Genomic DNA, 95,183 nt, shown 5'->3' on the forward strand with positions numbered 1-95,183 from the left:
GCGTGGCGCGCGGCTGTTCTACGGGAGGGTACTGCCCTCGGGCCGGGCGGGCCCCACGTCCCGTGGACGGGAAATGCTTACGCATTTCAACTGGCAGCCTCGGCCCAACCTATTGTTCGCACACAGACCTTAATTCTCTCGCGCGCCGCCAGCGCTCCGACAACCGCATCGTCCAAACAACCGCCATCGCCATAATCACCCGGGGTACCAACAGCCAGAATAACCCCAAACCCAAAGTAAAATAGAGCAACGTATCCTCCAGCGTCGAGTGCGTCATCGCCGCATGGGCATTCAACAGCCGAGCGTCGCGACGAGCGATCCGCCCCGACTCCACCTCGCCGATCATCACCGAAGCCCCATAGGCCAGGCCCAGCGTATTCAGCACGATCCAAAGAAATGCGCAATCCCGCGAAAGACCGAAAAACCGCATGACCGAAGCCATCGGAGCGGTCAGGTAGTCGATCAGCGAAAATTCTCGCAAAATCTGTTGCAGGACATTCAGGCTGACGATCATCGCCAGCATCAGCGGGAAAAGCCGGGCCTGCGTCAGCGCCCAGTTCCGCAAGATCGCTCCGAACGACAGCTCGCCTGCCTCGCGATGCTCCAACAGGAGCCTCCCCGTAAAATCCGCCGGCAGAATCCGATTCAATATCCATGCCGTAAAGATCGCCATCGTCAGCCGCAAAGCAGCCATCCCCCACCCAGACCGGCAACCCGAACGACGCTGAACCACCGACTCCACGATCAGGTTATGGGCAATCAGCGTCATCACCGCCACGATCGTCACGCTCCGAAAATCGAGATTCAACGTCCCCATCACGCCGATCGCCGCATAGATCGAAGTCAAAGTAGCCGTCAGAAAAGTCAGCACCCCCTCGCCGTCGAGCCCGATGTAGGAGAAAGCCGGCGTCAGCCACCGCGAGATCGTCCCGATCACCCCCAGCCACTGCAACACCGCCACACCGAACGTAATCGGCAACATCATCTTCACCAGCCACCACCAGGTACGCACACCGGCCTGCACGCCCTGCACCAGGCAGCCGAGCGCCCGAAATTTCAATGCCTGTTGCATGCTCTACTGTCGTTTGATACGAAGATAGTCGATAAATTCGAATCCCGGAACCGATCCGTCGAGGGCCGCCGGATGAGCCTCGCGCCACACTTCGCGCCACTCCTCGGGCCGCACCTCCGGAAAGTAAGTGTCTCCCTCCGGCCGGGCCGCGATACGGGTGAGGTAGAGTTTGTCGGCCAACGGCATGGTTTGGCGGTAGATTTCGCCGCCGCCGATAACGAAGAGCTCCTCGTCGGAGTCGGCATACCGCGCAAAAGCCTCTTCCGGCGAAGCCACGACCACCACCCCGTCCGGCACACGGAAATCCGCCGCCCGGCGCGTCACGACGATGTTGGTACGATTCGGCAAGGGCCGTCCGCCGAGCGATTCGAAGGTCTTGCGCCCCATCACCACCGGATGGCCCGTCGTGATGCGCTTGAACCGCGCGAGGTCTTCGCGCAGATGCCACGGCATCCGGCCGTCGCAACCGATAACGCCGTTTTCGGCAACTGCTACGATAAGGGAGAGAATCATACCCGAAGTGTCGTTCTGAATGTTTCGGCAAAGGTAAGGAATCTCCGTCATTCCGCCTCCCCGGCCGGTTCGTCCGACGACGGACAACGGTGGGTGCGGAAGGTATAGAACCGCTGGGCCAGATAGCTGAAAAGGGTGGTGACGACCTGCAAGGCGGCATACGACAGCGAAGGATAGCATCCCAGCACATCCACCAACAGTTTCAGTCCGAAATAGTTGATGGCGATATTGACCCCGACCACCTGGGCATAGCGAAAGAGCTGTTTGGCGCCGTGCACCTGCGAGCGGTCGAAGGCCACTTTCCGCACCAGCCAGAATCCGGTGAAAAAGGTGATGACGAAAGCGATCAGAAAGGCGAGAATCGGGGCCGAGACGGTGACGATGCCGAAATCGGTGTCCCGTTTGCCGAGCACATAATTGAAGCAGAACCAGTAGAGTACCAGATTGAAGAGCAGGTTCAGCCCCCCTACGAACGCATACCGGAAGGTCTCCTGCGGCACGAACCGCCGCAAGGGTTTGAGATAGAAAAGGTCGGCCAGTTTGGCGACGAATCCGTGTATAGCCGTCAAAACCATCGATTTATTCGCTCTTGCGCCCCATTCCCAGCCGGTAGACGAAGGTCACCCCCGCTTTGTAAGGAATCCACTCGCCGCTCGCGTTCCAGTCCGCATAATGCTGTCCGGTGGTCCGATCCACGCCGTAGTACCAGCCGTAGTGCCAGCCGCCGCCGACATAGAAGTCCATCCCCCACCGCCGCGCGATATCGATCTGCCCCCCCAGCGTAAGCCCGATACAGGTCCCGTAACCATGCTGCACGTCGGTCTTCGGGTGATCCCACTTGCTCACTTCGTACCAGTCGTACGAGACATATGCCCCGGCATAAAATCCCCGGAAAGCCTGCTTGGGATAGAAACGCACCTCAGGAATCACCTGCACCCCCTTCATCGGCCGCCCTTTGACGCTCTCCCACGGCGACCAGACGACATCGCCGTTGAAAGTGAACCGGTTGCCGAGCCGCGTCTCGACCGACATATTAGGCACCCCCACGGCCCAATACAAGGCGTTCCACTTCAAAGCCGTGCCCTGGGCCGCCGACCGGGCGACACACATCGCCAGAAAAAGAAAAACCGAAACCGCAATTTTACGCCGCATAAATCGTTGGTTTAACACACCAAAGATAGCATAAAATATTATCTTTGCCGAAAATGGTAATTTTATCGATGAAGTGGCACCTGTTTTTGGCCTCCGTACTGGGCGGCGGCATGATGTGGGCGACCGGCCTGTCCACGGCTTCGGCCCAAAACCGCGAAATCACGCCGGAGATGATCCGGCAGGCGCAGGCGGCGGGCTATAACCCCGATCTGCGCGAGGGGCTGGAGGGGCTCGGGGACTTGGAAAAGCTGAAAAACAAAGTTTCGTCGGCCACCAAGAACTCCACGACCGACAAGGGAAAGCTGGACAAGCAATCGACTTCGACCGACCGGACGCGAAAGGATTCCGACCTGAAAAATCTGGAGTACGACCGGCGGAACAACGGGGTGGATACGCGCGGGACGGACTATCGGCGGGAGCAGGAGCGACAGAACGACTACCGGGTGCGTACCATTCGGGATCAGGACGGGAATCTGGTGGACGCCGAGACAGGTGAGATTTTCGAGACGGCCGACGGCACGGTGACGACGGCCGGGAAACAGAATATGACGGCGGGGAGCAGGACGGTGACCGACCCGCGGCTGGACGCCTCGGGCAAGCTGACACCGGAGGAGGAGCAGCGGCTCAAAGATGCCGAAAAACGGATCCAGGACTCGGTTTTGCGGAACAGCGTCTTCGGACGGGAGATTTTCTCGGCCCGGAACCTCACTTTCGCGCCGACCTATAACCTGCCCACGCCGGCCAACTATGTACTGGCGGGGGGCGACCAGCTCTTCATCGACCTCTGGGGAGATGCCGAGGCCAATTACGACCTGAAGGTGAGCCCGGACGGAATCATCGCCATCCCGGACGCCGGGGTGGTACAGGTGGGGGGACTCACGATCGAGGCGGCGGAAAAACGGATCCGGAACAAACTGGCTAAATCGATCTCGGGACTCAACGACGGCTCGGTGCAGCTCAAACTGTCGTTAGGCAACATCCGCTCGATCAAGGTCAACATCATCGGCGAGGCGTCGATGCCGGGGACTTACACGCTGCCGTCGCTGGCCACGCTGTTCAACGCGCTGTACGAGGCGGGAGGGGTGAGCGACATCGGCTCGCTGCGGAGCATCAAACTGATCCGGGGAAATAAACAGGTGGCCGAGCTCGACGTCTACGACTACCTGCTGGGGGGGAAGCAGGAGGTGAACGTGGGGTTGCAGGACAACGACATGATCGTGGTGCAGCCGTACGAAAACTTAGTCAAAGTGACGGGGAAGGTGAAGCGGCCGCGGATCTATGAGCTCAAAAAAGGCGAGACGGCGGCCAATTTGTTGGACTATGTCGGGGGGTTCATGGGGGAGGCTTATAAAGACAACCTGACGGTGAACCGCAAGTCGGGCCGGATGATGAGCGTGCACAGCGTGCCGGCGGAAGATTTTGCGATATTCGCCATGGCCGACGGCGACAGTGTGGCGGTGGGCGAGGTGATCCGGCAGTATGCCAACCGGGTGACGATCGACGGAGCGGTGTGGCGGCCGGGAGACTACGAACTGGGCGACAGCGTGACCACGCTGCGCCAACTGATCGAACGGGCGGAAGGGATTCGCGGCGACGCGTTGACGAGTCGGGCGCAAATCGTGCGGCTCAACGACGACTACACGTTCACCGTGGAGGCGATCGACCTGCGGGGGGTGCTGGACGGGACGGCGGCAGACATCCGGCTCCGACCGGAAGACCTGGTGCGGATTCCGTCGATCAACTCGCTGCGCGAAGGGTACACGATTGAAGTGAAAGGCGAGGTGAATACGCCGCAGACGCTGCTCTACCGCGACAATATGACCATCGAGGATGCTATTCTGATGGCCAACGGGCTCAAGGAGTCGGCGTCGCTGGCCCGGATCGAGGTGGCCCGGCGGGTGAAAAACCCCAACTCGACGGAGCAGTCGGATCGGATCGCGGAACTCTTCCAGTTCAACATTCCGGCCGACCTGGGGCTTTCTTCCGAAACCGCATCTTTCAAATTACAGCCGTTCGACCAAATCTACATCCGTCGGTCGCCGGGATATAACGAACAGACCAGCGTATTTGCGCAGGGCGAGCTGCTTTTCGACGGCGAATACGTGCTCTCGACCAACAACGACCGACTGAGCGATCTGGTGGCCAAGGCGGGGGGCTTGACGACGGAGGCTTATGCGCCGGGAGCTTACCTGAAGCGGAAGCTGACCGAGGAGCGCTTGGCCCGGTTGGAGACGCTGGCCGACCTCTCGGCCCGGGGACGCTCGGCGACGGGGGACACCATCGTGCTGAAACAGATGGAGGTGGGAGACTACTTCCCGATCGCTATCGACCTGCCGGCCGCGCTGGCCAATCCGGACGGACTGGACAATCTGGTGCTGGAGGACGGCGACATTCTGATGGTGCCGAAGTTCAACAACACGGTGACGATCAGCGGCGCAGTGCTCTATCCGTGTACCGTCACCTACGTCGAGGGGCAGAAGATCAGAGACTACATCGCTCGGGGCGGCGGATATGCCGACCGGGCCAAGAAGCGGCCTTTCGTGATCTACGCCAACGGGCTGCCGGACGCCAAGCGGGGCGGCAAGTGGCCGAAGGTGGAGCCGGGGTGCGAGATCGTCATCCCCTCGAAACCGCCGAAGGGGCGCGGGATGAGCGCGGCCGAGGTGATGGGGTTGATGACCAATACGGTTTCGATGGCGGCGATGCTGACCTCGATTATCAAGTAACCACTCGGATCGGATTAGACCGTGAAATACCTGTATAACTGTTCCATACGCGCTTTCAGCCTGGCCATCGCGCTGGCCGCGCCGTTCCACCGGAAAGCACGGCTTTTGTGGCGGGGACGGAGGGGCTTGTTGCGGCGGATCGAGCGGGCGGAAGCCGCGGCTTTTTCGGCGGGAGGAGGCTTGCAGACCATATGGGTGCACTGTGCTTCGCTCGGGGAGTTCGAGCAGGGGAGGCCGCTGATCGAGGCGATTCGGGCGAAACATCCGGTCGGAACGCCGGATTACCGGCGGATCGTACTGACCTTCTATTCGCCGTCGGGGTACGAAATCCGGAAAGATTACCCGCTGGCGGACGCCATCTACTACCTCCCGGCGGATACGCCGCGGAACGCACGGCGATTCGTGGCGGCGGTGAGGCCGGAACAGGCCGTTTTCGTCAAGTACGAATACTGGTACAACTACCTCTCGACGCTGCGGGATTTCAGAGCGAAGAGTTGTGTAGTGTCGGCGATTTTTCGTCCGGACACCGTTTTTTTCCGGAAGAATGCCATGGGGCGGTTCATGCGCCGGACGATCGGGCTGCTCGACCGGTTTTTCGTCCAGAACGACGATTCGGCACGATTGTTGGGTTCGATCGGATTCGGGCCGGAGCGGGTGACGGTGAGCGGAGACACGCGGTTCGACCGGGTCGTGGCATTGGCCGATTCGGCGGCGGCTCGGGAAATGCCGTGGGTGGAGGCTTTCGTGGAGGGCGTTCAGGAGCCGGTGATGGTCTGCGGCAGCACGTGGGGGCCGGACGAGGAGATATTGCTCGAACTGATGCACGCACGGCCGGAGATGAAGTTCATCGTGGCGCCGCACGAGCTGGATTCGGCACGGATCGACGCCCTGATCGACAGGAGCGGGCGGAAAGGGGTGCGCTACACGCATCTGACCGCGTCTGACGATGGGTCGACGGAAATTTTGCGGGAGGCCACATTATTGGTGATCGACACGATCGGGATGCTGTCGGGCGTTTATCGATACGGACAGCTGGCCTATATCGGCGGGGGGTTCGGACGGGGGATACACAACACGTTGGAGGCGGCGACATGGGGGATGCCGGTGCTCTTCGGGCCGAAATACGAAGCTTTTGCCGAGGCGGTGGAGCTGGTGGCTTTAGGAGTGGCGGCCTCTGTGTCGGGGGCGGAGGAGTTGAAGGCGACCGTGGCGGCGTGGGTGGACGATCCGGAGACGCTGCGGAGGCGGGGAGGATCGGCAGGGGAATATGTCCGAAGCCGGGCGGGGGCGACCCGAAAGATACTCGACGCGCTGGGCATGTGACCGAGACGCTCGCCGAAGGGGCGGCAATTTTGTCAGTAATTCTGAAATCACTACATTTGCTCACGTAATAAACCAGTTACGCGCTATGTCAAGATTCATCATACGATTCGCTCTTCCGGCGCTGATGCTCGGAGGGGTCGTTCTTTTCTCCTCCATCGAGGAGCTCCCGGCCCGGAACCGGCGGGCGGCGCGGCAGCGGGCCGAAGCGCTCAGCTACCAGCAGGCCGGAGGGGTGGCACCCAAAAAAGGCGAATGGGTCGACCCGAACGCCACGGTGGTGCGGGGAACGCCGCGGGCGCAACTCAATCCGTCGGGACGGCTCGTCTGCAACCTCTCGGAACGGCGGGCCGAGCTGCAACGACAGGTCGATATGCTCGGAGCCGAGCTCCGGACGGCACGCGGGCCGAGGGCACGGAAAATCACCAAAGAGCTGGCGGAACTGGCAGATCAGATCGCGGTGCTGGATCGGAAACTCGAATCGCTGCCTCAGGAGCGTACCTTTTCCGACATCTACTCCAGCGGACGGTCGTTCCGGCACTTCGTTGATTCGCTCGTAGACCTGCGGATCCAGGAAGAGGGATATGTGAAGGGGACGGGCGAAGTGACCGCTACCGAAAGCTATGTCGCACCGACTCAGACGGCACAGGCGGCGATTCCGGCCGAATCCAGAATCGTCTTCCGGATTCAGGTGGGACTCACGGCGAGACCGAGCGAAGATACCTACTCCGACGTACAGGGGATTCGGATGGTGCGCAGACCGGACGGGAAATACGCCTACTACTACGGCGCCTATCCGACCCATGCGGAGGCACAGGCGGCTTGCCGGCGCTTCCGGGCGACCCATCCGCGGTATCGGGACGCCTTCGTGGTGGCTTTGCAGGGGGGGCAGCGGATCAGCGTGCAGGAAGCGATGCGCCTGACCGGAGGGATGTAGCGAGGCGGGAGCGGGCCTGCGTGACAGGCACACCTTTTTTCCATTCCCGGCGAAAAATTCCGATCGCCGCTCGTCCACACGAAACGAGCGGCGATTTTCATAGAAAGAAATCAGCCCGAAAATCCGTACATTTGCCTGAATTACCGTTTATACGCAGCTAACCACAACCTACTTTTTATGGCGGCCATCAGTCAAAGTTTAGAACAGAAACTCCAACAGCGGCTCTCGCCCCAACAGATACAAGGCATCAAGCTGCTGGAGCTGCCCACGCTCCAGCTCGAACAGCGCGTCAAACAGGAGATCGAAGAGAATCCGGTGCTCGAAGAAGAGGAACGCGAACCCGAAACGGACGAAACACAGCTGACGCTCGAAGACTACCTCCGGAACGAAGAGAGCGCCGCCTCGTATAAGCTCAAAGTCAACAACACCTCCAAGGACGACGACAGACGGTCGCCCACCTTGTCGCAGGGGATGTCCCTCCAGGATTTCCTGATCGAACAGCTCGCCTACCACGACCTCGACGAGCGCGAAATGACCATTGCCCGATTCATTATCGGGACGCTCGACGACGACGGCTACCTGAGGCGGCCCATCGCCTCAATCGCCGACGACATCGCGTTTACACAGGGGATCGAGGTAACCGAGCAGGAGGTGGAACGGATCGTAGGCGTCATCCAGATGCTCGACCCGGCGGGGATCGGGGCGCGGAACCTCGGCGAGTGTCTCATTATCCAGCTCCGGGCCTTGCGCGAGCAGACACCGGCCGTGAAGCTGGCCATTGCGATTCTTTCCGACCACTACGACGCTTTCCTGAAGAAGCACTACGAGCGGATGATCCGGCGGTTAGGGGTGACCGAAGAGGAGTTCCGGGCGGCGCTGGAGGAGATCATGCACCTCAACCCGAAGCCCACCAACGGATATGCCGACGAGAGCTCGGCCGCTTCGCCCAACATCATTCCCGACTTCCTGCTCGACTACAACAACGGCAACTTCGACCTCCAGCTCGCCTCGCGGAGCGTGCCCGACCTGAAGATCAACAGCGGCTACCTGCGGATGGCGGAGCGGGCTCTGAACACCTCGGAACAGAGCGAGGCGGACAAGGAGGCCTTGCAGTTTATCAAACAGAAGATCGAGTCGGCCAAATGGTTCATCTCGGCCCTCAAGCAGCGACAGGAGACCCTGATGAAGACCATGCGGGCCATTCTCCACTTCCAGCACGACTTCTTCGTCGAAGGCGACGAAGCCAAGCTCCGGCCGATGATCCTCAAAGACATCGCCGACGCCACGGGGTTCGACATCTCGACCATCTCGCGGGTGGTCAACAGCAAGTACATCCAGACCCACTTCGGCGTTTTTCTGCTGAAATACTTCTTCTCGGAAGGGCTGCTCACCGAGAGCGGCGAAGAGGTCTCCACGCGCGAAATCAAACGCATACTGGCCGAAGCGATCGAGGGCGAGGACAAGCGCGACCCGCTGACCGACGAGGCCTTGATGGATACCCTGACGGCCAAAGGATACAAGATCGCCCGACGGACGGTGGCCAAGTACCGCGAGATGCTCGGCATTCCGGCTTCGCGGCTCAGGAAAGAGCTGTAACCGGCTTCCACACCTTTGGGGCCGTCGACCACTCGTAAAACAGCTACCTTTTTATAACCCCGGCGCACGATGCGCCCCTCTGTCGATATGAAAAACTACATCCGCTACGCTTTCGGACTGGCCCTGCTGGTCGTCCTGATGACCGTCGGACTGAACTATATTCCCGAGAACGCGGTTCGCGCTGTCGGGCTCAAACCCGTCGATATCCTGGCCGACCTCAACGAGGGGAACACCGTCGCGAACCTCGACCAGCTGGTGGGCGAAACCGAAGCCGGGCGACGGCCGGAGGGGGGCGAATACGTAGCCCGTTCGGTGTCGGAACCGGACACCGTCGCTTCGGCGGCGGGCGACAGCACACGGGCGGTGAGCACCATCTTCGTAGAGCCGGAACCGGAGCCGGAGGAGACGGGGCGGGCGGCGGATACGGCCCGTACCCTTTTCGACACCGCTTTGCCGAGCGTGACGGCTCCTGCCGACACGACGGCTGCCGAGGAGCGGGCGGGCGCGACGACGACACAAACCGCTCAACCGACACAGGGGGTGATTCCGATCATGGACTACTCGTCCGACGGGAATATGCTGCGCAATTTCATGGGGAAACTCGGCCGGACGCGCCAGATGCGGCGGCCGGTGCGGATCGGCTTCATGGGCGACTCGTTCATCGAAGGCGACCTGCTCACTTCGGACTTCCGCGAGTTGATGCAGACTCGGTACGGAGGCGGAGGGGTCGGCTTCGTGCCCATTACTTCGCAGGTCGCAGGCTTCCGCCAGACGGTGGGACACAAGTTCGGCAAATGGAAACAGAGCTCGATCGTCAATAACAAATCGGGCGCCTATACCATCTCGGCTTTCCGCTACACGCCGTCGGAAGACAGCTACGTGGAGTACAAGGGCTCGTCCAACAAGAAACACCTCGACCGGTTCCGGCGGGCGCGGCTGCTCTTCATCAGCAAAGGACAGTCGGTGGTGCGGGCGACGGTCAACGGCGAACGGGAGTTCCTGCTCAACACCGAGCCTTCGGAGGCGTTGCAGGAGATGACCATCGACGAAGATATCCGGACGATCCGCTACTCGGTCAACGACGTCGAGGGTTTTACGGCCTACGGGGTCTTTCTGGAGAATCCGACGGGCGTCTGCGTCGACAACTTCTCGGTGCGGGGCAATCCGGGGACGGTCATGGGGCGGATCAACCCGACGCTCACGAGCCAGTTCGGCAACCTCTCTCCCTACGACCTGATCATCCTGCAATACGGCCTAAACGTGGTATCGAGCCAGGTGACGGACTATTCGACCTACCGCAAACAGATGGCTGCGGTGGTGAACCACATCAAACGGTGTTTCCCGGGGGTGGCGATTCTGATCATGAGCGTGGGCGACCGGGCGACGCGGGACAACGGAGCGTTCGTCACGATGCCGGGCATTCGCGCGATGGTCTCCACTCAGGAAGAGGTGGCCAAAGAGTGCGGGGTACTGTTCTGGAACACCTACGACGCGATGCGGGCGGCGGGCGGCATGGGCGCTTTCGTCAAGAACGGATGGGCGGCCAAGGACTATACGCACATCTCGGCACGGGGCGGCAAGAAGATCGCCACGGCCCTCTACGACGCATTCCAGGCGGCAGGAAAGTAATGGTAACGACGATGGAAACACTGAAAGTCATTAAGATCGGCGGAAACGTGGTCGATCATCCGGAGAAATTACAGCAGTTTTTACGCGACTTCGCGACGCTCGAAGGGCATAAAGTGCTGGTACACGGCGGGGGCAAAGTGGCGACGGCTATAGCGCGGGGGCTCGGCATCGAAGCGCAGATGATCGACGGGCGGCGGGTGACCGATGCCGAAATGTTGCGCATCGTCACGATGGTCTACGCAGGCTTGATTAACAAAAATATCGTGGCCGCTTTGCAGGAGGAGAGGTGCAACGCGCTGGGGCTCTGCGGGGCGGACGGAGGGCTGATCCGTTCGAAACGGCGGCCGGTGACTGCGAAGGGGATAGACTACGGCTTTGTGGGCGATCCGACCGATTTCAACCTCGACACCGCTGCGACGCTGATCGAGGGAGGTTTGGTACCGGTCGTGGCGCCGATTACCTTCGACGCGGATTCGGAAACGGGGGGCGGCTTGCTCAACACCAATGCCGACACGGTGGCGCAGGCGGTGGCGGTGGGGCTGGCGAAACGGTATGCCGTCGAGCTGGTCTACTGCTTCGAAAAGCGGGGTGTGCTCAAGGATGTGGAGGACGACAATTCGGTGATCTCCGGAATCGACCCGGCCCTCTACGAACGGCTCAAGGCCGACGGGGTGGTGGCGGACGGGATGCTGCCGAAGCTCGACAACGCCTTTACGGCCATCCGGTCGGGGGTGAAAAGCGTGGTGATCTGCGCTGCCGAGCGGCTGACGCTGCCGGGCTACGGGGGGACGACACTCACCCTTTGATCGACGGGAGGAGATGGAGTATCGGATTGTTCGGTTAGAGGAGGTCACCTCGACGAACGACGTGGCGATGGCTTCGCCCGCTTCGTATCGCGAGGGGACGATCATCACGGCGCAGCGCCAGACGGCGGGACGGGGCCAGCGGGGGAATCGCTGGGTGAGCGAGCCGGGCGTGAACCTGATGTTTTCGTTGGTGCTGGAGCCGACGCACGTACCGGTCGAACGGCAATTCCGGATTAGCGAAGCAGCGGCGCTGGCGGCGAGCGATGCGGTGCGGAGGGTGACACGGGGGGCGGTGGCGTGCGATATCAAGTGGCCGAACGATCTCTATGTCGGCGACCGGAAGCTCGGCGGGATCCTGATCGAGCACTCTCTCCAAAGCGAATACCTGAGCCGGTCGGTGATCGGCATCGGCATCAACGTGCGGCAACGGGAGTTCGACCCTTCGCTGCCCAATCCGACTTCGATCGCCAACGAGTTGCCGCCGGATGCGGCGCCGGTCGCTCCGGACGAGCTGTTGGCTGCGTTTTGCGAGGCTTTTTCGCTGCGTTATGCACAAGTGGGGACGGATGCCGGGTGCAAGGCTTTACACGCCGATTTTACGGCCCGTTTGTGGCGGGGAAAGGCTCGGGAGAGCTATTCTTATCGCGATGTCGCTTCGGGCGAGCGGTTCGAGGCGACGGTGGCGGGGGTGGACGCGGATACCGGAGAACTGATTCTGCGCCTCTTTTCGGGCGAAATCCGACGATACTGGTTCAAGGAGGTCGAAGCGATCTTTTAATTGCAAAATCGGGGCTCTATTCCTTCCGGAATAGAGCCCCGATTCCTATCTCCGCCCCGAAGAAAGTTACGCCAACAGTTTGCGCAGCGAAGCTAGCAGCCGGTCGCAATGCGCCTGCGTAATATTCAAGGCAGGCAAGAGCCGGAAGGTGTTCTTGTCGGACGACGACCCCACGAAGATATGTTCGTCGAACAACAGCCGTTTACGGAACGGCGCGCTCTCTTCGTTCAGTTCGACGCCGATCATCAGCCCTTTGCCGCGCACCTCTTTGATGTTCGGCAATTTCTTCAATTCGGTCATCAGGTAGTCGCCCATCTTCTTCGCATTCTCCACCAGTTTGTCTTCGGTCATCACCTCGGCCACCGCCAGCGCAGCGGCGCAAGCCAAATGGTTCCCGCCGAAGGTCGTCCCGAGCATGCCGTATTTCGGCGCGATGTGCGGCGCAATGGAGACGGCAGCCACCGGAAACCCGTTCCCGATCCCTTTGGCCATGGTGTAGATATCGGCATTGACTCCCGCCCAGTCGTGGGAGTAGTATTTCCCGGTTCGTCCGCAGCCGCACTGCACGCTGTCGGCGATATACAAGGCTCCATACTGGTCGCAAAGCGAACGTATTTTCCGCAGGTAGTCGTCGGAGGCGATCCGAATCCCGCCGACGCCTTGGATCCCTTCCAAAATCACGGCAGCAATCTCGTTCCCTTGTGTGGCAAACAGTTTTTCGAGTTCCTGCTCGTCGTTCAGGGTGACGAAAATGACGTTCTCTGTCCGGTTCACCGGCGCGGTGATATTCGGATTGTCGGTCGCGGCGACGGCGAGCGAGGTCCGACCGTGAAACGCGCCGTGCATGGCGACGATCTTTTTCCGTCCGGTGTGGAACGAGGCGAGTTTCATGGCGTTCTCGTTGGCCTCGGCTCCGGAGTTGCACAGAAAGAGCTGGTAATCATCATGTCCGGACAGTTTGCCGAGTTTCTCGACGAGCTCTTTCTGGGCGCTGATCCGCACGGAGTTGGAGTAAAATCCGACTCTACCGAGCTGGTCGGTCAGCCGCTTCACATACCGCGGATGGGTGTGCCCGATCGAGATCACGGCGTGGCCGCCGTAAAAATCGAGGTATTCTTCTCCTTTTTCGTCCCACACGGTGGAACCTTCCGCTTTGACGATCTCGATGTCGTAAAGGGGATATACGTCGAATAATTTCATGGTCTGTCGTATTTTATGCTTCTTTATATCTGTCTTTGCCCAGGAGGGTACTGTTCTTTTTAACTTCGCTCCGCTCGTTTTCCTCCTCGCCGCTCGGCAATTTGCAAACTACGTTTGCATTGCTCTCGCTGGCAGCGTCGGTTGTGAACAAAAAGAACCAAAAAAACTTTCGGCGATACTTCGTATCGCATGGGCTGCCGTAGTCAAAGCGAATGACTAAAAAGCCAGCGGTTTGAGGTGGAGCCCCATCGTTTCCGGGAGACCGCACATCAGATTCATGTTCTGCACCGCCTGACCAGATGCACCCTTCAACAGGTTGTCGATCGCAGACATAATCAGCAGTTTGCCCTCGTGCACCGTCAGGTGGAGCAGGCACTTGTTCGTATTGACCACCTGTTTCAGCGAAATCGCCTTGTCGCTAACGTGCGTGAAAGCCGCCGAAGCATAGTAATCCTTATAAATGGCCTGTGCCTCTTCCAAAGTTCCGGCGAAGTCGGTATAAACCGACGCGATAATCCCTCGCGTAAAGTCCCCCCGGTACGGAATGAAGTTCACCGCCCCGTCGAAAGCGGGTTCGAACGTCCGGATCATCTGCCCCACTTCGCGCAAGTGCTGGTGTTCGAACACCTTATAGGTGGACAAGTTATTGGCCCGCCACGAGAAATGCGACGTCGCTGCGAGCTTCTGCCCCGCTCCGGTCGAGCCGGTCGTGGCCGAGATATGCACATCCCCGCGGATCAATCCCTTGGCGGCCAAGGGCAACAGGGCGAGTTGCAAACAGGTGGCGAAACATCCCGGATTGGCGATGTTTTTCGCCTCTTTGATAGCCTCCCGATTCTGTTCCGGCAGGCCGTAGACAAACTCGTGCCCGTCGATAGCGGTGTCGGGTGCGATCCGGAAGTCCTGCGAGAGGTCGATTATCCGCACATCAGCGGCAATCTTATTGGCCTCCAGGAATTTCCGGGCGTCTCCGTGTCCGACGCACAAGAACATCACGTCGACTTTCGGCAGCTGACTGATCGGCGAGTCGGTGAACCGCATCTCTGTATCGCCGAACAAATCGGCGTGCACGTCGCTAATCAGGTTCCCGCCGTTCGAGTTGCTGTGCACATACGCGAGCTCGACGCCGGGGTGGTGTATCAACAGACGCACGGCTTCGCCGCCGGTATAACCGGCCCCTCCGATAATTCCTACTCGTATCTTCTCCATAATTTTAAAATTAATCGTTCTTTTATCGGTACCTGCCCAGGAGGGTACTGTTCTTTTTGTGAACAAAAAGAGCCAAAAAAACTTCAGAGCGCATCCCTGCGGGATGCTCTGGCCGTGTCTGCCCGATTGGTTGGGCTGGATTTTCGGCGAGCGCGCTAATAATGGGCGAGAACCCCACGCGCGCCTCGCCTGAAAATCTTAGCCCAACGAACGAGGCGGAGATAACCCGTGGTCGTCCCACCGGGACGACCTCTGCAAAAGTTCTTTGGGTACCTTTCTTTCAAGAAAGGTACGGTTCTATCCGGCACAAAGTACAGATAAGCGAACGGTTATTTTTCGATTTCGGACGGATTGACCGCGTAATAGATCGCGTTTTGGTTGCCGAAAATCTTGCCGAAACCCTTGACATCATCCGACGTCCAGTTGCTCATCGTTTCGCCGTAAGCCCCGAACTTGTTCGACATCAGATCGTGTTTCGACTCGATCCCCACCACGAAGAACCGATAAGGCAGCAAGTCGACGAAGACATCCCCCGTCACATTCCGCTGCGAGCTGTCGAGGAATGCCTCCATATCGCGCATCACCGGATCGTAGTACTGGCCCTCGTGGAGGTAGTTTCCGTAGAAAGCCGAAAGCTGGTCTTTCCAGAAGAGCTGCCACTTGGTCAGCACGTGTTTTTCGAGCATGTGGTGCGCCTTGATGATAATCATGGGCGCAGCCGCTTCGAACCCGACACGGCCCTTGATCCCGATAATAGTATCCCCGACGTGCATATCCCGCCCGATGGCATACGGCGCGGCGATATGCTGCAAATCCTGGATAGCCTTTACTTTATCGTCGTAATGTTTGCCGTCGATCCCCACGAGTTCCCCTTTCTCGAAAGTCAGCGTAATGCGCTTGGCGGGCGCGTCGTGGGCCACTTTGAGCTGGCAGGGGTAAGCCTCTTCGGGCAGGGTCTCGGACGAGGTGAGGGTCTCTTTCCCGCCGACCGAGGTGCCCCAAATCCCCTGATTGATGGAGTATTCGGCTTTCTTGAAGTCGAAATCGACGCCGTGGGAACGCAGATAGGCGATCTCTTCCTCGCGCGAAAGGCGTTTCTCGCGGATCAGGGCGATTACTTCGATCTCGGGCGCGATGATGTTGAAAATCATATCGAACCGCACCTGGTCGTTGCCTGCGCCGGTCGAACCGTGGCACAAGTAGTCGGCGCCGATCTCCTTGGCGTATTTGGCGATGGCGGTGGCCTGCGAAATCCGCTCGGAGCTGACCGAAATCGGATAGGTGCTGTTCTTGAGCACGTTGCCGAAGATCATGTATTTGATGCTCTGTTCGTAGTAGGTGTGGGATACGTCGAGCCGTACATAGCTGGCCACTCCCAAGCCTTTTGCACGACTTTCGATTTTGTCGAGCTCTTCTTTCGAGAATCCGCCGGTGTCGGCCAGGGCGGCGTGCACTTCGAGTCCCATCTCTTTGGCGAGGTAAATCGCGCAATACGAGGTATCCAATCCGCCGCTAAAGGCGAGCACTACTTTCTTCTTTTCCATATCTAAATTTCTGTTAATTATTCGATTATGCTGCTCCCATCCGGACGGAACTGCCGCTTTTTGGAAAAAGCGGCACCAAAAACTTTTATGCTAGCTACGCTATACCTTAGGCTCCGCAGTACTCATTCTGCGTGACTGCTTTTGGGTCGGGACAACGGCGCGCATGGGGTTTAGCTCGCATTAGCGCGCCGTTTGCTCCCGACCCAAAGAAGAGTCCGAGAACCGGGCCGCCGGCAGCTTGAGGATGCGAAGCATCCGTCTAAAGTTTTTTTGGTTCTTTTTGTTCACAAAAAGAACAGTACCCTCCAAGTGAGGTGCAAATAATCGAACGGTTATTTAAAGTTTTCAGGTTTGGGGAGATCCGTCGGCCAAGGGACACGAATCGTATCTTCCGCCGGGTCGAACAACATCGCCGTACAGAGGCAATTTTTGTGTTGTTTGCTCTGGAGGATCGGGAAGTTCACACAGCTCTCGCAGCCTTTCCAGAACGTTTCGTCGTCGGTCAGCTCCGAGAAGATCACCGGCCGATAGCCCAACTCGTTGTTGATCTTCATGACCGGCAGCCCTGTGGTGAGCCCGAAGAGTTTAGCCCCCGGGAATTTCACCAACGAGAGGAAGAAGGTTTTGGTTTTGATCGCTTTGGCCAACCCCAGTTTGCGAAACTCCGGATTGATAATCAGCCCCGAGTTGGCCACATAGCCGTTGTGTCCCCAGCTTTCGATGTAGCTGAATCCGGCCCAGCGTCCGTCTTTGTGGAATGCTACGACAGCTTTGCCTTCGCGCATTTTCGAAGCCACGTACTCCGGGGTACGTTTCGCGATACCCGTACCGCGCGCTTTGGCGGATTCGGCCATCTCGGTGCAGATCTCCTGAGCGAAACGGGTATGTTCCTCGCCTGCAACGAGGACGTCAAAATCATCAATAGTCATCTTGAGTACAAGAGATTTATGTAAAAATGTCGGTTATTTTCCGGTGAAGGAAGAAAAACACCCGCGCCGGCATAACGCATGTACCCATGGCACGCAAGCCGAAAAAGCAGTATGAAGCGGGGTGCAAAAGAGGAATCCCCCTCTGTGTGTACCTCCGTCGAGGGAGGGTGCGCAGAGGGAACTTATCGTCGTCGTCGCAAAGAGAGTGCGCAGATATTCACGATCGTCCTCGGTTTCCGGTTTTGAAATAACGGAGCAAAGGTATATAAAATTTTTCAATAATGACTCCAAGAGGGATTTTTCGTGTGCGCAGATCGAAATTCGAGAGACTGAGAGCTGATTATTGGGGGAGAAGGCCCTGTGAGTGCGCCCCGGGCTACCGCGGTGCGGGAGAGAAAAGTTCATTGGGCGATCTGGTCAGTGTGGCGGGGGGAGGTTTCAACTGGTCTTCCGCAGCGAGCGGCATCTATGGGTCTTATCTACTCTCTTATGTGTCGAATCTTAATCCAAGCAATTCCAATGCCCGCGCCTACGGTTTTCAGTTGCGTTACCTCTCGGAATAAACGCGCCCAAAGGGCGTTTTAATGGCAGCTTCTACCCTACTTTAGTTTGACCGCAGTGGGTCGGACACCCGGGAGTACCGGGTTCGGTCTGTTCGTCTTTCGTTTAAGCGGCTCGCCGCCGGCGGTGAGTGCAACGAGCTCCGACGAGTTGCAGCCCGCCGCTGGCGGCGAACTGCGCGGCTCAATGAGCCGCAGAAGCTCAGCCCATTCACCGCCCCAATTCTGTCGGATTCGGGCCGCGCGCTACCATTTATCACAACCTAAATCTGTTGTGTTCGGCCTGTCGCCCATCCCCCCGAAGCCGCTACGCAGCTTGAGCGACAAGGCCGGCGACCTAAAGGTCGCAACAATTCCGGCACCAGCACCACCCCATTCTGTCAAGTTCGGGCTGCGGCGTCCGGCCCGGGCATCGAAGATGCCCCGCCGCAGGCCCGGCGATTCTACGAACCGCAAAAGCACAGCATTTTTCTGTCGGATTCGTCCTCGGCGCGCCCCCCACGCGCCGCTATAGCGTCGCCCTCGCCGAGGACGGCGATTCCCTTCGGAATCGCGCTATTCGCTCTCGGCCCAAATTTCAACCCAAAGCTCAACCCAGCGCGGCGCGAAAACCGTAACCGATTTTCCCGCCCGAAGAACAGGTACAGCCCAAGGCTCCGCCTCGTGTCCGCCTCACTGCGGCTCCGCTGTCGCTCCGCCGCGTTTTACCGTCGCCCGCGGCAATTCTTGCCGGATTGGCCGAGCGCCAACCGGCAGAATATACCCTCTTAAGCGGGCGGGCGACGGATTTTTGCTCGGAATCAAGTTTTTCGCGCGCCTGCGCGATTCATTCTATTTCGGCGATAGCCGAAATAGTTGAATCGCTCCTTGAGGCGGGGCGCGCGGCTTTGGCTACAGGAGGGTACTGCGCTCGGGCCGCGCGGGCCCCACGTCCCGTGGACGGGAAATGCTGGCGCATTTCAACTGGCCGCCTCTACCCCTATTCTCTGTCCGCGCGCTGGCGGAAATCTTATTCAAACGCGAATCACGCGTTTGAATGATTTCCTTCTTCAGCAGTCGCGCGCGGTCGAGCTTTGTCCCGCCTGAAACTGCCCTGCACGGGCGGCGTCCGGCTAATAAGGCCAAAACAGCCCTGACAAAACGCCCGGTGGGCGCACCGGCGGGACGGAGCGATACTACGTATCGCTAAGGCAGCCTCGGCCTCAAGTCATAACCAACAGCCGAAGCAATGGCAAAGACTACTCGTCGCTCATGTGTGCCAGCTGCTCGCGATAAGCCGTCAGAAGTTTCGACTTCGACAGGAAGCCCAGATAGTGCCCCGTCTCATCCACCACAGGCAAATTCCAAACCCGCGTCTGTTCGAACTTCTCCATGACGCTGCGAATCGGCTCGTCCGGATGAATACGTTCCGGAGGCTGCGACATGTAGCGAGTCAGCGGATCGGCATACTTGTCCGCATCGAACATGTCCGCCCGAATGTCATCCATCGTAATCACCCCCATCAGCTCGCCCCGCAGGCTGACCACCGGAAAAATATTCCGACGCGTATGTTCCACCGCCCGGATCACATGCCGCAACTTGCCGTTCAAAGGCACCGTCTCGAAATCGTATTCGATCAACGACCGCGTATGGAGAAACTGCATCGTATTCTCATCCTTGTTACGAGTCAGCAACTCGCCCCGCGCCGCCAGCCGTTTCGTATAGATCGAATAGGGTTCGAAATAGTAGCTCACGGCGAACGACACGGCCGAAGCCAGCATCAGTGGCAAAAAGAGAACGAAACCGCCCGTCAGTTCCGCCACGAGAAACATCGAGGTGATCGGCGCTTTCATCACCCCTCCCATCACCGTCGCCATCCCCACCAGCGTAAAACCCGCCACAGGGAGCTCCGTGCCGAAGAGGCGGTTGCAGACGATGGCGAAAAGATAGCCCTGCATCGCCCCGACGAACAGCGACGGAGCAAACGTCCCCCCTACCCCTCCCGAAGCGTTCGTCAGGGTCATCGCCGCCACTTTGAAGACCAGAATCCCGGCCACGTACAAGACGATCATCCAAAACGCGTCGCGCCACTCGTAAAAGAGCGATTGGTCGAAAATCGAGGCCTGCTGACCGGTCATCAGCTGCGTGATGGTCTCATACCCCTCGCCGTACAACGGGGGAAAGACGAAGATCAAGGCTCCCAGCACCAGTCCTCCGATCAGTACGCGGGAGCGTTGTTTCCCGATCGCTTTGATCCGGCCCTCGATCCGCATCGAGGCGCTGGCGAAGAAATAGGAGACGCAACCGCCGACGATACCCAACAAGGCGTAAAACGGGATCTCTTTCAGCGTAAAAGTCGGGGCGACGCCGGCGAAAAACGGCTGCATATCGACCAACAGATAGGTGGTAGTCGCTGCGGTCACTGAGGCCAGAATCAACGGAACGACGCTGGTGAAGGTGAGTTCGAGCATCAGGACTTCGATCACGAAGACGAAGCCAGCGATCGGGGCTTTGTAGACGGCCGCGATGGCGGCTCCGGCGCCGCATCCCAGCAAAAGGGTGATGTATTTGTAATTCAGCCTCAGGAGTTGCCCGACCGTCGAGCCGATGGCGGCTCCGGTCAGCACGATCGGGGCTTCGGCTCCGACCGAACCGCCGAAACCGATGGTAGCGGAGCTGGCCAGTAACGAGGTGTAGCAGTTATGGGGTTTGATCCTCGATTCGCGGCGCGAGATGGCATAAAAAATCCGGGTCACGCCGTGCGAGATGTCGTCTTTCACCCAATATTTGACGAAGAGGACCGTGACGGCGATCCCGATCATGGGATAGAGAAAATAGAGGATATTGGCGACTTCGATATCGGCCCAGGAGGTGAGTCCCTGTTTGATGAGGTGGATACAGCCGCGCAGGAGGTGTCCTGCGATGCCGGCGGCGATGCCGACGAGCACGGCGAGGATCAGGATGAGTTGTCGTTCGGAGAGCCGCTTGGAAAAGCGTGTAAACCAGCGGTAGAGTGTTTCGGTGGATTTCAAGGCGAAGACTTGTTATTCCGGTCTATACCATCGCCGTCCGGGGACTTCGATTACGGGGTGTGTTTCCTATAATTCGAGGGCCGAGGCGCGTAATTGGGGGCTAAGATAGCGATTTTTCGACTTCGGCGGTTTCGGAAGGATGGGTGCGGAGGCAGCTGCGAATCGCCCTCCGGCTGCGCCCCGGGCTACCACGACGCGGGTAACGAGGGTTGTTTTGGAGCACTCGTCACTACGGGTACGGTCGGATCGGTGTGGTCTGCTTCGACGGACTCAGAGGGTGGGATCTACTTGGATTTCAATATGAATTATTTCTATTCCGGCCGGGCGCACAATCGCGCCTACGGTCTTCTGTTGCGTTGCCTCTCGGAATAAACGGGGGCACAACGTCTTTTAATGGCAGCCTCGGCCCTACTTTTGAGCTGAATCCTGCGGTTCGCAGAACCGCGCTATTCGCTCTCGGCCTATAGCAGTTCGCCACCAGCGGAGAGCAGCAACGAGCTCCGACGAGTTGCAGCCCTCCCCCTGCCGGGGCGGCGGACTGCGCGACCCAAAGGGGCGCAGAAGCTCGGCCCAACTCTCTAAAATTCGCCTCGGCACGCAATCCTTTCACCGCTCCAATTCTGTAAGATTCGTCCTCGGCGGGCCCCCTCGCACCAAAGTTTTCCCTAATCCGTCCCAATTCTTTGAGGTTCGGGCTGCGGCGTCCGGCCCGGGCATTGAAGATGCCCCGCCGCAGGCCCGGCGGTTCTGCGAGCCCCAAAAGCTCAGCCAACAACTCGGCCCGGCGCGGTGGGAAAACCGTAGTCGGTTTTCCCACCCGAAGAACAGGCACGGCCCAAAGCTCGCCCCAGTTCTCCGCCCCGTGTCTGCCTCACTGCGGCTCCGCTTGCGCTCCGCCGCCTTTTCGCGCGCCTTGGGAAATCCTGTCAAAACGCACAAGCGCATTTTGACGATTTCCCTCTTAAGGCGTGGCGCGCGGACGGGCATTGACCCGGCTGAAACTGCCCTGCGCGGGCGGCGTCCGGGTGACCCCGGCGGGACGGAGCGATACTGCGTATCGCTTAATCTGCTCAACCCAATTCTTGGTGCGCGCCTGCGCGATTCAACTATATTCGGCTTACCGCCGAAATAGTGGAATCGCTCCTTTAGGCGTGGCGCGCGAGCAACTGGAAAGTAATAACGGCCGCGCGCCATGACGCGAACGCGTCGGCCAAGCGGGCCACACGTCCCGTGGACGGGAAATGCTGCGCATTTCCACTGCCAGCCTCTACCCCCATTCTTTGTCCGCGCGCTGGCGGAAATCTTATTCAAACGCGAAACACGCGTTTGAATGATTTCCTACTTCAGCGGGCGCGCGCGGACGGGCATTGACCCGGCTCGAACTGTTCTTTCTGTGAACAGAAAGAACCAAAGAAACCATCCCTACGGGATGCTCTGGCCGGGTCTAACCGCATGCGTAAAACCGCGGTAGCCTCGGCCCAACCCTTTACTTTAATAATCTGTTCCACTTAACCTCCGACGCCGAGTTGCTTGTAAGCATCGTGTGCCGCGAGCTGTTCCGCCTCCTTTTTGGAGCGGCCGTCGCCATAGCCCGCTTTCTCGCCGTCGATCCAAAGCTCAGACTCGAAATGGGGAGTCAGTTCGACGTGATCGGCACACTCCCGACTGCGAAACGCGATATTTCGGTGATGCTTCTGCCCCCACTCGATCATCCGACTCTTGAAATCTTTTTCGGTCTGCTCCAGCGCCTCCAGATCCACGTGACGCGCGAACACCGACTCGATCAGCACCCGTCCCGTAGTCTCGTACCCCCGATCTAAATAGAGCGCCCCGACCAACGCTTCGAACGCGTCGCCGTAGATGTTGTTCCGGCTCGCTACTAAGCTCGACGGGTGAGCGACGATCACGTCGTCGAGACCCAGCTCCAACGCCACCCGATTCAGCGTCTCGCGACTCACCATCCGCGAACGCAACTTGCTCAGAAATCCTTCGTTGGCCTCCGGATACTCGATAAAGAGGAGTTCCGACACCACCGCCTCGATCACCGCGTCGCCCAGAAACTCCAGCCGTTCGTTATTGACCGTCCGACCGTCGTCCACCGTAACCGATGCGGAACGGTGCACCAAAGCCAGTTTGTAGAGCTCCACGTTGTTCGGAATGATGCCGAAGATACGTCGTATCAGGCGATAATAGAGCCGGTCGGAGGATGAAGGCCGGCGAAAAAGACGATGCCAGATCATGAGGTGTATCGATGAAAAGAGCCCGGGCTGTCGCACGAAAAGCGCGACAGCCCGGACGAAATGTTAAGAGAAGCGGGTTTCCACGCAATCGGAAAACTACCGCACTTTTTTGAAAATCACGGTCGAGTTGTGCCCCCCGAAACCGAACGTATTGCTCAACGCGCAATTGATCTCCCGCCGCTGTGCCTTACCCAGCGTGAGGTTGATTTTCGGATCGATATGCGGATCGAGTTCGGTCACGTTAATGGTCGGCGGTACGATCCCCTTGTCGATGGCCATGATACAAGCCAGCGCCTCGATAGCCGCAGCGCCGCCCAAAAGGTGCCCGGTCATCGATTTGGTCGAACTGATGTTCATGTCGTAGATATGCTCCCCGAAAACCGTCTGGATCCCGGTGAGTTCCGGCCCGTCGCCCGCCGGGGTCGAAGTTCCGTGGGTATTGATATAGTCCACCTCTTCGGCAGCAATCCCCGCGTCTTTCAAGGCTTCGCGCATGGCGCGCGCAGCGCCCGAGCCTTCCGGATGCGGAGCGGTCAGGTGGTAAGCGTCCGCGCTCATCCCCCCGCCGACCACTTCGGCATAAATTTTCGCGCCACGGGCCTTGGCGTGTTCATACTCTTCGAGCACCAGAGCCCCTGCGCCTTCGCCCATCACGAAGCCGTCGCGACCCGTGTCGTACGGCCGCGAAGCGGTAGCCGGGTCGTCATTTCTGGTAGAGAGCGCCTGCATGGCGTTGAACCCTCCGATCCCCGCCTGATTGATAGCGGCTTCCGAGCCTCCCGATACGATGACGTCGGCTTTCCCCCACCGAATGAGGTTCAGGGCGTCGATAAAGGCATGGTTAGACGACGAGCAAGCCGAAACCGTACAGTAGTTGGGCCCGCGGAACCCGTATTTCATCGAGATATGCCCTGCGGCGATATCCGCGATCATTTTCGGGATGAAGAACGGGTTGTATTTCGGCGTCCCGTCGCCGTGGGCGTAGTTCATGACTTCGTTGAAGAAGGTCTCGATGCCGCCGATCCCCGAAGCCCAAACGACCCCTACCTGATCCAAGTCGATAGCGTCGATCGCTTTCCCTTCGGCATCGGTGAGCCCCGCATCTCCGAGCGCCTCTTTGGCTGCGACCAGCGCGAACTGGGTGAATCGGTCGTATTTGCGGGCCTCTTTGCGGTCGAAGTGTTCGTTGGGATCGAACCCTTTGACTTCGCAGGCGAATTGGGTTTTGAATTTCGAAGCGTCGAAATGGGTGATCGGAGCGGCTCCGCTGACCCCTTTTTCGAGGTTCTCGAAGTATTCTGCGGCGTTGTTCCCCAGCGGGTTGATCGTTCCGATACCCGTTACTACTACTCGTCTCAAGTTCATAAAGGATTTAAGTTGAATGGGAGTGATCCGACCGAAAGACGGCGGGCTCCGTGCGAAAGCCGCCGGCGCCGCGGTTCGGGTCAAAACAGAGACTGTTCCGAACGCTATATTGCTAAAGTGTCCGAAACAGTCTTATACTGAGTCTACAACCGAATCGGTCGCTTAGTTCTTTTTGCCTTCGATGTAGGTAATGGCGTCACCCACGGTAGCGATCTTTTCAGCGTCTTCGTCCGGAATCGAGATTTCGAATTCTTTTTCGAATTCCATGATCAGTTCGACGGTGTCCAGCGAGTCGGCGCCCAGATCGTTGGTGAAGCTGGCGGTAGGAACCGCTTCCGAAGCATCCACGCCGAGTTTATCGACGATGATTTCGACTACTTTTGAAGAGATTTCAGACATAGTGTTCTTAATTTAGGTTTGACAATCTAAGTGCGTGTTTTCGGATCGAAATGTTGTCCCGACGCAGGACAAAAGTATGGTTTTTTTCTGAAATTCGGGCGGCGGGTCTGTTTTTTTTGTACTTTTATTTGCCGAATTCAACACAAACGACTCATTATGATTAACATAGCGATTTTCGCATCCGGTTCGGGGACGAATGCGGAGGCGATCATGCGGCATTTCGAAGGTTCGATGCGGGGGCGGGTGGCGTTGCTGCTCTCGAACCGCGAGGATGCCTACGCTTTGAAACGGGCCGAGGGGTTCGGGGTGCCGACGGCGGTCTTCACGCGCGAGGAGTTCGGCGAACCGGGGGGACGGGTGGCATCGTTATTGCAGGAACACGGGATCGACTTTATCGTCCTGGCGGGTTTTCTGTGGCTGGTGCCTCACTATCTGACGGATGCCTATGCGGGACGGATCGTGAATATCCATCCGGCGCTGCTGCCGAAGTTCGGCGGGCGGGGGATGTACGGCGACCGGGTGCACCGCGCGGTGATCGAGGCGGGAGAACGGGAGTCGGGCATCACGATCCACTGGGTCAACGAACGGTACGACAGCGGGGACACGATTTTCCAGGCCACGGTGGCGGTGGACGCCGACGACACGGCGGAGACGCTTGCCGCGAAAATTCATGTACTGGAGCACCGCCACTTTCCGACGGTGATCGAAGAGACCATCGCCGGTTTGTCACCGATCGACACAAAACAGAACACCAAATAAGCTGACCGAGACAGAGATGGACTCCGTGACAACCATATTGCGCCGTTACCTGCTGCAACACCTTCCGGTGACGCTGGAGGGGGTGGGGACGTTGCGGACTTTGCGCAGCGGGGCCCAGTTCGCGACCGGGCGTCGGCTCGATCCGCCGCGGCGGATGCCGGAGCTGGTGCCGGAAGGAGAGCCGCTGACGGACGACGAGGGGGGATATACGGAGGGGGTGCCGTTCGTGGAGATCATCGCGGCGGAGCTGGCTGTAGACCTGGCGACGGCGGCGGCATGGGAGGAGGAGTGGCGCGCCTCGGCCTGCGCGGAGGCCCGGGCACAAGGGCTGGCCGAGGGGTCGATGTGGCTCGACGGGGTCGGGACGATCGCCCTGCGCGAGACGGAGGGTTACGACGGCTATCTGCAACGCACGGCGGAGTTCTATCCCGACCCGGAGTTTCTGGAGCTGCTCAATCCGCTGCCGACGGAGCCGCTGGTGCTGCCTGTGGGGCGGTGGCTGGCGGACGGCAACGGGACGGCGGCGGAGACGGAGGCTGCCTACGCCCGAGGAGGGTATGACCGGAGGCGGAGCCAGAGGCGTCCGGGGCCGGGGCGACGCGGCGGCGGACGGCGGGGGCCGAGAGTGGCGCCGCCGAGAGAACGGAATCCACACAACTACACCGTCTCGTTTTTGGCGGTATTGATCGCTCTGGGGGCGTTGGGATATGTCTGCTATTACGTGTGGACCTACACCGACTGGCTGAGCGACCTGTTGCCGCGGTAACGCGACATCGGACTCGTCCGACTATCTTCATTTTTTATGGCTTACTATTTCGCATCCGACGTCCATCTGGGACTCTCCTACCGCGACGAAGATCCGCGGGAGCGGGAGCGGCTGTTCGTGGCGTGGCTCGATGCGATCGAAGCGGACTGCGAGGGGCTTTTCCTAGCGGGCGACATTTTCGACTTCTGGTTCGAGTACCGGCGGGTGGTGCCCAAGGGTTTCACACGGACGCTGGGCCGGCTGGCGGCGTTCTGCGACCGGGGGATACCGGTACACTTTTTTGTCGGCAACCACGACTTGTGGATCGGCGACTACTTTGCGACCGAGATCGGCATGACGGTGCATACGACTCCGGAGGTGTTCGAACTGTACGGAAAACGGATTTTCGTGGCGCACGGCGACGGGCTGGGGAAGAGCGGCGACTGGAAATACACCGTACTGCGCCGGATTTTCCACTGCCGGTGGCTGAGGCGGGTGGCGGCGGCGGGGCTCCATCCGAACACGATGATGCGTTTCGGACGGTGGTGGTCGTCGCACAACCGGCATGGGAGGACGGAGGGGGTGGCGCACGTTTTCCGGGGCGAAGAGGAGCCGATCGTGCGCTTTGCGCGGGTCTATGCCGCGGATCATCCGGAGACCGATTATCTCGTCTGCGGGCATATCCACACACCGATCATACATCGGCTGGGAAGCCGGTGCGAGGTGGTGATACTGGGCGAGTGGATCGAACGACCGGCTTATGCCCGGCTGTCGCAAACGACGGAAAGAGACGGGGTTCGGATGGAGCTCGTCGCATGGCCGACGGGCGGTTCTCTATAATATCTTTATTCCCGAGACTTACTTTAGAATTTGAAGCGGGCCAGCAGCGTAACGCGGTGGTTCTGCGAATTTTCGTACCGTTCCGTCGGCCGGTAGTGGGCATCGAACGCCCGGCCCCACGAAGCGAGGCTGTACATATACTCCAGTCCGAACGAGAGCTGTTTGTAGTGGTACCACAGGCGCGGCGAGAGCCGGAAATACCAGTCGATCCCCTTGTCCGGAATCTCCGCCTCGGCCAGGTCGATCTCTCGGCCCGACCCTAAATTCTTCGTCCAGCCGGTCAGCAGGCCCGGCTGCCAGCCCTTCATGATCTTCGTTTCGAATCCGAGCCACATGGCGATCGTCTGCGTGGTCGTATAGCCGTAATCCGTCTCGCCGCGCTCCACATCCCTCAACCGCGGCCCGTATCCCCCCAGCATGCTGAGCGTGGAGAGGTCTTCGCCCCACATCGCGAAAGCGGTCAGTTTGTGTCCCCCGCCGAACGTATGGAGCCCGAAAATCGAGGCATTGAAAGCCGCCACCCGCCGGTGCGTCCGGATCGAATCCTCCGTCAGGTTGCGCGGCCGGATCGACTTCACGGCTCCACTGACACTCACCTTCGTCCGGTTGTCGCCGACCGACAGCCGCAGGGCGAAATCGGGCACCAGCCCATAGGCCTGCGCCTCCCCCTCCTTGCCGGTATAAAAGCCCGCCGCCGCGCTCAACCGAACGATTTCGCCCAACTTCCGGGAATACCGGATTTGCGGGATACGCGACTGGGGGTTGAGCGGCGTTCCGGCTCCGTGCGCCACCGTGTTCGGAAAGACCTCCTCCGGCACCGACAGGTTGTTGGTCTGGCCGATCATCAGCTGGCTCCGCTCCCAATTCAACGAGATATAAGCATGCCGCAGCCGCAGCACGCCGATGTTGCTGCCCGACCCCATGAAATCGGTTTCGACGTATCCGGCAGCCTCTCCGCCGAGGATGTCGGCCGCCGTGGCGGTGAAACGCAGCCGCGAATTGGCCACCCCGAACCGCAACGAATTTTCCCGGTGCAGATCCTGCCCCTGCGCGTTGTATTCCGGCGCGAGCGGGAAGTAATAGAAAATGCCGCCGTTCGAGGCTTTCGAGGTGTACGAGTCGTGGAACAGCTGGGCATCGATGCGCCCCCCGAACTTGAATTTCACCCGTTTTTCAGTGCTGTCGGCAGCCCGGACGCAAGCGATGCCCAGCAGGGTCGAAATAAAAACGGCAAGGATTCGTTTCATGCTTCGGAAGAGATTGAGAATCGGGTGCAAAAATAATATTTCCCGGAAAAAGAGCGACACGCCGACCGAAGCCTAAAAACCGTAACTTTGTTCCCGTTATGATCGACCGCCAGACCGTAGACCGAATTTTCGCCGCCGCAGACATCGTGGATGTGGTGAGCGACTTCGTGACCCTGAAGAAGAAAGGGGTCAACTACCAGGCCTGCTGTCCGTTCCACAACGAAAAGACCCCCTCGTTCGTCGTCTCGCCCTCCAAAGGGCTCTACAAATGCTTCGGGTGCGGCAAGGGGGGCAACGCCATCAGCTTCGTGATGGAGCACGAGGGGTTGAGCTACGTCGAAGCCCTGAAGTGGGTGGCCAAGAAATACGGCATCGAAGTCCGCGAGAAGGAGCAGACCCCCGAAGAGCGCCAGCGCAACGACGACCGCGAGAGCATGATGGTCGTCACCTCGTGGGCCAACCAGTACTTCGAGTCCCAGCTGCGGACGTCGGAGGGGGAGAGCATCGGCGTGAGCTACTTCCGCGAACGGGGGTTTACCAACGCCACGATCGCGAAGTTCCAGCTCGGCTATTGCCCCTCCAAGGGCGACGCCATGACCCGGGCCGCGCTGAGCGAGGGGTATCAGGAATCCTTTCTGGTGGGCACGGGGCTCACCATCAAACGGGAGGCAGCCAACGGCGGGGGATACTACGACCGTTTTTGCGGACGGGTGATGTTTCCCGTCCATTCGCTCTCGGGACGCGTGATCGCGTTCGGCGGGCGGACGCTGCGGACGGACAAGAAGGTCGCCAAATACCTCAACTCGCCCGAGAGCGAGATCTATCACAAGAGCAACACCCTCTACGGCATCTACTTCGCCAAGAAGGCCATCACGCAGTTCAACCGTTGTATCCTGGTCGAGGGCTACACCGACGTGCTCCAGATGCACCAGTCGGGGGTCGAGAACGTCGTGGCCTCGTCCGGGACATCGCTCACGGTGGAGCAGATCAAGCTCATCAAGCGGTTCACCAAGAATGTGACGGTCATCTACGACGGCGACGCGGCGGGGATCAAGGCCTCGATGCGGGGGATCGACATGATTCTGCGCGAGGGGCTGACCGTGCGGTGCGTGCTGCTGCCGGAGGGCGAAGACCCGGACTCTTTCGCCCGGGCGCACAACGCCACGGAGCTGCAAGCCTATATCGAGGAGCAGGAAGAGGACTTCATCTCGTTCAAGACCCGGATTCTGCTGGGCGACGCGGCCGAAGACCCGATCAAGCGGGCGGAGGTGATCGCCAGCGTGGTGGAGTCGATCGCCACGATTCCGGAGGCGATCACGCGGTCGGTCTTTATCCGAGAGTGCGCGCGGAAGCTCGAAATCGACGAAGACATCCTGATTCGCGAGGTCGCAAAAAAACGAGTCACGATGGTGGACGGTCAGGCGGGGCGCGAGGTGGCGGAGAACCAGCGGCGCAAGGAGCAGTTCCTGCAACGGCAGGAAAGCGATCCGACCGCCGCGCCGTCCTATTCGCCGGAGGGGCCGGTCGCCGAATCGACGGCGCCGGTCGACCTCGCCCCGAAACTCAGCTTCGCCGAACAGGGGCTCAACCGCGAACTGGAGCAGTTGGAACGGGAGTTGGTGGGCTACCTGCTCAAATACGGCGGCGAGAACTTCGACTTCGAGATGTCGCCCACCGAGATCGTCTCGCTCAGTGTGGCCGAGACCATCATCGGCGACCTGGAGCTCGACCGCATCGAGATGCACAGCCCGCTGTGCCGGCAGATTTACGAAGAGTACGTCCGGATCTACCGCGAGGAGAACCGGGCGCCGGAGGTGAACCGTTTCATCAACCACCCTTCGGCGGAGGTGGCGTCGCTCGTGGTGGATCTGCTGACCCAAGAGGAGACCTATGCCCCGAGCCGGATGTGGGAGCGCTACGAAATCCGCGTCTCCACCGAGCGCGAGCGGCTCGGCGAGGCCATACCCAAGGCGATCACGATCTATAAATCGAAAGTGGTCTGCTCGATCATCGCCTCGCTCCAGAAGGAGCTGCTCGGCATCCAGACCATGGAGGAGGCGCAGGAGATCATGCAACGCCTCGGCGCGCTGAACGAACTGCGGAAAAGCATCTACGAAAAATACCTCCGCACCGTCTGATTCCGGAGCGGCCCTCCCCTTCTTTTTTCCGCCCGCATCGCCTCCGGATGGCTGATATTTCCGGCAAAATGTCTATCTTGCGCGTTTCAACCACCGAACGAAAATCAGAGACAGGCGATGAAAGTCTTCAAATTCGGCGGCACCTCCGTAGGTTCGGCCGCCGGTCTGCAAAATATCCGGGAGATCATCGGCCGGGAGCCGGGCCGCGTAGCGGTCGTAGTCTCCGCCCTGGGCGGCATCACCGACCTCCTGTTAGCGACGGGCGCGGCGGCGGCCCAAGCCGATCCGACCTATCGCGACCAGTACGAAACCATCTGCCGCCGGCACCGGGAGGCGATCGCCGAGAGCGTGCCGACGCATTTGCAGGCAGAGACCTCGACACAGGTCGAAGCGCTGCTCGAAGAGCTCGGAAACATCCTCCGCGGCATCTTCCTCATCCAGGATCTCTCGCCCAAAACGACCAACACCGTCGTCGGCTACGGCGAACGGCTCAGCTCGCTGATCGTCAGCCGGATCATCGACGGCGCTGTGCTGCGCGACGCGCGCGCTTTCATCAAGACCGAACCCTACTTCAATAAGCATATCGTCGATTTTACGCTGACCAACGAGCTGGTGCGCTCCACTTTTGCGGACGATGCGCGGGTGAGCGTCGTGCCGGGCTTCATCTCGTCGGACAAGACCACCGGCGAGGCGACCACGCTGGGACGCGGCGGTTCGGACTACACGGCGGCCATTATCGCGGCGGCGGTGGGGGCCGAGGCGCTCAACATCTACACCGACGTGGACGGTTTCATGACGGCCGACCCGCGGGTGATCGACAAGGCCTACCTGATCGAATCGCTGACCTTCGTCGAGGCGATGGAGCTCTGCAACTTCGGCGCGAAGGTCATCTACCCGCCGACCATCTTCCCGGCTTACAACCGGAATATCCCGATTTATATTCGCAACACTTACCGGACGGAGTGTCCGGGGACTTACATCTCCCGCGAGGTGACCGTCCCGGTGGCCGGGCGGGGCGACATACACAAGGCGATCAAAGGGATTTCATCGATCAACGACAGCTGCCTGCTGACCATCCGCGGACTGGGGATGTGCGGCGTGATCGGCGTCAACTACCGGATATTCAAGGCGCTGGCGAAGGCGGGGGTAAGCGTCTTCATGGTCTCTCAGGCATCGAGCGAGAACACCACCTCGATCGGCGTCCGGCGCGACGACGCGGAACGGGCCCGGGAGGTGCTGAGCACGGAATTCGCGCAGGAGATCGCCACGGGCGAGATCGACGAGATCATGCTGGAGTGCGACCTCGCGACGGTGGCGATCGTCGGCGAGAACATGCGCCACTGTCCGGGGATCGCCGGCAAGCTGTTCGGGACGCTCGGACGGAACGGGATCAACGTCATCGCCTGCGCACAAGGGGCCAGCGAGACCAACATCTCGTTCGTCGTCAAGGTCGAGAGCCTGCGGAAGACGCTGAACGTCATTCACGACTCGTTTTTTCTGTCGGAATATCAGGTGCTGAACCTCTTTCTGACCGGCGTAGGACTCGTGGGGGGCTCGCTGATCGAGCAGATTCGCTCGCAGCAGGAGGAGCTGTTGCGAACGAATGCCCTGAAAATTAACGTCGTAGGTATTTCGAACTCGCGGCGCAGCATTTTCGACCGCGAGGGGATCGACCTGTCGCAGTATCGCGAACGGCTGGAGACAGAAGGCATTCCCACCACGCCGCAGACCATCCGTGACCGGATCGCGGAGATGAACATCTTCAACTCGGTCTTCGTCGACTGCACGGCCAGCCCGGAGGTGGCGGAAATCTACGGGGATCTGTTGGGACACAACGTTTCGGTGGTGACGGCCAACAAAATCGCCGCATCGTCGGCTTACGACCACTATGCGGCGCTGAAAAACACAGCCCGGACGCGGGGCGTCAAGTTCCTTTTCGAGACCAACGTGGGGGCGGGGCTGCCGATTATCAACACGATCAACGATCTGCGACACAGCGGGGATACGATTCTGGGACTTCGGGCGGTGCTGAGCGGGACGCTGAACTACATCTTCAACGTCCTGTCGGAAGAGATTCCCTTCAGCCGGGCGGTGGCGATGGCCAAGGAGGCGGGTTATGCCGAGCCCGACCCGCGGATCGACCTCAGCGGGACGGACGTGGTGCGCAAGCTGGTGATTCTGGCCCGCGAATCGGGCTACGCGGTGGAACAGGCGGATGTGGTGAAAAACCTGTTCGTTCCGGCCTCGATCTTCGAGGGTTCGACGGAGGATTTCTGGGCCAAAGTGCCGCAACTGGACGAGGAGTTCGAACGTCAGCGGCGCGTGCTGGCGGCAGAGGGGAAACGGTGGCGGTTCGTGGCGTCGATGGAGAACGGCCGCTGTTCGGTGGGGCTCGAAACGGTCGAGACGGGACATCCGTTCTATGACCTGGAGGGTAGCAACAACATCATCCTGATCCGGACGACGCGCTACGACGAGTATCCGCTCCAGATCAAAGGGTACGGCGCGGGGGCTTCGGTGACGGCGGCGGGGGTCTTCGCAGACATTATGTCGATCGCCAACATCCGATAATTTGGCGGTTTCACAGAAAAACGCTACTTTTGCCGTGCGAAAGCGGTTCTGACCCATGGTGTAATGGTAACACAGCAGATTTTGGTTCTGTCGTTCCAGGTTCGAGTCCTGGTGGGTCAACACTTTTTTTGCAGATTTTGTTGCTGGTTTCGATCAGACGCATTAAATTTGCAGCGAATTCTCCTTTGAAAGGGATTTTATTGACCCGTGGTGTAATGGTAACACTACAGATTCTGGTTCTGTCTTTCTGGGTTCGAATCCTAGCGGGTCAACACGCCTGATCAGGCCGACGGCATCCTATTTAGCGGTAGGATGCCTTTTTTGTTCCTGACGGCGAAGTATTTTCGTTCTTTGTTTTCAGATGGCGGTCACGAACAGGCATATCGTGTCGAGGACGAGGGGGAGGGGCTGAGGTAATCGAGGGTAAAGGCGGCTGTTCTTGGGGGCAAAACTTAGGAAAGTAGGCGGCTCGGTTCGAGTGCCGAGCGACCCCGCCCCGGGCTTCCGCGAAAGGCTTCATGGTGCGCCGGACTACGCTGGCAACAGCGGATACAGCTGGTCTTCCGCTCCCAATTTGAACAGCATCAACGGCATGCTCTTGGGGTTCAACACGACGGACGTCAATCCCGGCAGCACGCACAACCGCGGCTACGGTTTTCAGTTGCGCTGCCTCTCGGAATAAACGCCGCGGGCCCGCGGTGAGCAATGGGCTGGAGCTACCCTAACTGACTTGACTTTGGCGGCCGGAGCCAGCGGGGCCCAAACGAGCATCGCGAGTTGCGGCCCTACGCCGGGAGTGGCTCCGGCCCGCGCGACTCTACGAGTCACAGGAGCTCGGCCCCATTTACTGATCATGTCTGTCAGGTTCGGGCTGCGCGCCCCCCGGGTGGGCCGAAGGCCCAGCGCGCAGGCCCGGCGGTTCTACGAACCGCAATAGCAACATTTTCTTTATTACCCCAATCCGTTGGGTTCGTCTTCGGCGCGCCCCCACGCGCCGCTATAGCGTCGCTCTCGCCGAGGACGGCGATTCTACGAATCGCGCTATTCGCTCTCAGCCTGAGCTTGGCCAACGGTTCAACCCAAGCCACAGCCCAGATTCCAGCTCCAAGCTCGGCCAGCGCGGCGCGAGAACCGATTACGGTTTTCGCGCCTGAAGAACAGACACGGCCCAAAGCACGGCCCAGTTCTCCGCCCCGTGTCGGCCTCACTGCGGCTCCGCTGTCGCTCCGCCGCGTTTTCCGTCGCCCGCTGGGATTTCATCTCTATTTTGCTGTCGCAAAACAAGCGAAATCCCTCTTTAAGCGGGCGGGCGCGCCCAAAGGGCGTTTTACTGGCAGCCTCTACCCCATTCTTTGTTCGCGCGCCTTGCGCGTTCATCTATATTCGGCTCACCGCCGAAATAGCTGAATCGCTTCTTTAGGCGACGGCGCGCGGCTTTACCGACAGGACGAGACTGCCCTCGGGCCGGGCAGGCCCCGCGTGCCCGCGGTGGGCAAAGGGCAGACTCAGCCCAGCTCTTTGTTCGCGCGCTGGCGGAAATCTTATTCAAACGCGAAGCACGCGTTTGAATGATTTCCTACTCCAGCGGTCGCGCGCGATCGAGCTTTGACTCGCCTTTGCCCAATTCCTTTTTTCGCGCGCCTTGGGAAATCTTGTCAAAATGTGCTGGCACATTTTGACAAGATTTCCCTCCTATGGCGTGCCGCGCGGGCTGATCACTGCCCCAGATAGAACTGTTCTCTTTGTGAACAAAGAGAACCAGAAAAACTTTAGAGCGCATCCCTAAAGGGATGCTCTGGCCGGGTATACCCGCATGCGCAAAGCCTCAGCCCAACCCGTTATTCGCGCGCAGAACAGGCGATACCCAGGTTTTTCTACGATCGCCTCGGCCCCAGGCTCGCTCACAAGAGCGACCTGAAACGCACAGGCCCTGTCACCTTGGAAACATAACCGAATTTTAAGTGTCGAAACAGATGCTAAAGTATATCATTTACAGCGTACTCGCAGCCGTAATCGCCCTGAGCAGTTGCGGCGCTGAAAAACGTCAAGAACAACAGGAAACCGAAATCGTTCCCTCCGACTCGGTGTTTATCGCCTCCTACTCCTTTGTCGATACCGCCGCCGACACCTTGTGCGACCCGGCCGATCACCTCGCCGCTTTTTATAGTAAACTCAGGCGAATCGATCCCCTGCGTTTTCCCGTCTCCGACACCGCCGACACGACGGTCGAAGAGGCCATCCGTCGTGTCAATATCATCCAGTTCGGCGACTCGCACATCCAAGGCGGCGTGATTCCCGACGTCATTATGCGCCACCTCCACGCCCGATTCGGAAACGCCGGACGAGGCATGATCGTCCCCCACAAACTCGGCGGCAGCAACGAACCCCGCGACTACGCCATCCGACCCGTGTCGGGCGCCTGCGGCGAATGGAGCTGCGCCCGCATCATCCAAGGGAAAGGAGCCAGCCAGCCGATCGGCATCACCGGCATCGCCGTCCAGAGCTCGCGCGCCGAGAACAAACTCCTGCTCTGTGCCCTGCCCACTAAAGACACCCTCGACTACAGCTTCAACAAAGTCCGGATCTTTCACGGGAAATACGCCCCGATCATCGAAGCCCCCGACAGCCTCTCGGCCGGAATCGGAACCCCGGACATTATCTACGACTTCAACACCGACATCGACCTCGTCTCGAACGTCGACTCCCTCGAACTGCACACCTACGCCGACGGGAAATTCGCCCGCGGGCCCATCTACGGTTTTTCGCTGGAAAACGGCCGCAACGGCATCCTCTACCACGCCATGGGAGTCAACAGCGCCTGCTTCCTACACTGGGGCAAGCAGGAAGAGGTCGTGCGCCAGAGCACCGCGCTGGAACCCGACCTGATCATCCTCTCGATGGGCTCGAACGAAGCCGCCGGCAGCAACTTCAACGACGACGTCTTCTACCGCGAAGTGGATCGGTTCGTCTCGCCGCTGCGCACCGCCAATCCCGAAGCCGCCATTCTGCTGACCGCCCCCGTACAGGCTTTCAAAAAAGGGGAGCCCAACGCCAACTTCGGCCGCATCAGCCGCACCCTGCGGCGCTATGCCGAAGAACAGGGCGTCGCCTTCATCGACCTCTACGCCGCTACCGGCGGCGAAGGATCGGCACACAACTGGGCCGACCACAACCTCATGGCCCGCGACAAGATACACTACACCGCCGAAGGATACCGCATACAGGGCCTTCTGATTTACAACGCACTTTACAACGGATACATCGGTCATGGCTCCACAGCTCAGTAACCTCCTCGACCTGCTGAAATACAATCCCGCCGAACCGCTGCTCTTCACCAGCGGTCTGTTTCTCTTTCTGTTTCTGGGATTCACCTGCTTCTACGGATTCATGCGCCGGGCCGTCACCCTGCGGATCGTCTACGTCACCCTCTTCTCGCTCTACTTCTACTACAAGACCAGCGGCATCTTCTTCCTGCTGTTGATGTTCACCGCCACGAGCGACTTCTTCATCGGCCACTTCATCGCCACCTCGCGGCGGAGGGGAAGCCGGCGGGCGTGGGTGGCTCTGAGCGTCTGCATCAACCTCGGGATGCTGGGCTACTTCAAGTACACCAACTTCCTGATCGACATCGTCAACAACTTCCTGGCCGATCCGCTCGAATTCCAGAACATCTTCCTGCCGATCGGGATATCGTTCTTCACCTTCCAGTCGATGAGCTACATCATCGACCTCTACCGGGGCAAAGTACGACCGCTGCACCGGTGGATCGACTACCTGTTCTACATCTCGTTCTTCCCGCAGTTAGTCGCCGGGCCGATCGTCCGGGCCCGCGACTTCATTCCGCAGATCCACCAGCGTCCGCTGACCGTCAGCCGGGCCCAATTCGGCGAAGGAGTGTGGCTGATTCTGTGCGGGTTGTTCAAGAAAGCGGTGATTTCGGACTTCATCAGCCTCAATTTCGTAGACCGGATTTTCGACAACCCGATGCTCTACACGGGGCTCGAAAACCTGATGGGCGTATTGGGCTATGCCATGCAGATCTACTGCGACTTCTCGGGCTACTCGGATATGGCCATAGGGATCGCGCTGCTGCTCGGTTTCCGGTTCAACGCGAACTTCAACTCGCCGTACAAGTCGGCCACCATCACGGAATTCTGGCGGCGGTGGCACATCTCGCTTTCGACCTGGCTGAAAGATTATCTCTACATCTCGCTGGGCGGGAACCGTAAGGGGCGGCTGCGGACTTACGCGAACCTGATGATCACGATGCTGCTCGGCGGGTTGTGGCACGGAGCGGCGATGCGTTTCGTCGTCTGGGGCGGACTGCACGGCGCGGGGCTGGCGGGCCACAAACTGACGATGCACCTCGCGCCGGGTTTCCGACCGACGGGGGCCAATATGCCGCGCTGGCGCAGGGTGATCGGCATTCTCCTGACGTTCAGCTTCGTCTGTGCGACCTGGGTCTTCTTCCGGGCGGAGTCGATGGAGGTGGCCGGACAAATCTTCTCGCAAATCTTCACGGCGTTCCACCCGGAAATCTTCTGGGATTTCGTGGCTGGTTACAAGTGGGTGTTGCTGCTGATGGGGATCGGCTACGTGCTCCACTTCACGAGCGACCGGCTCGAACAGCGGACTTTGCAAGCGGTACAGCGTCTGCCGATCGTGGTGTATGCCCTGATGACGACGGGTCTGATCTGGCTGATCGCCCAGTTGAGCAGCGGAGACGTACAGCCGTTCATCTACTTCCAGTTCTGACAATTATCGTTCTTTCGATTCTTTTCGCACGCGCTGACACCGTGCCGCCCCGGGCTACCGCTCGGCAGCTTCGGGCGCGCTGTGCGACGTCGGCCGCCACGGGTACGGCTGGGCGTGTACGCCGGTGACGGGCGACATCACGGTGCGGTATTTGGCTTCGGAACCGAGGATGTTCAATCCCAGTTATGTGGGTAACCGTGGCCATGGTCTTCAGTTGCATTGCCTCTCGGAATAAACGCGCCCACAGGGCGTTTTGATGGCAGCCTCTACCCTAACTTGAATCCGGACGGCCAGCTTCCGAGTGCAGAGCAGCACCGCCCCGGGCTACCGCGATACAGGATCGGGTGGACTGGGCAACGTTGGCAGCTACGGGTTCAACTACTCGTCCGCCTTTAGCGGCACCGGCAGTGTATTTTTGCATTTCAGCACGCAGTACTTCAATCCCTTCAGCATGGGTTACCGCGGCCACGGTTTTCCGTTGCGTTGCCTCTCGGAATAAACGGGAAAGGCATGGGCGGTGTGGGTAAGGGGCTGAGACTATCCTACCCTCTTGGGCGGACCGAAGACTGCGGGGCCCAAAGCAACGTCAGTTGCGGGCCTCCGCGGTCGGAAGCTTCGGCCCGCGCGAGCCGTTGGGCCGCAAATGCACTGCCTTTTTCTGTCGGGTTCATCCTCGCCCGCAGCCAGCGGAGAACGAAGACGGAGCGAAAGCGGAGTATTTCGGCCCTCCGCATCCGGGGGCTGCGGGCCGACCGTTGCCACGGGAACTTAGCTATTTGCTCTCGGCTCAAAGCTTGGCCAAGAGTACAGCCCAACTCACCGCCCAAATCCAAGCCTCATGCTCGGCCCAGCGCAGCGGGAAAACCGCAGTCGGTTTTCGCGCCCGAAGAACAGTTGCAGCCCAAAGCTCGCCCCAGCTCTCCGCCCCGTGTTCGCTTCACTGCGGCTCCGCTTGCGCTCCGCCGCTTTTTCGCGCGCCTGCGCGATTCATTCTATTTCGGCTTATCGCCGAAATAGTTGAATCGCTTCTTTAGGCGGGGCGCGCGTTGAGGCAGGGGCGCGCGGTCTAAGCACTGCCCCGGCTGGTACTGTTCTTTTTGTGAACAAAAAGAACCAAAAAAACTTTAGACGGATGCTGGCGCATCCTTAAGCTGCCGACCGCCCAAACCAACCCATCAACGAAGCCTCAACAAGATATCCTGCAACGAAACAATTCCCCTATCACATAAACCTCCTACGACATGGAAAAAGACTCCAAAATATACGTCGCCGGCCACCGCGGTCTGGTCGGTTCCGCCATCTGGCGCGGCTTGGAAAAACAAGGCTATAGTCGGTTGATCGGCCGCACCCACGCCCAACTCGACCTCACCGACCAACGCGCCGTAGAGCAGTTTTTCGAAACCGAAAAACCCGAATACATCTTTCTCGCCGCCGCACACGTCGGAGGAATCATGGCCAACTCCCTCTACCGGGCCGACTTCATCTGGCACAACCTCCAGATCCAGAACAACGTCATCGCCGCAGCCTGGAGACACCGCGTGAAGAAACTCCTTTTTCTCGGCTCCACCTGCATCTACCCCCGCGACGCGCCTCAACCCATGCCCGAAGAGTGCCTCCTCGCCTCACCGTTGGAGTACACCAACGAACCCTACGCCATCGCCAAGATCGCCGGGTTGAAGATGTGCGAAAGCTTCAACCTCCAGTACGGCACTGACTTCATCGCCGTGATGCCCACCAACCTCTACGGCCCCGAAGACAACTTCGACCTCGAAACCAGCCACGTGCTGCCCGCCCTGTTGCGGAAGATGCACCTCGCAGCAGCTCTGATGCGAGGCGACTGGGCGACCATTCGTCAGGACTTCGACCGCCGCCCGGTCGAAGGCATCGACGGGACAGCCTCCGAGCCTCAGTTATTGGAAAAGCTCGAAAAATACGGTATCGCCTCCGGCACCATAACCGTCTGGGGCAGCGGGACACCCCTGCGGGAGTTCCTCTGGAGCGAAGACATGGCCGCCGCCTGCATCTACGTGATGGAACACGTCGGTTTCCGCGACCTGGCCGCCGGAAAAGGGACAGAAATCCGGAACTGCCACCTCAACATCGGCACCGGCAGCGAACTCACCATCGCCTCGCTTGTGCGCCTCATCGCCGACACCGTGGGATACACCGGCGAGATCCGTTTCGACGCCTCGAAACCTGACGGCACCCCGCGCAAACTGACCGACCCATCCCGTCTGCACGCCCTCGGCTGGCACCACTCGGTCGAAATCGACGACGGCATCCGGAGACTCTACGACTGGTATTGCAAACAGTAGTCGGATATTTCCCGAAAAATGCGGATATTTGTAACGGAGCCCGAGCGGCCCCTGCGAGACATGAAGCTAACCAAACAAAATTCGTAAGAACCCTATGAAAAAGAAAATCTTAAGCGTGCTGGCCGTCTTGGCTGCCGGCTTCATAGCGCTGACCTCCTGTCAGGAAGAGAAACCCTACTCGTTTTATCAGATCGGCCCTAATTTTATCGGCATAGAAATTCTGTCTCCAGAACAGATCGAAGCCTTGCCCGACAGCGAGAAAGACAAATACGCCGTAATGAACTATCTCACCGGCTGGTTGATCAATCAGGACTTCGTGCGAACGGGCATGCTCGGCAAACCGATCATCATCGAAGGCGCCGACGAAGCCGAAAACGACCGGCAGGCCAGTGTGATTTATGACAACAAAGTGTCGGACTTGCAGAAAGAAAACCTGGAAAAAGTACTTGAAACGGCACAAACCGCAACCGGGAACAACGAGTCGGAACTAGTGATCTCCACCTCCGGTCAAATCACATTTTCATATGATTTGACCAAGGGCTCTAACGGGCCGAGCACCAGTCGGAGTACCCTCTTTACCGTCGACTACGCACCGCTCAGCACCCCGTCAGAACCGCAGGAACCCGAATTATGAAGATAGCGATTGTCGGAACCGGTTATGTCGGTCTGGTGACCGGCACTTGTTTTGCCGAACTGGGCGTCGACGTGACCTGCGTGGACACCGACGCCTCGAAAATCGAACGGTTGCAGCAAGGGATCATCCCGATCTACGAGCCCAATCTGGAGCAACTGGTCGAAAAGAACCACAAAGCCGGAAGGCTCCACTTCACCACCTCGCTGGAATCGGTGTTGCCGGAGGTGGAGATCGTCTTTTCGGCCGTCGGGACGCCGCCGGACGAGGACGGAAGCGCCGATTTGCGCTACGTGCTTCAGGTGGCTGAAACCATCGGTCGGCACATCGACCGGTATGTGCTGGTCGTGACCAAATCGACCGTTCCCGTGGGGACGGCGGCCAAGGTGCGCGCCACGATTCAGGGCGAACTGGATAAGCGAGGCGTGCAAATTCCGTTCGACGTCGCCTCCAACCCGGAATTTCTCAAGGAGGGGAACGCCATCGAAGATTTCATCCGGCCCGACCGCGTGGTCGTGGGCACCGACTCGGAACGGGCCCGGGAATTGATGACACGACTCTACAAACCGATGTTACTCAACAACTTCCGGGTGATGTTCATGGACATCCCGTCGGCCGAGATGACCAAATATGCGGCCAACGCGATGCTGGCCACGCGAATCAGTTTCATCAACGACGTGGCGGCCTTGTGCCATGCGGTAGGGGCCGACGTCAATATGGTTCGCAAGGGGATCGGCGCAGACAGCCGGATCGGGAACAAATTCCTCTATCCGGGGTGCGGCTACGGGGGCTCGTGCTTCCCGAAAGACGTCAAAGCATTGATCCACAGCGCGGCACAAAACGGTTGCCGCATGGAGGTCTTGGAGGCTGTGGAGCGGGTGAACGAGCGGCAGAAACGGATTCTGTTCGAAAAACTGGTCGGCCATTTCGGCAACGCCGAAGCGTTGCGCGGACGGCGGATCGCATTGTGGGGCTTGGCTTTCAAGCCGGGCACGGACGACATGCGCGAGGCGCCGGCGCTGGTGCTGATCGAACAGCTGCGGGAGGCGGGAGCCGAGGTCGTGGCCTACGACCCGATTGCGATGACCGAAGCGAAACGCCGGGTCGGCGATGCGATCGCTTATGCTTCGGACGCTTATGGTGCGGTGCTGGATGCCGATGCGCTGGTTTTGCTGACGGAGTGGAAAGAGTTTCGGCTGCCGAACTGGGAGGTGGTCGGACGGGCCATGCGCGGGAAGGTGGTGGTGGACGGTCGCAACATCTTCGATCGGAACGAGCTGCGAAACCAAGGCTTTGCTTACTACGGCATCGGCGTTTTGTAAGTTAGAGACTGCCGGTTACTTGGGGTAGTTCCAGCCCATTGCCCACCGCGGGCCCGCGGCGTTTATTCCGAGAGGCAACGCAACTGAAAACCGAAGGCACGATTGTGCTCCCACGTGGATTGAACCCCGGTCGTTAAGGAACGCAACCCGATCCCGGTCGTTTCGCCCGCCGCAGCCAACCAGGCGGATCCTTCATCGCCGACGCCGGCCAACGAACCCGAAGTATGGCGGCGGAAGCCCGGGGCGGGGTACCGGCAAAAACACCGAACCGAAAAAAATTATTCAGAACACTATGTTTTCAGGAATCGTACAAAGCATGGGAACCGTCGTGCGGCTGGAGCCCGACCACGACAATCTGCATATCACCTTCGAAGCCGATCTGGCACCGGAATTGCACATTGATCAGAGCGTGGCCCACAACGGCGTTTGCCTGACCGTCGTGGCCGTCGATCCGGAAAAACGGACCTATACCGTAACGGCGATTCGCGAGACGCTCGAAAAGAGCAATCTGGGCGACCTGAAGGTGGGCGACCCGGTCAATCTCGAACGGAGCATGCGGATGGACGCTCTGCTGGACGGACATATCGTACAGGGACATGTCGACACCACGGGCGTTTGCCGCACGGTGGAATTCGCCGACGGGAGCTGGTACTATACGTTCGACTACGACGCCCCGGAACGTTTGCGGAAAGCGGGCTACGTGACGGTCGAAAAGGGCTCGATAGCGGTCAACGGAGTGAGTCTGACGGTCGTTAACTCGCGTCCGGACGGCTTTCAGGTGGCGATCATCCCTTACACGCACGAACACACCAATTTCCACCGGATAGAACCGAACACGCGGGTGAACCTCGAATTCGATATCATCGGAAAATATGTGGCTCGCCTGCTGGGAACAGCAAAACCTGAAAAATAATTTTTATAGCTGGTACTTTGTGCCGGATAGAACCGTACCTTTCTTGAAAGAAAGGTACCCAAAGAACTTTCATGATAGCTACGCTATGCCTCAGGCTCCGCAGTCCTCAGTCTCTGTGATTGCTTTTGGGTCGGGGTTCTCCGGGGCGCGATAATGCGGGTATTATCCTACGCGCCCGGAAGAATCCCCGGCCCAAAGAAGAGTCCGAGAACCGGGCCGCCGGCAGCGGGAGGATGCGTTAGCATCCGTCTGAAGTCTTTTTGGTTCTTTTTCTTCAGAAAAAGAACAGTACCATACAGGGCAAAGACAGATAAAACTTATTGATTATGTTTCCCATTTTACAAGAATCGCCCCTTTTCCGCGGTTTAGACGAACAGACCATCACCGACCTGCTGTCCCGCTCCGCCTACACCACCGAGACCTATGCCGAAAACGCCCCCATCGCCCGGCGAGACACCGCTTACTCCGGCCTGATGATTATCCTGCGCGGTTCCGTGCGCGGCGAAGTGACCGACGCCGTCGGCCGGAGACGCGTAATCGACAACATCCCCGCCCCGCAGCTCATCGCCCCCGCGTTTCTGTTCGGCGGCTACAACCGGCTTCCGATCGACGTGACCGCCAATGAAAACGACACCGAAATCATGACCCTCCACCGAGGCGCCCTGTTCGAAATGATGCAGGAAAATACCGTCGTGCTGTCGAACTTCATCGACATCATCTCGAACCGGGCCAACTACTTCTCGCGGAAGATCTACGCCCTCTCCGTCCTGATGCTGACCGAGAAAGTGGCGGCGTTATTGCTCTCCTCCGTGTCGGCCAGCGAGGGAGAGACCGTTCCCCTTCGGTTCGAAAAGATGGCCGACGAGCTGGACATCACCCGGAATGCCTTGGAACAGACCTTGGGTGAACTCGCCAAGCGCGGCACCATCGAGCTGGCGGAAAATGCGATCGTAATTCGCAACCGCCGGGCTCTGGAAGCGATGGTGGCACCGCAATAGCGGCTTTTCCATCGCCTCGATACGCCTTTCGCCCCGGACTCTGCGCTTATTGTGCCGCAGAGTCCGGGGCGAATGTGTACCTATCTTACTCTCCGAATAGCGGAAACCGACGACAGAACGTTCGTCGGTGATAAGGCGACAGACCATGCCGCAAAATAGCCTCCCGATGCAACTCCGTCGGATAGCCCTTGTTCCGATCCCAACCGTAGACCGGATATTCCTCGTGCAGGCGCAACATATAGTCGTCCCGCCAAGTCTTGGCCAGCACCGAAGCCGCCGCAATCGGCGCCAGTTTCGCATCCCCCTTGACCACACACTCGTAAGGAATCAGCAACCGTCCCGGTCGGAACCGATTGCCGTCCACCAGAAGCCGTTCCGGTTCGACACCCGCCGGCAACCGTTCCTGCAACTGGGCGAACGCCCGCCGCATCGCCCGGAACGAGGCATTCAGGATATTGATTTCGTCGATCTCGGCCGCCGACACCTCCCCTACTCCCCACGCCACCGCCTCACGCTCGATCACCTCGCGCACCGCATACCGATCGCGCTCGGTCATCTTCTTCGAGTCGTCGAGCCGATCGTCCCGGAAATCGGCCGGCAACAGCACCGCTCCGGCGAATACCGAACCGGCCAACGGCCCCCGCCCCGCCTCGTCGAGCCCCACCTCGACCCCTCCGTACAGACTCAATGCCAGCATAACCTCAAAAACAGCCCGAAATAAGACCCGAACCACATAGAGTCGCAAACTACCGCACCGGCGCAAAATAAGGCTCCATTTCGGCCTGAAAACGGTCGAGTTTAAAGCCGCTCCACATCCGCACGATCCGCCCCTCCTTCGGCTCCACCAGCACGAAGGTCGGATAGAGACCGATCCCGTACGGCACCGCCGCCCCTTCGTTCAACAATTTACCGTCCGAAAGATTGGGCCACGCAAACGGTTTCCGGTATTTGTACATCTCCATCCAGCCGGCGTGGTTGTCGCTCAGCATCACTCCGACCACCGAGAGTTTGTCGGCATATTGCTTCGCATATTTGGCCACCTCCGGGAACGAGGCATGGCACCGTGGACAGTTCGAAGTCCAAAACAGCACCAACAAATACTTCCCCTCCTGCCCGACATAATCGGACAGATAGGAGTAGTTCCCGTCCGTGTCGTGCAACTCGACGTCGCGGAATTTGTCGCCCACTTCGACCTTTTCCGTCGGCTCCTGCGCCGACACGGTGCCGGCTGCCAACAGCGCGAGCACTCCGAACAACCATCTTTTCATCATCTTCGTTGCGTATTTATATGCGTTATTCTTTCTTTTTCAAATACGGTTCGACCATCCGATCCTGAAAATCCCCCTGCCCGGGGTACCAGCGTTCGACGATCGTCCCCTGCGGGTCGATCAGCACATAGGTCGGCATCACATTCGTCCCGTAAAGCACCCCCGCGCCGGCATACGTTCCCATCCCGTCGGAAATGTGTTTCCACGGCAATTGTTGCCACTGAATGGCCCCGATCCACATCTCTTTCGAAACGTCGAGAGTAATGCCGACGATCTCCAGCCGATCGCCGTACTCGGCATAGAGTTTCTTCATCTCTGGGAAAGCGGCATAACATCCGCCGCATCCCGCGCTCCAGAGGTCGAGCAGTACATATTTCCCCCGCCCCGCATAGTCCGACAGTTTGCAAGCCACCCCGGCGGTATCGGCTCCCTCGAAATCGACGAACCGCTCGCCCACCTGCGGCTGGTGCGGCGGATCGATCGCCAGGGCAATCGCCCGCCCGTGCAGTGTAGCCCGGTTCTCCGGTGTCAGACGGTCGTAGACCCATTGCAGTTTCTCTTTCGGCACCGCACCGACATGGACATAAAAGTTCAGGTTATCCAACATGGCCCGGGAGTTCGGATAACGGACATAGACCGGCCACAGCCGCTCCACGGATAGACGCCACACGGAGTCGCGATACTTCTCGTATCCCTCGGCACTCTCGATCAGGGCTTCCAAGTCGGACAAATCCACAGCCCGTATCTCCGCCTCGATCGCCTGTTCGGGTTCGTTGCTGGCCGCTTTCCACGGCCCGTCGCCCGTACCGGTGATCTGCATTCGGGTGGTGTCGGTCACCCAAAGGGAATTGACCCATTTGCCGGTACTGGATTTGACCGACATCATGACCATCGCGTCATCGGGCAGAGTACCGGAGAAGATAAACTGTCCGTCATGGAGGGTGTCGGCCTGAAAAGTGCGCCCGGAGTTACCCCAATATCTGAAAATCACGACCGTGACTGAGTCCTGATCGGCTATGCCGGTAATCCGGCCCTCGATTTTCCAGGCCGAGGCTGTGCCTCTTACGAACAAGGTCAGGAGTGTCAGAAAAAGGGATTTTTTCATGATTCAGATGTTTTATGTCGGCCCGCCCCGGGCTACCGCACCTACTCCTTGGGGGAGCTGGTCAACATCGGCAAATACGGGTTCAGCTGGTCTGCCGCGACGAGCGGTGTCACGGGGTTGGACTTGAGTTTCAGTTCACAGACTCTCAATATCCGCACTGCGGATCACCGCGGCCACGGTTTTCAGTGCGGTGCCTCTCGGAATAAACGGGGGCGCGTGCCCGTGGGGGCAAGAGGCTGGAGTTACCCTAATTGCGTTTTGAGTGCATCCCTGCGGTTCGTAGAACCGCCGCGGGCCGGAGCCACCCCAGGCGTAGGCCTGCAACGTCGCAGAACTCGTTTCCGGCCACGCTGGCTCCGACCCTCAATATTCACTCTCGACTAAAGTGGGTCAGACGCCCGGGAGGAACGACAACTCTCGACGCGCAAGCGGCGTGTTACGGGCCGCCGTGGGCAGGCGTCCGGCCCGCGCGACCCAAAGGGTCGCAGAAGCACAACCAACAAGTTCAGCCTTGTCGCCCGAGCGGGTCGAAGACTGCGGGGCCCACAGCAACGTCAGTTGCGGGCCTCCGCTGCGGGAGGCTTCGGCCCGCGCGGCTCTACGAGCCGCAAAAGCACAGCAAACTGTTCAGCCCAAAGCTCGCCCCAGTTCTCTACCCCGTGTTCGCCTCACTGCGGCTCCGCTGTCGCTCCGCCGCATTGGCCCGCGGTGGGCAACTGGCAGCCTCTACCCAACCCTTTGTTCGCGCGCTGGCGGAAATCTTATTCAAACGCGAAACACGCGTTTGAATGATTTCCTACTTCAGCGATCGCGCGCGGTCGAGCTTTGCCCCGCCTCGAACTGTTCCTTTTGTGAACAAAAGGAACCGAAAAAAAACTTTAGAGCGCATCCCTCCGGGATGCTTTGGCCGGGTATACCCGCAAGTTCAAACAAACTTTGCTGCGGCAGCCTCACCGCCCTCCGATCAACCGTTTCTACTTGGCAATCAGGAGGAAATAATTCTTCTTCCCCTTCTGCACCAACAGAAACTTACCGGAAATAAGATCTTCAGTCGCCACCGGCTGTTCCGCATCCGTCACTTTAGTGCCGTTCAGCGAAATCCCGCCTCCCTGAACCAGCCGCCTCAGCTCGCCCTTGGAAGCAAATACCGACGCCTTTTCCGTGCAAAGCGCAGCAAACGGCACACCACTCGCAACAGCCAAATCCGCGGCTGAAATTTCGAACTGAGGCACCCCGTCGAACACCTCCAGAATCGTCCGCTCGTCCGCCGCCTTCAATGCCTCGGCACCCCCACCGAAGAGAATCGAGCTGGCAGTCACCGCCCGTTCATACTCTTCCCGCGAGTGGATCATCACGGTCAGCTCTTCGGCCAGCCGTTTCTGCAACTTCCGCAAGTGCGGCGCCTCGCGATGCTCCGCAATCAGATTCTCGACCGTCGCTTTGTCCAGCAGGGTGAATATCTTGATATACCGTTCCGCATCCTCGTCGCTCACATTGACCCAGAACTGGTAGAACTTATACGGCGACGTATATCGCGGATCGAGCCAGACATTACCGCTCTCGGTCTTGCCGAACTTCGTCCCGTCGGCCTTCTTGATGAGCGGGCAGGTCAGCGCGAAAGCCTCTCCGTTGGCTTTCCGCCGAATGAGTTCGGTACCGGTGGTGATATTCCCCCACTGATCCGATCCACCGAGTTGCAATTTGCAGTTTTTGGTTTCGTACAAGGTCAGAAAGTCGAATCCCTGCACGAGCTGGTAGGTAAATTCGGTGAACGACATCCCCTCTCCCTCGCCGTTGAACCGTTTCTTGACCGAGTCCTTGGCCATCATGTAGTTGACGGTGATGAGTTTCCCGATGTCGCGGATAAACCCGAGGAAGGTTTGGCCCTTCATCCAATCGTAGTTGTTCACCATTTCGGCCGCATTGGGCGCGTCGCTGTCGAAGTCGATCAGCTTGGAGAGCTGGGCTTTGATAGCGGTCTGATTGTGCCGCAAGGTCTCTTCGTCCAGCAGGTTACGTTCGAGCGACTTGCCGCTCGGGTCTCCGATCATACCGGTCGCTCCGCCGATCAGCGCCAGCGGTTTGTGGCCGCACCGTTGAAAGTGTTTGAGCATCATCACGCCCACGAGGTGGCCGATATGCAGCGAATCGGCTGTCGGGTCGAAGCCCAGATAAGCCGTGGTCATCTCTTTTTTGAGCTGTTCGACAGTTCCGGGCATCATATCGTGTATCATGCCGCGCCAGGTGAGTTCCTCGATAAAGTCCATCGGTTTTTGATTTTTTGTGCGTAAAGATAGCGTTTTTTCAGCCGTGTTGTGGCGGAATATTCGGGAAAGGCTCCGCCCCGGGTTACCGCATCCACGATGCGGGAGGGGCGATCGGAGTGGGTAACTACGGCTACAGTTGGTCGTCTGCGGTAAGCGGCATTAATGGGCGGCTTTTGTGGTTTCAAACACAAGGGCTCTCACCCAATCCGGCGGACGGTCGTGCCTATGGTCTTCAGTTGCGTTGCCTCTCGGAATAAACGGTGCCGCTCGGCACTCGAAGACTGGCCGCCTCGGCCCAAATGACCGACTGCCTCTACCCGAAAGCTACCTCAAGCGGCCACATCTACCCTACTTTTGAGTTGAATCCTGCGGTTCGAAGAACCGCACGGGCCGGACGCCTCCCCTCGGGAGGCCCGCAAACTCACGATGTTCGTTGCGTTCCGCCCGGGCGTCCAACCCGCCCCAAAGCACAGCCAATGCTCTGCCCCAATTCTGTCGGGTGCGGGCTGCGGCGTCCGGCCCGGGCATCGAAGATACCCCGCCGCAAGCCCGGCGGTTCTACGAACCGCAAAAGCACGACCAACAGCTCAGCCCAACGCGGCGCGAAAACCGGCTACGGTTTTCGCGCCTGAAGAACAGGCACGGCCTAAAGCTCGCCCCAAAGCACTGCTCCGTGTCCGCCTCACTGCGGCTCCGCTTTCGCTCCGCCGCGTTTTCGCACGGCTTGCGCGATTCATTCTATTTCGGCTCACCGCCGAAATAGTTGAATCGCTCCTTTAGGCGGCGGCGCGCGATCCTGTCATTGCCCCGGCTAGAACTGTTCCTTTTGTGAACAAAAGGAACCGAAAAAGCTTTAGACGGATGTTTACGCATCCTCCAGCTGTCGACGGCCCAACTCTTTGTTCGCGCGCGGGCCAAAAGGTAAAGACAACTCTAACAAAACACCCAACGGGCGCACCACCGGGACGAAAGCGATACACAGCATCGCTTAATCAACTCGCCCCCTACCCCTTCGCCCGCCCCAGTTTCGGAGCACGTTCGAACGGTTTGTCCCGATCGAACAGGTAACGGTAAGTCACATGTCGTTTACACTTCGCCGCCCGTACATAGCTCTCGACCATACGCATCATCAACGGGTTGAAATCACCAATCCAGGCAAGCTCCAGCGAGCTGTACCGCTCCGGATTCCGCTCGACATACTGTTCGAACCGCCGGATCATCCCCGCCTCAACCCCTCGCCCCTGAAACTCGGCCGCCACGCCGAACACCACACCGAACAACCGCCCCTTCCGGCGTCGTACCTTAAGCCGCCAAAGCAACCGGAGTTTGTTCCACAACCCGAAACGCCCGTGAAAATCCTGAATCAGCACATTCAGGTCGGGCACGATCACGAAAAAGCCGATCGCCTGCTCCTTGTAGAAAGCGAAATAGAGCACCTCGGGATCCACAATCGGCGCCATCGCCCTGACCATCTCCAACGCATGCTCGAAATCCATCGGTTTCACCCCCGAAAACTGAGCCCAACCGCTGTTATAAACCGTCATGAAGTCCCGCGCCACCTTCTTTTTATCGCTCATATCGACCGCTTCGAACCGATAGTCCGGATTGGCGAACAACCGTTCGGCCTTCCGGTACAACGCCTCGGGCATGACATTCACCGTCAACTCCCGCAGATAGGTATGCTGGTCGAAATAGTTCCGGAAACCGTAGGTCTCGAACAACCGCGCATAGTAAGGCGGGTTGTAGTTCATCCCGTACAGCGGCAGGGTAAAGCCTTCGACCAGCACCCCCCACCACTTCAGCCGGTCTCCGAAGTTGGTCGAACCGTCCATCGCCTCCATCCCGCGCTCGGCCAGCCATTCGCGAGCCGCATCGAACAGCACGTTCGCGGCCTCCTGGTCATCAATGCACTCGAAAAAGCCGCATCCGCCGGTCGGCTGGGCCTCTTCGGCACTCTGTTCGCGGTTGTAAAACGCAGCGATCCGCCCTACGATCCGCCCCTCCTTGCTGCTATCGTGCAAGGTCCAACGCACGGCCTCTCCGCCCTCGAACAAGGGATTCTTCGCCGGATCGAATACTTCGGCGATATCGGGCTCCAGGGGCTCGACCCACATGGGGTCGGCACGATAGATAACCCGGGCCATCCGAATGAATTCACGCGATTCTCTCGCACTTTTCACCTCCCGCAATACATAATTCCCCATATTTAACTAATTTTAACTATTAAACTTTCTTTTGTTGCACCTTATCGGGAGGGTACTGTTCTCTTTGTGAACAAAGAGAACCAGAAAAACTTTCAAGGATGCTTCGCATCCTAAAGCTGCCGGCGGCCCAACTCTCGGACTCTTCTTTGGGCCGGGAGTTGTAGCGCGCGTAATGCGAGCTAAACCTTTGGCGCGCTACAACCCCGACCCAAAAGCAATCGCAAAGACTGAGGACTGCGGAGCCTAAGGAGTAGCGTAGCTAGCATAAAAGTTTTTGGTGCCGCTTTTTACAAAAAGCGGCAGTTCCGTCCAGATAGGAGCAGAAAAATGAATGATTACAGACAAAAATAGGGATAAAATGGGGAAGTACAGCGAGAAATTTTTCGTAGACATTGACTTTCATAACCTTATGCGCCAGCGGATTACCCGGATTCTTCTGGTGTGCAGCTCCTACGACCAGTTCACCCTCGAAGAAGACGGCCATATCGACGCCCAAATCGTTCGGGAATACAGCGACCTGAACCTGAGCAATCCACCCGCCTTCATCCGCGTCAGCTCCGGACTCGAAGCCCTCGAAAAGCTGCGGAACGGCGAGACCTTCGACCTCATTATCACCATGTTCAACATCGGCGAGATGGACGTTTTCACCCTCTCGCGGAAAGTGCGGGAGCTGCGGCCCGGAATCCCCTTCATCCTGATGAGCTCCTTCTCGCGCGAAGTCGCCCGGCGCGTGATGGAAGCCGACACCACCGCCATCGACTACATGTTCAGCTGGCAGGGCAACGCCGACCTGATCCTCGCCATCATCAAGATGCTCGAAGACCGGATGAACGCCCGCGAAGACATCCTCGGAATCGGCGTGCAGGCCATTCTGCTCGTTGAAGACAACGTCCGGTTCTACTCCGCCTACCTGCCCGACCTCTACCGCACCGTCATCCGCCAGACCAACGAATTCGTCCGCGAAGCCCTCAACGAACAGCAACGCATCCTGCGCAAACGCGCCCGCCCCAAGATTCTCTTCGCCCGCTCCTACGACGAAGCCGTCGAACACTACGAACGCTACAAAGACCACCTGCTGGGGATCATCTCCGACGTCTCGTTCCGGCGCAGCGACGACCGGCCCGAACCCGACCCGCACGCCGGCGTCAAACTCTGCCGACTGGTGCTCGCCGACCGTCCCACCATGCCCGTAGTGCTGCAATCCACCAGCCTCGAACACCGTCGCGACGCCGCCGAACTGGGGGCCGACTTCATCTACAAACGCTCGCCCGACCTGTTGGGCGAACTGGCCGACTTCATCGACCGGCGGATGGCCTTCGGCGACTTCGTCTTCTACGACCCCCTGACCGGCGACGAGATCGCCCGGGCGCGCGACCTGGGCGAGATGCAGAACGCGCTGGAACGGATTCCGACCGACGTGATGACCTACTACACGGCCCAGAACATGCTCTCGAAATGGCTCTACGCCCGGGGTATCTTCTCGCTGGCCCACATGCTGCGGGCGATGACCAACAGCATGTTCGAGACACCGGACGAGATGCGCGAGTTCACCCTCCGGGCCATCAAAGGCTACCGTCGGCAGATGGGCCAGGGCGTCGTGGCCGAGTTCGACCCGGCCACCTACAACCAGTTCATCAGCTTCGCCCGCAGCGGCAACGGCTCGCTGGGCGGCAAGGCCCGCGGGCTGGCCTTTATCGGCAATATGCTCGAAACCTACAAACTCTACGACAAATGGGAGGGGGTGCGGGTGACCATTCCGCGGACGCTGGTGCTGGCTACCGACCATTTCGACCGCTTTATCCGCGAAAACGGGTTGCAATCCTTGCAGGGAGCGGATCTGGACGACGCGGAGATCCTCTCCGAGTTTTCCGGCTCCCGGCTGCCGGACAAGGTGGTCGAAGACCTTCGGGTATTTCTGCGGAACGTGAAGCGGCCGCTGGCCGTGCGGTCGAGCTCTAAACTGGAGGACTCGCACTTCCAGCCCTTCGCGGGGATATACTCCACCTACATGGTGCCGCGCGTGGCCAACGAGGATCAGATGATCCGCATGTTGGGCAAGGCGATCAAGGGGGTCTACGCCTCGGTCTACTACCGGGCGAGCCGGGCTTACATCGAGGCGAGTTCGAACAGCCTGGCCGACGAGAAGATGGGGGTGGTGATTCAGGAGATTTGCGGGACGGAGGACGAGGGGTACTACTTTCCGACCCTGTCGGGGGTGGCGCGCTCGCTCAACTTCTACCCGATCGGCGACGAACGGCCGGAGGACGGGATCGCCAACATCGCGCTGGGGCTGGGCAAATTAGTGGTCGAGGGTGGGATTACGCTGCGTTTTTCACCGGCCTATCCGAAACGCGTGCTGCAACTCTCGACGCCGGAGCTGATGTTGCGCGACACGCAACGGGTGATGTACGCCCTGTCGCTCGATCCGTCGCGGCTGCGGACGTCGACGGACGACGCGGTGAATCTGGTGCGGTTCGAGATTCCGAAGGCGGCCCATTTCCGCAATATGAAGTACGTGGCCTCGACGTGGGACGCACTGAACCAGTCGGTGAGCGACTCGCCGAACGAGCCGGGGCGCAAGCTGATCACGTTCGCGCATATCCTGAAGTACGACACATTCCCGCTGGCCGAGATTCTGCGGGAGCTGCTGCGGATCGGGGCGGAGGAGATGAAGTCGCCGGTGGAGATCGAGTTTGCGGTCAACATGGACGTGCCGTACGGAAACGAGAAGATATTCAACTTCCTGCAAATCCGCCCGATTGCGGAGGCGACGCAGCGCGACCGGCTGGAGTGGTCGTCGCCGGAGGGACGGTCGGAGGGGGCTATTCTCTATGCGGAGTCGGCTTTGGGGCTGGGAAAGATCGAGGGGTTGCGGGACATCATCTATGTCAAGCCGGGGCGGTTCGAGCGTTCGGAGACGCCGCAAATGGCGGAGGAGATCGACGCGCTGAACACGGCGATGAAGCGGGAGGGGCTGAACTATGTGCTGGTGGGACCGGGGCGCTGGGGTTCGAGCGACCCTTGGCTGGGGATTCCGGTGAAGTGGCCGCAGATTTCGGAGGCGCGGGTCATCGCAGAGTGCGGTCTGGAGGATTTCCGGGTCGATCCGTCGCAGGGGACGCACTTTTTCCAAAATCTGACGTCGTTCGGGGTGGGTTATCTGACGCTCAACCCGGCGATCGGAGACGGGGTGTTCGACGCCGGGGCCTTAGAGGCGCTGCCGTGCACGGCGGAAACGGCGCATTTCCGGCGAGTGAGCGTACCGGAGGATCTGTTCGTCTTCGTGGACGGGCGCAACAACCGGGGCATCGTCCGCCTGGCTCGGGAGGCTGCGGAGGCCGATGATTAAGGTCTTCTTTCTCGTTGTGTACAGCGGCGAAAACGTCCGATCCTGCTTTCGAGGGCCGATCGTCCCCGCCCCGGGCTACCGCGACGCGGGCGGGGTACTTCAATGCTCCGGGCAGACTGAGCAGTGTCGGTAACAACGGGTTCGGCTGGTCTTCCGCGACGAGCGGTATCTACGGCTTACATTTGAGTTTCTACGTGACGTGGCTCGACCCGAAGGATATACTACATCGCGGCCACGGTCTTCAGTTGCGTTGCCTCTCGGAATAAACGGGGGTGCGTGCCCGTGGGGGCAAGAGGCTGGAGTTACCCTAATTGCGTTTTGAGTGCATCCCTGCGGTTCGTAAAACCGCCTGGGGTGGCGGCGGACTGCGCGGCTCAAAGAGCCGCAACTACAACGCCCCATTCGCCGCTCAAATCTTGCAGGTTCGTCCTCGGCGCGCCCCCTACGCGCCGCTAATGCGTCGCCCTCGCCGAGGACGGCGATTCCTCTCGGAATCGCGCTATTCGCTCTCGCCCCAAATTCCAGCCCAAAGCAAAGCTCAGTTCTCCGCTCCGTATCAGCCTCACTGCGGCTCCGCTATCGCTCCGCCGCAATTGCCGTCGCCCGCGGCAATTCTGCCTAAGTTGGCCAAGTGCCAACTGGCAGAATATGCCCTTTACGCGAGCGGGCGACGGATGTTTTTACGCAAAGTCGAGTTTGTCCGCGCGCCTGGGGAAATCTTGTCAAAACGCGCCAGCGCATTTTGACGATTTCCTTCTAAAGCGTGGCGCGCGTCTGTCCGATAGGAGGGTACTGCGCTCGGGCCGCGCGGGCCCCACGTCCCGTGGACGGGCGAAACTGCGTTTCGCTATGGCAGCCTCTATCCACTCCTCGTCCATTTCTTTGCTGCGCGCGAGCAACTCCACCTAAATCGAACCTCGCCCGAATGCTTATGCACTGAGATATAAAACAGCGCTCTCTTCCGATCCGAAGATCGAAAGAGAGCGCTGAATCATTCGTAACGCCACGCGACCTGTTCCGAACGAAGCCGCCGCGAATCAAGCCGAGACGCGCTCCACCCGGACAAAACCCGGTCGCCGGACTACCGCGAAGCCTATACCCACTTCACCAGCGCGAAATCCATCCGGTGCGGCAACTTCGGATTACGAGCGAACACCCGAATCGCCACATCATACGAACCCGCATTCTCCGGCGCCGAGCTCAGTTTATAGGTCACCACGCTCCCCTCGACCGCCGTCCGTTCGAATTCGAAGGTGTTTTTAATCGAAATCTTATTGTGATCCTGTCCCTCGGTAATCTGGTCCGCGATAAGCAATTCTACGCCCACATCTTCCGGCAAAAGGCCGTCGACATCCACCCGCACCTCCAGGTTGTAAGATTCGCCCAATTTAATCGCCGTATGGCCCACGTCGAACTGTTTGAAGTCGAGCACTCGCACTTTGTCCCAATCGCGACTCACGCGCCGTTTCCAGGCCGCGATTTCGCGCGCTTCGGCGAAGTTGTCGGCAATCATCCGTTCGTGCCGGGCGAAGAGCTTCGCATAGTAGCGGTCTTCGTAGTCCTGCATCATCCGGTTGGTGGTGAACTGCGAAGCCACCTCAGCCACGCATTTCTTGATGGCCGCCACCCAGCCCACCGGCAGGTTGCTTTCGTTCCGGTTGTAGTAGAGCGGTGCGATCTGCTCTTCGATCGTCGCATAGATCAGCTCGGCATCCATTTCGTCCTGATAGCGCGGATCGTCGAAGGTCTTTTCCATAGGCAGCATCCACCCGGCCCCCTCTTTGTACCCTTCGACCCACCAGCCGTCGAGCACCGAGAAATGAAGCACGCCGTTCATCACGGCCTTTTCGCCGCTCGTCCCCGAAGCCTCCAGCGGCCGCGTCGGGGTATTCATCCACACGTCCACCCCCTGCACCATCCGCCGGGCGAGTTCCATGTCGTAGTTCTGGAGGAAAATCACCTTGCCCAGGAACTGCGGCATTTTCGAGACTTCAACGATCTTTTTGATAAGATCCTGTCCCGCTTTGTCCGCCGGGTGAGCCTTTCCGGCAAAGACGAACTGTACGGGCCGCGTCGGGTTGTTCACGATCCGCTCCAACCGTTCGAGGTTGGTGAAGAGCAGGTGCGCCCGTTTGTAGGTAGCGAACCGTCGCGCGAAACCGATGGTCAGCACGTCGTTCTTCAGCGACTCCTGAATCTGGACAATCTGGCGCGGCGAGTCGAACCGGAACTGGATCGGGTCGGCCACGCGGCTCCGGATCTTCTTCATCAAGCGTTCCTTCAGGAAGAGACGGATGTCCCACAGCACCCGGTCGTCGATCTGGTAGACTTTATCCCAGTTCTGCTTGGAGTAGTCCCCGTTGCGGAACGATTCGCCGAAAGCGCTGTAATACAAATCCTTGAGTTTCGTCGCCGCCCAGGTCGGGAAGTGCACCCCGTTGGTCACATAGCCGATATGGAGCTCGCAAGGCAAGTACCCCGGCCAGATGTCTTTCAGAATCTCTTTGCTCACCTCGCCGTGCAGCCAGCTCACCCCATTGACCTCCTGCGACATGTTGGAGGCGAGGACGCTCATCGAGAATTTCTCGTTCGGGTCGTTCGGATTGGTCTTCCCGAGGTTGATGAACTGCTCCCAAGTGATCTTGAGGCGGTCGGGATAGTGCGACATGTACTGCCGGATCATATCTTCCGGGAAAGCGTCATGCCCGGCCGGCACAGGCGTGTGCGTCGTGAACAAGGAGGAGGAGCGCACGCATTCCAGCGCTTCCGAGAAGCTCAGGTCGTGCCGTTCGATCAGGTCGTGCACCCGTTCGAGCCCGATAAAGGCCGCGTGCCCTTCGTTGCAATGATAGACATCGCCCTCGATCCCCAAGGTGTTGAGCAGGCGAATCCCGCCGATCCCCAGCAGGAGCTCCTGTTTGAGCCGGTTGTCCCAGTCGCCGCCATAGAGGTGGTGGGTAATCGACCGGTCTTCCGGCAGATTGAGGTCGTGGTCGGTGTCCATCAGGTAGAGCTCCGTCCGCCCCACGTCGCACCGCCATATTCTGGCAATGACTTTCCGCCCCGGGAAATTGACGGTCACGGTTTTCCAGTTCCCCTCGGCATCGCGCACGGGAGTGATCGGCAGGTTGAAGAAGTCCTGCGGTTCGTAGCTGGCCTCCTGATCCCCGGCTGCCGAGAGCCGCTGGGTGAAGTAGCCGTACCGGTACAAGAGCCCCACCCCGGTCATCGGCACGTTCTTGTCGCTCGACTCCTTGAGGTAGTCGCCGGCCAGAATACCGAGACCGCCGGAGTAGATTTTCAGTGTATGGTGCAGACCGTACTCCATGGAGAAGTAAGCGATTTTCGGTCTGGCATCTTGCGGTTTAGCCGCCATATAGGCCTGGAAATCGGCGTAAACGGCATCCATCCGTCCGAGGAACTCCTGGTTTTCGGCCAGCTCGCGCAAGCGGGGCAAGTTGAGCCGGGCGATCAGGTCGATCGGGTTGCGGTCGACTTTGTTCCAGAGCTCCGGGTCGATCGATTCGAAGAGTCGCCGGGCAGGGTCGTTCCACGACCACCAGAGGTTCTTGGTCAGCACTTCGAGCGGGTGCAACCGTTCGGGCACCGAACTTTCGACCATCATGCGGGTCCAATTGGGCCGGCTGTCCACCACCAGTTGGTGGCGCATATAACTGATTTGTTCATGGGTGGCACCCCCGTCGGTTTGCGGTCGGGTGTCCCGTTCTGCTGCGTTTTGCAGCGCGGCGTCGTAAAGCTCCATATAATGCGTGTAAAGATTCGACCAAAGTGCCGTCCCGGCAATCTCTCGTGCCGAGGAGCGGTGTTCGTTCATTTCGCCGTCGCCCATCGCGGCGTAGTTTCTCAAGGTGGCGGCAATGGCGTTCATCACTTCGCCGCCGTTGGCGTCGTCGCGGTGAATAACGGTCACTCCTTTATGCCCGTTGGCCGCATACTGCCGCACCCACAGGCCGAAACCGGCCAGATCGGTGGTCACCGTCGGCACCGAGAAGGCGATGCTCTCCAGCGGGGTATATCCCCACGGTTCGTAATAAGAGGGGAAGACGGTCACATCCGTCCCCACGAGCAGTTCGTAGTAGGTTTTGTTGAAAATCCCGTCGTCGCCGTTCAGATAGCACGGCACGAAAACGGTGTGCACCCGATTCCCCCGCCCCAGCAATCCCCGCGCCCGCAGGTGGTTGACGACGGGGTCGTTGTCCGGGTCGCCCAGGTAGTGGGTGGCGTTCAACGCTCCGGCATGATCCACCCCGGCGTCCCGATGTCCCGCCAACACGCCCTGCAAATCCTTCCGTGCACCGTGGTTCCAGCCGGGAACCAGGATGTAGGCCAGAATATCCCGAGGCAGGGTGTCGTCGTTATTGAGTTCGCCGAGCGAGTCGATGAATTCGTCGATCCCTTTGTTCTTGAACTCGTACCGGCCGCCGATCGAGACGATGAGCGGATCGTTTTGCAGTTCGATTCCCAAGGTCGCCCGGGCCACGCGGATCAAGGCGTCGCGCCCCTCCCGCCGTTTGGCCTGGGCTTCGGCCCCCTCCCACACGAATCCGTTCTCGAACCCATTCGGGGTAACGGTGGTCACGTCGGTATCGAGCAGGGCCCGACATTCGTGTGCGGTAATGGCGCTGACGGTCGAAAAACCGTCGACCTGATGCGCTCCGACCTTCTCGATGGAGTGTTTGGCCACTACGCCGAACCGCCGGGCCATCTCGTCGCCGTTGTAGGTGTCGAGCCCGCTGTACAGCGGCAGCCCGTTCCCGGCGATGGCCCGCCCGGTCACGGTGGCATGGGTGGTAAAGACGGTCGCCACTTCCGGCATGGCTTTCCGCAGGTACAAAGCTCCCGAAACGGTTTGCCACTCGTGGAAATGGGCCACCGCCCGCTGCCGCGGCCCGAACCGATAGTTCAGAAAACTTTCGATGGCTTTCCCGGCCACGTAGCCGAAGAGGACGGGTTCGACGTAGTCCCACTGTCCGGTGATGGAATCGACCTGATAGTCTTCCCACAATGAAGCGAGCAGCTGATCTTTGCGATTGATGATCACCGAGAAATTGACGAGCACGGCGATCGGGTTCCCTTTGACGTTCTTCCAGCGCCCGACGCGGACGCGGAGTCCCTCTTCCCGAGCCATCCTCCGCCAGTCGCGGAACAGGTCAGGGTCTTCCTGAAATTCGGCGTTATTGCCTTCACTGGTCAGGTCGGGCCCGATGACGATATAGCGGTCGTCGCCGAATTGTTCGATGGCGGTCAGGGCTTTGGTTCCCACCACGGTGTGGATGCCGCCGACTTTGTTGCAGACTTCCCAGCTGACTTCGAAAAGCAGGTCGGGTTTCTGTCGTTGATGTTCACTCATAGGATTTCGGTCGTTGATTGCCTTTGCGATCGTTGTCCGATGCGTATTTCCGACATACGCAACGTGCCAAAGATAGTGTTTTTAGTCATTCTGACAAAAATGCGCTACGGGCGGTTCAACGCACGATATTCGGGTAATAGCGGATTTCCGGCCGGGTGCCGGGATGTTCGGAAAGGATAACGGCGGCGATGTCGATCTGTATCTCGTCCACGATGCCGGAACAGGCCAGATAGCGTTCGGCTGCGGCGGCGATGCGGCGTGCTTTGGCGGGGGTAACGGCGGTCTCGGGTGCGAAGTCGACGTACTGACAGCGGTCTCCGGTACGGGTTTTGACTTCGATGAAGTGGTAGCGGCGGTCTGCCGACCGGGCGATCAGGTCGATATCGGTGGCTCCTCTTCCTGCGCGAGGATCGCGCCATCGCCGTTCGAGAATCTCCCATCCGCAGGCGATCAGGTAGTCGGCTACGAGGTTTTCTCCGGCGATTCCGGTGTCGAGGTGCGAGGTGTCTGCCATTCGAGGGGGGCGGATTAGATCCCGGTGTTTTTAGTTTTTTTGAAAGAGGGGTGGTCCGGAATAAGAAGAGGTGCTGCTTGGGGTAAAGCGACTGGTTCGTGGGGTAATTCAGGGTAAGGCAGCCGGGGGCAGAGACGCCGATCCGAGTGCCGAGCGGCCCGCCCCGGGCTTCCGCGAGAGGGACAATGGCGGACTGGTGGATGTCGGCAACCACGGCTATTGCTGGTCGGCTTCGGTGAGCAGCATCTACGGTCGATTCTTGTGGTTCGGCACGCAGGGTCTAGGTTCCTGCCACGCGCACGGTCGCGCCTACGGTCTTCAGTTGCGTTGCCTCTTGGAATAAACGCGCCCACAGGGTGTTTTGATGGCTGTGTCTACCCATTTGTGCTTCTGCGGCTTTGAGCCGCGCGGGCCGAAGCCTCCCGCAGCGGAGGCCCGCAACTGACGTTGCTTTTGGGCCCCGCAGGCTTCGACCCGACAAAGCAATGCCCTGATTCTTCCGGGTTCGCAACAGTTCAGCCCAATCCACAGCTCTAAACTCGCCTCAATTCTGTCGGGTTCGGCCTGTCGCCCATCCCCCCGAGGCGCTCCGCGCCTGGGCGACGAGGCCGGCGACCTAAAGGTCGCAAAAGCAACGCATCATTCAACCGCCCCTATTCTGCGAGGTTCGTCCTCGCCCTATTTGCAGATGTTCGCCGCCAGCGGTGAATGCAACGAGCCCCGTCGAGTTGCAGTCCGCCGCGTGGGGTGGCGGCGAACTGCGCGACCTAAAGGTCGCACAAGCACAGCCTTTTTACACTATAAGGTCATCCTCAGCGCGCCCCCCCCACGCGCCGCTCTCGCCGAGGACGGCGATTCTGCGAATCGCGCTACTCGCTCTCGGCCCAAATTCCAGCCCAAAGCGCGCCCCAAAACTCGCTCCAGTTCTCCGCCCCGTGTCAGCCTCACTGCGGCTCCGCTATCGCTCCGCCGCTGCCGTCGCCCGCTGGGATTTCATCTCGATTTTGCTCACCGCAAAACGAGTGAAATCCCTTTTTAAGCGGACGGGCGACGGAGTTTTCGCGCGGGTCGAGTTTTTTCGCGCGCCTGCGCGATTCATCTATATTCGGCTCACCGCCGAAATAGTTGAATCGCTCCTTTAGGCGGCGGTGCGCGGGTCGAGCTTTGTCCCGCCTTTGCCCAATCCTTTGTTCGCGCGCCTTAGGGAAATCTTGTCAAAACGCACTGGCGCATTTTGACGATTTCCCTCTTAAGGCGTGGCGCGCGGCTTTGGCTACAGGAGGGTACTGCCCTTACGCCGGGCGGGCGCACCCTTCGGGTGTTTTACTGACCGCCTCTACCCAACAACTAATGGCAGCCTCTACCCCCGTTCTTTGTCCGCGCCGCTGGAGGAAATCTTATTCAAACGCGTGTTTCGCGTTTGAATAAGATTTCCTTCTCCAGCAGTCGCGCGCGGTTGAGCTTTGTCCCGCCTGAAACTGCCCTGCGCGGGCAGCGTCCGGGTGACCCCGGCGGGACGGGTGAAACTACGTTTCACTATGACAACCTCGCCCTAAATAACAACCGCCTCTACCCCAACTCACACACAGCAGCCCCGTCACTTCACATGCCACGAACCGCGCGCCTTGACGAACGTCCGCTTGTCCTTGTACTCCCGCCCCTGCTGGAAACCTTTACAAAGCCCGAAAGGCGTGATATCCCGTTCCTCGAACGTAAAAGCACACTCCACAATCCCCTCCTCCGAGAGCGTGCGGAACTCGTCGATCCGCACCGGAGCCATCCGACACACCGGCACATACGCCTCCCGCTCCGTGGAACGCCCCCCGTCCACCATCGCACGAGCCTTTTCCGACAACCGCACATCGATCACCGTCCGCCAGGTGTTCCGATCCGCCACCGCCACCTCCGCCAGACCCGCATCGATCAACGGCCCGTAATGCTTCCGAATATACCCCTTCGAATCCTTGTGATTGTCGCCCGTCAGCACCACCTCGCCGACCCGCATCGGCACATAATACGGCATACGGAACTCCGCCTGTGCCGCAATCTGCTCCAGCGCCCCCTCCGCCGTCAGTTCACTCGAACACGAAACGAGCCCTCCCCAACAAACGGCCAAAACCAAAAACCTTCGGACACCCCGTCCTACGAATCGATTAAATCCCTTGAATACAAACATTTAAACTCCTTTCCGCGTTCGTTCTTCCCCGCTCCGTACCCCGCACCCGGTTCACAAGATAACTATTTTCCAATTAAACGCTGCTCAACTCTCCAGGATTCGGACAATATCCTCGCGCAATTTGACGAACAACGGACAAGTCCGATACCCTGTATTGCTCTTCAGCAGTTCGTCCACGTCCGAGAGCACGTTGTTGTACGAACTCAACTCGTTATTCAGCGGCAACCCCTGCCGCGAACTGCCCAGAATCTGCCCCACCGCCATCTTCCGCAAAGCATTGCAGACCGTTCCCACCAGCGTGGCCACCACATTGTCCAACAGCGTATGCCCCTGCATATAGAAATGCGTCTCTTCCGGCACCACCCCCCGGCTTCGGAGGTAGGTGTCGAACTCTTCGACCTCGGCCACCCGCTGCTTGTGTTTAGAACGCAACACGCGGAGCCGTTTTTCGACCTGTTTCTCCAGCCACTCCAACGTGTCCTCGCCGTTATCTTCGACATTCACGAAGTTGATTTTCACCGCATTCCGAAAATCGGCCAGCGTAAAAATCGTCGGTCGATCCACTCGCGCCGCATAGGCATACCACAGGAAAATGGGATAGATAATCCGCGAATATTCGGCCATGAACTCCTCAAACTCGAAGATATGAGTATCTCGCTTCGTCGCCCGCACGCACACGGAGTGCAGCGACGGCGGATAACAGAGGTAGTTTTCAATGGCGTAGGTATAAGTTTGCAGCAGATACGGCGTCTGGTTCACCTGTTTCGACCGTTCGCAGAGTTCTCCGAAGAGGTAGTCGAAATCGGAATCGACACAGAGAATCAGGTGTTTACCCGCCTGTGGAATGAATTGCATCACGACCTTTTTCCCTTTGGCCAGATCGCTTCGGGCGGGAGTCGAAATTTCGAACCTGCGATCGGGGGTTTCGAATTCGTCGAAAATAGCCCGCCAAAAAGGGATATCGTCATACCCCTCGACATAGACCATGACGCGATTCCGCTTATGCAGCAGCGACGAGGCCGCCAGATACTCGGACGTGATATTTTGTACTAATCTTCTTCCCATAATGTTCCACGTGAAACATCTATTTTCGTTCGAATCGGCCGCCTACAACTGCGCATTACCCGCCGCCCGGAAACGGTCGTAGACCTTCTCGCCCGGAAACTCGCGAGCCACCATATCCACCTTGTCTTTCGGCACGTCGCACAAGTCCAGAATCAACATCGCATCCAGCGCATCGCCCAACAACGGATCCACATTGAACCCCATCACCCGCCCCCCGAGCTGAAGGTACTTCTTCATCAACACCGGCATCCCCTGCCCCGTCGGTTCGACATCTCGAATCAGCTTGTCGATCTCCTCGTCCGACCGAATCCCCCGGATCAGAGCCGCCTCGACCACCGGTCGACCCAACGCCCGCACCCCGTTCCGAGGCACGACGTACTTCGCCAGCTCCGCATTCCAGTGGTTCGCCCGAATATAGTCGACCAACAGCCACTTCGCCGCCATCGAATACCCCCCAGACATCCCCACCGGCCCCATCAGGTAACGATACGAAGCATTCCGCATCAAGACCTGCAAAATCCCGCGCCACAACAGCAGCAACGTCTGCGACCGCCGCTGATACTCCTGTACGACGAACGAACGCCCCAGCTCGATCGACTGCCGCAGGACATCCTGCAAGTGATGCGAAAACTCGAACGACCGGTAGGTATAAAAACCCTCGAATCCCCGTCTGTCCAGCAGCACGTCGCCGAATCCGATGCGATAAGCCCCCGTAATCGCCCGGTGTTCCGCGTCCCAGACAAAAAGATGCAGGTACAGTTCGTCATGCGCATCGCCCTCTGCCGGTCGCAAAGCCTCTTCGTCCGCCTTGCGCGAATCGGCCTCGCGCAGCCGGACAATCTCGCGCATCGTCAGCGGAATATCTTCCGCCGAAGCGCAGAACAGACACATATCTCCTACCCGAATCAGCATACATCGTGCCGCAATTCGATCGAGTTCGACCCCCAACTCCGTCGGATCCGCCCCGGCAAACTCCTCTCGTGCCGTTTTCGGCATCCGCCCTCCCCGCCTCTTCCGCCGCATTTTGAGCCGCGCCAAGGCCTCTCGCCGACGTTCTTCCTCCAACTCCTCGTGCATCGCCGCCTCGTCCACCAGCACCGATCGCAGGCAATAGACATTCGCCCGCAGAAAATCGCCCACGACCGCCAAATCGCCCATCTCGCGCAGTCGCCGGGCCGGAATGCCCGAACCGAAAACCACCGCCACCGAACGTCCCCGTTTATTGGTCAGCTCCAGCGGCAGCCGCATCGTCTGCAACATCGGATGGACTTTCCCCAGAATATGGAAAATCAAGCTATTATGTCCCTCTATATAGGCCGGAAAAACCGGCACTCCCGCCTGACGGACGAATTTGATCATCGACGGCGCCCACGGTTTGTCCTCCACCTTTTTGAATCCTTTTTGGAAGGTAGACACTTTTCCCGCGGGAAAAATCACCAATGGCGCCCCGCCGCGCAGGTGTTCGACCGCCCGTCGCACCTGCGAAAAATTCCGCCCCTTTTTCGCATCGAACGGGTCGATCGGCAGGAAAAAATCCCGCAACGCATCGATCCGACTCAACAGGAAATTTCCGAGAAACTTAACATCGGGCCTCACATGCGCCACCAGAGCCATCAATAACAACCCGTCCAACGCGCCATACGGATGGTTCGCCACAAGAATGAAAGGCCCCTTTTTCGGAATCAGGTTCAATCGCTGCCCGTCCGCCTCGATCGTCACCCCGAGCCGCACGAGAATCTCCTGAGCGAATTCCACCCCCGTTTTGTCCGACGCTGCACCGTACAGTTCGTTGATTTTATTGATACCCAGCATCGACCGGGCGATCTTGACGATCACCTTATTGAGCACTGTGGTATAGGGTATTCCGAGGTCGGAATTTTCCACCAATTTCTTCATATCCCGATCATTTTCAAATTTTTAAGCAGGCGGGCGTTCCACGTGGAACACCCCATTCCTACCGCCCGAAATAGACGAGCAGCACGTTGATATCCGCCGGCGAGACGCCGGGAATGCGCGAAGCCTGCGCAATGGTCAAAGGCCGTATCCGGGTCAGCTTCTGGCGCGCCTCGATCGACACGGAACCCAGCGCATTGAAGTCGAAATCGGCCGGAATCCGAATCCCTTCGAGCCGTTTCATCTTCTCGGCCACCATCCGCTCCCGTTCGATATACCCGGCGTATTTGACGCCGATCTCCACCGCCTGCTCCGTCTCCCGCTCCGCTCCGATCTCCCGCAGGCAGGCGCCGAGAGCCGGCGAAGCCCCGGCTAATCCCGACAGCGTAACTCCCGTCCGCAACAACAACTCGGCGAGCCGTTTCCGCTGCGTAATCGGCGACTCGCCGACCGAAGCCAGATAGCCGTTTATCTCCTCCGGCGCCACCGTCGTCTCATTCAGATAAGCCGCCACAGCCTCGATCCGTCTTTCAGAGGCCTCGAAAGCCTCCCATCGCTCGTCCGAAACCAGCCCGACTTTCCGCCCCAACGGGGTCAAACGCCGGTCGGCATTATCCTGCCGCAACAGAATCCGATACTCCGCCCGGCTGGTGAACATCCGATAAGGCTCGTCCACCCCTTTGGTCACCAGATCGTCGATCAAGACCCCGATATAGGCCTCATCGCGCCCCAGTACGAACGGCTCCTCGCCCCGCAAAGCGAGCACGGCATTGATCCCCGCCATAAGCCCCTGCGCCGCCGCCTCTTCGTAGCCTGTCGTACCGTTGATCTGACCGGCGAAATACAAACCCGCCACCCGTTTGGTTTCGAGCGTATGCCGCAATTGAGTCGGCGGAAAGTAGTCGTATTCAATGGCATACCCCGGCCGATAAATCTGCACATGCTCCAGCCCCTCGATCCTGCGCAACGCCTCGACCTGCACCTCCCACGGCAAGGAGGAGGAGAAGCCGTTCAAATAGTATTCATTCGTCGTCCGCCCTTCCGGCTCCAAAAAGAGCTGATGCTGCTCCTTATCCGCAAACGTCCGCAATTTGTCCTCGATACTGGGACAATACCGTGGCCCGCGGCCGCGAATCACCCCTGTGAAGAGCGGCGAACGGTCGAAACCGGAACGCAGCACCTCGTGCACCTCCGATGAGGTATATACCAGATAACAAGGCAATTGCCGCTCCTTTTCGATCGGCCGCACGGAGGGCAGAAAGGAGAATTTCTCCGGTTCCGCATCGCCGTACTGCACCTCGATCCGGTCGAAGTCGATGGTTCTCGCATCGAGCCTCGCCGGCGTCCCGGTCTTCATCCGATCCGCCTCGAAACCCAGACACTGCAACTGCTCCGTCAGCCCGTAGCTGGACATATCCGCCGCCCGTCCTCCCGCCGCCTGTGCCGTTCCGACGTGCATCAGGCCGTTGAGAAACGTCCCGTTCGTCAGGATCACTGCCCGTGCCCTAAACCGGACTCCGAGCTGGGTAACCACTCCCTCTACTCTACCCCCATCCTCCGAAACGAGCAGCTCCGTCACACTGTCCTGCCACATGTAGAGCCCCTCCGTTCCGTCCAGCACTCTGCGCCACTCCTGCGAGAAGGCATATTTGTCGCACTGCGCCCGCGGACTCCACATCGCTGCTCCCTTCGAGCGGTTCAGCATCCGGAACTGGAGCGTCGTTTTGTCCGTCACCACCCCGATCTGCCCCCCGAGCGCATCGATTTCACGCACGATCTGCCCCTTGGCCACTCCTCCGACCGCCGGATTGCAGGACATCTGGGCCACTTTCCCCATATCCATCGTCACGAGCAGCGTCTGCGCTCCCATCCGGGCCGCCGCCACTGCTGCTTCGCATCCCGCATGCCCGGCTCCCACCACAATAATATCGTATTCGAATCGCATATCTTCTTCCTTAACTAAAACCTACTTTAATTTATATACATCCGTTCTTGGGCAACGGGAGGGTACTGTTCTTTTTGGCTGCGCCTTGGGTTGGGCTAGATTTTCGGCGGGCGCGCTTGGATGATATGCCCTATATTAAGCGCGCCTCGCCTGAAAACACAGCCCAACGCACAAGTCGGAGAGAACCCGTGGTCGTCCCATGGGGACGACCTCTGCAAAAGTCTTTTGGGTACCTTTTCTTCAGAAAAGGTACGGTTCCATCTGGCACAAAGAAAACAGTATATATATAAATTTAAGAGTGTTTTACATGAATTAGCAAATCATCGGGTCGTTTATTCAGATAATGGTTTTCGCGTTCGCGCATTTTGGCCGCATCGGTTTCGGTTTTATCCTTATATCCCGCCAAGTGCATGATTCCGTGGATGATAACCCGCAATAGTTCCACGTGGAACACCACCCCGAACTGCTCCGCATTGGCCCGCACCGTATCGACACTGATAAAGAGGTCGCCCGATAAGACCGAATCCGCCGTGTAGTCGAACGTGATGATATCCGTGTAGTAATCGTGCTGCAAATAACGCCGGTTCATCTCCAGGAGATAAGCGTCGCTGCAAAAAATCACGTGGATATCTCCCGTTCGAAACCCCTCCTCCGCCACCGCCGCCCGCACCCAGGCAGCCACCGCACGTTTGTGTCCCGCGATGTCGAACGTCGTATCTTCCGAATGAAACGCAATGGCCATAATAATTCGGTCTTTGTGATGAAATTATCGTTTCAGCCAACTCTCCGGGTTCAGATTATCGCTCTCTTTCCAGAGTTCGAAGTGGATCGTCGCCTGCTGGTCAACCGGCGCTTTGGCCACCGTCCCGATCGCCGTCCCTTCGATCACCCGTTCGCCTTCGCGCACGAAGACGGAATCCAGGTTGGCATAAATCGTCAAATAAGAGCCGTGCCGCACCATGACCGACATCCCGAGTCCCGGAAAAAAGAAGACCTTCCGCACCTCTCCCTCGAAAACGCACTGCACCTGGCTCCCCGCCCGAGCCGCCAGGTTGATCCCTTTATTATTGACCTTCACCCCCTTCTGATCCGGATGGTCGTGCACCCCGTACCGCCCCACCATCACACCGTCCACCGGTCGGATCAAAGCCCCTTTCCGAGCCTCGAAACGCCGGGTCAGAGCCGAATCGTCGCTTTTGGCCTGCGTCGAACCCGTTCCTTTTTTCACATTCGCCGCACTACTCTTTTTCCTCACCTCCTTCTCCACCTCCTGTTGCAACCGACGCTCCAACTCCGCTACCTGTCTCCGCCGTTTATCCGCTTCGGCGAGCAGCTCTTTCTCTTTTCCTTTCAGCGCACTCTGCGTACGCTTCAACTGACCGCGCTCCTCCTCCAGCCGAACCAGCTCGGCCGCATGCTGCTGCCTCAATCCGTCGAGCCGACTTTTCCGTTCGTCCAGCGCCGTCGCCTCGCTCTTCAGCCGCGCCGCCAAAGTCTGCAACTCGACCGCCTTTCGCTCCATATCGGCGCTGATTCGTTTAACATAATAAAGTCTCCGTGCAGCGTCTGAAAAGTCGTGCGCCGAGAAGACGAACGAAAGAAAGCTGTTATGGCGATAATTCTTATATGCGATTCGGATAAGTGCTGAGTATCTGTCTTTTAAGAGATCGTACCGTTTTTGGAGTTCGACGAGTTGCCGCGCCTTGAGGCTCAAGTCTCCGGAAAGGGTTCCCATTTCGGTTTCGATGCCCTGAACGATCGACTGCCGGTTTTCCAATTTGGTTCCGATCAACTTCAGGTTGTCGAGCGTCACCCCTTGCTCTTTCCGGGTATCTCCGACCAGCCGGTTGATGCGTGCGATCTCGGCCTCGGCCCGCCGGATCCGATCCTTCACGTCGTCGCCCCTCCCCGACCCCGGAACCAGGAGCAACACGACCGCAGCTATGGAAAAGAGTCGCCCTTTCATGGTCATTTTTTCCCGTTTTCAGCCGCCTCCAGCCGTTTGAGCCGCTCTTCGATCTTCCGCCCGTCAGCCCCTGCCTCCAAAGCCCGCTGCCAATAGGTTTTGGCCATAAAATACTCGTTCAGCGCAAACAGGATATCGCCGTAATGCAGGAAAAGCTCCGCACTCCCCTCCGCATCCATCACCAACGCCTGCCGCATCAGCTCCCTGGCCTCCTCATACCGCCCGAGCCGATAGAGCACCCACGCCTTCGTATCGAGAATCGTAGCGCTCTGCGGCGTCAATTCATTGGCCCGGGTCGCCATCCGCAGAGCTCGCTCCAGCTCCTTCCCCTCTTCGCTCAGGTAATAGGCGAAGTTGTTCAGCAACATCGCCCGGTCGGGGGCCAATTTCAAGGCCCGTTCGTAATATTTGTAAGCCTCCTTGTTGTTTCCGCGCAAGTGGGCCATATCGCCGCAGAAACTCAACGCTTCGCTCGTAATCGAGTCGTTGGTCGAATAACCGATCACCTCGCGCGCCGCTTCGATCGCTCCGAGCGTATCGCTCCGCTGGAAACAAACCGCCAACCGCGTCATCCCCAACTCCGGATCGTTCGGAAAACGAGCCTGTGCATCAGCCAGATAACGATCCACCGTATCCGCCAACCCACGATGCTGGGCCACAGCGATCGCCAATTGGTAGAGCGAAGCGGAAGCATCCCCCTCTCCGATCCACTGCGCCAGATGCTCCAGTGCCGTCTCCGCCTGTCCCCCGTAGATGAGGTGTCGAGCATAAAAATCGCGCGCCAGCTCCTCCTTCGGTGCCGACCAGAACACCGCGTCCGCCAACCGCGCCATATAGACGAAATAACGCCTGTAAAGCTCCGGCGACCGCCCCAGATAGGTGCCGAAATAGTCCACTTTGGCCTGCAACGGGAACGCGGGATGGGCGAAAGCGGGTATCAACGCCTCCGGAAACTCCGGCCACTGGTCTTTGATCCGGTAGTACTCCGCCAGCGCAATCCGCGGCCCCACGCTCGTCGAGTCGATCGCGATCGCCCGCCGATAGTTCTCCAACGCCACGCTGTCGCGCCGCAGCGCAGCCGCCAACTCGGCCAGCTGGATCCGGAAAGCGCTCTCGTCCGGCAGCTCCTCGCACACCCGGGCCATATAGTCGTACGCCTCGGCATAGCGTTCCGCGCGAATCAAAGCCTGCCGCTTCATTTCGATCGTCCGGGGCTGCCATCCGCTGCGCGCCTGCAACGTATCCAGCAGGACGATCGCCTCGCCCGGCATTCCCCGCTCCAGCTTCAAGGCAGCGAGCATCGAAAGGGTCTCCAGATTCGAAGAATCCTGCCGAAAAAGCTCCGTAAACAAGCCGTCCGCCCCCGCATAGTCGCCCGAAAGGGCCAGCAACCGGGCATAATTATCGGCGTATTCCACACACTCCGGATCGATCTCGTAAGCCCGCCGTCCATAGCGCAACGCCGTCTCCTGTTCGCCGATCATCCGGGCGATTCCCGACAGCCGATAGTACGAGGCGGCATGTTCCGGCACCTCGCGCAGAGCCGCTTCGTAACACTGCGCCGCTTCGCGCAACGTCCCGAGATTCTGGCGCTTGACCCCCTCCAGATAGAGCCTCGACGCCTCTTCCAGCCGCCCAGTCCCATGCTCGCGCCCGGCCCCCGAAGCGACGCCGGCAACCATCGCCAAAAGGGCGACCAACAGGTATTTTCTCCTTCTCATGCTCGCGTTATTTAACCCCTGTCGAGCCGAAACCGCCCTCTCCGCGCCGCGTCTCGTCCAGCACGACCGCCTCTTCCCACGCCAGCCGTTCGTAACGGGCAAAAACCAGTTGCGCCACCCGCTCGCCCGGCTGCATCTCGAACGGTTCGTTCGACAGATTGACTAACAGGACTTTCAGTTCCCCCCGGTAATCCGGATCGATCGTCCCCGGCGAATTGATGACGGTAATCCCATGCTTAGCGGCCAGTCCGCTCCGAGGCCGCACCTGAATCTCGTACCCCTCCGGAATCTGGAAATAGAGCCCCGTCGGCACCATCACCCGCTCCAGCGGCCCGATGGTGATCGGTTCGAGCGTATGGGCCCGCACGTCGAGCCCCACAGCCTGGGCGGTTTCGTATGCCGGCAGCGGATTCCCCGACCGGTTGATTACCTTTACTTTTTCCATAACGTAGCTATTTTTCGTCCTCCGAACTCCAGCCTAAAGGCGACGAGGAGATAGATCAAAAGTAGTAAAAAATCGAGTGTCACCCGCCCCCAGCCCGGCAAAAGGGCCGTGGCATACGAGAGACCGAAAATCGCCCCCCCAAAAAGGAAATAGAAGCCGATCCGCCGCAAATCGAACGGCACGGGAAAATATTTCCGACACAGGAAATAGCTGGCCGCCACCATCGCCAGCATCGACACGACCCGCGCCACCGCCGCCCCGTGATAGCCCATCGAAGGGATCAGCAGGAGGTTGAGCACCAATGTAATCGCCACGCCCGAACCGGTGATGTAGATCGCCACCCTCGTCTTGTCGGCCGCCTTGTACCAGAACGAGAGGTTGACCAGAATCCCCGCCAGCAGGTTGGCCAGCAGCAAAAGCGGCAGAATGCCCATCCCGCTCCGGAAATCCGACCCCACGATATAAGCGAACTCGCGGGCAAAGAGCGAAAGCATCAAAAAGATCGCGATACCGGCGATCGTAAAATACTTCGTCGCCTCGGCATTGGCCGTTCGGAAATCCTCCTTCGAGAAGCCCTGCAAGAAGAAGGGTTCCGCCCCGAGGGTATAAATCTGGCGAAAAATCATCAGCAGAGCGGCAATCTTAGCCACCGCCGTATAGACCCCCAACTCGGCATCGGCAATCTCGACCGGCAACATGAAGTAGATCAGCTGCCGATCGATAAAGTCGCCCGCCACGCCCATAATACCGGCCATCATGAGCGGTATGGAATAGGTGAAAATGCTCCGCAGCAGGCGCGTCGAAAAAGCGGTCGAAAGCAGCCTCAGGCTGTGCGGCAAGAGCAGCAACAGAGAGACCGTACTGGCGATCAGATTGGCCGCCACCACCCACAACGGGCTCTCCACCGCCCCCGGCACGCGGGAGTAGAACCACACGCAGGCCGCCACATTGACCCCCACCCCCGTCACATTGACCACCGTATAGTAAACGGCCTTTCCCTCCTCGCGCAACGCCGCGAGCGGAATCGCCGCCACATTGTCCACCACGATCAGGGCCGTCATCGCCGCGATACAGACCGGATCGAGCCGCATCACCTCCGCCAGCTCTCCGTTGCAGAGAGCCATAATCACGCCGAAAAGCGTGGCCATCAACGCCACCGTCCCCCACGTCGTGGTGAAAAGCCTGCGTTTTTCGCCCAACGTCTGACACTTCGCCGCATAGCGGAAATACCCGGTCGCCAACCCCATCGTCAGCACCACATTGGCGAACGGAATGATCCCGTAGAGCAGATTGACCTGCCCGTAGACCTGTTCGGTGAGGATGCGGGTCAAATACGGCGTCAGCAGGTAGTTCAGAAACTTAGACAGAATGGCGCTGACGCCGTAGACCGCCGTCTGCGAAGCCAGTTTCCGAAGTATGTGGGCCGCTGCCATAGCTCTTTTATTCGATCAACATGTTACATCCCCGAAGCTGCGCCCCCTCGATCCGTCCTAAGACTCGGAACGCGCCGTCGCCATACACAATCCCCCGATCCTGTATCGCCAGGAACGAACAAGAATACAAATTGGCTAAATCAATGATATTCAACCCGCCCATCTTCCCCGCCGCGAGCGGTTGCAACGGGCTCTGCAAATCACGCGTCGAAACGCGCATCCACGGCGGACAACGAAACAGTCCTTCTCCCGTCGAATAGGCCTGCGAGAGCAGTTCCGTCATCCCGTATTCTGAGTGGATCGCCCCGACCCCGAAAGCCCGCTTCAACGTTTCGTGCATTGTTTCACGTGAAACCTCCCGCCTGCGTCCCTTCATACCTCCCGTCTCCATCACGACGGCATCGGACGGCAAATGTAATTCAATCCCTTGATTAGAAAGATATTCCGCATAATCCAACAACGCGAAAGCCACCCCGATCAACAGAATTTTCTCCCCCTTTTGCGAAGCAGCCGTCAGGTCGGCGGTCAGTTTGTCGTGGTCGTACAGATAAAAACCGCCGCAAGCCCTATTTTTTGCCTGCAACCGCTCGACCATCCAGATCAACGACGACCCCGTTCGCTCCAAATACGACGGCAGCAGGGCAAAGATACTCCACCCCTCCGCAAGGCCGTAAAAATGGCCGAAACCGCGCGTAAACGCCTCGTCGTACAACGCCGTCGAAGCCACATAGTGCCGACTCGTTTCACTGCCCGTCGTCCCGCTGCTGGTAAAGACCGTCTCCGGCTCAAGATCGCTCGCCGCGCTCCATATCCGATGGGTTTTGAAAAACTCCACCGGCAGGTACGGAATACGCTTTATATCAGTGACTTCAAACGGATTTAACCCCAACAATTCGATATACCGTCTATACGGCTCGCAAGCCGAAGCCTGAAAGCGGAACACCTCCAACGCCAGCGCCTCGTCGAACCGCTCCGAAGCAAAAATCCGTTCTTGTAGCGCAACAGCCATCAATACAGGTAGTTATTAAACGGATATCGTCCCTCGTGAATCTCCCGCACCATGCCGTACAAATCCTTCCGCAACCGATCGATATTGATTCGCTCGGCGGCCGAGATGAAAATACACGGCACCCCCTCGTTCCTTGCCATCCAGCTCCGCTGGAGCTGTTCGAGCGTCCAGTTCTCGCGCGTCTCGGGCAACAGGTCGTCCGCCTCCTTCTCGACGTAGGTATAGGCGTCTATCTTATTGAATATCAAAAAGACCGGCTTATCTCCCGCCCCGATCTCGCGCAGCGTCCGATTGACCACCGCGATCTGATCCTCGAAATTGGGGTGCGAAATATCGACCACATGGAGCAGCAAATCGGCCTCCCTCACCTCGTCGAGCGTCGATTTGAACGACTCCACCAGCTGCGTCGGCAACTTGCGGATAAATCCCACCGTATCGGACAACAGGAAAGGCAGGTTTTCGAGCACCACTTTCCTCACCGTCGTATCGAGCGTGGCGAAGAGCTTGTTTTCAGCAAAAACATCGCTCTTGCTCAGGAGGTTCATCAGGGTCGATTTCCCGACATTGGTATACCCCACCAACGCCACCCGCACCAACGATCCCCGTCCGCTGCGCTGCGTCGCCATCTGGCGATCCACCTTGACCAGCTGTTCCTTGAGCCGGGCGATGCGGTCGCGAATGATTCGGCGGTCGGTTTCGATCTCCCGCTCCCCTGCCCCGCCGCGGGTTCCCGTCCCCCCGCGCTGCCGTTCGAGGTGCGTCCACATCCCGCTCAGCCGCGGCAACAGATACTGCAACTGCGCCAGCTCGACCTGCGTCTTGGCATAGGCCGTCGTGGCCCGCTGGGCGAAAATATCGAGGATCAGCCGCGTCCGGTCCAGAATCCGAACCCCCAACTCGCGTTCGAGATTCCGGGTCTGCGACGGCGAGAGTTCGTCGTCGAAAATCACCGTCCCGATCTCCTGTTCCTCCACATAGGCTTTGATTTCGCTCAATTTTCCGCTCCCCATAAAGGTTCGCTTGTCCGGCGCCGCCAACTTCTGCATAAAAGTCGCCGCCGTTTCGAATCCGGCCGTCTCGGCCAGAAACCGCAATTCGTCCAGATACTCCTCCGCCTCGCGCACCTCCTGCCGGTCGCGAACGACCGTCGCGAGTACCACCCGTTCCGTCCGGTCATCGACCGGTTTTTCCATCGATTTTTCTTTTCCCATCCCCATCGAGAACAAAATAAGCAAGCGCCTCCGAACCCATCCGTGAGTTCTGCGACGCCCGCTTACAAAATTACGCTTTTTCGTTCAGCTACCGTGCCTTTCTGCGTCCCTTTTCGGGCAGAATTTGCGCCGTTCCGGTCACCCGGCCGTCGACCATGGCCCGCCAGTTGAGCCGCAACCGATCCGCCATCCCCCGCCGATAATTGACCTTCCCCGTCCAGGAGTCGATCAGGAGGTCGAGATAGATCTCCTCGCTGACCGGTGTCGCCTCTCCGACCTTCAGTCGCACGTACCACATCCCGTCATGCTTTTCGCAACAGATCACCTCGTAGTCCGGACTCTCGAACCGCCTCGGATCCCACAGCCGCACCAGTTTGGGCGATACATTGACCTCCGATTTCGGCCCATAGAGTTCCGAATTGAGTTTCACCTGAAAGTTCATCGCCGGCACCAGCGTATCGAGCCGCATCACCATTTCCAAAGCCTCCTGGCGCTCCTTTTCGTTCCGGAAATCGTCTCTGTCCGGCGCCTCGTAAGGCTCGACTTTTCCCTGATACAGGGCGATATCTCCCTCAGTGGGAGTCGCCAGCTTCAAGACCGCCTTTCCGTCTCTGGAATCGATAGCGAAGCCGAGGTTGAAAAATCCGTTGACCGAATCGACACAACTCAAATCGAGCAGCCACACCCCGTCCTGATCCTTCTCCGCGCTGTTCACCGAAAAGTGCTCCTTATCGACCCACAGCGGCCCTCCCATATCGGTCATGAGCCACAGCGGAAAGCCCGGTGTTTTATAAAAATAGCCCTGCACCTCTCCCGCATGCCCTTCCTCCTCCTGCAACACGTCCGGCACGAAGCGGAAACGGGTCTCTTCGCCGACCCACCGGTCGATCTCCTGCGCCCTTGCCGCCGGCACCGCCGCAACGACCAGTCCCAGCAAAAAAGCCGCTCCGACCGTCATCCGCCGAATTGTCCGAAAAATCGATTTTGTCCGATCCATATCTTTCGAAAATTTTAACATGAATAAACTTTTCCCTTTTATTTGTCACACCCCATCGGGTTTTCGCCCGGCCACCGCTTTAAAGGTAGTCGTTTTTCGCTTCTCTTCCAACGTTTTCGACGAAAAAAGGCGGCTCGGGGAGATTTTTCCATGCTCCCCGGCCGCCCGGCTTTCCGATCGATCCGACCGATTAGTATTCGCGAATATTCCCTTTGTAGGTAATCGAGTTCGCCGCCCCCGGATTGTTCTGATCCAACGATTTGTTGGAACGCACCTTCAGCGTAGCGACCCCGCTCTTGGAGTTGACCGCGAAATCGAAGCTCAGATTGGCTCCGTTATCTGCCACCGCTTTGATTTTCACCAGCCAAACGTCTTTTTTCTTTTCGCACGAGAGCCATTCATACCGGTTGGTATTCACCCCCGGGCAGTTCACCATATAGACTTCCAGCGAATTCGGCCGAACTTTGGTGTATTCGTAGCGCGTGATCGTCGTCGTCCCGGTATTGGGCTGGATGTATTCGTACGGTACGAACTGGAAGTTCTTGGCCGGCACCACGCGGTTGATGAGTTCCGCGGTGAGCATCTCCTGACGTGCTTTTTCAGCGGCTTTTTCTTCCTTGGATTTCTTCTGTGCCTGTGCCGAGAAGCTGACCGTCATAAGGGCGGCCATCAGCAAAATCACTTTTTTCATGGTCGTTAGTGTTTTTATAATTGGTTAGTTTTTTCAGTTTCCTGCTCTTTCCTTGGACGCGCCGACTCCGATTCGGTTTAACGAAAGGGTCAGAATTGCAACTCCCCCTGCCCCGCAATCGTCTCCATCGGAATCCCGAGGTGTTCGTAGGCCCTTGCCGTCGCCTCTCGTCCCCTGGGTGTCCGTTTCAGGAATCCTTCCTTGATGAGGAACGGTTCGTAGACCTCTTCGATCGTCCCCGCATCTTCGCTCACGGCCGTGGCGATCGTCCCCAAGCCCACCGGCCCGCCGCCGAACTTATGGATGATGGTCGACAGAATCCGGTTGTCCATCTGATCCAGCCCCCGGGTATCGATATCGAGCGCATCGAGCGCATGGCAGGTAATCTCCGGTTCGATTCTCCCCCCGCCGCGCACCATGGCGAAGTCTCTCACCCGCCTGAGCAAGGCATTGGCGATCCGGGGCGTCCCGCGCGACCGTCTGGCGATCTCTTCCGCCGCCCCGGCATCGATCGGTATCCCCAATACTTGTGCCGAACGGGTCACGATTCCTTGCAAAGTAGCCACATCGTAGTACTGCAAATGGCAATTGATCCCGAACCTGGCCCTGAGGGGACTGGTCAGCAAGCCCGACCGCGTCGTGGCTCCGATCAAGGTAAAAGGATTCAGTTTGATCTGCACGCTCCGCGCACTGGGCCCTTTGTCGAGCATAATGTCGATCTTGTAGTCCTCCATCGCGGAGTAGAGGTACTCTTCGACGATCGGACTCAGGCGATGAATCTCGTCGATAAAGAGCACGTCTCCCTCGCCGAGATTCGTAAGCAGCCCGGCCAGATCTCCCGGTTTGTCGAGCACCGGCCCCGAAGTGACTTTCATGGTCACTCCCAACTCATTGGTAATGATATTGGCGAGGGTGGTCTTCCCCAGCCCCGGCGGCCCGTGCAGCAGGACGTGATCCAACGCTTCGTCCCGCATAATAGCGGCTTTAATAAAGATCGACAGGTTTTCGACGATCTTTTCCTGTCCGCAAAAAGCTTCGAGCTCCTGCGGCCGGATTTGTTCGTCGAACTCTTTGTCGGTCTCTATGTTTCGTATCTCGCTCACAGCCTTATGGCTACCGATTTATTTCCGAAAGGTACGCATTTTTTTGTTCCGATGAAAAAGCTGTGCTTTTTTGAAACGGAGCGATGACGGAACCGGTGCCGCTGGGCCCTCGAAGACTGGCAGGAACTACCCCAAACAACAGGCAGCCTCTACCCTATTTTATTTGACTTTGCAGCCGGAGCCAGCGGAAGAGCAACTAAGTCTACAAAAGTGCAATTACCTGAGCGGGTTGAAGCCTGCGGGGCCTAAAACGAGCATGGCGAGTTGCGGGCCTCCCGGTGGGAGGCGTCCGGCCCGCGCGACCTTTCAGGTCGCAAGCATTCAGCCTAACTCACTGCCCAATTCACAACCTAAATCTGTTGTGTTCGGCCTGTCGCCCGGCCCCCCACGCGCCGCTAAAGCGTCGCCCCCGCCGAGGACGGCGATTCCAGAGGAATCGCGCTATTCGCTCTCGGACTAAAGCACTACCCAAAGTACGGACAACAAGTTCAGCCCAATCCACAGCCCAAATCTCATCCCCCATGCCCGGCCCAGCGCGGCGCGAAAACCGATTACGGTTTTCGCGCCTGAAGAACAGGCACGGCCCAAAGCTCGCCCCAGTTCTCCGCCCCGTGTCCGCCTCACTGCGGCTCCGCTTTCGCTTCGCCGCTGCCGCTCGGCACTTGAAAGATGGCCGGGGCTACTCCTAGTCCCGTCGCCCGCGGCAATTCTTGCCGGATTGGCCAAGTGCCAACCGGCAGAATATGCCATCTTAAGCGGGCGGGCGACAGAGCTTTGCGCGGAATCGAACTTTTTCGCGCGCCTGCGCGATTCATTCTATTTCGGCTATCGCCGAAATAGTTGAATCGCTTCTTTAGGCGGGGCGCGCGTCTTCGCCAACAGGAGGGTACTGCGCTCAGGCCGCGCGGGCCCCACGTCCCGTGGACAGGAAATGCTGGCGCATTTCAACTGGCCGCCTCGACCCCAAAACGCGCACATCGCCCGGCACAAAAAGGCCCGGAGAACTTCCGTTCCCCAGGCCTCCGTATACATTCCCGAGAGAATATATCTACTCCTCTTCCCGTTGCAACCCCTGCACATAAATCGCCTTCAGCCGTTGTACCCGGTTCTTCACCGACGGCTTCACGAAATACTGCCGCGCACGCAACTCCTTGATCACCCCCGTCTTTTCGTATTTCCGTTTGAACTTCTTGAGGGCCCGTTCGATGTTTTCGCCCTCTTTGATCGGCATGATAATCATATCCGTGTATCTTTTTTTGTTTTTTTACAAGGTTTATGCGCGCATCTCCTCTTCTTTATCGAAAAGAGTCACCCGAATCCCCGCACGCTAAAGGATCCGTCGTCATTTATCTATGTTTCGTATCTCTTTTCAAACGGCCCTCTTCGGCCTCGGTCTCCTTAACCTCCCTTCGATCACTCCCGTTATCCGGGCATTGAGGCGACAAAGATAACCATTTTTCCCGACAACTTTCCTTTCCCTTCATTTTAAATAAAAGAGATAGATTTATTTATAAGCAAGAAAGAAGGGTAAGAATAGCTGTGGATGGCGTGGATAAAAAGGTCGAATTTCGGTTGCCTGATTGGTTTTTCACATTCTTTCCCCTTTTTGTTTACATCTTCTCATATCCTATTCTGTTGATTGATAAATATTTGTTAGATTTTTTCAACAGTCTTATCGGGAAGTGATTCACATTCGTTTTTCGGGTTCATTCTGATGATAATCCCGGTTTCGGAGCGGGTCTATGTTGTGGATGAAAAAAGAAATTTTTCGGTTGCGATTTTCGATCCGGCAGACATATGGATTTTTTTCGGGGCGGATCAAGTCTCGGAAGATGAAAGTTGTGAAAAGTTTCCGACAACCTTTTCACAAAATCCGGAAAATTATCCGCCACTCGTTTTCAGGGGGTTCGACTCCTGCAACCGAAAATATCCACACCCCATGCACATGCACTTCGGCCGAAAACTCCTACCTTTGCGACGGCAAACGATTCGTCTCCCTTTTTTTTCTCTTTTTGGGGTGGATACAGCATCTTCGACCTATCTTTTTCAGCAGCCGGGCGGTTCGACGCTCTTTCCGACCGGGCCGGAGACGGTCGGTCGGTCGGTCGATTCGGTGCAGTGGCTGCGACCGGCCGGTTCGGCTGCCGAAATATGGGGCAGTCGGTCGACCCTCTCCGAAGAGCTGACACCGCACGGAGGCCTGGTGCCCGTCTCGCCGCCCGCCGATCCGTGGCAGACCTCCGTCGTCATGGTCGTCCTCATCTGCTTCTATTGTTATGTGCTCTATCGCTTTCGCCGCGATATGGTGAGTTGCCTGAAAAATATCGGTCATACGGAGGATACCCTGACCCTGATGGAGGGACAGGGGGCCGACTTCGTCTATTTCCTGCGCAGCGGCATCGCTCTGGCCGTGCTGGCCGGTTCGGCCCTCGTGATGGCCTGGTTGGAGATCCGCTGGCCCCGCATCGAGAGCTACTACCTTTTTATAGGCTCCGTCGTCCTCTTTTTGCTGATCGTGCTCTATCGGCGCATCCTCTTCCGCGTGCTCAGGTGGCTCACCGACGATAAAAGCGTTTTTCAGGAGATCACCTTCATCAACCGCATCGACGTCACCTTCATCTCCCTCCTTTATGCGCCGCTGGCCATCGTCATCGGAGTGAGCGGCCGGCTCTTCGCCTTCGGTCTGGTGGTGCTCGGCGGGCTGGTCGTCTATCATTTTATAGCTCTGTATAAATACTTTAGATTACGCTCGTTTTCTAAATTGCAATGGATTTTGTACCTTTGCTTCGTCGAAATCCTGCCGGTGAGTTTCATTCTTGCGCTGGCGATTCGACAGAGCAGCAGCGTGATCGACTGATTTTATGGCGAAAACACAGAAAGTAAAGCGGATACTGATCGCTCAACCGGCTCCTTCATCGGACAAGTCTCCTTTTTCTGAGCTGGTTTCCAAACACAAACTCGAAGTAGATTTCCGGCCCTTTATTGCGGTCGAAGGGGTGACGCCGAAGGAATTCCGCGCCCAGCGGGTCGATGTGCTGGCCCATACGGCCGTGATTTTCACCTCGCGAAAGACGATCGACAACTTTTTCGAATTGTGCGAAGCGTGTCGGATCCAGGTGCCGGAAGACATGAAATATTTCTGCGTGACGGAGGCGATCGCGCTCTATTTGCAGAAATATATCGTCTACCGGAAACGGAAGATTTTTTACGGGACGACCACCTTTGCGGACTTGATGGAGGTGGTGGCCAAGCATAAGGAGGAGCGTTTTCTGGTCGCCCTGTCGGATCCGTATAAACCGGAGATCGAGGCTTTGCTGGGGAAGACCGGGGTGAAGTATACGAAGATTATTTTGGCCCATACGGTGACGGCGGACTTGTCGGACATCTCGATCGTCGATTATGACTTGGTGGCTTGTTACAGCTCGGCCGACGTGCGGGCTTTGCGGGAGCGGTTCGAAGTGCTGCCCGAGGGGATGATCGTGGCGACGCTGGGCAATGCGACCGCCCGGGAGGCTTTGGTGGGGGGATTGAAAGTGGACATCGTGGCTCCGACGCCTCGTTTTCCCTCTTTGACTATGGCGATCGACAAGTATGTGGCAGCGATCAACAGCGGCGGTTCGGTCGAAGGGTTCGGGATGACGGCGGAGGATTTGGGCGGCGAGGCGACGGGCAAAGGTGGTGCATCGACCGGTACTAAGAAAGGGAAGACCGCGACGAAAGTTTCCGCATCGTCGGGGAGCGGCAGCAGTAGGCGGTCTGTGGCGGCTACTACGGGGAAGTGATGAATCTCATGGATGCGCAGTCGTTACATAGGTCGGACGAGCTGGGAGATGCGGTGAGGAGGCGATTTACGTTGCCCAAGAGCGAGCGGTTGGCTGCACGGAGCGATATTGGACGCCTCTTCACGTGTGGAGAGGCGTTTTTAGTCTATCCGGTGAAGTGCACCTGTCGGTTTCGCCCGGGAGCATGGGACAATCGGATGATGGTGATCGTGCCGAAACGGAATTACAAACGCGCCGTGGATCGGAATCTGCTGAAGCGGAGGATGCGGGAGGCCTATCGGTTGCACCGATCCGAGATCGGGGTGGATGTGGCCTTTTCGTATGTGGGCAAGGGAGATCCGGCGGCGTATCGGACGATTGAAAAAGCGATGATTTCGATATGGGAGAGATTAATCAGGATGCGCGACGAGCGACAAGCGGCAGAGCACTCCGGAGACGGGTCGGGTGGAGGAGGCAGGTAGCTATTGCTCCGTTCGTCTTTTTGATTCGTATCTATCGGGTGGCGATTTCTCCTTTTCTGCCCAACTCCTGCCGGTTTACGCCGACTTGTTCGGCCTATGCGTTGGAAGCGTTTCGGCGGCATGGACTATTTCGAGGATTTTATCTGACAGTGCGCCGCCTGTTGCGTTGCCATCCTTGGGGCGGTAGCGGCTACGATCCGGTGCCGTGATTTAAGTTGGGCTGGGGCTGCCGCGTTGGTTAAGGCCTCCGGCAGCTTGAGGATGAGAAACATCCGTCTAAAGTTTTTTTTGTTCTTTTTGTTCACAAAAAGAACAGTTCCAGCCGGGATAATGCTAAGTTCGCGCGCAGGCGCGCGGACAAAGAACGGGGATAGAGACGGCCATTAAAACGCCCTGTGGGCGCGCCCGCGCGGCCCGAGCGCAGTCTCTTCAAACCAAACCGCGCGTCCCGCCTTAGGAGGGAAATCGTCAAAATGCACTTGTGCGTTTTGACAAGATTTCCCAAGGCGCGCGAAAACGTGGCGGAGCGGTAGCGGAGCCGCAGTGAAGCCGACACGGAGCGGAGAATTGGGGCGAGCTTTGGGCTGTGGGTTGGGCTTGGCTTTGGGTAGTGCTCTTGCGACCCTTTAGGGTCGCGCAGTTCGCCGCCACCCCACGCGGCGGACTGCAACTCGACTGGGCTCGTTGCACTCACCGCTGGCGGCGACCCGCTTTAACCAAGAGCGAATAGCGCGATTCGTAGAATCGCCGTCCTCGGCGAGAGCGACGCATCAGCGGCGCGAGGGGCGCGCGCCGAGGACGAATGGGCTGTGCTTTTGCGGTTCGTAGAACCGCCGGGCCTGCGCGCTGGGCCTTTGGCCCATCCGGGGAGCGCGCGGCCCGAACTCGAAAGAATTGGGCATTGCCAAACGAGTCGGACGCCCGGGCGGAACGCAACGAACGTAGTGAGTTTGCGGGCCTCCCGAGGGGGCGGCGTCCGGCCCGTGCGGTTCTTCGAACCGCAGGATTCAACTTAAAATAGGGTAGAGACTGTCTAATATTGGGGTAGAGGCTGCCAGCAAAACGCCCTTTGGGCGCGTTTATTCCGAGAGGCAACGCAACTGAAGACCGTAACCGCGGTAATCAGCGTAACTGGTATAGAGGTACGTCGCGCCAAAACTCAAGAACACCCCATTGATGCTGCTCGTGGCGGAAGACCAACTGAATCCACTATCGCCGACACTCTTCTGCCTCCCGTCAGCTCTTTCGCGGAAGCCCGGGGCGGAGATCAGACAAATAAAAAATGCCGGCGGAAAAGCCGGCAAAAACAAAAGTCAGTGAGAAAGAGGCGTTATTCCGTCTTTTCCTGCTGCTGCTCCACCACCGCCGGCAGCTCCGTCTCCGAGAACGACGCCGGCACCTCCAGCATAGGCAATCGCCTCATTCGTCTCCCGATCGCCAAGAGCGCCGTCAGGCCGTAAATCCCCGTCAGCACCCACAGCGTGATGAACTCCGGCCCCACATCCGCCAGCGTCGCCCCCATCGTCCTGATCCGCACCACCGCATTCATCCCGTTGCTCGACGGCATCATCCGACCCAAAGCATACATCCACTGCGGCATCCCCACCGTAGACCACGTGATGCCGCTCACCGCCAGAAACATCACCGACGTCACCACGATCACCAGCATCGAGCTCTCGCGCCGTTTGAAGAACGTCCCGATCGTCAGCCCCAGGAAGATGATCGACAGCAGGTAAGGGACGAAAACCGCCAGCACCGACCAGTGGCTCCCCTTCATCGGATAGTCGAAGAATTTATACTGGAAACCGAACATATAGAGCATCAACGGCACATAAAGCACCAGATAAGCCAGCGTCTTCCCCAACACCAACCGCCCGGATCCATAACCCCTGAACCGGTGCCACATCCGCCGTTCGTACCACGTTCCGCAAACCAAGCCGATCCCCACCAGCAGCAATTGTTGAGAAATCAGTACCAGCACCCCCGGCATAATCGCCGTCCCGTATCCTCCCCCCGGATTGTAGAGCACATTCACCCGGTAATCCACCGGCCTCGCCATCCACTCCGCCTCCTTTTTGTTCAGTCCCGCAGCCATCAAAGTCCCCATCTGCACCTCCGCCCCCGCCGTAATCACCACGTTGCTCACCGCATTCAGGAAGTCGCTGTACAGCAGGAAGTAACCCCCGTCCGCATAGAAGCTGACATAGCTCTGTTCGCCCGCCAGAATCCGCTTTTGGAACCCGTTCGGAATATAGAGCACCCCGTAGACTTTCCGATGGAGAAAGAGCGACTTCGCCTCCTCCAGGCTCTCTGCCTCGTACCGCACCGCCGCCTGAGGCGTGGCGTCGAGCATCCGCGTCAGCTCCCTGCTGCGTGCCGTGTGATCCAGATCGACCACCGCTACCGGAAACTTCCGCACCACCTGAGGCGCATATACCAACGGGTAGATCGTCCCGTAGATCAGCATCGCCCCCAACAGGATCAGCATCGCGCCTCCGTCTTTGAAGATCGAGACGAGTTCGGCTTTCGTTATTTCCCAGAATTTTTTCATGGCATCAATCTTTCCCGTAGTATTTCGGGTTCAACGCGATGTGTTTGAGTCTCGGCATCAACAGCGCCATGGCGACGACGAATGCTCCCATAGCTGCCAGGTCGCCCAGCGACCGCGCCGGCGGAGCTCCCCGGAGGCTCTGTTCGATAAAGAGGTCGATAAAGAAGGTGTAGGGAAAGAGTTTCGACAGAGCGACGATCGCCGGATACATCCCCAGTGCGGGAAAGGTGAGCCCGCAGAATGAGAGCGAAGCCGTAGCGAACCCGCCGGCGATCGACATCGAGAAGCGTGTGTTCGCCGTCAGGGCGACCAGCATGACCGAGATGGCCATGTAGGCCAAAATCACGAAGAGGTTCCCCAATACCAGAATCACCGCGGCATGCCCGTGGAAAGGCATCCCGAGAAACCGGTAGAGCAGCGTGTTCATCAGTACCGAGATGAGGCAGAACATCAGCAGATAAGGCGTCAATTTAGCTGCCAGCGCGCGTGTCACACTCCCCCCGGCCGTCTCGATCCACTCGGGTGCCGTCCCCTCCTTGAGCTCGATCCCCACCACATAGACTGTCACGATCGCGACCGTCACGATCAAGGCGAGGAACATCACTCCCGGCAGCAGGTAGTAGGCATAGCTCCCGTAAGGATTGAACAGAACGTGTTTTTCGAACGGAATGGGGTAGGCCATGGCATATCCTTTCCGTTGCGGAATCCCGCGGGCCCCCAACAGCTGGGTCTCGACGCCGATATTGAAGGCTTGCAGCACGGTGGTGATGTCGCGCCGCAGCATCCCGGAGTTCAGAATCTGGGCTCCGCTGATTTCGGCGGTCACTTGCGCGCCTCCGTGCCCGGCGTAGATGTCGGCTTGCAGGCCTTTCGGAATCACGAGTACGGCGCTCACGAGCCCTTGTACCATCGCGTGCCGACCCTGTTCGATGCTCTCGACATGCAGGGTCACGGCCGCCGCCGGGGTGGCGTCTACCATCCGGATCAACTGCCGCGACAGCTCGGTCTTGTCGCCGTCATACACGGCGACGGGAAGGTCGTCGATCACGCCTTTCGCAAAAAGCAGGCTGTAGAGTACGCTCATCACGGCGGGCAACACGATGACGGCGGTCACGAGTACTTTGCTGTGCCCGAAATGCCTGATCTCGCGTAGTATGCTCTTCCTGAATGGTCCCATGCGGGTCATTGTATTTAACAGTTCGATTATCTGTTTTTGCCCGGGAGGGTACTGTTCTCTTTGTTCACAAAGAGAACCAGAAAAACTTTAGACGGATGCTAACGCATCCTCCCGCTGCCGGCGGCCCGGTTCTCAGACTTTTCTTTGGGCCGGGAGTTGTAGCGCGCTAATGCGAGCTAAACTTTGGGCGCGCTACAACCCCGACCCAAAAGCAGTCACAGAGAATGAGGACTGCGGAGCCTAAGGCATAGCGTAGCTATCATGAAAGTTCTTTGGGTACCTTTCTTGAAAGAAAGGTACGGTTCCCTGCGGGTAGACACGAATCAAACGAATGGTTTATAAGCTATTATAATCCACCGTGACCGACATTCCCGGTCTGAGATTAGCGATCGGCGTTATCGGGCGGGCATGGATTTCGAACGTTTTGACATCGAACTCACCGCTTGTGCGCGTCGCCGCCCACGTAGCATACGACGCCTCCGCCGCGATGTAAGTCACCTTCATTTCATACGTTTTGTCCAGCGCCGGGAAATAGGCATCGAACTTCGTTCCGAGCTTGATTTTGGGCAAGAGCGTCTCCTTGATGTTGAATACCGCCCACGAATCCTTCAGGTCGACCACCGTCACCACCGGATAGCCCGTTCCCACCAGTTCGCCGTTTTCCGAGATCACGCTCGACACCTCTCCGTCCACCGGTGCGAACTGGCGTGTCTCCGTCACGAACGACTCCACCTCGCTCACCGCTCCGCCCGCCTGTGCCACCAGCGCCTTGGCCGCCGCCTTCTCTTCCCACTGAGCCCCCTCTTTGGCCATGCTGTACCCCGCTTCTGCCGCCGTCGCCGTCGTCTTCATCGCCCGCAAGTTCGCCTCCGCCTCGTCTAATTTCTGAGCCGGCACCACCCCCTGATCGTACAGGTTTTTCACCCGATCGTATGTTTTCTGAGCCAGATCCAGCCCGGCCAACGCCTTCTGCCACATTTCGTAAGCCTGTTGGATCTGCTGTTTCCGAGCTCCGGCATCCACCTTGTCCTGAAGAGCCGTCGCAGCGTCCTTCGCCGCCTCCGCCTGAGTCAGTTTGGCGAAGACTTCCGGCGAACTGATGCCGTACAGGAACTGGCCTTTCCGCACCGCATCGCCCCGTTTGACCGTCAGGCTGTCCACCCGGCCCGGTACTTTGGACGACACTTTGTAGCTCGTCGCCTCGACCGTCCCCTGCATGATGTACGGAGCGGGTTTGAGCACGAACCACCCGATGAATGCCACCACCGTGATCGTCGCGATGATGATGAGCGCAATGGTATATACTTTCGATTTCATAGTCCTAAGGGATTGAGAGTGATGATCGTAAAGGTTAGTCGTTGTCGATCGTCCGGAAGTCGGGTTGATACATGTAGCTTCCGAGCGCTTCGGTTTCGCCGGCCAGCGCCAGCAGCTGGGCCAGCGTCACGTCGAACGTGTAAGCCGCCGCGAGCCGTTCAACCTTGGCTTTGGCGAGGTTCATCCGCGCGTCCACCACGTCCGAAGAGGGGGCGATCCCCTCGCTGAAAGCGCGTTGTTTGGCGTCGAGGTACGATTCCGCGAAAGCCACCGTCGCCTGCAAGGCATTCACCTCCGCCGCCGAGCTTTTGAGTTGGTTATAGAGTTTTTCGGTCAGGGTCATCAGGTCGTTCTCCGCCTGCACCTGCATGGCTTCGACCTGTCGCACCTGCCGTTTCGCCGAAGCGTGTTTGTATTCGCTCCCCAAGCCGTCAAAGATGCGCAATTTCACGCCGGCTCCTACCATCCACCTCGGTGCCAGCTGAGTCAGTTGCCAGTCCCACGCATTGACCGCCCCCATCGCCGCCACCTCGGGCAGGAAAGAGGCCCGTGCGGCCCGCACCCCCTCTTCGGCCAGCCGGCGGGTCAGCTCGACCTGTTTGAGAATCGGGCTGTTCTGTCTGACGCGTTCCAGGTAATGGTCGAGCGGTCGCAGGCTGTCGACGATGAACAATGCCGTAATCGGCAGGTAGTTTCCCTCGCGATTGAGCGAAGCGCCGAGCGCGCGGTTGATGGTTCCGATCTGAAGACCGGCAGCGGTCTGTTCCCCCTCCGCTTTGGCGAGGAACATTTCGGCGTAGAGTTTTTCGGTCGATGCGATCATCCCGTTGGCCTCCAGCTTGATAGCGTCGTCCAAGTGTTTCCGCATCCCTTCCGTGACCTCTTCGCGGACTTTCAGTACGTGATGCGCCAGCGAGAGGCCGTAATACCGTTCGACGACTTGTGCGAACAGGTCGGTCTGTGCCTTCGCCGCCTCCTGGTCGCTCTTTTCGACGCCGATCTTAGCGGCGTTCACCGCTGCGTTGATCTTGCCGCCCATATATATAGGTACGGCCGCCGTAGCCCCTACGGTAGCGAACTGTTTCTTCTGGAGCGTTAGGCTCAGGTCGAGTCCCTGTACCGCCTGAATGACTTCGCCCGGGATCGGAAAGGGGAGCGGCAGCTGTCCGATAGCCTGCAAAGCGGCCTCTTTCTCCTTGTTCAGGTCGAAAGCCTTGATGTCCTTGGACATATAGGTGTAGGCGGCTCCGATTCCGAGTTGCGGCATCCGGAGTCCCCATACGGATTTCCGGTTCAGCACGGCGGCTTCCTGTGCCTGTCGCTGTGCCTCCAGGACAGGGCTCTGCCGATAGCTGAGTTCGATGGCCTCCTGCAACGTGAGCGCCTGTTGCGTGGTCTCCTGCGCGGCCGCGGTGCCGAAACAGATCCCTGCTGCGAGCGTAGCGCCGAGTGTTCGTAGTGTGTGATTCATCTGTTATTGGATGTGTTGTTCCTGAAACACGTTGATCTTACAATCGGTGTTGTGGCGATTATCCGCCGGATTTTCCGTATCAATTTTTATGCCTTTTTGTCGACCGGCCTGCGGCGACGGAGCAACGGATAATACGGGGCTAATATATTAAAAATCGAGCGATTCTCCATCTCTTTTTCTTCTTTTGGCATGGTAATTGTGCTTTTGGGGGTCGAGATAGTTCTTTCTTAAGGCGCGGACGGAGGGTTGGATCAAGGCTGTCGCGTTGGTTAAGGCCGTCGGCAGCTTTAGGATGCGTCAGCATCCGTCTAAAGTTTTTTTGGTTCTTTCTGTGAACAGAAAGAACAGTTCCAGCCGGGGCAATGACCAGATCGCGTGCCGCCGCCTAAAGAGGGAAATCGTCAAAACTCGCTTGCGTGTTTTGACAAGATTTCCCCGGCGCGCACCAAGAACTTGGCTGAGCTGATTAAGCGATACGCAGTATCGCTCTGTCCCGCCGGGGCGCCCATCGGGCTTTTGCTAGGGTTCTCTTTGCCTTATTAACCGGACGCCGCTCGCGCAGGGCAGTTTTAGACGGGACAAAGCTTGACCGCGCGCCCCGCTTAAAGGAGCGATTCAATCATTTCGGCGGTGAGCCGAAATAGAATGAATCGCGCAAGGCGCGCGAAAACACGGCGGAGCGAAAGCGGAGCCGCAGTGGGGCTGACACGGGGCAGTGCTTGGGGCTATGCTCTTGCGGCTCTTTGAGCCGCGCAGTTCGCCGCCACCCCGGGCGGCGGACTGCAACTCGACAGGGCTCGTTGCATTCACCGCTGGCAGCGAACTGTTTTAACAAGGCGCGCCGAGGACGAATCTTACAAAAGGGTCGAGTTTTTGCGACCCGTAGGGTCGCCGGGCTTGCGGCGGGGCATCTTTGATGCCCGGGCCGGACGCCGCAGCCCGAACCTCGCAGAATGGGGGCGTTGTAGTTGCGGTTCGCAGAACCGCGCGGGCCGGACGCCTCCCACCGGGAGGCCCGCAACACGCCGCTTGTGCGTCGAGAGTTGCTGTTCCTCCCGGGCGTCCGTCCGTTTTCGGCGTGAGTGAATGGGAAAGTGCTTTTAAGGGCCGAAGCCTGCGGGCCCCAAAAGCAACCTCAGTTGCGGGCCTCCGCTGGGGGAGGCTTTGGCCCGCGCGGTTCTGCGAACCGCAGGATTCGACTCAAAAGTAGGGTAGAGGCTTCCTAATATTGGGGTAGTTCCCGCCAGCATTCGAATGCCGAGCGTCCCGTTTATTCCGAGAGGCAACGCAACTGAAAACCGTAGCCGCGGTTGCTGGAGAAACTGGGATGGAAATACGTCGCATAGAAATGCAGATAGATCCCGCTGAAGACAACCGACGACGCCGACCAACTGAACCCGCAATTGCCCGCACCCAATAGCGTACCCGCGTCCCACAGGCGGTAGCCCGGGGCGGGAAACAGAAATAAAACACACACTAACACCAATAAACTATGAAAAAGTTATTTTTATCATTGATGATGGTCGCGCTGGTAGCCGGCGCCACCGCTCAGGACTACAGCAAACAAGCCGTCCGCGACGCCAAACGTACCGAACGGAAAGAGGCCATGGTCTCTCAAATGACCAACGCCCTCCAGAGCCACAACTTCACCTTCTCCGCCTCCTATCTGACCCCCGAATTCGCCGGGCCCCAGCAGGCGCTCAACCAGTGGAATAACTACGTCACCATCTATCCCGGCTATTTGGAAGTGAACCTGCCTTACGTGTCCGTGGCCGAGAACGTGACGATGATTCCGAAACGGATCAACTTCACGACCAACCGGTTCACCTTCTGGGAAGACATGAACAACGGCTCGCAGTGGACGCTCGTTTTCCAGACCGAGTGGGATAACGTGAAGTACGTTTTCCACCTGAACTATAATATCGACAACGGGCTGGCCACGCTGACCCTGGTTCCGAACATGGGGAACACCGCTTCCTACACCGGTACCATCCAGGCCAACTGATTCGACCGGGTTCGATAAAAACGAAAGGCGGTCTCCGTTACGGAGACCGCCTTTCCTATGTTACACAAGGAGTAAAAAACACGTTTAACCTAATCCGACAACACGAAGTTGATCGGCACATTGACATACACCCGCACCGGTTTCCCCCGGTTCGACCCCGGCGTCCACTTCGGCGCACTCTTGATCACCCGCACCGCCTCGTCGTTCAACAGCCGGTCGACCCCCCGCAACACCGTCACATGGCTGATCGAGCCGTCGCGTTCCACCACGAACTGCACCATGACCCGTCCCTGCGAGCCGTTGTCCTGTGCCGCCGGCGGATAGACGATATGTTTCCCGCACCATCTCGCGAAGTCGTCCACCGTCCCGCCCATGAAAGTCGGCATGGTTTCCGCCACCACCACCGGCGTATCGTCCTCCGCTTCCTCCTCGCCCGTATACGTCCCCCCGAACTTCGTCACGTCCACCGCCAGATCCTGCGTCACGTCCAGGTCGAGAATATTGACCGTCGGTTCGATTTTGGCGTCGTTTTTCACCACGTTCAGGATTTCCGAGATCGCCACCGCCTGAGTTTTCATCGGCGCCGGCGGCCGCTTGTCTTCCTGAATGGTCACCTCCATCATTTCCGTTTCGACCACGACCGGAGCCTGTTCGACGACCTCGATGACACGCTCCTTCTGGCTCCAGCTGAACATGGCGATACATGCCGCCAGCGCCACGATGATACCGATCTCCAGAAAATAGCTCCGCTTATTTTCCAGGTCGGCCTTGGGTGATTTTTTGAGTTCCATATTGGGTAGTGAATTTTGTATGCGTCGGTGCGCATAACCGGTAAATCGCGCTTACAAATCTATGCCATTTATTCGAAAAAACCAATACTTCGTTCGGATAATATTTGTGGCTGTCGAAAAAAGGGCTATATTTGTGGAGTCTGAACGGGGAATTAGCTCAGTTGGTAGAGCGCTTGCATGGCATGCAAGAGGTCACCGGTTCGAACCCGGTATTCTCCACACTTGTCTTTTCGGTTTCCGCCATCGTTTTCTCTCATGAAACGCTACTGTCCTCATCTGTTCAGCTATTCCCGTCGGCGGACCCACCCCATTCGGATCGGCAGCCGTTTAGTGCTGGGCGGCGATGCGCCGGTCGTCGTGCAGTCGATGACCACCGCCAATACGGCCGACGTCGAGGCTTCGGCCGCTCAGGTGCTGCGGATCGCGGAGGCGGGGGCCGAGCTCGTGCGGCTCACCGCGCCGGGGCGAACCGAGGCGGAGCGGCTGCTGACCATCCGTCGGCGGATCGAGGAGCGGGAGTGTTATGTGCCGCTGGTGGCCGACGTCCATTTCAATCCGCAGGTGGCCTTGATTGCAGCGCAGTATGTGAGCAAAGTGCGGATCAATCCCGGTAATTTTATCGACAAGCGGGCCACGTTTCGGCAGCTGGACTATACCGACGCCGAGTACGCGGCGGAGTTGGAGCGGTTGCGGGTGCAATTGACGGCGCTGATCGAGGTCTGTAAGTATTATAATACGGTCATTCGGATCGGCGTGAACCACGGGTCGCTCTCCGACCGGATCATGTCGCGGTACGGGGATACGACCGACGGGATGGTCGAGTCGGCGATGGAGTTCCTGTACGTTTGCCGGGCCGAGGGGTATGACCGGGTGGTCATCTCGATGAAGTCGAGCAATACGCGGGTGATGGTCGAAGCTTATCGGAAGCTCGCCGCGCGGATGGACGAAGAGGGGATGACCTATCCGCTGCACCTCGGCGTGACCGAAGCGGGCGAGGGGGAGGACGGCAGGGTGAGGTCTGCGGTGGGGATCGGCGCCTTGCTGGCCGATGGGATCGGGGACACCATTCGCGTCTCGCTGACCGAAGCGCCGGAGAATGAAATGGCGCCGGCACGGATCTTGACCGACTATTTCGTGGGCCGGGAGATGCACAACTATATTCCGGTGGACGACGAGCCGGTGCCGTACGATCCTTATACATATGTGCGGCGGGCGACCACTCCGGTTCGGTATCGCGGGGTGACGATCGGCGGCGGGGCACCGCCTATTGTGGTGGGAGATCGTGTCGGGGAGGGCTGTGCGGACTTGTCGCCGGAAGACTTTGCGCTCGTCACGCCGCGGCAGGCGATGCAGGGCTTGGATCATGGACAGGGCTGGATCGCCTGCACGCTGGAACACCTCTCGTATGAGTTTTTGGAGTGGCTGGAGAGCCATCCGGAAAGGATACTCGTATTGGTGTCCGAGAACAGCCATTGGGTGGGCGAGATTCGGGCCTGCTTCGTGCAGCTGATGCGGCACGGGTTGCAGAACCCGGTGATTATGAGCCGCTGTTATGGCCAGCGGGATTTGGAGCGGTTGCAGCTCTATGCGGCGGCGGACTTCGGCGCGCTGCTGATCGACGGCTTCGGAGACGGGATATGGATCGTGAACGAAGTTTTTGCCACCGAATACGACGAAGACTCGGCCGGGAATTTGGTCGAGACCGAGCGGGATGTGACGCCGGATTTCGATCTGACCTCGCTTTCGTTTTCGATTTTGCAGGCCGCGCGGGCCCGGATCTCGAAGACCGAGATTATCTCGTGTCCGGGCTGCGGTCGGACGCTGTTCGAGCTCCAGGAGGTTGCCCGGGCGGTCAAGGCCAGGTTCGGACACTATCCGGGGCTGAAGATCGCCGTGATGGGCTGCATCGTGAACGGTCCGGGCGAGATGGCCGACGCCGATTTCGGTTATGTCGGAGCGGGGAACGGCGTGGTGACCTTGTACCGGGGGAAAGAGGTCGTCGAGCGCAACATTCCGCAGGAGGTGGCGTTGGAACGGCTCGAAGCATTGATTAACCAGAGTTTACGGAACCAATCATGACGATATTGACCAACGAAGAGGTGCTGGAGCTGCTCAAGGGGGTGACCCATCCGGAGCAGGACAAGGATATCGTGTCGCTGGGGATGGTGGAACATCTTCAGGTCGATCCGGCGACCGGAGCGGTGCGTTTTACGCTGAAACTGACCAAACCGCGGGATCCGATGGCCGCTTCCGTGCGGCGGGCGGCGGAGGCGATTCTGACCGAAGCGACCGGTGTTTCGCCGGTGATCGTGGTGTCCGAGCCGCTGCCGCCGGACTCGAAGGCGGCGAAGCAGCAGGCGATGCGGGAGAAGAGCTCGATGAGCGGAGTGGGGCAGGTGATTGCGGTGGCGTCGGGGAAGGGCGGGGTGGGGAAGAGCACCGTGACGGCCAATCTGGCGGTGGCCCTGGCGGCCGAGGGTTTTCGGGTGGGGGTCTTGGATGCGGACATCTACGGGCCTTCGATGCCGAAGATGTTCGGCGTGGAGGAGTATAAACCGGTGGCCGAGGTGGCCGAAGACGGTTCCGATCTGGAATACATCCTGCCTGCGGAGGCGTATGGGGTGAAGGTGATGTCGATCGGATTTTTCATTTCGGGTTCGGATGCTTTGGTGTGGCGGGGGCCGATGGCGACCAACGCGTTGAGGCAGCTGTTGCACCAGACGGCGTGGGGTGAGCTGGACTATCTGTTGATCGACCTGCCGCCGGGAACGGGGGACTTGCACCTGACGATCGTCAGCGAGTTGAAGCTTTCGGGGGCGGTGGTCGTAAGCACGCCTCAGGAGGTGGCCTTGGCGGATGTGGTGCGCGGGATCGTGATGTTCCGGAACGAGAACGTCGGGGTTCCGATTCGTGGGATTGTCGAGAACATGGCGTGGTTTACGCCTGCGGAGCTGCCGGAGAATAAGTACTATATTTTCGGGCCGGCGGGGTCGGACGGTCGAGTGGCCGCATTAGCGAAAGAGCAGGGGGTTCCGTTTCTGGGTTCGATCCCGTTGGTGCAGGCGATTGCAGAGGGGGGCGATGCCGGGGAGCCGATTGCCTCTCGCGATTCGGTGACGGGTGAAGCATTTCGTGCCGTGGCCCGGACGTTGGCGTGAAGTTTCGGTAAGCATTAGGGGGGCTGTTACCGTTTGGGGTAGAGGCTGCCATTAAAACACCCGAAGGGTGCGCCCGCCTGGCGTAAGGATAGTCCCCCAGTAGGACAAACGCGCGCCCTGCCTTAGGAGGGAAATTGTCAAAATGCGCTTGCGCGTTTTGGCAAGATTTTCAAAGTGCGCGAAGAGAGAACGGAACAAAGAGTTGGTCTGAGACTGCCGCAGCAAAACGAAGTTTTGCCCGTCCACGGGACGTGGGGCCCGCGCGGCCCGAGCGCAGTACCCTCAAACTAAAACGCGCGCCGCCGCCTAAAGAAGCGATTCAACTATTTCGGCGGTGAGCCGAAATAGAATGAATCGCGCAGGCGCGCGAAAAAGAGGCGGAGCGAAAGCGGAGCCGCAGTGAGGCGGACACGAGTCGGAGAACTGGGTTCTGCTTTGGGCTGTGTTGTTCTTTGGGCTCGAAAACCGTAATCGGTTTTCGAGCCGTGCCGCGCCGAGCATGGGGTTTGGATTTGGG

The 95,183-nt window shown here is 58.8% G+C and carries 76 protein-coding genes and 3 tRNA genes; 37 read left to right on the plus strand and 42 right to left on the minus strand.

Annotated features, from left to right (window positions below; all coding sequences use genetic code 11):
- Positions 1-109: 109 nt before the first annotated feature.
- From ACTO3O_RS01780 to ACTO3O_RS01795, 4 genes are read right to left on the minus strand one after another with little or no spacing between them, the layout of a single operon-like run.
- The gene (locus ACTO3O_RS01780) at positions 110-1,072 is read right to left on the minus strand and encodes a hypothetical protein (RefSeq protein WP_297830416.1); all 963 of its coding nucleotides are present in this window, start codon (positions 1,070-1,072) and stop codon (positions 110-112) included.
- 3 nt (positions 1,073-1,075) lie between these two features.
- A complete protein-coding gene (locus ACTO3O_RS01785) occupies positions 1,076-1,585 on the minus strand; it encodes a dihydrofolate reductase (RefSeq protein WP_297830417.1) in 510 nt (169 codons plus the stop codon).
- 47 nt (positions 1,586-1,632) lie between these two features.
- On the minus strand, positions 1,633-2,160 hold the full coding sequence (locus ACTO3O_RS01790; RefSeq protein WP_297830419.1) for a GtrA family protein: 528 nt from the start codon (positions 2,158-2,160) through the stop codon (positions 1,633-1,635).
- A gap of 4 nt (positions 2,161-2,164) precedes the next feature.
- The gene (locus tag ACTO3O_RS01795) at positions 2,165-2,737 is read right to left on the minus strand and encodes a DUF3575 domain-containing protein (RefSeq protein ID WP_297628412.1); all 573 of its coding nucleotides are present in this window, start codon (positions 2,735-2,737) and stop codon (positions 2,165-2,167) included.
- A gap of 53 nt (positions 2,738-2,790) precedes the next feature.
- On the opposite strand from ACTO3O_RS01795, the gene ACTO3O_RS01800 reads away from it, so the two are divergent.
- From ACTO3O_RS01800 to ACTO3O_RS01830, 7 genes are all read left to right on the plus strand, one after another.
- Positions 2,791-5,463 (plus strand): SLBB domain-containing protein, encoded by a 2,673-nt coding sequence (locus ACTO3O_RS01800; RefSeq protein ID WP_297830421.1) that lies wholly within the window; start codon positions 2,791-2,793, stop codon positions 5,461-5,463.
- Positions 5,464-5,484: 21 nt separating this feature from the next.
- Complete coding sequence (locus ACTO3O_RS01805) at positions 5,485-6,786, plus strand: 3-deoxy-D-manno-octulosonic acid transferase (protein WP_297830423.1); 1,302 nt, start codon at positions 5,485-5,487, stop codon at positions 6,784-6,786.
- An 85-nt stretch (positions 6,787-6,871) separates the two neighbouring features.
- Positions 6,872-7,720 (plus strand): hypothetical protein, encoded by an 849-nt coding sequence (locus ACTO3O_RS01810; protein ID WP_294593093.1) that lies wholly within the window; start codon positions 6,872-6,874, stop codon positions 7,718-7,720.
- A gap of 177 nt (positions 7,721-7,897) precedes the next feature.
- Positions 7,898-9,316 carry an RNA polymerase factor sigma-54 gene (gene rpoN, locus ACTO3O_RS01815; RefSeq protein ID WP_297830426.1) on the plus strand — a complete coding sequence of 473 codons (1,419 nt, stop codon included), beginning with the start codon at positions 7,898-7,900 and terminating at the stop codon, positions 9,314-9,316.
- Positions 9,317-9,403: 87 nt separating this feature from the next.
- Positions 9,404-10,945, plus strand: coding sequence for a GDSL-type esterase/lipase family protein (locus tag ACTO3O_RS01820; RefSeq protein WP_297830428.1), 1,542 nt, complete (start codon positions 9,404-9,406; stop codon positions 10,943-10,945).
- 11 nt (positions 10,946-10,956) lie between these two features.
- Complete coding sequence (argB, locus tag ACTO3O_RS01825) at positions 10,957-11,751, plus strand: acetylglutamate kinase (RefSeq protein WP_294593085.1); 795 nt, start codon at positions 10,957-10,959, stop codon at positions 11,749-11,751.
- Positions 11,752-11,764: 13 nt separating this feature from the next.
- The gene (locus ACTO3O_RS01830; RefSeq protein WP_297830430.1) at positions 11,765-12,529 is read left to right on the plus strand and encodes a biotin--[acetyl-CoA-carboxylase] ligase; all 765 of its coding nucleotides are present in this window, start codon (positions 11,765-11,767) and stop codon (positions 12,527-12,529) included.
- 66 nt (positions 12,530-12,595) lie between these two features.
- Here ACTO3O_RS01830 and ACTO3O_RS01835 read toward each other — a convergent pair whose 3' ends face one another.
- The 4 genes from ACTO3O_RS01835 to ACTO3O_RS01850 all read right to left on the minus strand — a co-directional run bounded on the left by ACTO3O_RS01835 (position 12,596) and on the right by ACTO3O_RS01850 (position 17,411).
- Positions 12,596-13,729: an aspartate aminotransferase family protein gene (locus ACTO3O_RS01835; RefSeq protein WP_297830432.1), complete on the minus strand. Its 1,134-nt coding sequence runs from the start codon at positions 13,727-13,729 to the stop codon at positions 12,596-12,598.
- Between the two features lie 216 nt (positions 13,730-13,945).
- Entirely contained in the window at positions 13,946-14,938 is a 993-nt protein-coding gene (gene argC / locus ACTO3O_RS01840; protein ID WP_297830434.1) for an N-acetyl-gamma-glutamyl-phosphate reductase, read from the minus strand.
- A 329-nt stretch (positions 14,939-15,267) separates the two neighbouring features.
- A complete protein-coding gene (locus ACTO3O_RS01845; protein ID WP_297627687.1) occupies positions 15,268-16,482 on the minus strand; it encodes an argininosuccinate synthase in 1,215 nt (404 codons plus the stop codon).
- Between the two features lie 332 nt (positions 16,483-16,814).
- A complete protein-coding gene (locus ACTO3O_RS01850; protein ID WP_297627690.1) occupies positions 16,815-17,411 on the minus strand; it encodes a GNAT family N-acetyltransferase in 597 nt (198 codons plus the stop codon).
- A 404-nt stretch (positions 17,412-17,815) separates the two neighbouring features.
- Between ACTO3O_RS01850 and ACTO3O_RS01855 the strand changes: the two genes are divergently transcribed.
- Positions 17,816-17,974: a hypothetical protein gene (locus ACTO3O_RS01855; protein WP_298081114.1), complete on the plus strand. Its 159-nt coding sequence runs from the start codon at positions 17,816-17,818 to the stop codon at positions 17,972-17,974.
- 1,235 nt (positions 17,975-19,209) lie between these two features.
- Here the strand turns inward: ACTO3O_RS01855 and ACTO3O_RS01860 are convergent.
- Positions 19,210-20,982: a chloride channel protein gene (locus tag ACTO3O_RS01860; RefSeq protein WP_294594740.1), complete on the minus strand. Its 1,773-nt coding sequence runs from the start codon at positions 20,980-20,982 to the stop codon at positions 19,210-19,212.
- A gap of 249 nt (positions 20,983-21,231) precedes the next feature.
- Here ACTO3O_RS01860 and ACTO3O_RS01865 point away from each other — a divergent pair, with 249 nt between their 5' ends.
- A complete protein-coding gene (locus tag ACTO3O_RS01865; RefSeq protein WP_297830438.1) occupies positions 21,232-21,354 on the plus strand; it encodes a hypothetical protein in 123 nt (40 codons plus the stop codon).
- A gap of 1,136 nt (positions 21,355-22,490) precedes the next feature.
- On the opposite strand, the gene rnc is transcribed toward ACTO3O_RS01865, so the two are convergent.
- The 3 genes from rnc to ACTO3O_RS01880 all read right to left on the minus strand — a co-directional run bounded on the left by rnc (position 22,491) and on the right by ACTO3O_RS01880 (position 24,986).
- On the minus strand, positions 22,491-23,222 hold the full coding sequence (gene rnc / locus ACTO3O_RS01870; RefSeq protein WP_297831499.1) for a ribonuclease III: 732 nt from the start codon (positions 23,220-23,222) through the stop codon (positions 22,491-22,493).
- A gap of 96 nt (positions 23,223-23,318) precedes the next feature.
- Positions 23,319-24,587: a beta-ketoacyl-ACP synthase II gene (fabF, locus tag ACTO3O_RS01875; protein WP_294593647.1), complete on the minus strand. Its 1,269-nt coding sequence runs from the start codon at positions 24,585-24,587 to the stop codon at positions 23,319-23,321.
- A gap of 162 nt (positions 24,588-24,749) precedes the next feature.
- Positions 24,750-24,986, minus strand: coding sequence for an acyl carrier protein (locus ACTO3O_RS01880; RefSeq protein ID WP_294593649.1), 237 nt, complete (start codon positions 24,984-24,986; stop codon positions 24,750-24,752).
- Positions 24,987-25,142: 156 nt separating this feature from the next.
- Between ACTO3O_RS01880 and purN the strand changes: the two genes are divergently transcribed.
- From purN to ACTO3O_RS01895, 3 genes are read left to right on the plus strand one after another with little or no spacing between them, the layout of a single operon-like run.
- Positions 25,143-25,745 carry a phosphoribosylglycinamide formyltransferase gene (purN, locus tag ACTO3O_RS01885; protein ID WP_297831504.1) on the plus strand — a complete coding sequence of 201 codons (603 nt, stop codon included), beginning with the start codon at positions 25,143-25,145 and terminating at the stop codon, positions 25,743-25,745.
- 16 nt (positions 25,746-25,761) lie between these two features.
- Complete coding sequence (locus ACTO3O_RS01890) at positions 25,762-26,511, plus strand: hypothetical protein (protein ID WP_294593653.1); 750 nt, start codon at positions 25,762-25,764, stop codon at positions 26,509-26,511.
- A gap of 36 nt (positions 26,512-26,547) precedes the next feature.
- Positions 26,548-27,330 (plus strand): UDP-2,3-diacylglucosamine diphosphatase, encoded by a 783-nt coding sequence (locus ACTO3O_RS01895; RefSeq protein ID WP_297831509.1) that lies wholly within the window; start codon positions 26,548-26,550, stop codon positions 27,328-27,330.
- A 23-nt stretch (positions 27,331-27,353) separates the two neighbouring features.
- On the opposite strand, the gene ACTO3O_RS01900 is transcribed toward ACTO3O_RS01895, so the two are convergent.
- Positions 27,354-28,577: a DcaP family trimeric outer membrane transporter gene (locus ACTO3O_RS01900; RefSeq protein ID WP_297831512.1), complete on the minus strand. Its 1,224-nt coding sequence runs from the start codon at positions 28,575-28,577 to the stop codon at positions 27,354-27,356.
- Between the two features lie 98 nt (positions 28,578-28,675).
- Between ACTO3O_RS01900 and dnaG the strand changes: the two genes are divergently transcribed.
- From dnaG to ACTO3O_RS01955, 11 genes are all read left to right on the plus strand, one after another.
- Entirely contained in the window at positions 28,676-30,715 is a 2,040-nt protein-coding gene (dnaG, locus tag ACTO3O_RS01905) for a DNA primase (protein WP_297831514.1), read from the plus strand.
- A 117-nt stretch (positions 30,716-30,832) separates the two neighbouring features.
- Positions 30,833-33,286: a bifunctional aspartate kinase/homoserine dehydrogenase I gene (thrA, locus tag ACTO3O_RS01910; protein WP_297831516.1), complete on the plus strand. Its 2,454-nt coding sequence runs from the start codon at positions 30,833-30,835 to the stop codon at positions 33,284-33,286.
- A gap of 49 nt (positions 33,287-33,335) precedes the next feature.
- Positions 33,336-33,406, plus strand: a tRNA-Gln gene (locus tag ACTO3O_RS01915).
- Positions 33,407-33,487: 81 nt separating this feature from the next.
- Positions 33,488-33,558, plus strand: a tRNA-Gln gene (locus ACTO3O_RS01920).
- A 206-nt stretch (positions 33,559-33,764) separates the two neighbouring features.
- The gene (locus tag ACTO3O_RS01925; RefSeq protein WP_298080830.1) at positions 33,765-33,968 is read left to right on the plus strand and encodes a hypothetical protein; all 204 of its coding nucleotides are present in this window, start codon (positions 33,765-33,767) and stop codon (positions 33,966-33,968) included.
- A gap of 1,291 nt (positions 33,969-35,259) precedes the next feature.
- Positions 35,260-36,573 carry a GDSL-type esterase/lipase family protein gene (locus ACTO3O_RS01930; protein WP_297832719.1) on the plus strand — a complete coding sequence of 438 codons (1,314 nt, stop codon included), beginning with the start codon at positions 35,260-35,262 and terminating at the stop codon, positions 36,571-36,573.
- Complete coding sequence (locus ACTO3O_RS01935; protein ID WP_297832716.1) at positions 36,554-38,041, plus strand: MBOAT family O-acyltransferase; 1,488 nt, start codon at positions 36,554-36,556, stop codon at positions 38,039-38,041. Before ACTO3O_RS01930 ends, ACTO3O_RS01935 begins: the two co-directional genes overlap by 20 nt.
- Positions 38,042-38,342: 301 nt before the next feature.
- A complete protein-coding gene (locus ACTO3O_RS01940; protein WP_298080827.1) occupies positions 38,343-38,540 on the plus strand; it encodes a hypothetical protein in 198 nt (65 codons plus the stop codon).
- A gap of 742 nt (positions 38,541-39,282) precedes the next feature.
- The gene (locus tag ACTO3O_RS01945; RefSeq protein WP_297832143.1) at positions 39,283-40,356 is read left to right on the plus strand and encodes a GDP-L-fucose synthase family protein; all 1,074 of its coding nucleotides are present in this window, start codon (positions 39,283-39,285) and stop codon (positions 40,354-40,356) included.
- 94 nt (positions 40,357-40,450) lie between these two features.
- Positions 40,451-40,990 (plus strand): hypothetical protein, encoded by a 540-nt coding sequence (locus ACTO3O_RS01950; RefSeq protein ID WP_297832140.1) that lies wholly within the window; start codon positions 40,451-40,453, stop codon positions 40,988-40,990.
- Positions 40,987-42,309, plus strand: a complete 1,323-nt coding sequence (locus ACTO3O_RS01955) for a UDP-glucose dehydrogenase family protein (protein ID WP_297832137.1) — start codon at positions 40,987-40,989, stop codon at positions 42,307-42,309. The genes ACTO3O_RS01950 and ACTO3O_RS01955 overlap by 4 nt, the downstream gene beginning before the upstream one ends.
- A gap of 62 nt (positions 42,310-42,371) precedes the next feature.
- Here the strand turns inward: ACTO3O_RS01955 and ACTO3O_RS01960 are convergent, their stop codons facing one another.
- Entirely contained in the window at positions 42,372-42,521 is a 150-nt protein-coding gene (locus tag ACTO3O_RS01960) for a hypothetical protein (RefSeq protein ID WP_294594572.1), read from the minus strand.
- A gap of 80 nt (positions 42,522-42,601) precedes the next feature.
- On the opposite strand from ACTO3O_RS01960, the gene ACTO3O_RS01965 reads away from it, so the two are divergent.
- Positions 42,602-43,222: a riboflavin synthase gene (locus ACTO3O_RS01965; RefSeq protein ID WP_294594570.1), complete on the plus strand. Its 621-nt coding sequence runs from the start codon at positions 42,602-42,604 to the stop codon at positions 43,220-43,222.
- A 326-nt stretch (positions 43,223-43,548) separates the two neighbouring features.
- Positions 43,549-44,220, plus strand: a complete 672-nt coding sequence (locus tag ACTO3O_RS01970) for a Crp/Fnr family transcriptional regulator (RefSeq protein ID WP_297832133.1) — start codon at positions 43,549-43,551, stop codon at positions 44,218-44,220.
- Positions 44,221-44,305: 85 nt separating this feature from the next.
- Here the strand turns inward: ACTO3O_RS01970 and rnhB are convergent, their stop codons facing one another.
- The 4 genes from rnhB to tyrS form a co-directional block, all read right to left on the minus strand.
- A complete protein-coding gene (gene rnhB, locus ACTO3O_RS01975; protein WP_297832131.1) occupies positions 44,306-44,917 on the minus strand; it encodes a ribonuclease HII in 612 nt (203 codons plus the stop codon).
- A 49-nt stretch (positions 44,918-44,966) separates the two neighbouring features.
- Positions 44,967-45,491 (minus strand): TlpA family protein disulfide reductase, encoded by a 525-nt coding sequence (locus ACTO3O_RS01980; protein WP_297625176.1) that lies wholly within the window; start codon positions 45,489-45,491, stop codon positions 44,967-44,969.
- Between the two features lie 22 nt (positions 45,492-45,513).
- The gene (locus tag ACTO3O_RS01985; protein WP_297832127.1) at positions 45,514-46,593 is read right to left on the minus strand and encodes a TlpA family protein disulfide reductase; all 1,080 of its coding nucleotides are present in this window, start codon (positions 46,591-46,593) and stop codon (positions 45,514-45,516) included.
- A gap of 974 nt (positions 46,594-47,567) precedes the next feature.
- Positions 47,568-48,860 (minus strand): tyrosine--tRNA ligase, encoded by a 1,293-nt coding sequence (gene tyrS, locus ACTO3O_RS01990; RefSeq protein WP_297831115.1) that lies wholly within the window; start codon positions 48,858-48,860, stop codon positions 47,568-47,570.
- 14 nt (positions 48,861-48,874) lie between these two features.
- On the opposite strand from tyrS, the gene ACTO3O_RS01995 reads away from it, so the two are divergent.
- Positions 48,875-49,117 carry a hypothetical protein gene (locus ACTO3O_RS01995; RefSeq protein WP_297831119.1) on the plus strand — a complete coding sequence of 81 codons (243 nt, stop codon included), beginning with the start codon at positions 48,875-48,877 and terminating at the stop codon, positions 49,115-49,117.
- A gap of 747 nt (positions 49,118-49,864) precedes the next feature.
- Here the strand turns inward: ACTO3O_RS01995 and ACTO3O_RS02000 are convergent.
- On the minus strand, positions 49,865-51,064 hold the full coding sequence (locus tag ACTO3O_RS02000; protein WP_297831122.1) for a hypothetical protein: 1,200 nt from the start codon (positions 51,062-51,064) through the stop codon (positions 49,865-49,867).
- Between the two features lie 331 nt (positions 51,065-51,395).
- On the opposite strand from ACTO3O_RS02000, the gene ACTO3O_RS02005 reads away from it, so the two are divergent.
- Together ACTO3O_RS02005 and ACTO3O_RS02010 are read left to right on the plus strand one after the other, a co-directional pair.
- Complete coding sequence (locus ACTO3O_RS02005) at positions 51,396-54,413, plus strand: PEP/pyruvate-binding domain-containing protein (protein WP_297831125.1); 3,018 nt, start codon at positions 51,396-51,398, stop codon at positions 54,411-54,413.
- A 14-nt stretch (positions 54,414-54,427) separates the two neighbouring features.
- Positions 54,428-54,679 (plus strand): hypothetical protein, encoded by a 252-nt coding sequence (locus ACTO3O_RS02010; protein WP_297831128.1) that lies wholly within the window; start codon positions 54,428-54,430, stop codon positions 54,677-54,679.
- Between the two features lie 827 nt (positions 54,680-55,506).
- Here ACTO3O_RS02010 and glgP read toward each other — a convergent pair.
- Complete coding sequence (gene glgP, locus ACTO3O_RS02015) at positions 55,507-59,784, minus strand: alpha-glucan family phosphorylase (protein WP_297831132.1); 4,278 nt, start codon at positions 59,782-59,784, stop codon at positions 55,507-55,509.
- 115 nt (positions 59,785-59,899) lie between these two features.
- Positions 59,900-60,298 (minus strand): YraN family protein, encoded by a 399-nt coding sequence (locus ACTO3O_RS02020; protein WP_297623811.1) that lies wholly within the window; start codon positions 60,296-60,298, stop codon positions 59,900-59,902.
- 196 nt (positions 60,299-60,494) lie between these two features.
- Here ACTO3O_RS02020 and ACTO3O_RS02025 point away from each other — a divergent pair, with 196 nt between their 5' ends.
- Positions 60,495-60,641 (plus strand): hypothetical protein, encoded by a 147-nt coding sequence (locus ACTO3O_RS02025; RefSeq protein ID WP_297831135.1) that lies wholly within the window; start codon positions 60,495-60,497, stop codon positions 60,639-60,641.
- Positions 60,642-61,895: 1,254 nt separating this feature from the next.
- On the opposite strand, the gene ACTO3O_RS02030 is transcribed toward ACTO3O_RS02025, so the two are convergent.
- The 15 genes from ACTO3O_RS02030 to rpsU form a co-directional block, all read right to left on the minus strand.
- Positions 61,896-62,414, minus strand: a complete 519-nt coding sequence (locus tag ACTO3O_RS02030) for a hypothetical protein (protein ID WP_297830827.1) — start codon at positions 62,412-62,414, stop codon at positions 61,896-61,898.
- 144 nt (positions 62,415-62,558) lie between these two features.
- Entirely contained in the window at positions 62,559-63,539 is a 981-nt protein-coding gene (locus ACTO3O_RS02035; RefSeq protein WP_297830829.1) for a DUF4435 domain-containing protein, read from the minus strand.
- 42 nt (positions 63,540-63,581) lie between these two features.
- A complete protein-coding gene (locus ACTO3O_RS02040; RefSeq protein WP_297830831.1) occupies positions 63,582-65,435 on the minus strand; it encodes a bifunctional lysophospholipid acyltransferase family protein/GNAT family N-acetyltransferase in 1,854 nt (617 codons plus the stop codon).
- Positions 65,436-65,493: 58 nt separating this feature from the next.
- Positions 65,494-67,377 (minus strand): tRNA uridine-5-carboxymethylaminomethyl(34) synthesis enzyme MnmG, encoded by a 1,884-nt coding sequence (mnmG, locus tag ACTO3O_RS02045; protein WP_482596394.1) that lies wholly within the window; start codon positions 67,375-67,377, stop codon positions 65,494-65,496.
- Positions 67,378-67,669: 292 nt separating this feature from the next.
- Entirely contained in the window at positions 67,670-68,119 is a 450-nt protein-coding gene (gene ybeY, locus ACTO3O_RS02050) for an rRNA maturation RNase YbeY (RefSeq protein ID WP_297830835.1), read from the minus strand.
- Between the two features lie 24 nt (positions 68,120-68,143).
- Entirely contained in the window at positions 68,144-69,349 is a 1,206-nt protein-coding gene (locus ACTO3O_RS02055; protein ID WP_298080816.1) for a murein hydrolase activator EnvC family protein, read from the minus strand.
- On the minus strand, positions 69,346-71,064 hold the full coding sequence (locus ACTO3O_RS02060) for a tetratricopeptide repeat protein (RefSeq protein ID WP_297830838.1): 1,719 nt from the start codon (positions 71,062-71,064) through the stop codon (positions 69,346-69,348). The genes ACTO3O_RS02055 and ACTO3O_RS02060 overlap by 4 nt, the downstream gene beginning before the upstream one ends.
- 7 nt (positions 71,065-71,071) lie before the next feature.
- Entirely contained in the window at positions 71,072-71,509 is a 438-nt protein-coding gene (gene dut, locus ACTO3O_RS02065; protein WP_294593035.1) for a dUTP diphosphatase, read from the minus strand.
- Positions 71,497-72,942 (minus strand): lipopolysaccharide biosynthesis protein, encoded by a 1,446-nt coding sequence (locus ACTO3O_RS02070; protein WP_297830840.1) that lies wholly within the window; start codon positions 72,940-72,942, stop codon positions 71,497-71,499. The genes dut and ACTO3O_RS02070 overlap by 13 nt, the downstream gene beginning before the upstream one ends.
- Positions 72,943-72,949: 7 nt before the next feature.
- Positions 72,950-73,951: a LuxE/PaaK family acyltransferase gene (locus ACTO3O_RS02075; protein WP_297830842.1), complete on the minus strand. Its 1,002-nt coding sequence runs from the start codon at positions 73,949-73,951 to the stop codon at positions 72,950-72,952.
- Positions 73,951-75,144, minus strand: a complete 1,194-nt coding sequence (hflX, locus tag ACTO3O_RS02080) for a GTPase HflX (protein ID WP_294593043.1) — start codon at positions 75,142-75,144, stop codon at positions 73,951-73,953. The genes ACTO3O_RS02075 and hflX overlap by 1 nt, the downstream gene beginning before the upstream one ends.
- A gap of 106 nt (positions 75,145-75,250) precedes the next feature.
- Complete coding sequence (locus ACTO3O_RS02085) at positions 75,251-76,159, minus strand: hypothetical protein (RefSeq protein ID WP_297830844.1); 909 nt, start codon at positions 76,157-76,159, stop codon at positions 75,251-75,253.
- A 190-nt stretch (positions 76,160-76,349) separates the two neighbouring features.
- Positions 76,350-76,850, minus strand: a complete 501-nt coding sequence (locus ACTO3O_RS02090) for a hypothetical protein (RefSeq protein ID WP_294593048.1) — start codon at positions 76,848-76,850, stop codon at positions 76,350-76,352.
- A gap of 89 nt (positions 76,851-76,939) precedes the next feature.
- Positions 76,940-77,953 (minus strand): Holliday junction branch migration DNA helicase RuvB, encoded by a 1,014-nt coding sequence (gene ruvB, locus ACTO3O_RS02095; protein WP_297830846.1) that lies wholly within the window; start codon positions 77,951-77,953, stop codon positions 76,940-76,942.
- Positions 77,954-79,001: 1,048 nt separating this feature from the next.
- On the minus strand, positions 79,002-79,193 hold the full coding sequence (rpsU, locus tag ACTO3O_RS02100; protein WP_294594498.1) for a 30S ribosomal protein S21: 192 nt from the start codon (positions 79,191-79,193) through the stop codon (positions 79,002-79,004).
- A 777-nt stretch (positions 79,194-79,970) separates the two neighbouring features.
- On the opposite strand from rpsU, the gene ACTO3O_RS02105 reads away from it, so the two are divergent.
- From ACTO3O_RS02105 to yidD, 4 genes are read left to right on the plus strand one after another with little or no spacing between them, the layout of a single operon-like run.
- Positions 79,971-80,810 carry a DUF4271 domain-containing protein gene (locus ACTO3O_RS02105; protein WP_297831600.1) on the plus strand — a complete coding sequence of 280 codons (840 nt, stop codon included), beginning with the start codon at positions 79,971-79,973 and terminating at the stop codon, positions 80,808-80,810.
- Between the two features lie 4 nt (positions 80,811-80,814).
- Entirely contained in the window at positions 80,815-81,735 is a 921-nt protein-coding gene (locus ACTO3O_RS02110) for a uroporphyrinogen-III synthase (protein ID WP_297831597.1), read from the plus strand.
- A complete protein-coding gene (locus ACTO3O_RS02115; RefSeq protein WP_297831603.1) occupies positions 81,735-82,196 on the plus strand; it encodes a ribonuclease P protein component in 462 nt (153 codons plus the stop codon). Before ACTO3O_RS02110 ends, ACTO3O_RS02115 begins: the two co-directional genes overlap by 1 nt.
- On the plus strand, positions 82,115-82,405 hold the full coding sequence (yidD, locus tag ACTO3O_RS02120) for a membrane protein insertion efficiency factor YidD (RefSeq protein ID WP_297831593.1): 291 nt from the start codon (positions 82,115-82,117) through the stop codon (positions 82,403-82,405). Before ACTO3O_RS02115 ends, yidD begins: the two co-directional genes overlap by 82 nt.
- A 1,121-nt stretch (positions 82,406-83,526) precedes the next feature.
- Here the strand turns inward: yidD and ACTO3O_RS02125 are convergent.
- From ACTO3O_RS02125 to ACTO3O_RS02145, 5 genes are all read right to left on the minus strand, one after another.
- The gene (locus ACTO3O_RS02125) at positions 83,527-84,747 is read right to left on the minus strand and encodes an ABC transporter permease (RefSeq protein ID WP_297831589.1); all 1,221 of its coding nucleotides are present in this window, start codon (positions 84,745-84,747) and stop codon (positions 83,527-83,529) included.
- Positions 84,748-84,751: 4 nt separating this feature from the next.
- Positions 84,752-85,924 (minus strand): ABC transporter permease, encoded by a 1,173-nt coding sequence (locus tag ACTO3O_RS02130; RefSeq protein ID WP_297831585.1) that lies wholly within the window; start codon positions 85,922-85,924, stop codon positions 84,752-84,754.
- A 336-nt stretch (positions 85,925-86,260) separates the two neighbouring features.
- On the minus strand, positions 86,261-87,241 hold the full coding sequence (locus tag ACTO3O_RS02135; protein ID WP_294594301.1) for an HlyD family secretion protein: 981 nt from the start codon (positions 87,239-87,241) through the stop codon (positions 86,261-86,263).
- A 34-nt stretch (positions 87,242-87,275) separates the two neighbouring features.
- Positions 87,276-88,712: a TolC family protein gene (locus ACTO3O_RS02140; protein WP_297831582.1), complete on the minus strand. Its 1,437-nt coding sequence runs from the start codon at positions 88,710-88,712 to the stop codon at positions 87,276-87,278.
- Positions 88,713-89,982: 1,270 nt separating this feature from the next.
- Positions 89,983-90,189: a hypothetical protein gene (locus ACTO3O_RS02145; protein ID WP_297832493.1), complete on the minus strand. Its 207-nt coding sequence runs from the start codon at positions 90,187-90,189 to the stop codon at positions 89,983-89,985.
- A gap of 15 nt (positions 90,190-90,204) precedes the next feature.
- Between ACTO3O_RS02145 and ACTO3O_RS02150 the strand changes: the two genes are divergently transcribed.
- Positions 90,205-90,717, plus strand: coding sequence for a DUF4251 domain-containing protein (locus ACTO3O_RS02150; protein WP_297623738.1), 513 nt, complete (start codon positions 90,205-90,207; stop codon positions 90,715-90,717).
- Between the two features lie 89 nt (positions 90,718-90,806).
- Here the strand turns inward: ACTO3O_RS02150 and ACTO3O_RS02155 are convergent, their stop codons facing one another.
- Complete coding sequence (locus tag ACTO3O_RS02155; protein WP_294594458.1) at positions 90,807-91,508, minus strand: energy transducer TonB; 702 nt, start codon at positions 91,506-91,508, stop codon at positions 90,807-90,809.
- Between the two features lie 146 nt (positions 91,509-91,654).
- On the opposite strand from ACTO3O_RS02155, the gene ACTO3O_RS02160 reads away from it, so the two are divergent.
- The 3 genes from ACTO3O_RS02160 (at position 91,655) to ACTO3O_RS02170 (ending at position 94,666) form a co-directional block, all read left to right on the plus strand.
- Positions 91,655-91,727: transfer RNA gene (locus ACTO3O_RS02160), tRNA-Ala, on the plus strand.
- A gap of 36 nt (positions 91,728-91,763) precedes the next feature.
- On the plus strand, positions 91,764-93,587 hold the full coding sequence (gene ispG, locus ACTO3O_RS02165) for a (E)-4-hydroxy-3-methylbut-2-enyl-diphosphate synthase (RefSeq protein ID WP_297832497.1): 1,824 nt from the start codon (positions 91,764-91,766) through the stop codon (positions 93,585-93,587).
- On the plus strand, positions 93,584-94,666 hold the full coding sequence (locus ACTO3O_RS02170) for an Mrp/NBP35 family ATP-binding protein (protein WP_297832499.1): 1,083 nt from the start codon (positions 93,584-93,586) through the stop codon (positions 94,664-94,666). The genes ispG and ACTO3O_RS02170 overlap by 4 nt, the downstream gene beginning before the upstream one ends.
- The last annotated feature ends 517 nt before the right edge of the window (positions 94,667-95,183 follow it).

The sequence above is a fragment of the Rikenella sp. genome (genome assembly GCF_056799795.1).

Bases quoted from the DNA above. Each gene is read 5' to 3' on its own strand.
- ACTO3O_RS01950 (WP_297832140.1), top strand. From the start codon at position 40,451: ATGAAAAAGAAAATCTTAAGCGTGCTGGCCGTCTTGGCTGCCGGCTTC.
- ACTO3O_RS01810 (WP_294593093.1), top strand. From the start codon at position 6,872: ATGTCAAGATTCATCATACGATTCGCTCTTCCGGCGCTGATGCTCGGA.
- ACTO3O_RS01945 (WP_297832143.1), top strand. From the start codon at position 39,283: ATGGAAAAAGACTCCAAAATATACGTCGCCGGCCACCGCGGTCTGGTC.
- ACTO3O_RS01935 (WP_297832716.1), top strand. From the start codon at position 36,554: ATGGCTCCACAGCTCAGTAACCTCCTCGACCTGCTGAAATACAATCCC.
- mnmG (WP_482596394.1), bottom strand. From the start codon at position 67,377: ATGCGATTCGAATACGATATTATTGTGGTGGGAGCCGGGCATGCGGGA.
- ACTO3O_RS02140 (WP_297831582.1), bottom strand. From the start codon at position 88,712: ATGAATCACACACTACGAACACTCGGCGCTACGCTCGCAGCAGGGATC.
- ACTO3O_RS02060 (WP_297830838.1), bottom strand. From the start codon at position 71,064: ATGAGAAGGAGAAAATACCTGTTGGTCGCCCTTTTGGCGATGGTTGCC.
- ispG (WP_297832497.1), top strand. From the start codon at position 91,764: ATGAAACGCTACTGTCCTCATCTGTTCAGCTATTCCCGTCGGCGGACC.
- ACTO3O_RS02000 (WP_297831122.1), bottom strand. From the start codon at position 51,064: ATGGGGAATTATGTATTGCGGGAGGTGAAAAGTGCGAGAGAATCGCGT.
- ACTO3O_RS01795 (WP_297628412.1), bottom strand. From the start codon at position 2,737: ATGCGGCGTAAAATTGCGGTTTCGGTTTTTCTTTTTCTGGCGATGTGT.
- ACTO3O_RS02055 (WP_298080816.1), bottom strand. From the start codon at position 69,349: ATGACCATGAAAGGGCGACTCTTTTCCATAGCTGCGGTCGTGTTGCTC.
- dut (WP_294593035.1), bottom strand. From the start codon at position 71,509: ATGGAAAAAGTAAAGGTAATCAACCGGTCGGGGAATCCGCTGCCGGCA.
- tyrS (WP_297831115.1), bottom strand. From the start codon at position 48,860: ATGGACTTTATCGAGGAACTCACCTGGCGCGGCATGATACACGATATG.
- ACTO3O_RS01830 (WP_297830430.1), top strand. From the start codon at position 11,765: ATGGAGTATCGGATTGTTCGGTTAGAGGAGGTCACCTCGACGAACGAC.
- ACTO3O_RS01835 (WP_297830432.1), bottom strand. From the start codon at position 13,729: ATGAAATTATTCGACGTATATCCCCTTTACGACATCGAGATCGTCAAA.
- ACTO3O_RS02040 (WP_297830831.1), bottom strand. From the start codon at position 65,435: ATGAAGAAATTGGTGGAAAATTCCGACCTCGGAATACCCTATACCACA.
- ACTO3O_RS01965 (WP_294594570.1), top strand. From the start codon at position 42,602: ATGTTTTCAGGAATCGTACAAAGCATGGGAACCGTCGTGCGGCTGGAG.
- yidD (WP_297831593.1), top strand. From the start codon at position 82,115: ATGGGAGAGATTAATCAGGATGCGCGACGAGCGACAAGCGGCAGAGCA.
- ACTO3O_RS02085 (WP_297830844.1), bottom strand. From the start codon at position 76,159: ATGGATCGGACAAAATCGATTTTTCGGACAATTCGGCGGATGACGGTC.
- ACTO3O_RS01845 (WP_297627687.1), bottom strand. From the start codon at position 16,482: ATGGAAAAGAAGAAAGTAGTGCTCGCCTTTAGCGGCGGATTGGATACC.
- ACTO3O_RS01850 (WP_297627690.1), bottom strand. From the start codon at position 17,411: ATGACTATTGATGATTTTGACGTCCTCGTTGCAGGCGAGGAACATACC.
- ACTO3O_RS02135 (WP_294594301.1), bottom strand. From the start codon at position 87,241: ATGAAATCGAAAGTATATACCATTGCGCTCATCATCATCGCGACGATC.
- ACTO3O_RS01970 (WP_297832133.1), top strand. From the start codon at position 43,549: ATGTTTCCCATTTTACAAGAATCGCCCCTTTTCCGCGGTTTAGACGAA.
- ACTO3O_RS02110 (WP_297831597.1), top strand. From the start codon at position 80,815: ATGGCGAAAACACAGAAAGTAAAGCGGATACTGATCGCTCAACCGGCT.
- ACTO3O_RS02090 (WP_294593048.1), bottom strand. From the start codon at position 76,850: ATGAAAAAAGTGATTTTGCTGATGGCCGCCCTTATGACGGTCAGCTTC.
- argB (WP_294593085.1), top strand. From the start codon at position 10,957: ATGGAAACACTGAAAGTCATTAAGATCGGCGGAAACGTGGTCGATCAT.
- ACTO3O_RS02115 (WP_297831603.1), top strand. From the start codon at position 81,735: ATGAATCTCATGGATGCGCAGTCGTTACATAGGTCGGACGAGCTGGGA.
- ACTO3O_RS01790 (WP_297830419.1), bottom strand. From the start codon at position 2,160: ATGGTTTTGACGGCTATACACGGATTCGTCGCCAAACTGGCCGACCTT.
- ACTO3O_RS02170 (WP_297832499.1), top strand. From the start codon at position 93,584: ATGACGATATTGACCAACGAAGAGGTGCTGGAGCTGCTCAAGGGGGTG.
- ACTO3O_RS01895 (WP_297831509.1), top strand. From the start codon at position 26,548: ATGGCTTACTATTTCGCATCCGACGTCCATCTGGGACTCTCCTACCGC.
- ACTO3O_RS01890 (WP_294593653.1), top strand. From the start codon at position 25,762: ATGGACTCCGTGACAACCATATTGCGCCGTTACCTGCTGCAACACCTT.
- dnaG (WP_297831514.1), top strand. From the start codon at position 28,676: ATGATCGACCGCCAGACCGTAGACCGAATTTTCGCCGCCGCAGACATC.
- thrA (WP_297831516.1), top strand. From the start codon at position 30,833: ATGAAAGTCTTCAAATTCGGCGGCACCTCCGTAGGTTCGGCCGCCGGT.
- ACTO3O_RS02035 (WP_297830829.1), bottom strand. From the start codon at position 63,539: ATGGGAAGAAGATTAGTACAAAATATCACGTCCGAGTATCTGGCGGCC.
- fabF (WP_294593647.1), bottom strand. From the start codon at position 24,587: ATGAACTTGAGACGAGTAGTAGTAACGGGTATCGGAACGATCAACCCG.
- ACTO3O_RS02150 (WP_297623738.1), top strand. From the start codon at position 90,205: ATGAAAAAGTTATTTTTATCATTGATGATGGTCGCGCTGGTAGCCGGC.
- ACTO3O_RS01780 (WP_297830416.1), bottom strand. From the start codon at position 1,072: ATGCAACAGGCATTGAAATTTCGGGCGCTCGGCTGCCTGGTGCAGGGC.
- ybeY (WP_297830835.1), bottom strand. From the start codon at position 68,119: ATGGCCATTGCGTTTCATTCGGAAGATACGACGTTCGACATCGCGGGA.
- ACTO3O_RS02130 (WP_297831585.1), bottom strand. From the start codon at position 85,924: ATGGGACCATTCAGGAAGAGCATACTACGCGAGATCAGGCATTTCGGG.
- ACTO3O_RS01820 (WP_297830428.1), top strand. From the start codon at position 9,404: ATGAAAAACTACATCCGCTACGCTTTCGGACTGGCCCTGCTGGTCGTC.
- ACTO3O_RS01980 (WP_297625176.1), bottom strand. From the start codon at position 45,491: ATGATGAAAAGATGGTTGTTCGGAGTGCTCGCGCTGTTGGCAGCCGGC.
- purN (WP_297831504.1), top strand. From the start codon at position 25,143: ATGATTAACATAGCGATTTTCGCATCCGGTTCGGGGACGAATGCGGAG.
- rpsU (WP_294594498.1), bottom strand. From the start codon at position 79,193: ATGATTATCATGCCGATCAAAGAGGGCGAAAACATCGAACGGGCCCTC.
- ACTO3O_RS02075 (WP_297830842.1), bottom strand. From the start codon at position 73,951: ATGGCTGTTGCGCTACAAGAACGGATTTTTGCTTCGGAGCGGTTCGAC.
- ACTO3O_RS01785 (WP_297830417.1), bottom strand. From the start codon at position 1,585: ATGATTCTCTCCCTTATCGTAGCAGTTGCCGAAAACGGCGTTATCGGT.
- ACTO3O_RS02020 (WP_297623811.1), bottom strand. From the start codon at position 60,298: ATGGCAGACACCTCGCACCTCGACACCGGAATCGCCGGAGAAAACCTC.
- rnhB (WP_297832131.1), bottom strand. From the start codon at position 44,917: ATGCTGGCATTGAGTCTGTACGGAGGGGTCGAGGTGGGGCTCGACGAG.
- ACTO3O_RS02070 (WP_297830840.1), bottom strand. From the start codon at position 72,942: ATGGCAGCGGCCCACATACTTCGGAAACTGGCTTCGCAGACGGCGGTC.
- glgP (WP_297831132.1), bottom strand. From the start codon at position 59,784: ATGAGTGAACATCAACGACAGAAACCCGACCTGCTTTTCGAAGTCAGC.
- ACTO3O_RS01880 (WP_294593649.1), bottom strand. From the start codon at position 24,986: ATGTCTGAAATCTCTTCAAAAGTAGTCGAAATCATCGTCGATAAACTC.
- ACTO3O_RS01930 (WP_297832719.1), top strand. From the start codon at position 35,260: ATGCTAAAGTATATCATTTACAGCGTACTCGCAGCCGTAATCGCCCTG.
- ACTO3O_RS01900 (WP_297831512.1), bottom strand. From the start codon at position 28,577: ATGAAACGAATCCTTGCCGTTTTTATTTCGACCCTGCTGGGCATCGCT.
- ACTO3O_RS01800 (WP_297830421.1), top strand. From the start codon at position 2,791: ATGGTAATTTTATCGATGAAGTGGCACCTGTTTTTGGCCTCCGTACTG.
- ACTO3O_RS01985 (WP_297832127.1), bottom strand. From the start codon at position 46,593: ATGAAAAAATCCCTTTTTCTGACACTCCTGACCTTGTTCGTAAGAGGC.
- rnc (WP_297831499.1), bottom strand. From the start codon at position 23,222: ATGATCTGGCATCGTCTTTTTCGCCGGCCTTCATCCTCCGACCGGCTC.
- ACTO3O_RS02005 (WP_297831125.1), top strand. From the start codon at position 51,396: ATGATTACAGACAAAAATAGGGATAAAATGGGGAAGTACAGCGAGAAA.
- ACTO3O_RS02155 (WP_294594458.1), bottom strand. From the start codon at position 91,508: ATGGAACTCAAAAAATCACCCAAGGCCGACCTGGAAAATAAGCGGAGC.
- argC (WP_297830434.1), bottom strand. From the start codon at position 14,938: ATGGAGAAGATACGAGTAGGAATTATCGGAGGGGCCGGTTATACCGGC.
- ACTO3O_RS02125 (WP_297831589.1), bottom strand. From the start codon at position 84,747: ATGAAAAAATTCTGGGAAATAACGAAAGCCGAACTCGTCTCGATCTTC.
- rpoN (WP_297830426.1), top strand. From the start codon at position 7,898: ATGGCGGCCATCAGTCAAAGTTTAGAACAGAAACTCCAACAGCGGCTC.
- ACTO3O_RS01955 (WP_297832137.1), top strand. From the start codon at position 40,987: ATGAAGATAGCGATTGTCGGAACCGGTTATGTCGGTCTGGTGACCGGC.
- hflX (WP_294593043.1), bottom strand. From the start codon at position 75,144: ATGGAAAAACCGGTCGATGACCGGACGGAACGGGTGGTACTCGCGACG.